Below are 115,343 nucleotides of genomic sequence, written 5' to 3'. Positions count from 1 at the left end.
GGACAAACGTTCCACCAACGCGTACTCCTGAAAAATCATCCCCATCCGGCGACGTTCGCGGCGCAAAGCGCCTGTGGAAAGACCGGTGAGTTCTACATCGCCCAGATAGACCTTACCCGACGTCGGTTCGACCAACCGGTTGATGCAGCGAATGAGGGTGGATTTACCGGCTCCCGATGGGCCGATCAGAGCCAGCACCTGACCCTCCGGGATGTCCAGATCCACGGCTTTCAAGGCCTGATCGCCTGTTTTGTACGTTTTCACGAGCTTCTCAAGCCGCAGCATGAAAGCCTCCCCACCTCAGGTCATTTTTGTTGGAAAAGGCGGACCCGAAGGCCCGCCCAGTCAAGAATTACTCGCAGGCGTAGCTGACGCCATTGGCCGTGTCGATCTTGCGGATCACGTCCCAGAAGTCCTTGTAGTTCATCTCAAGGAACTGTCCTTCGTTCGACTTCTCGAATTCGGCCTGCAGCGAAGTGCCTTCCCATTCGAAGTTGAAGAACGCGTTGCGGATCTTCTCTTTCAACTCGGGTGTCAGGTTGTGCGCGGTGCCGAAACCTGTGGTCGGGAAAGTTTGCGATTTGTAGATGACAACCACGTCCTCTTCCTTAATCACATCGCGGCTGATCATCCGTGACTTCACCGAGTTCGCGATAGAGGCCGCCATGTAGTCCTTATTGGCGACACCCAGGATCGAGTTATCGTGCTTGCCGGAATAGACCGGCTCGAAATCGCGCTCAGGCAAGAGATCGAAATCACCCTTCAAGATCGCGCTTGGCGCTTTGAAGCCGGAGTTCGATGTTGGCGAAGTGAAAGCGAGTTGTTTGCCTTTGATATCTTCAACTTTCTCGATGCCAGACCCCGGATATGTGATGATTTCCATTTCATAGCCGAAGTTGCCATCTTTGGACGCCATGATGGTGAACGGGTTGAAGCCCGCGCAGTTGACCGCCAGCGGGTTCGATCCGGTGTTGAAGCCTGCGATGTGCAGACGACCCGAGCGCATGGCTTCGATCTGAGCTGCATTGTTCTGAACCGGGAAGAAGACGACCGACTTCCCGGTTTCCGCTTCTAGGTGGGTCAGAAAATCAGACCATGCAGTCTTGTAGACAGCCGGGTCTTCAACGGGTGTATAGGCAAAGATAAGCGTGTCCGGGTCGACCAGATCGGCTGGGTCAGTTGGTGTGTCAGCGACAAGGTCACCGTCAACGTCACAAAAACGCTCGTCTAGAGTGCCGCGGGGGCAATCCTGTGCGGCAGCAGGGCCGGCCAGAGCGACGACAAAAGCAAAAGCGACGCCCGACATAAGTGTATTCATTATTTTCATTTATTGTTCCTCCCAGATCCCAACGCTAGCGGGGAGCAGTTGATTCAGGAAGCAATTTCTTGGCTTTCACACGAAAAGGCGACGCATGATACCTTGTTATCGGTGCAATAACGCTGCGGCGTAATGTTTAGCATTTGTGCCGCCTGACTGTTGCCAGCCGTACTCTTGAGAGCCAAAGCAATATACTAAGTCTTGGGCGAAGACCCTGTCTCCCATCCATTTCCCCACATTTGAGCTGCAGACTCTTCGTCGTGAATGAATTTTGGTTTTCAAAGACCCTCAATGCCGGCTTATTATGATTCAGCCACGCCCAACGCGTTCGTTTGAGTAGTCTTTCGTAGTCAGGTATTTGGCGATTTCAGCCAAATTCGACATTTCTTTTGCGCCGCTGACGGCTTCATCCAGAGATTGAGTAAAGGACACTTGCGCTCAGTGCAGCATTCGTCGCTTTGGGCTCAAAACAGTCATTCGCTGCGCTGTGCACCAATGACCGCTCTTGGGTTTACCGTTCATTTCTGCATCTACGCAGTTCAATCACTCAAGCTCATTGGACAAACGCGCCAACACGCTGGCCAGCCGCCTCGCCTGGACGGTCTCTTGCGATCTCCCACCATGCGCCCAACGAGGATGGCTTGGACCCTCTCTATGGCCGCCTCCTGCGCCGTGTACGCGACACACAGCCCACCCGCGAACTGCAGGGCACATGCAGCGCTTACCGGTCCGCTTAGCCATCGCGTGGCATCTGGGCGCGTTTCTGAGGCGCTGAACAGGGCTCATGGGGTTATCGTCACTTTTTGCCATCCCCTCCCCCCTCATGGTTCACGGAGCCAACAATCGCCTGCCCACCTTCGTTGACGGTTACTCGCTCAACGCGAACGGTCTGCTGGGCCTTCGCCCTGTATCGCTTCAGAGCATCCATCTGTGTTGTGTAGGTCCGCGCCAGCTTGTTGAAGGCACGCTCCGCCGCATCCTGCTGAGGAATGTTGGTGACATGGTTGAGGCGCCGGGCCATCATCATAGACGCCTGATGGGTGGCCGCCATCTGAGCCGCTAACATGGCCTCGACTTCATCGCGCGGCTCAATTGACGCAACAAAGCCAAGCGCAAAGTTGGTGGCGCGCTCCGAGGCGACCTGACCATTCTCACCAAGCGCGGCCATATGGCTGAGAAAGCCGTCAAACACCCGATCGTCTGTAATGCCCAACTCTAGCATCGAACGGGCAATCCCAGCGGCCTCGTCTTCGTGGTCCACATGGATGACCAAACTCCTGGCCTCTTCATCGTAATCCAACTTCAATTTTGGACCGGGCACACGCTTTGACTTCTTCGCAACCAAACGCTCAATCGCCTCACTGTCGACAACCTCGGTTTGGGGTGGCTTCGTCCTCGACGTCCTCTTTGCATCCGTCTTGTTACTGCTCTTGCTCATGTCTGCCTCGCTTAACAGGGAGTGGTTAGTATTAGTGTCCCGTATCAGGACCGAAGGATCGGCCCGAAATGGCTCTGACGGGTCCTCAAACGGGACCATGACGCCGCCTTGGGTCCTCAAACGGGACCACCAGAGAGGCTGACGGGTCCGTTTTGGGACCGTGTTTTGTTTTTGGAGGTCGCCAATCGCGCCAGTCATTCGTTGCAGCTTGCTTCCCCCTGACTGTCTGCATCGACTTGGTCGTCAGACGCCACTCATGCGCTTGACGGTGATACCAGCTGCCCTCCTTTTCCATGACGATGAAGCCCTTGACCTCCAATTCCCTGAAGGCCCGCTGGACCGAACTCTTGCCCATCCCAAGCGCGTCCTTCGCCTCATTGAGTGACAGGAACAGCCGGCCGTTGTTGCCACCATGATACCGCGTGTGAAGCTCCAGCCAGACTTTGACGGCGGCCCCAGAGAGGGACCGCCAGGCCGGTGATTTGAGGAACGGATAGCCCAGCGGGACGTACTGCTCTTTTGGTTTCTGTGTGCTCCTACTCATGCTCAATTCTCCCTTTGCGGATCGTGAGCCGTTCATAGGCATTCGTGTGTTTCGACCAGAAATAGCGCCGGTCATTTTTCCTTGTTGGGAAGAGGCATTCTGTGGCATGAGATGGACTTGTGAGGGTGTCATCTGATGTCACTCGAAAAGCCCCGGCCCCGCGAGCGGAGTTGGGGTTTTTCATTATGCGGCCTCGTTGCTGGGATCGGTGCGCTGAGCCGCCAACCAATTGTTCAGGTCAGTGCCCAGATAGGCGACTTTGCGGCCTATCTTGACCCAAGGTGGCCCGACCATGCGGTGCCGCCATTGCGCGAGTTTTTCTCGGGTGCCCAAAAGGTGAAGTTCAGGGTCACCAAGAATGTAGGTTCGGTTGTTGTCGAAGATGTTTGCCATCGGCGCGTCCTTTCGGATTGGTTGCGATGGCGCATAGATGTTCGGAATTACTTCCTACGGATACCCGCACAAGTTAAGAAAACTGGCCCATAACTTGAATGCAAAAGCGCGTTGGAAACGAGGAGATTTTAGCCTCTTGACGGAACGTCGATTGCATTAAGCAAATGTTGTCAAATAGTTATACACTATACCCAGGTAGAGCTTACCTAGGTATTAGAATGGTATCTCGCTGTCCTTTTCGGCTTCATGCTCGTCATGAAATGGTTCCGCATGCGGGTCTATCACCTGCTCGAAGTTCTGAATTCCTTTGCTTGCGGCTTCAACATTGTCGACGTCTTCCACGTATGTTGGTGTAGCGCCGCCTGACGTTTGCCAATTTGCAATCTTTGCTATTTCATCAGCGGCGGTGGGAGTTACGACACCATCGGCGTTTCCGAGGCCATATCCGACCCCGTTGCTGATAATCCAATCGACCAGCGACTGTTTGACGCTCTTATTTTTCGAGGGCCTTCTCACAGCCTCCCAAGCAGCAAGCGCCGTCGCGAGCTTTGGTGAGAATCGCGGGTGAGATCTGTCCCGAAAACTCTCTGCGACCCCTTCAGGAAAGAAGAAGTGAGGCGCTACTCCTCGCGCCAAAAACCAATACTTCAGCTCATCGACTTCAACTGTGGTGTTACCCCAGTCGGGCTCTTTCAAGATGAACAACTTCCGATCCCAGGGGTCTTTGGACAAGTCCGTTATGCTATCAGCATTGCTGAAGACAGTTGGTATTCCTCGCGAAAGAGCAAAACCGTAGTTCCTTGTGTCTTCATCTGTTTCCGCGGGAATTTCGCCAGTGTAATCACCATAGTACTCCCGCTCGGGGTGCCTCGCCCAGTTGGTGATCTTTGCTTGCAGTTTGTTTGCGAGTATTGCGTTTCTCAAAGCTTTGAAAACCGCCCTGAATTTCGAGCCATCCACTAGAATGCGCCCTTCATCGTCCTCCCCGGCACGGTCAAGTTGACTGTCCGACCAGCCAGCGATTTGAAAGATAATACTGTTCCCGGGATTTCTAGGATCTTGTAGGGCGAAATGACCTGGGTCAGCGAGCATTGTGAGAAACGAGGCATCTATCACTGATAGTTCGTCAGCCAGACGCCAATAGTCTAGGCCGGAAAAGGTGCTTTTCTTCATGAATTCGCTCCCAATAAACTTGGCTTGCTCGCTTCGAGATGACTAGCCCATTCGCTTGCGAGCGCCCGCCTCCGCTCAAGCAAATCTGACCTTGCATAAGCCCGTTCCACATCCGACCCAACTTGATGCGCCAATGCAGCCTCCGCAACCTCACGTGGGGCGTTCGCTACCTCCGCCGCCCAGTCCCGAAAACTGCTCCGAAATCCATGCACGGTGAAGCCATCGGCGCTCATCCGACGCAACAGCATCAACATGGACATATTTGATAGCGGCCGATGACGTTTCTGCCCTTCAAATACATACTCAGATTGCAGGGCTCTGAGAGGTTCAAGAATTGCCAGCATCTCGTCTGTCAGAGGAACCCTATGCGCCTTTCCGCCTTTCATACGTTCCGCGGGCACCGTCCAAAGCTCAGCGTCAAAGTCCACTTCCGGCCACTTCATCTCCAGAACTTCAGACGTACGGCTTGCGGTCAATATCGTGAACCTCAGCGCCTTCGCCGCCATCGCCGTTGTGGGACAAGACTGGCATAGAAGGCAGGCACCTCCCGCCAAGGCATCGCGTCGTGGTGCTGCACCTTCGCCCGAACGGTCGGCAAAACTTTAGCGTCTTTAATGGCCGTCACCGGATTCTCACCTGACCGAAATCCCTTAGACTTCGCCACATCCAGAACAGTCTTGATCCGCTGCGCCAGCCGCCGCGCCGTTTCGTGCTTCTCCGTCCAGATGGGCGACAAGCACATGAGCACTTCGGGCTGGCCAATACTATCAATCGGCATCCGGCCAATCTTGGGGAATGCATAGTCTCGGAGTGTGTTGATCCATTGCTGCCCATGTTTGGCGTTCTTCCAGGTCGGAAGCCGCTCGATAAACACCTGCTGCGAGACTTCCTCGAATGTCGGGATTTCCTGCCTGCCGTTGAAGCGAGGGTTAAGCCCCTGCTTCGCCATCCGGCGATACTCTAGTGCCCGCTCCCGCGCTTGGTTCAGAGTGACTACATCCGCCCCACCCAGACCGAAGTCCGTGCGTAATGGTGCTCCCTTCCGGTTTTTCTGACCTTTTACCGTGACGCGAACGATCCAGCGACGAGCCATACTTTTGGTGGAATCAACAACAAGGTAGAGCCCGCCCCCATCGCCATGACGACCAGGACCAAGAGTCTCGACCAGCTTTTTCGTCAGCTTCCCGGTGAGGGCCATTCAATAAATACCACTTTCCATACCACCCAAGGAAAGCATACAGATACAATTGAATGAAAGCCAGTGAAATGCCCAATCCGCGTTTATTTCAACGAAATAAGGCGTTAACGCGCCTAATCTCCACTCAATAGAAACAGATGAAATTGAGTACTGGCGGAGGAGGTGGGATTTTCTGACACAGAGTTCATTTCCTCAATAAACCATATAAATAAGGGGTATACAGCTTTAGACCGGGGTGGTAGACCGGGGTGGAAGCAGCATTTCAGAGGTGGGTTTCGAACCATGCCCCGATACATCAAGCGACACTACAGGACGTGGCACGCTGTCTTGGACATACCAAAGGCTCTACGCCCCAAGTTCAATGGCAGGGCTAGGTTTAAGCAATCCCTCAAAACAGAGAGCCAATCCGAAGCCGAACTACGCGCCCTGCCCCTTATCGCTCAGTGGAAACGGGAAATCGAACTTGCCCGAAGTGGTGTCGAAAGCGTTGAAGCTACCGTTGCTGATTTCCGTCGCGGTGTGGATGAGTATTCCGAAGCTGATGCCAGAGAGCTTGCAGACGACATCCTCGTTACTGAGGGTAGCTACGCGAGAAACGAACCCAATAAGCCCAACCGCTACCAAGACCTAGAGGATGCCTATGCAGTGGTCTTCAAGGGTCGCATCCTACTGGCTGAGCACTTCGATAGCTGGAAAGCCACGTTAGACGAATACACCGACAAGTACCGGGATATGATGCTGGCAGACGTCAGAGAGTTCCTGCAACGGTTTCAGTACGCCGATGAAGTCAAATGGGATGCTGTGTACGCGTGGGTAGAAGACGGTCTAAAGGCAAAGCAGGGTAACTCGGCCACTACATGCAAACGAAAGCTGGCTGGCATCCGCAACTACTGGCAATGGCTCCAAGACCGTAAAGGTGTGGATCGGTCCATAGACCCGTTCAGAGGCGTTGTGAGAGAGCGTAAGACCAAAGCAGCAGCAAAGCCCAAGGGACGCCTTGCCTACACTGTACAGGACTACCACAAGCTCCTGAATGCTGTTCCAGTTGATGATGAGTTGCTGTCCGACTTGATTAGGGTTGGTGCTCACACAGGCATGAGAATTGAGGAATTGTGTTCCTTACGCTGTGATGATGTAGATACCGACCGCTTCACCATTGCAGACGCCAAGACCAGTGCTGGCAACCGCGTTGTTCCGATCCACAGAGACATCGCTCAGTTGGTCACACGTCTCAAAGACACGTCCAAGGATGGTTTCCTGATCTCTGGACTATCACAGAACAAATACGGAGATCGGTCCAATGCTATCGGGAAACGGTTTGGCAGACTGAAGAACAAGCTTGGTTATGGCCCCCGTCACGTCTTCCATAGCTGGAGAAACACAATTGCCAGTCAGTTACAGACCGCTGGAGTACCCGAAAGCCATGCTGCACCTTTGATAGGCCACGAGATCCAAACCATGACCTATGGCGTCTATTCCAATGGGGTTGAGTTCAGTGCTGTGAAGGATGCTCTGGACAAGGTTAGCTACCGATAAGGATCACTGCCCTTTCGAGCAGAACGTCACCGTGGCAGGCATCAGGACAACACCAACACACGAGTAGCTTTCCCTTCAGTTCCCCATCTTTGAGCCGCCTCTTCAGCCCGTGCTTGGGACGAACATAAGCGAGTTGCCCCTGTCTTGGTGTCAATAATCCAGACTTCTGTTGAGAATTTGCCGACCACAGGAACAAGTTGATAACGGCCATCGGCAAAGGCAGTGGTAGCAGACAGAGTGAATATGACTGCAAGAATGAGTTTCATGTTGATCGGATGCGGTCTATCGCAACTGACCTCCGCACCCTAAACCAACCGTCAAAAAGCACCACCCAAGGGTCAAAGCGAGGTCTCTGTTATTAGCGGCTCTGACTCGCGCCCCAGTATTGACTTCGCCCTCAAACACAACCTCGCCGTTCTGATTGTAATGGGTTACATGCCTTGTCTCGGGTTCGTTCCCTTCGCACGCCATCGTGAAAAGTAAAAAGCTCAAGGCCAAGCTCTTCGTTCGTGGCATCGCTCAATCCTCCGTAATCTCAGTTGGCTCCTGCCCCGGTTGATATATCCATAGCCCACTGAAACCACTGACGTAGTTAGTTATGCAGGCAGTTCCATTATGTAACGGACAGTCGATAGGGTCAGTGCATCCGTCTTGCAGGTCCGTCCCCTTCGTCTTCGTCTAATGGAAATTGTGCCAAGTCTATTCCATCCAGCACCATGCTGAGAATATCTCTAGCTGAGATGCCTGCACGGGTGAGACTGGCCACCATTTCCACGATTACTCTGTCTGTTAGGCAGTCTAAGCAAATACCATGCTCATCAGCACGTAACGCCAAACCATCAAGCTCTCGTTTAACGAAGTCTTCAAAGCCGGGGTCTTCAGTGTGGATGTAGTCGTCTGACATTAGTTACTCGCTACTCCAGCTGATAAAGTTCTCCCGAAACTTCTTCTTCTGAGCCTCTGTCCACTGCTTACCTTCAGCGCGGGGAGGACGCTTGTAGAGATTGCCGCTGTCGTCGCGGTACCTGTGATCACTTTTTCTGGTGCCAGTCTTAGACTTTATAGGTCCATCCTCTGACTTAGAGAAGTCTTCAGCAAGCTTGCGTACCTTAGCCAAGAACTCTTCTGCTTCATCATGAAAGTTAGCAGCACGTACCTTTTCCACCAACTCTTTCATTTTAGTCTTAATCTCTTCAGCAGCCTCTTCCGCTTCCGACTTCGCCTTGCTGCGAACCTCACTGATAATATCAGCCCAGTCGCGTTCTTCTGATTTCTTAGCCATTATATCCTCCAAATAAGCCCACTGTCGCAGGTAGACATAAAAAAGACCCTACTGATTTAACAGAAGGGCCTCACATTATCTAGCGGTTTAATTATTAATAAATAACCTTAGTCGCTTAATCGATATTCTTATCTAAATAAGCTTCTCGAAATCCACTACTCTTCTTGGCAAGCTACGGATTGATTCACTGAAAATCCGCCGCATACACCCCGTCGCGCTCCCCATTGTGGCGGGGATTTTTGTGAATTGGGCTTGATCAGAATCAATACAGATAGAAACTTCTACTCTACATTAAATCACCGGAAGGGATTTAGTATGACTTCAAAGCTTACTTTGTTGGCGCTTCTGATTTTGGCTGCCTGCGGTGGAGGCGGAAATTTGCCTTCCCAGCCCCTTCCTTCGGACCAACCGCCTACCTCCCCAGAACCGCCAGCTGGTCCTGAGCTCTTGCTTTTCAGTGTAGTCGACGATGCTGAACCGGGGGGGCGTCGAATGGCTTTCTACGCGGCCAACGTGTTCGATGGTGATCCGCAGATTGCGCCCGTCCGTTACTCGCCTGATGGTACAATAGTGTACGAAGATACGGCAGATATCGAAAACCGATATAGGTTTTTGGCAGGAAATGCAGTAGCTGGTCGCCTAGAAGATGCTCCAGATATTTCCGATGAGGGCGGGCCAGCGGTGCCCTATTACACGTACGTGCCAAGTGGAGAGGGCGATGCTCTATGGCAACATGTTAGCCTTGCAGACGTGAGGCTGATCGACGTTGACATTACCAGTTGTACCCCTTGGGGATGTGGAGGGAGCAGCAGCCAAGTCGGACAAGAGTTCTACGTTTTTGGCGAACGATCTGACAGTCTGCCAACGCCATCATACGTTACCTACAAAGGGGTATGGAACGGACAACTAGTCTACCTGAACAAATCAAGCCAAGACCTATTCTTATATTGCTGCGATGGTACCACAGAGATTAGGCTTGCCCCAAGCAGCGGAAGCATGATTGGAACGCTAAAGCCAGACCTTAGTATCGACCTATATGACACAAACCTTTCAGATATTCAGCTAATTGGCCAACTCACAGGAACAAGTTTTTCTGGAACTGCCTCAGCGAGCTTAGCCTTGCTTTCCGCCGATGACCGACTAAGCGGCACATTTGAAGGAAATCTCTTCGGTCCCAACGGCGCTGAAATTGGAGGAGTGGTTGTTCTAAATGAGGATCATGCTCACACCGCCGGGGTGGATGCCTCTCCCGAAACCGATGTTGCGCTAGTCGGTTCTTTCATCGGCAAATAGGGAACATCTCTTGGTGCATCTGGAGCGACCGACACTAGCTCTGCAAACTTGATATCGACCATTGGTAATTACGAGCGGCTAACCAGACTTTTCCTACACTATTACTCTTCCGGTTTCCTGCTTTAGAGGTCGATATGTAATACTAAATATTACACACCTAAAATGATAAATTAGATTAGAAATCCTCAATCACAGAGTCATCTTCTTCATCTAAGATATTTATTAAATTATCATCTATATCATTATCAATTTTTACTAACTACTCCTTAGGGAGAACAATCTTTGATTTACCATTTTCATACTCAATATCCAAAACAGGTTCAGAACCCACCTTATTCATCATAGATTCTTTTAGGGCAGAAATTACTTGAGCTTCATCAGACTCTTTGCAGAGAAGACAGTCATGAACAGGGTAGGCAGGGACCGCAACTTTCCCTTCTGCTAGTGCCAGCAATGCATCCACAATGACCGTACTCTCGATGTACATGAGTTGCCCTGATGACCCTCTTACATCTTTAAGGAAGGGAAAGGCCCTTATGATCTGGTTAGTATAGTCTGTTACTTTGGATGACGCAGGAAGGTTGTACTGTTCTTTAACCGGAATAATTCTTCCAAATTCATTTTTCGTGTCACCTGTTGGAAACCTGGTCAGTTCATTGGGGTTAGACATCATGGAAGACACAAGTCTTTTGGCCAGGTTGCGCTTGCTTGGATCTCCTTCTCTTACGAACTGGATGCGCTGATAGGGATCTGATCCGAGGTTCACATTTGATCCGGTCAATGCATTCGCAATAAACAGAAACGACCCTTTGATATCGATCTCACAAACCGGTTCACTATCAATCTTGAAAGACAATCGATCCTTTGCTTTCTCACTTTGCCAACCACCATACAGACGCCCACCTCTATCCAGTCTTCCGTCGTTGAATATGCGCCGACAGGAAGCCCACTGACGCCCATCTGGAGCTGTTAAGGGGTGAAGCTGCATAACCTCGTTGATTGCCCTCACATCGCGCTCCAGGGGCTGCCAGAGCCCATCAAATTGCGTGAGTGAGAGTATACGTCCCTTGGGCTGATTTGGTGTCCAGTAGACCTTTTGCTTTTCAGCACGAACTTCGATCACTGGACCGATGCCATGCTCCTTGAAGCTGAGGCCATCCACGGCAATTGACCGATCAATCCGATATACAGCGCTGAGACCACGCCTACCTTTTTGAACGAGCTTTATGAGACCTTTGCCAAGCAGAGCCTGATACACGTCCTCTGCAATATCCCGTCCATAGGCTTTGTTACGAAGGGAGTGGTTGTCTCTAGGCCAGCAGATCAAGCCAGAAGTGCTCGACATGGTTGCCACCACTACATCCGAGACACAGCGCACATACTTCTGTTTTGTTGTTGGTCGGTCGTTTGGGGATATAAGCTCAAGCTCATCAACAAGACGATTTACGTAAGCTTCAGTCTCGCTTGTCCTTGGTTCAAATTTTACTGTTACGAATGCATCGCCTTTTAATGTAACGCGCATTCCTTTCTTGAAATCATTATTATCTTTCATGTCTTTCCTATCCTAAGAACCTATAGAAATTTCATAGGCAGACATACATAAAACAATTATAAAACAAGTACTTAGGCCGCCTTTGAGGTATCTGGGGCCATCTGGATCGGGTTTCAAGAGGCAGGACGCTCGTTCCAGTCAATTCACACGCCATTCGGAACAGCTCACGGTCTGGGAAAATCTATAATTATCTAAATGAGGTATATTAGATTTGACCGACCACAATATATTGATCTTCGATGTGGTTTGGCTTGGATGATCGGGGCAACTTGGCTTCCGGCGCGCACAGCGAGCCTACTGATTCACCTGGGGTTGTGTCGGCTCATTTCCCTCATACCATTCAGGGCGAAAACCATCTCAAACCTCCAACGAGAGCGCTCGTCTACATCGTGAATATCGCCCTACCTAGGTTCGTCTGATGTTGGCCCCCAACGGGATTGGCAGTTCAACGACCGCTTTCAAGAGAACCGGACATTCATTCAAATTGACCTAATGACTGTTATGCGGACAAAGCCGCCGTTTGATGTCGTTAGTTTAAACGAAGTACTTGGCGAACATTTCCGCAGTGAGCGGTCTGAGGAAACACTCGGAAGGGCCGACCCGAATTTGGCGTTGAATATATTTGGGAAAGGGAAGCTGGGACCGCGAGCGATCGCCGTGTTCCAATTGAATTTTTTGTTCGGTCTCGTACGCTTCCCGCAGTGTCATGGGGGCTTCGGCCAACGTATCGAATTTTAATCCCGGCAGTGTGTTCAACATCGCATGACGTTTTGCGACATCATTGATGGTTATCCCAACCTTGTAGAAGCCGACCTCGTGAAATCTGAGGCGCAGATAGTAGAGCAAGGCGGGTTGATACCCAGCATCAGGATGCTTTTCGAAGAACTCGTCTGTGTATCGCCCTTTGAGGTCAGTATCAGCACATTTTCTACAGCCGCCCGCAAGGTGATCAGCCGGGGACTGTAAGAACGGCCCATGAACCGAGCATATAATATTCACTTTTTCACGGGCGGTCCGATAGTCGACGTGTGAGTAATCAAATTTCTCACCGTGCGTCTCAATAGCTGCCGCAAGCCAAGCCTCGAAGCGGTCAACGCGGGACCTCTTTGCAAGCCGCCTGATTGCCTCTTGTCGCTTCTTGGACGCCGCTTGTTGTCCGCATGTTGGGCACCCACGCACCCTAGATATGTTGCCAATAATCCTTTTAAATGGCGGGTGCTCCGAGTTACCACAGCAGAGCCCTACCTCAGTGTTACGCCCAGCATACTCGAACGGTTCAACTGTGTATCCAGATCCCAAAGCCAAAAGGATGGCCCTTTTGAGACTTTCAGCATCTTGCGGAAAGTTATGCTGAGCCATTCGCGCACATTCCGGGCAGGGATTTGTCGTCAGAAGGGCATAAATAACTCGACGGCAGAACTCGCCATGTAGTTTGCACGTGAAATTGGCCTCTGCATTTTGACCTTCGTAGCTAGGGATATCGAGCTCAACCATGCCTTCAGAAAGTCCTTTAATGCTTTCTGCGACTGCTCGGGCATGTTGACTTCGGTACTTGTCGGCCCGCGCTTCACCAGCGCATTTTGGGCAGCCTGCCCCCCGTAGGTGACTGTCAGGAGACTGCTGAAATCGTCCGTGCTTCTCGCAAACAATGCCCATATTCACTCTAGCACCATTGTAGGTCTCGGCGAGGTAACGATACTTTCCGCCATGAATAACCTGTGCCTCGGACCAAAATAGATCAAACGGCTTGGTCGCTGCTTTAATCTGCCTCTCTCGTCCGCACTTTGGACACCCACGAGCATTGACTGGGCGCAAATGGTTTCTCGGTGAGCACCTGAACTCGCCGTGTCCTGGCTTCGGGCAAATAATTTTCACTGGAGTACCAGTATCGATGTAGTTCGCTAGTGAGTAATCATAACGAAGGCCGTGAATTCCCTGTGCACGAAATACGAAATCTTCATTTGTCAGCTTTTTGGCCATGAGAGTAAAATACAAGATTTGAGGATTATCCGCTATGGGCTCGTGGGAGACATCTGAGTCATTCAGTCGGTTGACCGCTATGGGTAGAGAAGCAAACATCCATTCCCGTTTGAACAGACCTCCAACGTTATACGGCAACGTTGTTATATTCCCCTGAAAGAGCCACGCGGCGACTGAGAGTTATTTCCCATGCGGGTCTATTTCCCATGCTGGTCTATTTCCTACGTAGGGTTCAGTTTCGCGTGTAGGTTATACTCAATATAGTAAGGAAAAAGTGCCAGACATCTGCAACCCGTTAGCGTTAACATATTGACTTTGATTAAGGGTGGAATCTGAGGGAACGAATCGTGAACACTGTATTACAAGTGTTGACACAACCTTTATAAAAGAGAGCTAGAAGGACTTAGTGATTCGACCTACTGTAACGACAGAGTACACTCACATAAGAGGCTATTAATCCGCCCCAAACTGTCGCTAATGACTCGCGAATCGCTTTATTTTACGTTACATTAGGTCCATCAAGTCATACGTTACAGGAGGCTAAAAGATGGCTTATAATGGATGGAAAAATAAGGAAACCTGGCTGGTTAATCTTTGGCTAGGTGATGTCCTTACTATGTATGAAGAAGAAGGCGTGCCAGTTAATGAGGACAATATAGAGGAACTGGTTGAGAATATCCTAGAAACTGAACTCAGCACTTTAGAAAGCGGTTTTGTCCGTGACATTCTGAATTGTTCACTTGGTGAAATAGATTACCGGGAACTTGCTCAACATTATGAACAGGAGGCAGCGTAATGTCAGTCAAAATAGGATACGCAAGAGTCTCAAGTCGTACTCAATCACTGGACGTTCAATTATCTGCTTTAGAGCAAGCTGGCTGTACCAAAGTATTCTCTGAGAAATTCACAGGCACAACTACGCAAGGACGGGACCAGCTTGAGGCATTGTTGGATTATGTACGGGAAGGTGACGTCGTTGTCATAACCAAGCTGGACCGTATGGCCCGTTCACTGACTGACTTGCTCAAGATCACAGGGAAGCTTGAATCCAAAGGTGTGCAACTCAAGGTCTTAGATCAGTCTATCGACACAACAACGCCAGAAGGCAAAATGACATATCACATTCTTGGTGCTGTTTCTGAATTTGAGACCAGCCTCAGGAAAGCCCGCCAAAGAGCCGGTATAGATGCGGCACTTGCCAAGGGTGAAGACTCGCCGTTCAAAGGAAGACCACCAAGCATTGACGTTGATAAAGTGAGAGAGACTGTCGCAAGGTTAGGCAACAAGACACATGCTGCTAGGGAATTGGGAATATCTAGACAGTCGGTCTACCGTCTGACAGCATAACCGAGCGCAAGTATCCAAACTGACCGGGGATTCTTTAGATGGAGTCTCCGGTTTCTTTATGTCTAGGAATCGACGTGGGACCCTCTCAAAAGCTGGAGGATGAATCCGGTCGCTGCGGTACCCAACCCTATCTGCAAAATAATCCAAACCCTTCCTTCAAATTGCCCAACTCATCGTACATTCTTATAGGCATGAGACAGACCTTTATATCAGCCCTAGCGGCAACAGCACTCTTCACAACCACACCAGCCCTCGCTCAGGAGAACGGTGACAGGAGTTTCTTCATCGGGGGCACAAAGCCCATCGAATGCAGCTGGGGTAAGAGTAGCACTCTGAGGTCTGATGGCAGTTTGGCAACATGGTCGAACCCTTTTTTTGGAGACGTGGCCGGTTCCTGCACAGAGAAAGAGGGTGCGTTTTTCTGCGCCTTTGACATCAACCCGCTGGGGCGTGACGTATCGCAGACGGTTCACCTAGTCATAAACGGCGGATCTGCTTTAATGACCACCATCAACAGAGACGACAACGGCGAGATTGTTATGATTGGCGTTGGTGACCACGAAGCGGACTGTCGCTAATGGATGGTATTGTTGGCTTTCTCTTTGCGCTGTTGGCTCTTGGTTTTGCGCTTTGGCTCTACATCTTGCTACCTATGCAAATGGCTGAAACGCGAGGCCGCTCCCAGCTAGGTTGGGTCCTGATATCGCTGGTCTTTAGCCCTTTCGCTGCGATTATCGGCCTGCTGGTTTTGGGAAAGACGTTCGAACTTTCCATGGCGGAAAGTGAAGACAATACAGCGGCAAGTGAAATTGAGAGCCCTGACAGCGTTGCGTCTAATGTCGATGCACCTGGGAAACCTATTCAAAAAAGAGCCGCGCCGGTTGATGGTGAGATCGAAGAATACAAGGGGTATACGATCACTCTGGCTGAGAACGGTGTGAACGCAATGGGACAGCTTTGGCACGATGTTAATGAAGCAAGGAAAGCCATTGATCGGCAAGGATAGAAGCCCCAATGTAACTATTTGGACCAGTCAATTTGCAGAGGAAATCAATGGCCGAACTAGTTTTGGTGGTTCTCGTTTTTGTAGCTTTGTGTGTCTGGCTGCCAAGAAAGCTCGGTGTGCTTCTGGACAAACGAATTAACGACAGAAAGCGAAAGGAATGACCCTGCTTGGTCCTACCTGATACGCAGGTTTTCTGAGCTTGTGCCAAATCAATGTCCGCATTCAAACATCCAAGCGTTAGTCTTTAGGCTCCCTACCTTTCCCCATTTTTCAGGAGATTTTGATGCCATTCACTAAGATTGGAACTGTGGTCGCACTTATCCTTGTGGCCCTTGGCGGTCTGACGCTTATTCTTGGTCTGTTGGGGATGATATACCCTCCCGAATTTGTGGACCCTACGCGGCCCGGACCAAGGATGCCTCCCGGTAAAGCGGTTGATCTTGGAGCTAGGATGGCCTTTGCAGGAATTGTTCTGGGTGTCCTCTGCGAAATCAGCGCTGGTGTCCGTCAGCGGCATAAAGAAAGCGGCCAAGCAACCGACGAGACATGATCCTAAAGGAATCGACCCCCCCCTAGCCTTCACTCAGAATATCCAAAAAATGTGGATGGTAGACCGAGGTGGTAGACCGGGGTGGTAGACCGGGGTGGTAAGCGTCTTAAATTATCGCCTAATCGTCATATAAATAAGGGGTATATGGATATTGGCGGAGGAGGTGGGATTCGAACCCACGGTAGACTTTCACCTACGTCGGTTTTCAAGACCGGTGCATTCAACCACTCTGCCACTCCTCCGACAGCGCCTCTAATATGTCGCGCCGCGCGATTCTGAAACCCCCGCTTTTCGGCCAATTACACATCATTGTGGCAAGCCGGCGCCTATTTGCGTGTGTCTTTGCTTTTCACCAGCGCGCGTTGGCTGTAGTATTTCTCCAAACCGGTCCGAAAGTGACCGGACCGAGGCACCAGAACAATGCGCGCGCCCCTGAAGGGGACGCGAACAGGAGCAGGCGGAATGACCATGAAGTTCAAGGCAGCGATCCCACTTTTCGCAGCAGCAACACTTGTATTGACCGCCTGCGAAGAAGGCCAGTTCCTGACCGCACCCGCATCACAGGACAGTGCCAGCGCCACAACCGCCACCGCACAGGCTCGCACCGAAATCCGCGAAGTCGAGCGCGCCGATATTTTCTCAGCCGAAGAACTCGCGCTGTGGGATGGCCGTCCTTCCCTGGGCGGGCTCTGGGTCGCGCACCCCGACGTCGGCGATCCCGAACGCGTGCGCATAACCAACAATACCAATGGTCAGTCGGTGCTCGGGGCGCTTTTTCGCCGTGAACGTGCCAACCCCGGACCACGCATCCAGCTCTCTTCCGATGCCGCCGGAGCACTCGGTATCCTTGCCGGTCAGCCAACCGAGCTGAACATTGTCGTCATTCGGCAAGAAGAAATCACAATTGAGCCTGCGCCTATACTCGTCGAGGAACCCGCCGAAGATGAGGCCACGGACGAAACGGTCGCCGCATCGCTTGGTGATGCAACCGTTGAAGCGCCCGCCGAGCCGCCGAAACGACAGGGCTTTTTCGCCCGCCTCTTCGGAGGCGGCGCCGCCGAAGAGGCAAGTGACGAGCCGGAGTCGGTCGAAGGCGCCGCCGCACCTGAGGTCCAGACCGAAACGCTCGATCCGATCACAACCAGCGCCGCCGCCGCAATCGACGCCGCTGACGCCTCATCCGCTGCACTCTCCGCGAACGCGCGCCCGCAACGTCGCGCAGTAGCCGCAGCCTCAACCGCTGCCGTTGCGACAGCTCCGGCGCCCGCCGCACCAGCCCCCGCAGCGCCCCCCGCCGTAACCCCAGAGCCGGTTAGCACCCCGGCTCCCAGCCAGCCAGCCGTAACTCCGCCAAGCCTCAACAACCCTTACGTTCAGGTCGGCCTCTTCACCGTCGAAGCCAATGCCAGCGCGGCCGCAACCGGACTGCGCCAAGGTGGCATCGTGCCGACGATCGTGCCCGGAACCAATGCCAGCGGCACCTTTTGGCGCGTCCTCGTCGGTCCCATGACCAACCCAGACGACCAAACCGAAATCCTGTCCCAAGTGAAGGCGCTCGGCTATTCCGACGCCTTCCTCGTCTCAAACTGATCCCCCATACCCGGAGGCCCCCATGCTCCGCCACATCGCCATCCTCGCCCTGATCGTCACCACGGCATGCGCCACGGCACTGCCACAGCCGGCCGCGGCCGCCTTCGAGACCCGCGCCACCTCGGCCTACCTCTACGACGTAACCACTGACACGGTATTGTTCGAGAAAAACGCCGACGTTCCGCTTCCCCCGGCCTCCATGTCCAAACTGATGACCCTCTACATGCTGTTCGACGCGCTGCGCGATGGCCGCGTCACGCTGGACACCACCTTCGGTGTATCGACTAAAGCCCGCCTGATGGGCGGCTCGACGATGTTTCTCGATGAAACCGACCGCCCCACGGTCGAAAGCCTGATCAAAGGTATCATCGTCCAGTCCGGCAACGACGCCTGCATCGTGGTAGCCGAAGGTCTTGCCGGCAGCGAAGACGCCTTTGCGCGCCAGATGAACGCGCGCGGCCCCGAGATCGGCCTCAAGAACTCGACCTTCGCCAATGCCTCGGGCTGGCCCGACCCAAACCACCGCATGTCGATGCATGACCTAGCCGTTCTCGCCAGCCGCCTCATCACCGACTTCCCCGAATACTATGGCTACTTCGCCCTTGAAGAATATGACTTCGACGGCCGCTCTCCTTCCAACCGCTTCAACCGCAACCCCGTTCTCGGGCTCGACATGGGCGCCGATGGCCTCAAGACCGGCCACACAATGGAAGCAGGCTACGGCCTCGTCGGCTCCGCCATGCAAGGCGACCGCCGCATCGTGTTCGTGTTTTCGGGTCTCGAAACCGACGCCGAACGCCGCCAAGAAGCCGAAAGCTTCATCAACTGGGGCTTCCGCCAGTTCCTCTCCAGAGACGTCGCCAAGAAAGGCGACACAATCACACAAGCCCCCGTCTGGCTCGGCAGCCAGCAACAGATCAACCTGATCACCGAAAGTGACATCCGCCTTCTGGTGCCCGCCATCGGCCAGGATACGTTGGAAACCCGCGTCGAATACGCCACACCGCTGGAAGCTCCCATCGCCGCCGGAACAAAAGTTGGCGAACTTGTTATCACAGCTCGCGACATGCCCGAAAAACGCATCGACCTCGTCTCCGACCGCGACGTTGCCTACGGCGGTTTTATCCCGCGCATCCGCGCCTCGGCCAATGTCCTGTTTGACAAGGCAATGGGTCAGGTGCAAACGCTGATGGAATGACGCGCGCACGCTTTATCACATTCGAAGGCATCGACGGATCGGGCAAATCCACCCAAAGCCGGCTGCTCCACGACCACCTCACGGGCACCGGCCTGCCTGCGATCCTTACCCGCGAGCCCGGCGGCGCGCCCGGCGCCGAAGACATCCGCCGCCTGCTCGTCGAAGGTGACCCCGATCGCTGGTCGCCGGAAACCGAGATTCTGCTCTTCACCGCCGCGCGCCGCGATCACCTCGAACGCACGATCCAACCCGCTCTCAAAGCCGGCAAGACCGTAATCTGCGACCGTTTTGCGGATTCAACCCGCGTCTACCAGGGCGCGGCACGCGGCGACCTGCGCACCCTCGTAGATCGCCTCCATGACGCGGTGATCAGGATCGAACCGGACCTCACCTTCATCATCGACATGGACCCCGACGCCGCCCTCGCTCGCGGCCTCGCACGCAACTCCGGCGAAGACCGCTTCGAAGATATGGGCGCGGCCTTCCAGCACAAACTTCGGGCAGGCTTCCTCGCGCTCGCAAGGGATTACCCCTCCCGCTGCCACCTGATCGACGGCAACCGCAGCGCAAACGACATCGCCACCGACATCCGCGCCATCACACAGGCCACAGCGTGACCCGCACACTTTCTTTTTGGCATAAATATCCAAGAACGGCCCACGCATGTGGGCCCGATAAAACATGACCGAAGACGACCTCCCGGAAGCAGACCGTGCCGATGGCGCACCACATCCCCGCGAAACGGCCCAGGTCTACGGCCATGACGACGCCAAAGCGCAACTCCTTGAAGCGGTCACAGGCACCCGGATGCACCACGCCTGGCTGATCACCGGCCCAAAAGGCGTTGGCAAAGCCACTCTTGCGTGGTCCCTTGCGCGCTTCCTCATCGCGACCCCACCCGAAACGGACGACGCCGGTCTGTTCGGCGACACCCCCAAACCCACGTCACTCGACATCGCGGCCGACCACCCGGTCGCCCGCCGCATGGCCGCTTTGTCTGAACCCGGCCTCCTACTCATTCGCCGCGTCTGGGACAAAGACAAGAAACGCCTCAAGGGCCAGATCACCGTGGACGAAGTCAGAAAACTCGGTGCCTTCTTCGGCCTCTCGTCCACCGACGGAGGCCGCCGCGTCGTCATCGTCGACAGTATTGACGACATGAACCCATCAGCCGCCAACGCACTGCTGAAAGTCCTCGAAGAACCACCGAAGAATGCCGTTCTTCTCCTTGTCAGCCACGCGCCCGCGCGCCTGCTTCCGACCATCCGCTCGCGCTGCCGCGAATTGCGCCTGCCCGCCCTGCAGACCGACGCGCTGGCCCAGGCCCTCGCCCAGGCAGGCCACCCAGACCCGGACCCGGCCCTCGCTCCCCTCGCGGGCGGCTCGGTCGGCGAAGCCATCCGCCTCGCCACCCAGAACGGCCCCGCACTCTACGGCGAAATCCTCGCCCTTCTCGCCACCTGCCCCAACCTTGACCGCCCCCGCACTCAGGCGTTCGCCGAGCACATCACCCAACGCGGCAAGGACGACCGCCTCGCCGTCGCCCTGAACCTCCTCGACCTCGCGCTTTCACGCACGGCCCGCGCGGGCACCGGCCTTGCCCCCGAGTCCGCCACACCCGACGAGCCCGACATCCTCAAACGCCTCGCCCCCGATCCGAAGTCCGCCCAGAAATGGGCGGCCCTCCAACAAGACCTCTCCCAACGCATCGGCCACGGCCGCGCCGTCAACGTCGATGCCCAAAGCCTCGTTCTGGATGCCTTCCTCAAGATCAACGAGACCGCGTCCCGTCCTTGACCCGCCCCCCCAAAGCGCCGATACGAAACCCATGTCCGAACCCGGCCCCGAAATTGCGCTGACCGACAGCCATTGCCACCTCGATTTCCCGCAATTCGACGGCGAAATCGACGAGCTCCTCACGCGCGCCCACGCGCGCGGAGTACACCGCTGCGTCACGATCTGCACCAAACTGAGCGCCCTCGCCCCTGTGCAATCCCTCGCCGAGACCCATGACGAGATCTTCTTCGCCGCCGGCACCCACCCCATGTCCGTGGCCTCCGAACCCATGGTAACGCTCGAAGACCTCCTGGAAGTCGCCGCACACCCCAAGTGCGTCGGTATCGGCGAAACCGGCCTCGACTATCACTACACCGCCGAAAGCGCAGACCTCCAACAACACTCACTGCGCATCCACATTGAGGCCGCCCGCCAAACCGGCCTCCCCCTCATCATCCACGCCCGCGACGCCGACGACGACATGGCCGCGATCCTCACCGACGAGCACGCCAAAGGCGCTTACACTTGCGTCATGCACTGCTTTTCGTCCTCCGCCGCCCTCGCGCGCGCCGCTCTCGCCCTCGACTTCACGCTCTCCATGTCCGGCATCGCCGCCTTCCCGAAAAGCCAGGAGCTGCGCGACATCTTCGCGACTGCCCCAACAAACCGCATACTCGTGGAAACCGACGCCCCTTACCTCGCGCCGCCCCCAAACCGGGGCAAACGCAACGAACCCAGCTATGTCGCCGACACTGCCGGCATCGGTGCGCAGGTTTTCGGCATGGATTACAAAGACTTCGCGGCCCAAAGCGAAGCCAACTTCGACCGCTTGTTCTGGAAAGCCGCACAATGGCAAAGCTAACCTTCACGATCCTCGGCTGCGGTTCCTCCGGCGGCGTCCCCCGCCTCGGCGGCCTCTGGGGTGACTGCGATCCAACCAACCCGAAAAATCGCCGCACCCGCTGCTCGCTCCTCGTCGAACGCACGACCGAAGACGGTACGACCCGCGTCCTGATCGACACCTCCCCCGACATGCGCCAGCAACTCCTGTCTGAAGGCGTCGGCACGCTTGATGCGGTCCTTTACACCCACGGGCACGCCGACCACGTCCACGGCATCGACGATCTGCGCATGATCGTCTTCAACCAGAAGAACCGCGTCCCCGTCTGGGCCGACGGCCCCACGCAAGAACGCCTCTACGGCAGCTTCGGATATGCCTTCACTCAACCGGCGAACTCGTCATACCCCCCGATCCTCGACATGTTCACAATCGACGGCGACGTTACGATACCGGGCGCGGGCGGAGACATCACCTTTACCCCCTTCGAGGTCGATCACGGCTCAATTGACGCTCTAGGTTTCCGAATTAAGAACGCCGTATATCTCCCTGATGTTGCTACGATTCCGGAAAATGCATGGACGCACCTCCAAAACCTCGACCTCTGGATCGTCGACGCCCTCAGACGCACACCGCACCCGACCCACGCTCACCTCGAACGTGCCCTTGAATGGATCGAACAGGTCAAACCAAAACAAGCCGTCCTGACCAATATGCACATCGACCTCGACTACGACACGCTCAAGGCCGAGACCCCCGATCACATCACCCCCGCCTTTGACGGCATGAAAATCGAACTGGACGACTGAACCGGTGCAAGCCCTCCTCGACGTCATCCTCCCGGTCTTCCTGGTCATCGGCTTCGGCTATTTCGCCGTCTGGAAAGGCTGGTTCCCGGACACGGGCGTCGAAGGCCTGATGAAGTTCACCCAGAACTACGCCATCCCCTGCCTGTTGTTCCGCGCCATCTCGACCCTCGACCTATCCGCGCAGTTCGACCCGGCCCTGCTGATCTCGTTTTATACCGGCGCAACCCTCGGATTTACCGCCGGCCTGCTCGGCGCGCGCCTGATCTTCAAGCGAAGCTGGTCCGATGCCGTCGCCATCGGCTTTGTCTGCCTCTTTTCCAACTCGGTCCTGCTTGGCCTGCCCATCACCGAACGCGCATACGGCGTCGACGCGCTGGCCGCCAACTATGCCATCGTGGCGGTCCACGCGCCGTTTTGTTACATGCTCGGCGTTACCGCGATGGAAATCGCGCGGGCAGACACCCGCAATCCCGCAACACTTGTCCGGAAAATCCTGCGCTCGATGTTCCGCAATGCGTTGGTGATCGGCATCGCCCTTGGCCTTGCGGTGAACGTGAGTGGACTACCCTTGCCCGGCGTTTTCACCGATGCCGTCGACATGATGGTCGTCGCCGCCCTTCCAGCAGCCCTCTTCGGCCTTGGCGGCGTTCTTGTGCGCTATAAACCCGAGGGTGATTCCAAAACAATCGCAATGGTTTGCGTGATCTCTCTGGTGCTTCACCCGACGATCACCTTCACCCTCGCAACCCTCTACCAACTCGACCGCGACGCGCTCAGATCCGCGGTCCTGACCGCTTCAATGGCGCCCGGCGTGAACACCTATATCTTCGCCAATCTCTACGGCAGCGCACGCCGCGTCGCGGCGACCTCGGTGCTTGTCGGCACAGCTGCCTCGATCATCACGGTCTGGCTCTGGCTTTTGCTGCTTCCGTAAAGAGTCTGTTCATACTTCTTAAACATTAACCCTGTAATTTCCTTATTTGTGCCCCAGCGCGGTCACAAAGTCGGGGTCTCTTTTTCGTCGAAGAAACAGGAATCGTTCTATGAACAATGTCATTGCTTTTCGTCGACCCGCCGCACACACCAGCGCACCCAGCATTCTGCGCGGCGCCACGCTGTTTCTTCACATCAAGAATACGTCTCTGATCGCGCATCTCGCCAAGCCACAAGGCCAGCGCGACGTGAAAGCGGACAAAGCAAACCGCTCCTGACGCAGCAATCCCTTTTCACGGGACACCGCTACCGCTAAACCGTTATCAACAGGTTTAGAGGACGCGTCATCATGAACACCTACGATCTTTCCGGCAAAACCGCCGTCGTCACCGGCGGCGCGCAAGGCATCGGCCTGGCCGTCACGGCCCGACTTCTGGCTTCTGGTGCGCGTGTCGCCAGTTGGGACATGAACGCCGAGCGCAACTCCGGAACCGTCGCAGGCTTCAACGTCGGCGACAATGCCGCCGCAATCACCGCCGATATTTCCGACTGGGGCTCGGTCCAGTCCGCGCTTGCCGAAACCGAATCCTCGCTTGGCCCGGTCGATATCGTTGTAAACAGCGCCGGTCTCGCAGGCCCCAACGCCACGGTCGAGGACTACGACGTCGCCACCTTCGCCCAGATTTGCGCGGTGAACCTGAACGGCACCTTTCATGTCAACAAAGCTGTCATTCCCGGAATGCGCGCCCGCAACTATGGCCGCATCGTGAACATCGCCTCGGTGGCCGGAAAAGAAGGCAACCCAAACGCCTCCGCTTATTCCGCGTCCAAAGCCGGCGTCATCGGTTTCACGAAATCCCTCGGCAAGGAACTTGCCGGTCAAAACATCGCGGTGAACTGCGTCACGCCTGCCGCCGCCCGCACACCCATTTTCGACCAGATGAGCGACGAGCACATCGCCTATATGCTGTCCAAGATCCCCCGCGCGCGCTTCCTCGAAGTCGAAGAAGCCGCATCGATGATCGTCTGGCTCGCCAGCGACGAGAACTCCTTCACGACCGCAGGCGTCTTCGACCTCTCGGGGGGGCGCGCCACCTACTAGCCGGAAAATTAACCCAGACTTAACGAAACTTAACCGAACACCACGTTAATCGGCCAATTTTGTTACCCCTCCGCACGGTCGCACCGACGTGATACCGACGTGATACCGACGCTGCACTGACACCGCTTTTTCTATGTATATTAGAATGTTAACAGAACGTCTTAAACGGTGATGCCGATGCGGTGTTCGACACCACACCCGCAAAGCGCCAACCGATCAGACTACTTCCAGATATCGGTCTGGTTGCCACCCAGTTTCGTATAGATCAACGGCCGCAGCGCCTCGGCCGTCGCCTCCAGCGTTTCGGTGCGTTTCAACAGCAAATACTGCTCAATCCACGCCAGTTGAAACGACGTCAGATGGTCGGTTCCATCGAAAAGGCTTTGCGCCTCGCCAGTCTTTGCAGCCGTCTTGGACCCATCCGCCAGATCCGACATCGCGAAATGCACAATCCGGTGCAACGCTGCGTTACATATTTCGGTCGCCCGCACTCCCTGTCGCTCCAGAAACACTGCGGAAGTGACCAAAGGAGCGATTGCATGTAACTGATAATGCAAGGCAAATCGCCCCCGTGACATCTCTTGCGGCAAACTTCCATCAGCTTCCGCCGTGCACATTACCTCGCGAATCGACGCTTCCGCCCAGTCCCGCAAGTCGCGCCGGTTGGTTTGCTCCGCCAAAGAGGCCGCCGCCAGCGCCGCCCAGGCCCGCAAATTCCCCTCGCGCGCGCCACTCGGCGCATCCGCCCAGAACAGCACCTGTTCGTCCAGCCGCTTTTCCAACCATTTCAGAATGTTAGCACGTTCGGGATGATCCGGCGCATAGGGCAACGTCTGCCACAAGACCATCGAGAACGCGGAATACCGCGACCCGATCGTCAGTTTTGCCGTCACCGTCGACAAGTCCGAAAGGGCATCTGCCGCAGCCCATGCCCCCAGTTGATCTACCAGACAGGCCGCCCGCGCTTCCCGCGCCTTCGCCGACCCCTCGTAAAGCCCGCTTGTTGCAAAAGCCAAAGCATCAACAAAGGCGTCCAAGGGCTTCAAAGCAGATAGAACTTCCGCCTCGCGTTCAGGGTCTATCTCAGCCCGCGCGTCATCGGAGTCCGCATAACGGCTCTGATAGTTGAGCGAAACCACCGCTGGCGGTGCCGCATCACAAATCTCCTCGCCACTCGCCCAGACAGCGTTACTTCCCGAGAAGATCATCGCCGCCGAAAATACGCTTAATTGCAGCTCCTTAAGTCTCGACCCTACCATCATTCCACATCCAGGGCCCGCAGCATTCGCGCCAATTCACGCGCCCGCTGGTTCCCTAGGCCTTGCGCCTTTTGCAGCCAGATCAACGCCAGCTTCACATCCCGTTGGATCCCAAGCCCGAACCCAAGCGCAAAGCCATATTCCGCCATCGCATCCGCACGCCCCGCCTCTGCGGCTTTCAATAGCCAATCCGCCGAAGTCGTCAAATCTTGCGGCGCTTCCGCTTCGTGGCGGAGATACATGCCCAGTTCGTACTGCGCTCTCACGTCGCCTTCTTCTGCGGCTTTTTCAAAGACTTCCACCAGATCGATCGACGCTGAAACGGCGCGTCGCACGCGAACATCCGCGACCGCCACTTGCGTCAGGGCCCAGCGCCGCACTTCGGGTTCGGCTCCCTGCAGGTGCTGAACTAATTGCCCGGCAGCGGCGGATGCATCGAATGCGGAATTCAATGGATCGGAAACCCCCAGATACTCCGCGCGCAACTGCGAAAACGCATCGTCGCCCGAGACAACAAACTGCGGCAGTCCGGTATCGAACAGCTCACCCTGACGGTCCGTTAGTCCAAGCTTTGAAAGGACGTTTCCGCCCTCCAGCGCCAGACCAACCTGCAGCCATCTCCCAGCCTCATCGGTCATCCCCCGTGCAGCATAGGCATCCGCCAATTCCGAAACATCCTTGGTGCCGCAGTTCATGACCGACACGGCGCGGTCCATGTAGTCGGCAAAAACGTCGTCCGACACATGAGGCGCGGCAAACATCAGCCCAAGGAAGTCCCCACGGCGCTCAATCACAGTCGCATAGGTTTCATAAATCACTTGCGGATCAGCGTCGGTCAGGCGTTGCAGCAGACGGATCGCAGCACCTTCCCCTCGGCGCGCAGACCGCTCCAGCAGACCACGCACTTCCTTTGCCGTTTCAGGATCTCGCCCGGCGTGCTCAACAAGTGTCACGGCCAGATCAAGCGAGATCGACTGACCGACATCCATATAGGCCCGACGGAACAATGACACCGCCCGCTCGCGCTCGCCCACGGTCGACGCAAGTTCGAATTCCTGATCGACGAATTCCTCCAATGCACTGTCACTGCTGGCAACCCGTCCGGCCCAATAGCGTAGAACCTCAACCGAGGCCAAAGGATCGGACTGCAGTATTTGCAGCAAGTTCGCTTTTGATGCCGCATGATCGCGGAGCGCAAAGCTTTGCAGTTTCGCGACCGCATCCGGCTCAAGTCGCGCGTGCATCTTGGCAACATCGCTGGGAGAAACCGAAACCGCGGCGGCCCCACTTGCACGGTACTGGCTTGACCAGAACTCCGCCTCTGACAGGTGCGGCGCGTCCGGCAACCTGCACCGGTAAAAATGATCCAAAGCGCGCATTGCCGGCGCATGCGCATCTCGCGTCACGGCATCCAGCAACAACTGCTCGGCCTCACCCAATGCGCGGGGATCGTCGCGATACCGGCTTTGCAGGTCCGCCAAATGCATCTTGGCCTCCACGTCGCCACGCTGCACGGCCTCCTCCAGCAAAGCGCGCGCCCTGGCCTCACCCGCCCACTGGCCCTGCCGCACGAGGACTTCCTGCGCCAGTCGCCTGTGAAATGACCCCGGCGCTCCCGGAATCGCGATTGCTTCTTCGAGATAACGGCTGAGATCGCTTTCTGCCGCAAAACCGTCAACGATCGGGTTGACCTGAAGTTCCAGGTACCGCGCAGCCGAGTGGCGGCTGCCGCCGCTTCCGACCTCAGTTGAGCGCGCAAGCACCTTGCGCAACTCGGCCTTGGTCGTCGCTCCGCTATCCAGCAGGGACGCTGCGTCAGAAGGGGACACCTCGACGCCCCCCGCCACCGCAAGAGTCAGATAATGCAACAGGGTCGCGTCATCGCTGCGCGGCGCCGTCCCGTTGAGGTGATGCTCGACGACACGCCACGCCGCCCGTGCGCCCCCCATGTCGGCTGCGAATACGCGCCAGGCATAGGCAAGCTCCTCGTTCGGCTCCAGGATATCGCCGTTCAGATACTCGCGCGCCATTCTTTCGGCCCGCCCGCAAAGGCCACGGTTCATCTGGCCGACAACGCCTCCAAACGCCAACGTCGCTGTCTCTTCCAGACCAAGGTCCCACCCCTCGACCGGATCGCCGACCATCGCACGCCGTAAAAGCGCCAGCAACGCTCCCGAGCTTCCCTCAAAACCGGCCTCTACCAGCAACGCATCCGCCAAGGCCGGTTTTTTCTCAATGCCCAAACCCGCGCGCAGGTAACGCGCAAGCGTAACCTTCTGCGTATTACTCAGCTCTCCCGATTGCTCCGCAAGTGCCGCGATTGTCCCGCGCGCTTTCAAAAGATCGCGACGCCCCGCCTTTATCAGCAATTCCGCACGTGCGAAGGACGCGTCAATGTCCGTGAACCCCGGATCGATCTCGGCGCGCCAGTCAATCAGAGCTTCGATATACCCGCTCCACTCGGCGGCGTTCTCCGCGCTCAGGGTCTCGATATCGCGAATGATGAAACGCACGCGTTCTTCGTCTTCCAGCACAACATCGCCGGGCGGAACAACCTCGATATCCGCATCCTGCAGCTCGTCGTCTTCGCGCACTTCCGGTTCCGCGTCGCAGACATTGCTGGGCGGCAAATCCGGCGGCAGAAACGACAGCGACAACCGCTCGGCATGGATCGGCTGTGCAAGCGCAATGAGGCACAAAGCACCGCTCAGTTTCGCAAGACCTTGGCGCATCATCCCGCAGCCCCCCGGCACAATGCCACGACAGGCAAAGCGCTCTCGGTTAGCGGCGTTTCGATATCGACATGCGACACACCGGCATCCCAAAGGCCGGTCAAAGGCATGTAGAACCGCCCCGAACGCGCGACGTCGGCCGGTCGCACCACCGTGCGCGAGCGCATCTGACCGTCCATCCCGACGAAATTGAACACCGCATGGCCACCCGCCGCGCCCGCATTTTCAATCATCAGGGTTTGTGCATCGTTAAAAGTGGCCTCTCCCAGCGCCACACGCAGCCTGTCAGGCCCCGCCACCTCCGCATCCAGGTCAGACACGCAAACGTCCTCTATGGCCGCCACAGCCTCTCTGAAGGGCTGATCTCCTCCCAGCGCAAGATTTTCCCACACCGGAACCGCCCAAATCAGCACCTCAGGAGGCGATTGCCGATACTTTTCCGAGGTCAAATAGGCGGTGAGAGCCGAAAAAGACGACTTCGCAAGCCACAGATCCACGCGTTCGCCTGAAACCTCGGACAGAAACCCGTCGAAATTCAGCGACGCATCGACAATTTCAGAGGGACCGGCAAAGACAACGCGCGGAGGGGCGTCGAGTGCATCGTCCGCGCTTTGTGCAACCGTCTTGTAATCAGCCGTTTCGACACTCGGCAGCTCGGAAAGGCACGACAACTGCAAGACATCATGCGCGATCGAGTCAAGCACCACAGGCTCCCCGCGTGTGGTCACATAGCCCTTTCCGCCCGCCAAAGGCCAATCCAGCCTTAGATCCGCAATAGCTTTCGCCAAAATGCGCAGGCCGTCATTGGTCAGCCGCGGATCCGTTTTGAAAAACGCGCGGTGCGCATCGTCAGACGCCAAAAACGCGCGCCGCGCGTCTACCACCGCCACACCGGCGGCAGACAATCGCACTCTTTGTGCATCATAGATCGTGGCCGCCAAATCAGCGTCATAGACGTATTTCTCGGCCTCAGGCCCCAGTTTTGCGGGCAAAACCTGCGCTTTGGTTGCAAGAGGTACAAAAATCAGCTCTGTCCCACGTGCCGACATGGCGGCCGATATTGCCGCAACTTCGGCAACCACTTCGTCCGTCATCGAGTTGTGGTTCGCCAAATCCGGGGAAATCCGAAAGAAGTAGCCGTCCAAACCATCGATGCTTGGAACATGCGCTGCATCAAGCGCGCTGCAACCGAACCGCGACTGCGCTCCAGCGTCGCTTGCCAACCCGAGAAAACCGCCCAGTGCGACAGCTAAAACCAGCGCAAGCGCACTCAGATTGCCCAGTTTTCTGGTTCTGGCCGATTTCATCGCCGTTCTGCCTGTGTCTTGTGGCGTTTTTGCCATCGTTATCCGTCTCGCCCCAATTAATGCGCAGCAGCTCGGGCCGCTCCTGTCGTCTCATTGTCCTTTACGGGTCGCACTCACTCGGTGACGTGCGCACCATGGCACTCACCCCGCCACCATCCAGTACAATCGGCACTTCACCTCGCAAATCAGTGACGATCGCGCGAAACTGCTGCGTGATGTCGCCATCCAGCAGCCGCGGCAACTGGTTGGACATATCGTTCCCTCGCAGGGCCAATCCTGCCCCCGACGCCGTGTAAAGCCCAGCGCCGTTCTCGCGCAAAAGGTTATCCGTCACATATGTCACGTTCGTCGGCATCTGAGCCGCCACCATCACACCCGCACCCTTGTTTCCGACAATCCGGTTGCCAGAAACCAAAGTATGCATGCTGCTGCGCACCTCGACGCCCTTTTGCCGGTCATCCAGAATGATGTTTTCGACCACACGCCCACATTCGACGTCCTGAAGCTTCACACCACCACCATTCCGTTTCCAGATCAGATTGCCACGCACGGACACGCGGTCGCTGCCGGACGAAATCAGCATCCCGGCGCGAGAACCTTCCAGAATGATGTTGTCAACGATGCGCACCCCGTCCGAGCCATTCGATACGCGGATCGCGTTGGTTGGCGACGGTCCAGCAAAGAGGTTGCCTGCGACCAGCGCATCAGGCGACCGTGAAATCAACAGCGGATTGCGCCGCATGTCGAAGAGCCGGTTGTCACGCAACTCAACGTGCATCTGACCGACAATCGCAAGCGTGACCAACCCTTCGAACCGGCTGTTTTCGATGACCGAGCGCGCATTTGGCCGCATCGTCGGATGAGAAATCATCGAAAACCCCGAAAACTTCGCGGTCTTACCAAATCCAAGGCCGCTGAAAACAGCCCCCGAAACCTGCACCGTTCCTGTTCCCACCGACGCGATGAAGGGCACAAATTCTTCGTTGAACGGGCTCACGTCCTCGGTCGCGGAAACGTTGGAACCAAAGATCTCCAAACGACCAAAATTCAGGATAAAGGCACCGTCCCGACGGCTCAGTTTCAACACGTCACCGGGGCCAAGACGCAAAGTAGCGCCGGGCTGTACAATGATCGGCGTGCGCAAGACCTCGTCTTGCGTCCCAAAATCAAGCCCAAGATGGCGGTGTGTCAGCCGTGCCCGCAACTGCGCAATCGTCGCGACGCCGGAATTTACCGTCAGCGAAAGGTTTTCGCCCCGTCTGTTGGCCTGCAGGATGTCAAAACTGTCCTTCGCACCATAGGCTTGGTTCAGAGCGGCAAGCGAATAGCGAATATCGCTCCACCCAAGTTCCGCGTCCTCGGCGGGCTCAAAAAACCGCGCCAAAGCGCGCTCCGGCTTTCTTGGCCCCGGCCAATCGAGACCACGCGTCAGGACTCGCACGCTTTCACCGCGTTCAAGACCACTTTCGTTCAACCTGTCCGTCAATGACTTCAGATCCGAACGCATCTCCATGATGCCCCAGTCGGGCGCGGCATTGGACGCGCCGGCAAGCACACCAAGCCCAACGCCCGCAATTGCGACTCGGAGAACAAATATCCGAAGAGATTTGAGGAAATCAGGCATGGCTCGTAGCTGGCAATGACTTCGGAGAGTCCACTTCGGTGTCAAACGTCATGAACAGCAATTCACCCTCGCCGTCACCGCAATTGGTAATGCGGATCGAGCCATCCGGATCGGCATAAATCCGTCCGCCCTCGCGGACGATTTTCTGCCAGGATGGTCCCTGTGCCTGGACCGTGCCCTTCACGACAATCACCTGGCGCCCGTGGCCAGGCTCCATGTCAATGAAGGCGCCAAGCGGCAGCTGCGACGTTCCGAGATTGAAGGTTTCGGTCTCATGAATACGCTCAAGACCGGCCGGCATTGTGAACGACACCATCTTGGGCGCAGCAGACGCATAGTACTCGGCCTCGGGACGCGCCTTTTGCTTCAAAGCCTCGACAACGTCCTTCACCTTTTGCGAGCTGTTGCGACGGGTCACAAGCAGCGCATCCGGCGTATCCACAACTATGATGTCTTCAAGCCCTACAATGCTTACCAAACGCCCTTCCGAGCGCACCATTGTATTGGTCGAACCAACGGCAACCACATCGCCCTGAAACACATTACCGTCGGCGTCCGGCTTTGAGATTTCAAACATCGCCGCCCAACTTCCGACATCGTTCCACACCACATCGAGAGATGTCGTCGCAATCCGGTCGGATCGTTCAAAAACAGCCATCTCGGTCGGATCAGCCTTGGCATCGCTGAATGCGTCGGCGTCCAAATAGAAGGCCTCCGGGAAGATTGCCGCCCCCATTACCGAGCGCTTGACCGTGGCTGCCGTCTCGGGGTCGTACTTCTCGTATTCCTCGATGATAGTTTTCGCCGAAAACAACGAAATCCCGGACGCCCAGGCGGCATCCAGTTTGTCGATTATCCGCTGCGCTTCCGCTTTCGGAGGTTTTTCAATGAACTGAGCGACCTTGTGCAGTCCCGCGTGTCCCGCAACTTCTTCGCCTTTGGTGATGTAGCCGAACCCGCTCTCGGGCCCGCGCGGAGCGATACCGAATGTGATGATCTGCCCATCAAGAGCCGCATCGGCATAGCGCGTGATCGTCGAATTGATATCACCTTCGATCACATGATCCGCCGGCACAACAAGGATAAGCGCATTGGGGTCACTGGCGATCAGCATATGCGCAGACGCCAACACGGCGGGGCCGGTATTGCGTGCCATCGGTTCGCAAATGATCCGGCTTCCAGACTGAATTTCACGCAACTGGCTGACCACCGTGCCGCGGTGGCGCAAGCTGGTCACGATGCAGGGGTCGTGAAATGCCTCACCACTATGACGCTGAATAGCCGCCTGAAGGAAAGACACGGAATCCTTTCCGCCGATCTTCTGGAACTGCTTGGGACTGCGCGTACGCGAGATCGGCCAAAGCCGCGTGCCGCTCCCTCCACACAAGATCAGAGGATGTATCTTCTTCATATCAGCCTTCCTCTCCGCCGAACGACCAAAACGGCTGTTTCGTCAACCTGAGTTGTGCGAACTTCCCGATGTCGTCCGGTCCAAGCGCCCCCTCGGCCGCCGTCAACTGCACCGGCACAAACAACTCACCACTCAGCGCGGCATTATTCGACGTCTGACCCGCGACCACATTGACCGGAATTGACCGTCCATCCGCCATATCCAGAAACACAGCATCGCCCTTCATTGCCCGCGCCAACCCTTCAACACTCATCAAAGCCTGAATGTTCACCTCGAGGCTATTAACCAAGATTGTCAGAATTACGTCCGTTGGCAGAACGGTTGTGCCTTCACCAAGACCTTGATTCACAACAACTTTGCAGTCGCATGGCATCTGGAAATTCAAAACATCGCCACTATTGGAATTAACCGAGAAAAGGATATCGCCCTTTGCGGCGTCCGGGTTCAGATAAGCCACCTGCCCCGCTGTCGACGCGCGCATCGTCTGCCCCGCCTGATCAATCAGCACCGGGTGCATTTCGATCGCCGTCGTAAACCGCGAATAAAGCCCCGCAGCCGCCAAGACGATCAACCCCGCCGACATCACCACCACCGCGATACTGCGAGCGCGGTCCTTCCAGTTCTGTTCAACCGGGGCTTTATCTTCCTTCGGCTTCGTCGGCCCCGAATAGGCCATTACAGACCCCAGGGTCACGAAATCCCCTGCAATGAAACTGTTCAGCACAAAGCGAAGCTGTGCCAGATGCTCGCCGGTGGGATTGGCAAACTGCAGGATCAACTCGTCCTTATACTCGCCGACCACTATCACATCAGGGTAGATCGCCAGTGAGAAGTTCTGAAACTCGAACTGCAATTTCACCGAATGGCATTTGCCCTTCAGCAAAAACACATCGTCACGTGATTTCACGCGGATCGTCGTGATCGAGATCTTTGCGCCGGTGAAATTCTGCCCACAGACATAAAGATTGTACGGCAAAGTCAGTGCCGGGTGCTCGCTTTCGAAGCCGAACTCGTATGGCACGACAGCATTGTCTTCCCCAAGGTTCAGCGTTTTGGTTTCCACGCGTCGTGTGACTTCAGTGCTCATTTACAGGGTACTCAAATATAAAACAGCCAGCGTCAGCCAGCATATTGTGAGCGCATGATGCGCCGTGGATTCATAGGCTTTCACGCGATCGAACAGCGCCACCGCAACTGCACCGCCGCTCGCGTGTTGCCGGGTCCATTTCTGCTTATCGAGGCGGAACAGTACAAAAGTCTTGATCGCGGCCCCAACGATCTGGCTGAAATAGAGAATTGGCGGCTGCGTGACCGGGAAGGACACACCGTTAAACAGCGCTATGAAGGCGCAAAACACATAACGCGTCGCCAGAACCCAGCCGATATAAAGCGGAATAACCGCGGGCGAGACCAAAAGTGCCGTCACCAGAACCGAGATTGGCCCCACAAGCGTCGTGAACATGCTCACCCGCTGGTCGAGGATTGACCACCAGGTGAAAAAACCCATGGGTTTCGGCCCTAGCCGAATGGCGCGCCCGTTGGTGCGCATCATATTGCCGAACCAACGCACCATCAGTGTCTTGGCGCTGTCGAAAAAGCCATCACGCGGCTGCGTTTCCACGGACCGCGATACCATGTCCGGCAGATAAACCATCTGGTACCGGTTCTTCAGCAGCCAGAACCACGTGGATTTGTCGTCTCCGGTCAGGAAATTCACCCGTCCCAGGCGCCAGTGATCCAGATAATCGCGCCCAACCCCGTTCACCAACCCAGGATCCGTCGCAAGGTTCGCACGGAAAATCGACATGCGCCCGGTCAGCGTCAGAACATGCTTCGACAGCCCCATTGAGCACATCATTACCTGGCGCTGATGAAACCGAAGATCGAACCAGTCCTTGAACAGGTTCTCGTCCTCGATAATCGCCTCTTCATGCGTCGTCAGTGCCCCCACGCGCTGATCGTGAAACCACGGTGCAGCCTGCTCGACAACGTCCAGTGGCACGACCGTATCGCCATCAACGAAGATCATAATGTCGTGTGGCGTCGGTGCATAACTCGCCAGAATCGTCAGAGCGCGCTCCATCGCATCTCGCTTGCCGTTCGACTTGATCCGATCCAGCTTCAGCGTCACCGACGACATATCGATCTGCATGGAGTTGAAAATCTCGCGGATCAACCTCTCGTCTGCGCCATCCACGACCGAGGACACGATCGTCGCGCCTGCGGGCGCACGTGCCGCCGCGCGAAACAAGTGGCGATAGACCATCAAAGTCGTATCCTGATCCACCATGTAGGACGTCACCATGAAATACGCATGGCTGCGCGCGCCGCTCGCGGCATAGTCCCTGAAGGCCTTTGCCTTCCAGCGTGGATAGAAGATCTTCCTGAAGAGGATCGCGCGAGTGAAGTTGATCAACGCCCAGGAATACCGCCATGCCCCAAGTGTGCCGACGACTATGATCGCATGATGCGCAGCGCTCGGATCACCCAGAAAGGCAGCCGGCACAGTGAGCCCCAAAAGGGCAATCACTGAGAAATAGGCAAGGTGGGTAAGCGTTCTCTGCACGGCCTGAATTACCAGCAGATACCGGAATACGACCCGTCACTCACCATATCACGATGTACCCGCGTCAGATCGACTACTTTCCGCTTTGGCGTGGCGTTTTTCAGCTTTTCCACTGTTTCCGCATAGTAGTTGCCAACCAGGACCGTGCCGGCGCTTTCGATCAGATCATCAATGTCGCCGATCAGGCGTGTTTCAAGGTCGGGAATACCCTCGTTGCCGCGACCGGCACCGGGTGTGCCCGCGTCAAAGGCCTCTTTCACGAAGGGGTCATAGATCTCGACCTTGACGCCCTTGCCGATCAAGCGCGCGGCCAAAGCCACCAGCGGGCTTTCACGCAGATCGTCCGTGCCGGGTTTGAAGCTGATACCGACAAAGCCAACCGATTTGGCACCGGACTCGTCGATCATCGCCTCAGCGCGCGCAATCTGGGCCTCGTTGGCCTCAAGAACTGCATTCAACAAATGCGCCTGAGTGCCCGTACTGCGCGCAAGAAATCCAAGCGCGCGCACGTCTTTCGGCAGGCAAGAGCCGCCAAACGCAAACCCGGGACGCATGAAATACGGCGACATCGCTGCCTTCTTGTCCGAACACAGGATTTCCATGACGGTTTGACCATCAATACCGGAAGCCTTCGCGATATTGCCGATCTCGTTGGCAAAGGTCACTTTGACGGCCCGCCAGCAGTTGGAGGTGTATTTCAACAACTCGGCGGTGCGAATATCCACTTTGTGGATGTCGCAAGGCATGTCCTTGTTCAATTCCGACAAGAACGCGCGCGTGCCGTCATCCATTGACCCAAAGACCACAAGGCCCGGATCATAATAGTCCGCGATTGCCGTGCTTTCGCGCAGGAATTCAGGATAATACCCCAGACCAAATCCGGTTCCGACTTTCTTGCCCGAGGTTTCCTCCAAGACCGGAATACATGCGCTTTCCGTGCTGCCTGGCACGATCGTCGAGCGAACGATAACCGAATGATAGCCTTCTTTCGACGCCATTGCCGTGCCGATATTGCGGCAAACATCAACGACATAGGACAGGCCAACCGATCCATCCGGTGCCGACGGCGTTCCCACGCAAATGAACGAGGCATCTGTATTGTCGATCGCGAACTGGGTGTCGCTCGTCGCCGTCAGCTTGCCAGCCGCGACGACGTCACGGACCAAGTCATCGATCCCTTCTTCGACAATTGGAGAATGTCCAGCGTTGATCGCGTCGATCTTGCCCGGGTCGACATCGACCGCAATGACCTCATGACCGTCCTTCGCCAAACAGGCGGCCGATACAACACCTACATAGCCGATCCCGAAAACGCTTATTTTCATGCCAAAATTCCCAGTTAACGAAACGTTACCGGGCCGGTATCGCGGTCAAACGTGAAAATTGTTTGTTCAAATCGTGATAGATCGCGTCCGAAACGGGAACAATCACGGCAACGGACGCGGAATGTCTGCCCTTCCCGCGCCTATTTTGCCGCTATGATCTTCGTTTGGCTGTCAGAACCTGCCCGACACGCTCGATCCGGCTTGCCATCGGGTCATCAAGGCCAAGAAAGGCGACATCCAACTGGACATCATTGCGTCTGGAAGCTTTCAGAGCGTCCTCCACAGCGGCAGCAATCGCGCCGCGATCAGGATCGGCAGCGCCAGAAACGGCGACGATGAACCCGCTTTTGCCTTCCTCGTATTCAGCCTTCAGCAAAACGGCTTTGTTAAAGGTTTGCTGAAGCCGAAAAAGCATGTCGCTCAATGCATTCTGCAATGTATCCGGGAAATTCTGAGGCGCAAGCAACGCACGAAACTGGCTCGTGTCCGCATCTGCAACCAACGGCTCGCCAGCCTCCCCGTCGTAGTACGCGCAAATCATCTCGATCGTTTCACCCGAGATCAGCGTGGCCGAGCTTGTGCCGCCCATATTAATCCCAAGGCCAATATCGCGGCCCCGCAGCAACTTGAACAAATCCATTCCAAGCGTGGGAGACGTAGACGCCGTCGACCCCGTCAATTCGTCGGCCTGCTCCGGCACGTCAAAAGCCAGCAGATATTGCGCATCCTTCAAGGTAAATACTTTCGGCTCATAAGTCTCGCCCTTGGCCGTATCATCCAGCAAAACAAAAATGCGAGCCTCGGCTAGCGTTTCATAAAACTGCCAAAGCTCTGCCTCGCCACCATCGAAGGTCGCCGCATAGGTACTTCCAAGAATAGTCGCATATTTCTCGGACACTTCGGCCGGCGTGCGCGGCGCGTCCGTCGCAGTCAAACCGGGTTCTTCTTCGGCCGTCACTATAACGCGGCTCGAACGGTGCGACCGAAACACGCCAACGTCGCTCTTGCTGGCGCCGTTTCCCTGATCCGACTCTGTCACCTTACCCGCACTTTCCTATCTGATCGCCTTTTGTGACACTGGGCGCCACTTCAGCCACACCTGATCCTCTCGCCTTTTCGCGCTTCAGATATGAGAAAACGAAACCCGCTTTCAAGATTTCCGTCACGGTTGGCCGAACGTTTACATCGCTTTAGTGCAATTTGACCATACCGCTAGGAAACAGACGATTTGATGGCGGAATAAAAAAAGGGCCAGACCAACAGGTCCGGCCCTACAGTGTCAGTTTTCACGCCTTGTCATTGACCGAAGACGCGGCCCAATGCTCCGTCAATCGCAGCGGTGATCGCATCGATGTCGTCGGCGGTCGCAATCAAAGCCGGACTGAGGCACAGCGTATTGTTAAATCCAGTGAGCGACCGGTTCGTCGCGCCGATAATGACGCCTTGCTGCATGCAATCAGCGACAACGCGTTGAACCAGTTTCTCATCCGCCGGTTCTTTTGTGGCCCGGTCAGCCACCAGCTCAGCACCGGCGAAAAGTCCCTTGCCTCGCACTTGTCCGATCACCGCGTGTTTCTCGGCAAGCGCATTCAGGTTTTCCAGCACGCGCTCGCCCATGACGGTGGTATTTTCCAAGAGCCCTTCTTCCTCGATGATCGCCATATTCTCGATCGCCGCCGCAGGGCCCGCCGTACAGCCCCCGAAGGTCGAGATGTCGCGAAAATAGTCCATTGGATCATCCGGAGCCGCCTTGAACATGTCAAAGACACGCTCGGTCGTAACCATACAGGCAATCGCCGCGTATCCGGACGCGACGCCCTTCGCCATCGTTACGAAATCAGGCTTCACGCCGTATTGCTGATACCCAAACCATTTGCCCGTGCGACCGACACCGCAGACGACCTCATCGATATGAAGCAGAATGTCGTATTTCGCGCAAATCTCCTGAACCCGCTCCCAGTATCCTTCCGGAGGTGTAATGACACCCCCGCCAGCGGTCACAGGCTCAAGACAAAGCGCTCCGACCGTGTCCGGGCCTTCCCGAAGGATCACCTCTTCGATCGCGTTTGCTGCACGCACACCGTAGTCGGTCACGTCGCCAAACTGCCCACGATACTCCAGACAATGCGGCACTTTCACGAAGCCGGGTGCGAAGGGCCCGTACTGCGCATTGCGCTCGTTCTGGCCGCCTGCCGACATCGTCGCCAAGGTCGAGCCATGGTAGTCGCGATCACGATAGAGGATCTTGTACTTCTTGCCGTCGTGAAGTTTGTGCGAAATCTGGCGAACAAGCTTGAACACCTTCTCATTGGCTTCAGACCCCGAGTTCACATAGTAAACCCGGCTCATACCGGGCATCTTGGAGATCAGTTTTTCTGCGAATATCGATCCCGGAATAGACCCCGCCGATTGCGCGAAGTAGTTCATTTTCACAAGTTGATCGCGCACCGCGTTGGCAATCCGTTCGCGACCATAGCCGACGTTGACGGTCCACACGCCACCCGAAACACCGTCAAGGTGCTCTTTTCCATGCTGATCCCAGACCCGCATTCCCTTACCCTCGACAATGATCCGAGGGTCCGTGCTTTCCAGCGATTTATGCTGCAAAAGGTGATGCCAAAGATGAGCACGATCAGCTTCAACAATGTGTGTGAGGTCGTTTTTTGTTATTTGCGTATTCACAGCAGTCTCCTCGCTAAAAATCGCTGCCTTAGGCGGCTTGACGACTAGTTTTGCTTCATTCCCATTTCGCAAGTTAGGGCCAGTATTACATCAGCCATAGAGCCAGTGGATAGCAAATTTTGTGCCCCGTTTGGTTCTCTTCAATTTCAATTGGCCTTAAAGATGGCTGCGGCACTGGACCTATGGGCTTCTTTTCCATTCCGTCTATAGTCTCAGCCGTGAATTAAAGCGGGTCCACAACAAAAACCCGGAAACCACAGGGAAAAAACGATGAAATCGAAAATCACACTCGGCTGCACGGCAGCCGTAATGGCACTGATGGCCTCCTTGAACGCAGCGAAAGCTGCCGACGAGATCACAGTTGCCTACTTTCTCGAATGGCCCATGCCATTCCAGTACGCCAAAGTGACAGGCGCATACGAAGAAGCGATGGGCGTCAAGATCAACTGGGTCAGCTTTGACACCGGGACCGCAATGTCGGCAGCCATGGCGTCCGGCGACGTGCAAATCTCGGTCAGCCAAGGCGTACCGCCTTTCGTGGTTGCCACATCGGCAGGTCAGGACATCCAGATTGTCGACGTAGCCGTTTCTTATTCCGAGAACGACAACTGCGTTGTGCGCACCGATCTTGAGATCGACAAGAACAGCGCGGGCGAACTTGCCGGCAAGAAAGTCGCCGTTCCTCTCGGAACCGCGGCGCACTACGGCTTCCTGAGCCAAATGGCACACTTCGGCGTAGATCTTGCGTCGCTCGAGATCGTCGATATGGCCCCAGCTGAAGGTGCGGCGGCACTTGCACAGGGTTCCATCGATATGGCTTGCGGTTGGGGCGGTGCCCTTCGTCGTATGAAGGAAAGCGGAAACATCCTGCTGACCGGCGCTGAGAAAGAAGCGCTTGGTATTCTCGTGTTCGACGCGACAACCGCACCTGCAAACTTCATCGCCGAAGAAGGCGAACTTCTTGCGAAATTCCTTAAAGTGACGGCGGATGCCAACACTGTTTGGAATGCAGGCGGCGCAGCGGCTGAAGCGATGATCCCGGTGATCGCGAAAGATGCTGGTATGGATGAAGAAGCGACAGCCCAGACACTGGCGACCTTCGCGTTCCCATCAATCGATGAGCAGTTGGGCAGTGCATGGCTCGGTGGCACGGCGCAGACCTTCATGAAAGGCGTTGCAGACGTCTTCGTAAACGCTGGTTCCATCGACGGTGCGCTTGAAACCTATGCGCCGACGGTAAATACCTCGGCACTTGAAGCTGCAAGCGCGATGTAATCGCTGAAAATACGGGCTCGGCGCAGGTTTAACTCGCGCCGGGCCCTTTTCTTGTGCACAGTTGAGCTGTGCTGCCGGAGGCGACTTCGAAAAGCCCGGCGAACTGAAAACAAAGACAATCCGGGAGCCGACCATGTCCAATCTTGTGCTCGACAAAATCTCGATGCGTTTCGATCTGCCGAATGGCAGTCACGTCCAAGCACTGCAGGATGTCTCCCTGAACATCAAAAGCGGTGAATTGATGAGTGTTCTCGGCCCTTCAGGCTGCGGCAAGACCACGCTTTTGAACATCGTTGCCGGATTTCTGGCGCCGACGTCGGGAACCGTGCAACTTAACGATCATGTCGTAACCGGCCCCGCGCAGGAACGTGGAATGGTATTCCAGAAAGGCGCATTGTTCGAATGGATGGACGTTCGCGAGAACGTCTCTTTCGGCCCAAAGATGAACAACGTCGCCAAGTCCGAATACGCGCCTAAAGTGGATCACCTTCTTGAAGTGGTCGGACTGGCCGACTTCAAGGACAAGGCCATCTATGAGTTGTCTGGCGGGATGCAGCAACGCGTCGCCCTCGCGCGCTGCCTGGCCAATGAGCCAGACGTCATCTTGATGGATGAACCCCTTGGTGCACTTGATGCACTGACCCGCGAAAAGATGCAGTCGCTGGTCCTCGACCTTTGGAAAGAAACCGGCAAGACGATCATCTTGATCACGCACTCGGTCGAGGAAGCCTTGTTGCTGGGTGAGCGCCTTTTGGTCATGGCCCCGCGCCCTGGCCGGATCCACAAGGAATATAGGCTTCCCTTCGCGGAAATGGGTGTCGGCGCTGACTTGCGCGAAGTGAAGCATCACGCTGAGTACAACGAAACGCGCGAAGAGATTCTGAACATGATCTGGGACATGGAAGAAGAAATCATGGGCCGTTCGGAGGACGCAGCATGATTATCCTTCTGATCTATATCGCAATTTTTATCGGCGCTTTTTTCGCAGTGAAGTTCATCACCTCCCGCATGGAAGCACGGCATGACTTCACGTCCCTGAAGACCGTGACGTTCGGCGATGAAAGCGCAGTTACACCCAATCGGGCTGCTTCGATCATCTCGATTGTCGCCATTTTCCTGATCTGGGGCGCATTTACCGGATCGAAGCTCACACCGATCCATGCGCCCGGACCTTTCGTCGGCGATACTTCCTTTACCTACACGATCGAAACCGCGGACGGGCGACGCGACGACGCAACGGTGTCCTTCCGAGTCTTCACTGTCGGCGAGGACGTCGATGCCATCGCAATAGAACCGGGCGATGGTTTTGCCAAGAATGACAGTGACACGGTTGGGGCATGGCGCTCAAAGCTGATCCGCGTTGATAGCAACGATGAAATCGGCCGCGATGAAGGTGCCACAATCGTTGCGGTAGACGGTCAACCTATCGCGCCCGGCGGAGCGGTTTCGGTATCCAGCGGCGAAGTCGCGATGACTCCGAAAGGGACATTGAACTACAAACCGGCGCAAGGCTGGCAAATGGAACCAATCTGGCTTCCTGCTCCGGAAGCCGTTTGGGGACGGATCGTCGAGATCAGTCAGGAAGGCTACCAGAACTCAACGCTTCTGCAGCACCTTGGTTGGTCGCTCTTCCGGGTTATTGCAGGCTTTTTCTTTGGCGCGCTGGTCGGCATCCCGCTTGGTTATGCCATGGGGCTGTCAAACTGGTTCCGTGGCTGGTTCGACCCGATCGTCGAGTTCATGCGCCCGGTTCCACCGTTGGCTCTGATTCCGCTTGTAATTATCTGGGCTGGTATCGGTGAGGTCGGCAAGATCATCCTGTTGTTTCTTGCCGCTCTCTGGATCATGACAATCGCAGCGCGCGCAGGCGTGTCGGGTGTGAACATCACCAAAGTTCACGCCGCCTATTCACTCGGCGCGTCAAAATGGCAGATCATGAGATATGTCATCATGCCGAACTCGCTACCCGAGATCTTTACGGGCGCCCGTGTCGCGATGGGTGTCTGTTGGGGCACCGTCGTGGCGGCAGAACTCGTCGCAGCCGAAAAGGGTGCGGGTATGATGATCATGGTGGCTTCGAAATTCCAGCTTACCGACATCGTGATCATGGGTATCATCCTGATCGGGATCATCGGCTACGGCATCGACATTCTCATGCGCAAAGCCGAGGATTACCTGGTGCCCTGGAAAGGTAAATCCTAAATCTGGACCTAGTATCTGGATCGATTCTCATACAGTATCGGTCCAGATATGGCCGTTCATCTCGATACTTTTTACCTGGATCCCGATCAGGACAGCACGCTCCAGCACAGGATAAAGCGCGCTGTGGTCGAAGGCATTTTGTCCGGGCGTTATCGTCCTGGCGAGCGCATGCCATCCAGCCGGATGCTGGCGAAACACCTGAACATCAGTCGCATAACGGTAACGATCGCGTATACGGACCTTGTCGCTGACGACTACCTGGTGGCGCGCGGTCGCTCAGGGTACTTTGTTTCGGATACCGCGCCCTCCTCGCCCAACTTCGAACTGCCGAGCGAGGATTCCGACAGCACGTTCGACTGGTCGCGCATTTTGAACCATCGCCCACCGCCGGCCAGTTCGATCACCCGCCCGGATAATTGGCAGAGTTACCCCTACCCCTTTATCTATGGCCAGTCCGACCAGTCGCTTTTTGATCACCAAAACTGGCGCCTTTGCGCGCTTCAAGCTCTTGGCCAAAGAGATTTCGCCGCCCTTACACTTGATCAATATGAACGCGATGACCCCAAGCTCATCGAGTACATTCAGCGCAACATCACCACGCGTCGGGGCATCCGGGCGCGTCCCGAGAACATTCTGGTCACAATGGGCGCACAAAACGCGCTTTGGCTGACGGCCCAGTTGTTGCTGACGCAACGCCGTATAGCTGTGATCGAAAACCCCGGTTATCGCGGCTTTCGAGAAATCCTTGGTGAAACCCGCTGTCGCACCGTGGAAGTCGACGTCGATGAGGACGGCTTGCCGCCCGACAAGCTTCCAGAGCAAATAGATGTCGTGTTCACGACCCCCAGTCATCACAGCCCGACAAACGCCAGCATGCCTCTGGAGCGGAGAAAGGAACTGCTCCGGTTGGCGGGCGAAAAAGGGTTTGTCATCGTCGAGGATGACTACGAGTTTGAACTTGCCTTCAAGCGTTCGCCGTCGCCGACGCTGAAATCCCTCGATGAGGCGGGTTGTGTGGTGTACATCGGCTCGTTTTCGAAATCGCTTTTTCCTGGCCTTCGCCTAGGATTCATGGTCGCGCCGACGGCGCTAATCGAACAGGCGCGCGCATTGCGCTCCACAATCATGCGCCACCCGCCTTGGCACATCCAACGGAACGCTGCGAATTTCTTGTCACTTGGGCACTACAACGCGCAGATCAATCGTATGCGTAAAGCCTATCAAAGGCGGCGTCAGGCAATGGAAGCGGCGATCGAAGACTGCGGCCTGACCTATGCGGTCCCTGCCGTTTCGGGTGGGTCTTGCTTTTGGATGAAAGCGCCGGAAGGGGTCGATACCGAGGACCTCGCTCTTGCTTTACGTACCAAAGGCGTTGTTCTTGAGCCTGGCCGCAGTTTTTATCCTCCGGGACAGGGCCCAAGCAACATGTACCGGCTGGCCTATTCGTCCATCGCCACCGCAAAGATTCCCCGAGGTATTGAATTAATCGCCGAAGAGATTGCCAATCTGGACTGAAAGAGGCCTATGGTCTGGCCCTACTGAAACCACGTCCCTGAACCTAAATATCACGGCGAGGCTTTCCGAACCCGGAAAGATATTCCACCTAGGGAGACAGTTTATGAAAATGACCACTGAGGAGGCCTTTGTTAAGGTCCTGCAACGTCACGGTATTGGCCACGCATTCGGTATCATTGGTTCGGCCATGATGCCTATTTCGGACCTGTTTCCCAAAGCCGGCATCAAGTTCTGGGATTGCGCCCACGAAGGCTCGGCCGGCATGATGTCGGACGGCTACACGCGTGCGACCGGCAAAATTTCCATGATGATCGCTCAAAACGGCCCCGGCATCACAAATTTTGTCACCGCCGTGAAGACCGCCTACTGGAACCACACACCGCTCTTGCTGGTAACGCCCCAAGCCGCGAACAAGACAATTGGCCAGGGCGGCTTTCAGGAAGTCGAGCAGATGAAACTGTTCGAAGACATGGTCGCCTATCAGGAAGAAGTTCGCGATCCGTCGCGTGTCGTCGAAGTACTGACACGCGTAATCGCACAAGCGAAACGGCTCTCGGGACCCGCTCAAATCAACATCCCGCGTGATTTCTGGACACAAGTTATTGACACGGAAATCGCCGACCCCATCGAATTCGAAGTCTCTTCCGGCGGTGAAAACTCGGTTGCGGAAGCCGCGGCACTTCTGTCGACCGCCAAAAACCCGGTCATTCTTAACGGAGCCGGTGTTGTTCTGTCCAACGGAGGCATTGAGGCGTCTCGTCTTCTGGCAGAGGTGCTCGACGCTCCGGTTTGCGTTGGTTACCAGCACAATGATGCGTTCCCCGGTTCACATCCTCTCTTTGCAGGTCCACTCGGCTATAATGGCTCGAAAGCCGGAATGGAGTTGATCAAGGAAGCTGACGTCATCCTTGCACTTGGTACTCGCCTGAACCCGTTCTCAACGCTGCCTGGATACGGCATCGAATACTGGCCGGCAGATGCCAAAATCATTCAGGTCGACATCAATCCAAATCGGATCGGCCTCACCAAGAAAGTCACTGTGGGCATCGTCGGAGATGCCGCGCGCGTAGCGAAGGGAATCCTGAACGGACTTGCAGACGGCGCAGGCGACTTTGGTCGCGCCGAACGCAAAGCGAAGATTGCCGAAACGAAATCCCGCTGGGCTCAGCAACTGTCGTCGATGGACCACGAGCAAGACGATCCGGGAACGAACTGGAACGTACGCGCACGCGAAGCCAAGCCTGACTGGATGAGCCCACGCATGGCATGGCGGGCGATCCAGTCCGCCCTGCCCCGCAATGCAATCATCTCTTCGGACATCGGCAACAACTGTGCCATCGGCAATGCGTATCCTGACTTCGATGCAGGCCGAAAATATCTGGCTCCTGGCCTGTTCGGTCCTTGCGGATATGGACTTCCGGCAATTGTTGGCGCGAAAATCGGTCAACCCGATGTGCCCGTCGTCGGCTTTGCAGGCGATGGCGCTTTCGGTATCGCTGTGAACGAGTTGACGGCCATTGGTCGCGGCGATTGGCCAGCGATCACTCAGATTGTCTTCCGCAACTATCAGTGGGGCGCTGAAAAGCGGAACTCGACCCTTTGGTTTGAAGACAACTTCGTTGGCACCGAGCTGGACGAAGAGGTTAGCTATGCGGGTATCGCCAAGGCCTGCGGGCTCGAGGGTGTAGTCGTGCGGACAATGGACGAATTGACCGCCGCACTGAACCAGGCGATCAAGGACCAAATGGAAAATGGCAAGACCACATTGATCGAAGCCATGATCAATCAGGAGCTTGGTGATCCTTTCCGTCGCGATGCCATGAAAAAACCGGTTGCCGTTGCAGGGATCAGCGCATCGGATATGGTCGATCAGAGTGGATCTTGAGCTCTCCTGACTTCGAAAAAAAGGATGTGCGCCGCATGAAGGTGCTGGACACCCTGCAGACCCGAGCCGCGGCCCACCCCGCGCGCATTGTCCTAAGCGAAGGCCACGATCCACGGATCGTGGCCGCCGCACTTCGCGCAACAAAAGCCGGAATAGCGTCCATCGTACTGGTTGGACCGACTGAGACTGTAAGGGCCGAAATTAGTGCTCAGGGCGGGCAGCTTGGTGAAACCCTCACCATCGAAGACCCTCAGTCTTCCGCACTAACGACAAAACTCGCTGAGGCATATTTCGACCTTCGAAAGCATAAGGGCATAACGCTCAAAGAGGCCGCGGCGAGAGCCTGTGATCCGCTGATCTTCTCCGCGATGATGGTGCGCCTCGCCTTGGCGGACGGAACAATTGGGGGCGCCATTGCGACAACATCCGACACGGTGCGCGCTGCCCTTCAAGTCATCGGCAAAGCACCGGACGCGAAACTTGTGTCCAGTTTCTTCCTCATGGTGCTTCCGGAAGATCACCCCTCAGGCCGCGATGCGATGATCTTTTCAGACTGCGGCCTTGTGATAGAACCAGACGCGGACGAACTTGCCGCGATTGCAGGTCAGTCTGCAGAGTCCTTCATAGCCCTGCTGAACAAGACGCCAAAGGTCGCCTTTCTTTCGTTTTCGACAAAGGGCAGCGCTTTGCACCAAAGCGTGACCAAGGTCGCACGAGCGGCGCGTATCTTTCGTGAAGACCGTCCCGACATCGACAGCGACGGAGAATTGCAGTTCGACGCAGCATTTGTCCCCTCGATCGGGGCGTCGAAATCGCCGGGGTCTGACGTCGCAGGCCATGCCAATGTCATGATTTTTCCTGACCTCGACGCCGGAAACATCGGCTACAAAATCGCGCAGCGCATCGGCGGCTGCACCGCGATCGGACCGGTTCTGCAAGGACTTGCGAAACCCGCGAATGATCTGTCGCGTGGATGCTCAGCGGACGATGTTGTCAATATGATCGCCGTGAGCGCACTTCAGGCCGCGCAGCAGCCCGTTATCGATTGATACTTCAGGCAGGATCGAACGCGATCTCAGTTTCCATAACGTATCGCAGGATACGTCCAATATGAGCGCAGTTCTCAAGTGAGAACGTCAGTGGTACCCGCATGTCAAACAAGGTGCGCAAGATCTCGTCTGTTATTGGGAGATACTGCGACTGAAGATACCGCCAGCTCTTATGGTTCGAGGTGAAGCCCACTGGTTCGGCTGCTCCAAACCACTTCAATTCAACCCCCAGCGCCGCCGCTTGGGCCACCAGACTTCTGCATTTCTCATCGCTCGCCTTAGGCAGTCTGAACTGAAACGAAGACCCAACCCGCACCATCTTTGGATGACCTTTGGGCATTTCAACACCTTCGACGCCGAACAATGCTTCAACCAAGACCGAGTGACGCTTATTCCAGCGTCGGACATTCTCATCCAGATCCGCAAGTTGAGGTATAAGGATCGACGCGCGCAGATTGTCCATCCGCGCAGACATATTGGGGGTTTCGTAACGTACTTTCTCATAGGCGGCTTCTTCTGGCCCGGCTCCATGGCGCATGAAATTCATGTAGCTGCCCGAAAGCATTGTTGCACGCGCGGCAATCTCAACGTTGTCGGTGGTCAGAAAACCACCTTCACCCGAATTGATATGCTTATAAGTCTGGGTCGAAAAACACGAAACCACGCCATGGCTGCCGGATCGCTTATCGGCAAATCGCGCGCCCATCGTATGAGCGCAGTCCTCAACCAAGGCCACCTTGAAGCGATCACAGATATCCACGACCCTATCCATGTCTGCAATATGTCCGCGCATATGCGACAAAAGCAGGACGCGCGCGCCTGAACTGCGGGCCTTCGCCTCCAGATCATCTAGATCAATTGTCAGGTCATCAGACGATTCGACAAGAACGGCCTTTGCACCTACGGCTGCGATTGCGCCGGGCACGGGGGCCAATGTGAAGGCATTGGTTAATACAAGATCCCCCGGACAAACTGTCACAGCCCGAAGCGCAATCTGAAGCGCCTGACCACCGGATGTTAGCGCAAGACAAAATTGCGCACCTTGCCAATTTGCAAAAGCCTCCTCTAACGCGGCGGCCTGCGAAATCTCTCCTTGGGCATTCCCGTATCTATGCAGCCTGCCGCCCGACAATACCGCGCTAGCCGCTTGAATTGCCGCAGCTGGAAGTGGTTCCTGCTGGGTAAAACTTCCCTGAAAAGCTTTGACTGTCATATGGGCCCCGGATGGTCTTCTCAGCGTTATCTGGTTCTTGATAAGTGCTGCGTCTAGCAACTGCAGCTCTTTGAAAAATAGAGCATTTCACCCTTCAATTCCAGAAAATTCACCTTGATGAGGCTTTGAAGTGATCACGGGAGCCCGTCGTTTTCGTTGGCTTGCTGGCGACGTCTAAATAGGAAGTGGACAAAGTTGATTTTTCTCCTACTTTGGGGAAACTGGGAAAAGCACAAGAATTCAAAGATCGCTTCCAGGAGAGCTTATACGAAGACGCACTCGGCTTGGGTGCAGGGGGGATTTAGCCAACGGACACTTACTGACATGTGCATGAGTTCTGCTTGTGCATTTGCGACGTCCGAAATGGGCGGAAAAGTAAGCGGACGCACTAACTGACCAAAAAAAACAGGCTATCTGAATCCAAAGCTTTGGGCTATTGGTTCGGAAAGTTTACCAAAACTGCCCAAGAATGGGTGTTAAACCGGAGGAAAACTATGAGAAACAAAACAATCGCGGCGGGGCTTGCTGCCGTTATGGCAACCGGCGGTACTGCACAGGCGCAGGAAGTCATCGAAATGACGTCCGCGTTTTCGCGCAACCTTCCAATCCTCGGCACAGCCGGCGTCGACTTCGTTGAGAAAATCAACAGCATCGCCAGCGACGTGGAGTTCGAACACTTTGATCCGGGCGAGCTCGTGCCGACGCTGGAAGCTCTCGACGCTGTTTCCGGCGGTTCAGTCGATGCGGCCTATACGACCTCTGGTTATTGGCAGGGAAAGATCACTTCTGCATCGCTTTTCGCTGCCGTTCCATTCGGTCCGGAAGCCGGCGAGTTCCTCGCATGGATGCTTTATGATGATGGACACGAGCTGTTCCAGCGGATGTATGACCAGAACGGTTATAACGTTAAGGTGCTTCCTTGCGGCATCATCGCACCGGAAACATCCGGTTGGTTCAAAGAACCAATCAACTCGGTCGCTGATCTCGAAGGCTTGAACATGCGTTTCTTTGGCCTCGGCGCGGAAGTCATGCAGCGCCTTGGTGTGTCGACATCGCTTCTGGCGGCGGGAGACATCTTCCCGGCACTCGAGCGCGGTGCGATCGATGCGACGGAATTCTCGATGCCGCTCATCGACCAGCGTCTCGGCTTCTACAACATCGCGTCAAATAACTACTTCCCCGGCTGGCACCAGCCTGCAACCATGTTCGAATTGTTGATCAACAAGGATGTTTGGGAAGATCTTGACGAGAAGTCTCAAAAGCAGATCGAAGTCGCTTGTCTTGCGAACATCACCACGAACTACGCCGAAGGCGAAGCCGTCAACTTCGGAGCAATGGTCGAGAACGTAGAAAAAAATGGCGTGACGATCCGCCAGTGGCCTGACGAGATGCTTGATGCATTCGAAGGTGCATGGACTGAAGTTGCGGCCGAATTGGCCGCCGAAGATGAATTTTTTGCAGAAGTATGGGCTGACCTTCAGGAATTCCGCGAAGGGTACAAAGTCTGGAGCGACAACATTTATCTTAAGCGTCCACGCAACTGATATTGCTGGCTAAATATTGAACGAGAGGGGCAGCCAGTTGCTGCCCCTTTTGCGCGACGCACCAAGAACCCCGAGGGATCTCATCATGGATAACGTCGAAGAAATCGTTGCAATATCCGATCCCGGTGAGGTCGGGCGCGACGAACACAACAGGGGCGACCGCTTTGTCGTCCAACTCTCGAATATCGCCGCATGGCTCTTCCCGATCTTGATGGTGGCTATCACCGCACAGGTCATCCTGCGCAACAACGGAATGAACCAAGCCTGGCTCGATGATTTGCAGTGGTGGCTTTATGGTGCAGCCGTCCTGATGGGCGTCGGATACGCGGTGACAACTGATAGCCACGTGCGCGTCGATATCCTTTACGACAACTTCCCCGAAGACAAAAAGACGCGCACCAACCTCTTTGCAATCGGGTGGCTTTTCCTGCCCTTCATTATTCTGTCCTGGGATGTGACTTACGACTATGCGGTAAGTTCCGTCCGCGCCGACGAGGGTTCTGACAGCCCGAACGGGCTGCATAACCTATGGATTTTGAAATGTTTCATGAACGCAGCGTTTGTTTTCATCGGCATCGCCTGCTGGTCTGCCATTGTGAGAAACCTCAAACGCCTGCATGAGCCGAAGCTTTGGAGGCAACTCTGGGCGGCTTTTCCGGCAACCTTCCTGTTGCTCAATCTGACAATTTATTATGGCTTGTACCTCACGATGTCTCTTCTTGCAGAAGAGGGAACCTCAAACCGCGATATCAGCAGAGGCCCGGCATTCGGCGAAATCGAATTTGGCCCTTACGAGCTCACATATACAGTTGTGGCGGCACTGATCTTGGCGCCTATCCTCGTCCTCGCACTTCGCGCTTTGGACACATCGCGCAAGGCAGGGTCGTAAACCATGTTTGAACTACTGACACTTAACGAAATCGCGGTCATTGCGATGTTCTTGACGTTCATCTGGATGCTGTTCCGCGGCATTCCGGTTGCGATGGCTCTTGTCGGGGTCAGCCTTGTATTCGTGGTGATTGCCGAGGTGTTCCTCGATCCTAACCGCAGTTTTTTCCGCGGTCTTATCGAATTTGACCGCACAGGGATTGATTATCAAAAACTTGGGGCACTTTCGGGACGGATTTTCGGCAGCACAGTTAAGAATCCAGTTCTTGTCGCTCTGCCAATGTTCATCTTCATGGGTTTGATGCTGGATCAATCCGGGGTCGCTCAGCGCATGATGCATGCGATGCAGAAGCTATTTGGCGGACTACGAGGCGGCTTGTCGCTAACGGTATTGTTGATCGGGATCATTCTTGCAGCATCAACCGGTGTTATCGGTGCGTCCGTTACCCTTCTTGGTGTCATGGCGCTGCCTGCCATGATGGCGCAGAACTACTCAAAACCGATCGCGACGGGCACCATCGCGTCGGCCGGCACACTTGGTATTCTCATTCCGCCATCCATCATGTTGGTAATCATGTCGGACCAATTGGCTATCAGCCTTGGTGACCTGTTCATGGGCGCCCTCTTTCCGGGACTAATACTAGGTGCACTCTATATCACGTTCATCGTCATTTATGGCCTGATCAAGCCCGACTCGATGCCACCTCCGGAGAAAACCGAGGAGGTTGGCTGGCCGGTTGTGTTTGAAGTGTTGAAGGCGGTCGTCCCGCCGATGTTTCTTATCCTTCTCGTGCTTGGCTCGATTTTTGGAGGTATCGCAACGCCGACCGAAGCCTCTGGCTTGGGCGCCTTGGGGGCGACACTTCTGGCGCTTGCCAACAGAAGACTTAACTTCAAGGTCCTGAAAGAAGTAAGTCGTTCGACTTTGAACACATCCGGCTACATTGTCGGTATCTTCTTGGCCGCCAATTTCTTTGCTTTCATCCTGCGTCGGTATGGTGGAGATGAGATCATCGAAGGTTTGGTCTTATCGGTTTTCAGCGACCCCTACTCGGTTATCTTGTTCATCCTGTTCATAATCTTCCTACTAGGGTTCCTGCTCGATTGGATCGAGATAACGATTATCATCATGCCACTGATGCTTCCAATTATTCAGGGTCTCGGTATCGAAGGCGACATCCCGGACTTCAATCAGGTTGCGGAACCAGTCGTGACCTGGTTCGCGATATTGGTGGCCGTGACATTACAAACGTCGTTTTTGACGCCACCTGTGGGATTTGCTCTGTTCTATTTGAAGGGCGTCTGCCCGCCAGGTGTGACAATCGCTCATATCTACAAAGGTGTGATCCCGTTTGTTCTTCTGCAAATCCTCGGCCTGTTTATCGTTTTCGAGTTCCCGGCCCTTGTGACCTGGCTGCCATCGGTGGCTTACGGAAACTAGCCAAACGCGTCCTGCTGAACAGCAAGAAAAAGTATGAAGCGGCTCCCTATCGGGGGCCGTTTTTCGTTTGGTCCGAACAGATCCACAACCTACTTAATTCTAGTCACATTCTCTCCTTGAACGGGAATTAACGAGGAAGTGTCGGGGGCCTGTTGCCGTGACTTGAGTACAACCCGACGGGAGACGGAATCTTGCAGCGCAACGAAGTGATCAATTTAGATAGCTCCTGCGAAAGCCGCGGAACTCTTCACCTAGACGTTCGTAATGAACTTCCGGCCGGTACCGTCCTTTTGTAAGGACAGCATACGATAGATGAATACCTCAATAGCGGCGGGTTATTACACGCTGCGGCTATCACAATGTTGGGCGATGTCAGATCAGAGGCGCAGATAAGCGGTTCGGAAGACGAAGCACTGTTCGCAAACAAACTACTCAGAGCAATTGGAAAGCTGCTGGACTCAGTTCTTGCCGTAGAATGAAAGCAATCGCGTTTGAGACATGGCCCCGGCAGCGCGACGCGAGCGATATTGAGGGACAATCATCGACGCCGCCTGCGAGCGGTTCACTTTGATTATTGAGATTGAAATATTGTCCTGATCGGGATCCTTCAGCGCATTCACTGTCTTGAGAAGCGCAAACGCAATCTCTGTCGCCGAACGCTCCTCGTTCTCTCGCAGAACGGTGGAAATCTCGGAATCGCGCAAGGATTGAAGTCCGTCACTGGCAACCAAGATTATGTCGCCTTCCTCCACTTGCAAAGGGTCTTGGGGGCAGTCGATCTTGGCCACGCTATCACCCAGCAGCACTGAACGGAGGCAATTTCGGTCAGGATGATCAAGAGCCTCCTCGGGCGATAGCAATCCCGAAGATACCATGCCATCAATTTCCGGTGCCATCGAGTGATCTTCATTCAACTGCCGAATTTTTCCGCCGCGCTGTAGGTAAAGCGGCGAGTCCCCAACAGAAATCCAATACAGGCGGTCTTCAATCAGCAATGGCGCCACCAGAGTAGCGCCCATTCCGTAATTGCCGGGGTTTTCTGAAACGTAGTCGCGGATGCATGCATTGGAAGTCATCGCTGCGTTTTTCAGAATTGCCGGGATATGCTCTTCATGTTTTTTCAAATCAGCCAGCTTGAATTTAAGCTCGGCGAACACTTCAGTCACAAGGATCAAACTGGCGATCTCGCCGGCCGCGTGCCCGCCCATGCCATCCGCAAGAACCACGAAGCCGACGTCCATACCTGCCGGGAAATCCGTCACAACAGCGTCTTCCTGTATTTCCCGCATGCCCTGCCCAAGGGCCGTGGCCACATCATAACGAGCGTATGTTTGTGAGGTCATTTCGATCCTCCTTTGTCGATTATGGGAGGCCAGCTGAATTGATCGTCGCAGAATACCGCAATCCGCAGAGTCGTCTTGCCAATTGAGATGCTGTCGCCGTGGGTCAACGCAACTTTACCGTCAACCACAACGCCGTTCAGCCGTGTGCGGTTTCTGCTCTCGCCATGGCTGAGTTGTAGACGGTGGTGCGCAATATCATAAGTGATAAACGCATGGCTTTGACGCGAAATGGTCTGATCCCCGAAGTCGATACAGACATTCTGGTCCGCGCCGCGCCCCAAATGGGTCAGTCCGCTTTCCAGAGCGAACCAGTCTCCAGTTCCGGGACCGTCAATTATCACTAGCCATCCGACCGGACGACGCACTTGCCCACCCCCGTTGTGGTCCGAACCTTCACCGGGTGAATACGGCTTGTCCTCTTCACCCTCTGGTAAAAGCCTCGTGCGCACACGACCGCTGCGACCACTTGGTCGCCCAGACGGATCGCCGTTCGTATTTGTTGTCCCGACGGGGCCGCCGATTTTGGCGGCGTCTATGCCCACAACATTGTCAATTGTCTGCGTAGTCTCGTTCGCGTCTGGCATCGTTTCAGGTTCAGGCAACGGGCCTGTAGTATCGCGCGCGAACAGCCTCTGCAGATTGATCAAGATCGCCATGCATACCACATAAGCTCAGGTGAATTCCCCTTCATCGCTTTCTGTTGTCCGAAAGGGGATGCCTCCACAGTTAAAGAGTTCGCGCAAAATGCAGCGTTCTGGAAGTTGGTCAATTGCTCGACGCACGCCATTCGCGATCCTTTTGTGACAGGTAGAACCTACCCGTTAACCTTCAGTGGTATGCAGGAAAGTTGGCAAAACGGAGATTGCTTTAAGTGAACTTTGAGGCACTTACGGCCGTCTCATTGGACCAAATCCGTGAGCAAACTTACAAAGCTAGCGTTGGATTTGACCGCTCATTGCACCAAACGCTACGCGCTGTTTGAGGCCCGCCGCACGAGTGAAACAGGGAGGCGCAAAACATCATAGGGTTTTATCCCGGCGGCAAACCATCCAAGTAACGTTTTGGCGGTTGTTTCGGCGAGCTAATCTTCACCCCCATACCAAATGCGTCACATGATAGAACACGGGTGCTGCAAAAATTACGCTGTCCAATTGGTCGAGGAAACCACCCTGCCCCGGAATGAGGTGCGACCAATCCTTGACGCTCTTGTCACTTTTGATCGCGGCGAAAACGATACTGCCAAACATACCAGTGATTGATGCCAGCGCAGCCATCGCGGCCGCACCCGCAACGCCAAACGGAGTAATCCAGCTTAAAACCGCCCCTACTACGGCAGCGCCAAGGACACCTGCCAAGAGACCAGTCAGCGTCTTCGGAGACAGCCCCGGAGCAATTTTGCGGCGTCCAAAAGTGCGGCCGGCGTAATACTCGAAGAGATCCCCCAATTGCACCACCATCGCAAAGAAAACGATAAGCAAGATCGAGCGATCCGATCCATCTGGCATGTCATACGTCAAAAGCGCCGGAACATGACTGATGCAATAAACGCAGATCATCAGGGCCCATTGTGTTTCCGCCACACGGATTAGGAACCGGTTGGTATCTCCTCTCAGAGCGCTGATGATGGGCAAAAGGAGAAATGCGTAGACAGGCACAAGAACCGTGAACAGGCCAATCCAGTCAAACGCGACGAAAACATATTGAAGTGGCAAGATCACAAAAAATGCAAGGACCAGCGAAAGGTGATCGGCCTGTCGCTTGCTGGTAAACGTCAGGAATTCACGTAATGCCGCAAAGCTCACGAAGCCAAAAAGGAGAATGACGCCGGCCTTTCCGCTCAACACCGCCAACGACAGAACAATGGTCAGACCCCACCAAGAGTGAACCCGCACCATAAAGGCCTCAACAACTGGATTGGTCTGACCGACGGGAAGGCGAGCACGCAAAAACTCGCCCAGTAGTGTAAGCGCGATGAGAAGCCCGAAGACGCCAAAGCTAAGAAGCAGAATATCAAGCGTAGTCTGGCTGGCCATCAGTCAAATCCCCTCTGCGGGGTCGAAAGCGCGACCAATGCGCTAGCTGCCCGCTTCAGGAATGCGTCCTTGGATTCTCCGTCTTCGACGTGGATTGGGGCTCCGAACGTCACTGTACATATCAGCGGCAACGGAATGATTTCGCCTTTGGGCATGATCTCGTTCAGATTCGCAATCCATGTCGGAACAAGATCCACGTCAGGTCGCGCCTTGCCCATATTGTAGAGACCTGCTCGGAAGGGCAGAAGTGGTTCATCCGTCATGTTCCGGTTACCTTCCGGAAAGATGATCAGAGAAGATCCCTCATCCAGTGCTTCGATGATCTTTTCCATTGGATCCTCGGTGCGCGCCTCCGGGCGGCGGTCAACAAGAACGCAGTTGAAAACCTCTGGCCCGACAAACGCCCGAAGCCTGTTTTGAAGCCAGTAGTCAGCCGCTGCCACTGGTCTGGTTTGCCTGCGAATATGTCCTGGGAGGACGGTCCAGATCATGGGCATGTCAGCGTTGCTAACATGATTGGCATAATAGACACGCTGCTTTGCAACAGGCTCAATACCTCGCCAGTCAGCGCGCACGGCCGTGATGAACCGTGCGACAAGCGCCAAGGTGTGCCCGACCATGCGGGCTGCGACGCGCCGCAGAAGAGATGCGAGATTTGCCATAAACAAGTTGTGGCGCAGAAAACCACGAAAAGGAAGGCCGCGTCTTTTCGTCAGGGAACCCGGGCGCCAAAGAACCAAGTTCTTCGTTTTGACACGTTTTTGAGTATCAGTAGGTTTCGCGATCGCTTGACAAATCAAAGACCGCGCCGGCGATGAACGGATTTTCCTTGCAGGCCCAAAAGCAGATCATTGAAACGGTTTCCCGCGGTTCAACCATGCGAACTCGCGGGATTTTGGACACGATCTGTTTCAGGAATTCAGGGTTCTGCTGAGCGCAATTTTCGTCTCTGCAACCTCTGGCGTCACGGCGATGCGACCCTGGAAGTCACAGGTGTTCATCGTATCCTCTATGCAGAAGTTGGCGGGCGCCGTTGCGGCACCCGCCCGTTTCTTTTAGAAGTCGAAGTCGTCAATGTTGTCGGCGTTAAACGTGGTAAGTGCCGCTTGAGTATTGATCGAATTTCCCTCGTTAATAGTGATTGTCCCAAGATTTGGAACCTCAAACGTGCCACCCACTTCGTTGGTCATCGTCCCGTTTTTCAAACCAACCGCAAAGTAGGAAGCCAACCAACCTTCGTTGTAAGGTGACCAAAGCTGGAAACCTTCGACAGTCCCATCCTTGACGAACTCGCGCATCTCGGAAGGCAGCCCAAGGCCAGTGACTTTCACCTGATCCGCAATACCACGGCTTTGCACGACCTGAGCAGCCGCCGCGATGCCGACGGTTGTCGGTGCAATCACGCCTTTCAGATTAGGAAAGTTCGCCAGAAGAGCTTCCATTTCCGTGGTCGACTTCTCAGGCTGGTCATCCCCGTAGACCGTCGCAACCAGTGTCATGTTGGCGTACTTCGGATCATTGGCGAGCGTCTCGTTCATGCCTTCAATCCAGAAGTTCTGATCAGGAGCTTCGGTCGTTGCAGAAAGAATGGCAATTTCACCCTCGTACCCGATAAGAGAGCCGACCATTTCGATCTGATCCGCGCCCACTTTGGTGAAGTCTGTTGGAAGGATCGTTGCGTCCCGGAACTGCTCGTTGCCAGTGATGTCACCGTTCACGGTCAGAACAATGATCCCCTGATCGCGGGCGGATTGGAACACCTGGTTCAAAGCGTCAGGCGAGTTTGGCGAGATGGCTATCACATCTACTCCGCGCTGAATTTGAGCCTCCAGGAAAGGAATTTGGGAGGTGGCTTCAGCAGTGGCCGGAGCCACGAACTCGAAATTACATGCGATAACTTCGCACGCATCCACAAAGCCTTGAGTGAGCGAGTCGAAATATGGATTGCCGGTGTTCTTTCCGACGAAGACGATATCGATGTCTTCGGCAGTCGAGGTGCCCGCAGTCAGTGTAAGTACGGCTGTCGCCGCGAGTAGTGATTTCTTTAACATCTTTTTTTCCTCCAGTTGCAGTTTTCAGGTTCAGGCAGTTGAGCCTTTGGTTTGCCCTTTAGCGTTGGGTTCGGGCGTAAATGAAATTGGTCGCGATAATTGCAACGATTAATAAAATGCCAAGTACAGTCAGCTGGATGGCTGGCAGCAAGTTGGCGACCGTCATGCCAGTCGAAACGATTACAAGCAGCCACGCAGCCAGAAATGTTCCCAAAATCGTTCCGCGCCCGCCAAAAATGTAGGTGCCGCCAAGCATTGCCATTAGGACCATTTGCAATTCACCACCAAGCACCAGGTCGTACCTTACCGACCCGAGGCGCGATGCGGCCATGATCCCAGCGGCCGCGCTGACTAATCCAAGCACCAGAAACAAACCCACTTTGATCTTCTTGGCATTGATGCCTGCGTGCAGAGCAGCCTGCTGATTTGTTCCGATCTGATAGATCTGACGGCCAACTGCAGTCGTCCCAAGGACCAGTCCAAGCAAGATTGCAACAAGTACGAAGATCACGACCGGAAGCGGGATACCCGCAATCATGACGTTGTTGATCCCGATAAAACTATCGGGAACACGAATGGACCGGTCGCCGGCGATCACCTGTGCCAGACCTCGGAAAAAAATCAGGGTACCGATCGTCACAATAATCGAGGGCAACTGCATCCGGATCGACATGAAGGCATTAAGCGCGCCCATCGCCAATCCCGCCAAAAGCCCGACAATCACGGCAATTGGAAGCGGAACACCTGCGTCCTGAACCCAGGCGAAAATACAGGCCGATAGCGCCATGTTGGCAGCGGGGGACAGGTCGATCTCGCCCGAGATCACGACCATCGTGAGGACAAGCGCAACAATCGACATTTCGGCGGTCAGTGTGAAGCTTCGAAGGATGTAACCTGCGTCCAAAAAGAACGGTGACAAAAAACTTGCGCCAACCAGCCCGAAGAGGAGAAGGAGAAAAGTCATTGTTTCAGGGCGCACCAAAACGATGTGCCATGTTGGCCGCGCTGGGGCGAGTTCGCGTGTCGGTGCCGGGGTAGAGTTCATCATGACGCAGCCCTCGACAAACTTGTCACACCGCGTTGCCTGACCGATCTGTCAATCAACAAGGCGATAAGAATGACCGCGCCATAGATCGCATTCTGCGTGGACCCGGGAATGCCAAGCAATGGTAGTGCGGCTGAAACGCATCCTAAAAGCAGAACACCCAGAACTGTCCCGCTGACTGTTCCGACACCGCCGTTGATCGACACTCCGCCAATCACCACCGCAGCGATCACCTGAAATTCAAAGCCGGCACCCGTATTGGAAGGGTTCACAAATCCCCATCGACTTGCATAAAGAATTCCGGCAAGCCCGCTCAAAGCGCCTGCAAGTGTGAACACGACCAAGGTGACCTTGGCGACATCGATGCCACGCAATGGCGCAGCCTCGGGGTTTGAACCAAGGGCATATATTTGGCGCCCAAGCTGAGTGTGACGGGCAACAACGTAGGTCATCAATGCGACGCCGAAGGCGATCAAGATGATCCATGGAATATCAAAAATCGGCGAAGTCCGAGACATCGCCTTGAGTTCGGTCGGGATGACGGATCGGTTGATCTGGCGTGCGTCCGAGATAATGAAGGTCAATCCGCGATACAGGCTCAAGGTGCCCAATGTCACGATAATGGACGGCAGCCTGAAGATCGTCACCAAAAGCCCGTTGCCGAGCCCCAGAAACGCTCCGGTCAAAATGGCGACCGGAAAACCGACAAGCCAGTAGATATCAGGGAACTCGCGATACATCAGGCCAACAACCATCGCCGAGAACCCAAGTATCGAGCCGATCGACAAATCAACGTGTCGCGCCACCAGCACCAACATCTGCGCCATCGCACCGATCATGATCAATGGCACCAGAAGAAGGATAATCCGCAGGCTTTGCACGGTCAGGAAGTGTGGTTTGTAAAGGCCAACGGCGAGGCAAAACGCGAAGATCATGACAACGATACCAGCTTCACGCCGCAAAAGGATCGAGCGTACCAGTGTCAAGCTGCCACTCCTTTTCGGGGCACGGCTGCCTGCATGATGTTTTCTTGCGTCGCTTCCTCTCTCGGTATTTCGGCAGTAATACGACCTTCTGACATTACGAGTATTCTGTCACAAAGCGACAAAAGTTCGGGCAATTCGGACGAGATCAGCAGAATGGCACGCCCCTGCTCCGCCAAGTCACCGATCATGTCGTAGAACTCCGCCTTCACGCCAATATCGATGCCGCGGGTTGGCTCGTCTAGGATCAGGATATCAGGCTCGGTCAAGAGCCAACGCGCCAGAATTGCCTTTTGTTGATTGCCACCAGAGAGTTCGGCAATCGGCTGACGCAATGAAGCCAAACGTATAGATAAATCATCCACCGCTTTGCGCGAAATTTCACGCTCGAGACTGCGGCTGATGAAACCGCTCGGAGCGATTTTGCCCGGCACCGCTGCAGTCAGGTTGTGTTCGACGGAAAGGGTCGCAAATATCCCGTGACCTGCCCGGTCTTCTGGTACAAACGCCAGGCCCAGATCAATCGCGTCTGTTGGCGTATGTATCATCGCATCAACGCCGTTAATCCTGATATGCCCGGATATGGCCGGCTCTACGCCAAAAAGCGCCCGAGCCACGTCGGTGCGCCCTGCACCGACAAGACCACCAAGACCAATGATCTCGCCGCGACGCAGGGTGAAACTCACGTCTTCAAAGGCACCGGGACGGCTGAGTTCCGAAACCTCCATCGCGATATCGCCAATCTCGGCGACATGTTTGCGCATGAACTTTTTCAATGTGCGCCCAATCATCAGCTTGATGATGTCTTCGTCGGAAATATCGTCGATCTTCTGGGTCGAGATGTGCGCGCCGTCACGGAAAATCGTCACGCGGTCACAAAGCATCCGAACCTCTTCCAAACGATGAGAGATGAAGATGATCGTCCGCCCTTCTTCACGCAAACGCCGCGCAATATTGAAAAGAGTATCGACTTCCCGCGGCGTAAGCGGTGCCGTCGGCTCATCCATGATAATCAGCTTGCTATCCGACGCCAGCGATCGCGCAATCTCGACCATTTGCTGGTTTGCAATCGAGAGCCCTCGCATCGGAAGCGTGACATCGAGAGAAACGCCGAGCATATCAAGATACTGTCGCGCATCCGCAATGATCTTGGCCCATGGCACCCGCGATAGCAGCCCGCCACCCTGCCGCCCCATAACGATATTTTCCGCGATTGACAGATCCGGGAACGAAATGGGTTCTTGATGAATAAGAGCAATTCCAAGCTTTTGCGCAGCAATAGGGTTGGTGACGTCAACCTTACTGCCATTCAGCTTCAATGTGCCTCGTGTGGGACGATGAACGCCAGCCAGGATTTTAGCGAATGTAGACTTCCCTGCTCCGTTCTCGCCCAGGAGGGCGTGAATTTCACCTGCATGAAGATCAAGATCGACATCGCTCAGTACTTCGACACCGCCGAACTGCTTTGAGATACCCCGCGCTTCGACCAACATGGAGGGCTCTCTCTTCATGCATTTGACCCTTCGGGCACTGGTGCATCCGCGACGATCAATCCATGTGATTTAAGCTCTGCCCAGAACTCGCTCGGGATCACCTCATCAATTGCGCGGATATTTGCGGTAACTTCTTCAGGCTTCGCCGCTCCGGGAATAACGGAAACAGCGGCCGGATGCGCCAGCGGAAACTGCAGTGCCGCTGCGGGCAAAGAAACTCCATGGGTCGCGCAAACAGCTTCCATACTGCGAACTTTCTCAACAATCGCTTCATCGGCTGCGCCATAGTTGTAATGCAGGGCCCCTTTTGTTCCGGTAGCCAGAATTCCTGACGCAAAAGGCGCTCCCACAATCACGCTGACGCCGCGATCAAGGCAGGCTTTCATTCCGGTATGCAAACTCTCTTGATCAATAAGCGTGTAGGGCATGGCAACCAGCGCGAAGTCCAGATCAACCCTCTGAGCCAAATCCGCAAGCTGCTCTTTCATGTTAATTCCCATTCCGAAAGCCTTGATATCTCCTGAGGATTTCAGCTCATCCAAAGCTTTCATGCCGGCCTCTGAAAGCGCACTTGTGTGGCGATCCAACGTTTCAGCGTCGTGATATCCAATGTCCAGATCGTGAATTACCAGCGCGTCCACAGTGTCGAGCGCAAGCCGCTGAAGGGCTTGTTCATAAGATCTCATTATGCCGTCGTAGGAATAGTCAAATTTGACTTCAAAATTCAGACCACCCTTCCACGGATCACGACTAAAGGTCGCGGGGTTCGCCGGACGATGCAGCGTGCGCCCAACCTTTGTGGTGACAAAGAAGTCCGTGCGCGGCTTGGTGCGCAGGAAGCCTCCAAGCCTGTGCTCGGACAGACCACGCCCATACCAGGGAGCTGTGTCGAAATAACGAACTCCTCCATCCCAACCAGCCTGAAAAGTGGCATGCGCTGCACCCTCTTCAACAATGCCATATAACTCGCCCACATGCGCGGTCCCCATACCGAGCATCGGGAGCTCTAAGGAAGTACAAGCAACCTTGCGGCGCGTGCTAACACGACTTTCCATGGCTCCTACCCTCCCTGACGATGGGCGATTTCCTGCCCTCAATGTATATTTGTCAGACAAAAATTTGTTTGACAAGTTTTTATTCAGACGCCAAACCAAAGCAATACCTGCGGAATGACCGAAAGCCGGTACGCCACTTTTTCGCAAAGCATCCAGTGACGTTGGCCACACGCAAGCATGAGGAGTCTAAGCTCAAAATGGCGCGCATCACCGACATAAGGACGACCATTTGGGAGTGGGTTGGACCAGTGGCGCCGATGCCGCCTCATTTCTGCACAACAGCGGGAGACTTGGTCTCTGACGTGTCAGGCTCAATCGCAGGCTTTCGTTTTCTGGGATGGCTGATCGTCGAGATCGAGTGCGACGACGGAACCGTTGGGATAGGCAACGCGGCACTTGCACCGCACGCCTGCAAAGCCACGATAGATAACTATTTGAAGCCTCTTTTGATTGGGGCCGATCCAATGGATACTGAGTATCTGTGGGAATCCATGTATCGTCGAACGCTCCCTTTCGGGCGCAAAGGCATTGGCATGACAGCCATTTCCGCGGTCGATCTCGCGCTTTGGGATGCAAAAGGCAAAATCCTGAACCAACCCGTCTTCAAGCTTCTTGGTGGGCGTACGAAATCCAAGATTCCGGTCTATGCCAGCCGCCTTTACAGTCAGCCACTCGAAACACTCTATGCGGAAGCCAAAACCTATTCGGATCAGGGTTTTAAGGCTGTGAAGTTAAGGTTTGGCTGGGGTCCGAAAGACGGTCTTGCCGGCATCAACAAGAACATCGATTTGGTCAAGACCGTCCGCGAAGCAGTTGGACCGGACGTGGATATCATGGGCGACGCCTACATGGGCTGGAACGTCGAATACACGAAACGAATGCTGCGCCTGCTCGAACCCTTGAACATGCGGTGGGTCGAAGAACCGGTGATCTCGGACGATCTTGCGGGATACGCCAATCTTCGAGCCATGAACAAAGTCGCGATCTCGGGCGGCGAGCACGAATACACGCTTCACGGCTTTCGACAAGCATTGGAGTTGGGTGCCTTTGACATCGCTCAGTTCGACGTCAATCGCGTCGGCGGAATTACGGCTGCAAAGAAAATCACCTCCCTGTGCGAAGCCAACGATGTCGCAGTCATTCCTCATGCTGGCCAGATGCATAACTATCACATCACGATGTCATCTTACGCCGGCCCCATGTCAGAGTACTTCCCGAAGGTTCCAGTCGAGGTCGGAAACGAGCTTTTCTGGTACATCTTCGATGGCGAGGCCGAAGCTCAAAACGGGTTCATTGACCTCGATGACCACGCAGCCGGGTTCGGGCTCACTCTCAAGTCCCCGGATCCCACAGAATTCAAACTGACGAGCTGAAGCATGCCAGACTTTCCGATCATTGATACGCACCTGCACATCTGGGACATGGACCGTCTCAAGTACTCCGCGTTCGAGGGTCACCCGCTTTTTGGCAAGTCTTATCAAATAGAAGACTACCAGCGTGATTGTGGCGACGTCGAAGTCGAAGCAATGGTGTTCGTTGAGTGCTTTGCCGACTTCACTGAAACGGGCGGGCAGTACATCGACGAGATCAAATTCGTGGAAGACAGCGCCCGGCGCGACCCTCGGATCAAAGGTATTGTCCCGATGGCTCCCTTGGAATGGGGCTCCCGCGTCTTGCCGATGCTTTCCGAGATGAATGCAAACCACTCCTCGGTAAAAGGTATCCGCCGAATAATGGAGTTTGACGATGACCCGCGCGGTCTGACCCTCTCGCCAGATTTCATCGAGGGCGTGAACTTGCTTCACGAATTTGGATGGCACTTCGAGATAAACGTGAATTTCACGCAAATGGATATCATCCGCGAGTTCGTCCAGCATATTCCGAATGTTCCGATGATCCTCGATCACTGTGGAAAGCCCGGAATAAGAGAAGGCGCCTTGGCTCAGTTCCGAGATGATATCCGTGACCTTGCCACGCACCCCAACATGTGGATCAAGCTTTCGGATCTGCCACCCTACGCAGACCCCGCAAACTGGACGGACAAGGATCTCAGACCTTATATCGACGCGACAATCGAGACATTCGGTTTTGGGCGGACAATCTATGCCGGTGACTGGCCGATATGCTTGCAGGCGACGAGTTTGCCGCGATGGGTAGAAACTCTGGACAACGCCCTGGTAGGGGCGAGCGAAAAAGAATTGAGGGCGTTTTATCGCGACAACGCAAATACGTTTTATCGACTAGGGCTTTAGCAGACGGGAAATTTTGTGGCTGAGACGACAAAAACAAAGGACACGAAGTCCGTGGGTGAAGCCTTTGCCGCGATGGTGATCGCTCAAAACGCGAAGGAGCCGGACGTGAGTGCAATCGGAGGCACGCTTGCGCGCGCGTCGATTTCCGAACAAGTGTCGAATCGCATCCTTGCGATGATCAAGTCCGGCAACCTGAAGGCGGGCGACAAGATGCCGACGGAACAGCAGATGTGTGTTGCTCTTGGAATCAGCCGCCCACCGCTGCGAGAAGCGTTGAAAGCTCTGACGCTTATGGGAATTCTCGAAAGCCGTCAGGGTGGAAGATATACTGTTACCGACCTGTCACCCACCCGACTGGTGACGCCATTCAACGTCCTCTTGTCGGTTTCCGACGATGATATTCATACGCAGTTCGAAGCCCGAGCGGTCGTCGAGCTTGAATTGGTCAGGTTCTGCGCCGAGCGCGCCAGTGATGAACAATGCGAGCGCATCAAGTCGCTTGGAGTCGACGGACGCGGATTTACAGAAGATCCAATCGGCTTCAGACTTCTGGATGCCGAGTACCATCAAGCGATAAACGCAGGCGCAAATAATCAGATTCTTTCCACCATTTCCGAAGGCCTTTACAACGTCGCGATCGACGCCCGTCGGATTGCCAGCGCAACACCTGGCGTTATCGAAATCTCGGTCGATCAGCACTGTCGCGTAGCTGAGGCGATTGCAATGCGCGACGCAAAAACTGCAGTCGCACAGTACCGCGAGCACCTGGACCATGTGCTTGCCACAACGCTGCGCGCGATCCATGAACTACCGGAGCAAAAAGATGGCTGAACAGATCGCCTTTCGCATGAACCTCTTCGAAGGCTTCGCCGAAGATTACGAGAAACGCCATGACGAGATTTTTCCCGAACTTGCTCAGGCGCTTAAAGAGGCAGGGGTATCGGACTATTCCATTTGGCTCGACCCCGAAAGCAATCACCTCTTCGGACTTCTCACACGCACGGACGATCATACGATGGACGCGCTTCCCGACATGGAGATCGTAAAGCGCTGGTGGGCCCATATGGCAGACATCATGGAAACAAACGCAGAAAATGTGCCAACGCAAATCCCCCTCAAACGTGTCTTCTATCTTCCATGAGCCGGGCATTTCGCATCAAGAATGTTCGGGTTTGGATTGTGTCCAAGTCCAGCAAGGGCGGTGACTATTTTAACCAAGGCGACGGTGAGCATTGGCTAGTCGACTCTCTCATTTCCAACCCGATGTCTGGCTACGCGGACTATCGTGAGAAACGAACGTCTTGGGGGATTGGGGTTCTTGGCTCGATCGTGGTCGAGATTGAAGCGGATGACGGCACTGTGGGGGTTGCGACCGGCACAGGCGGGTTCCCCGCAGGCTGGCTGATCGAAAACCATTTCAGTCGCTTTCTCGTCGGACAAGATGCGCGAAATACTAATCTGATCTGGGACCAGATGTACCGAGCATCCCTACCCTATGGCCGCAAGGGTATTACGGTCATGGCAATCAGCGCGGTCGATCTCGCGCTCTGGGATTTGCTTGGCAAGATCAGAAGCGAACCGGTCTACAATCTCATCGGCGGTTTGACACGTGACGAAATCTCCTTTTATTGCACCGGCCCGGATGCCAGCGCGATCAAGGGAATGGGATTTTGGGGTGCAAAAGTGCCCTTGCCTCATAGCCCGACCGATGGAGACGAAGGGCTTGCCAGCAATGTCGCCTATCTGCGCGCGCATCGCGAAGCAATCGGCCCGGATTTTCCGCTGATGGTCGATTGCTACATGTCGTTGAACGTGCCCTACGCCATTGAACTTGCCGAAGCTTGCAAAGACATCAATATCTATTGGTGGGAAGAGGTGCTTTCGCCGGAAGATGTGGAGGGCTACCGCCGTATTCGTCAGGCCCATCCCAAGCTGAAATGGACAACGGGAGAACACGAATACACACGCTACGGCTTTCGGTCGCTCATCGAAGAACGACTGATCGACGTCTTGCAGCCTGACGTCATGTGGGTCGGTGGACTGACCGAACTCCTGAAGATTGCAGGGCATGCCTCAACTCTTGATATCCCGATCATTCCGCATGGCAGCGGCCCTTACTCCTACCATTTCATTGCCAGCCAAACCTCCGCTCCACTATGCGAGTATGTGGCCACCAGTCGCGACGGGCGCACGATACTACCCGTGTTTGGTGACCTCTTCGAAGGCGAAGATGTGCCCGAAAATGGCAAGCTTACGCTCTCGCACGCTCCGGGTTTTGGAATGAATATTCGTGATCGGGAAGTCTTGAAGCCACTACGACACTGACTCGATCTGCTGTTCGTACAGAACACGACAAGTCGGGTCGCCCGAGCCAAAGTCCGGACCAAAGAGAACAAATGCGTCGTTTGAATCCGCGTGAAAAGGGACCTGCCTATCTGTTGCGATCAAAGAATTGCGCATATAGCTCATGGCTCACGCAGGACACCTGCCTCAAGATTTTCTTGCTCCAAAGGAGGTGAACGAAAATTGCGTATTTTCTTGTGCCCCACATGTGAAAATCAAGTTCATTTCAACAATACCCAATGCGTCAATTGCTTCTCTGGCTTGGCCTATGCACCGCTCGAAGATGAATGGGCTGCGCTGGGACCTGATAATCTTGGTGCCTGGAACAGAGAGTGCTGTACGAACCGCGAAGTAATCGGCTGCAACTGGTTGCGAGAGATCGGCGACCAAAGCGGACTATGCGTTTCTTGCCTCCACACTACGAAAATTCCCGATATGTCCGACCCAACAAACACTCGGCAATGGGCCCGGTTGGAACGCGCAAAGAGGCGCTTGTTCTATGGGCTGTTCAAGTTCGGCCTGCCACTGGCGCGTGAACCGGACGGTATCGAAGGGTCATTGAAATTCGAGTTTTTGGGCGACGAGATGCGTCCCGATGGCAAGAATGAGCGCGTAGTTACCGGACATGCCAGTGGCTGTATAACGATCAACATCGAAGAGGCTGACGATGCGATCCGCGAAAAGAACCGGACGGCCCTGGGAGAACCATATCGGACCCTGATCGGACATTTTCGACATGAAGTCGCGCATTACTACTGGGATAAGCTCGTCGTCTCCGAAGATCTCAAGAACGCCTGTCGCGCCACATTCGGCGATGAGCGCCAGGACTACGGCGATGCATTGAAAGCACATTACGCCAATGGCCCCCGGCAAGACTGGCAGCAATCCTACGTCAGTGCCTACGCCTGTGCGCACCCTTGGGAGGATTTCGCGGAAACCTGGGCTCATTACCTCCACATGGTCGGAGGACTAGAGACAGCCTATGCCTACGGTATCAATCCAAAACCAACGCGGGTTGGCGCACAACACCTTGTTCAACTCGACAACCCCTACCATGTGTCCGATCTCGAAAAGCTCATCGAACACTGGATCCCCCTGACAGTTGCCATGAACGCCATGAACCGCGCGATGGGATTGCGCGACTACTACCCCTTCGTGTGGACACCGGTGATTTCAAACAAACTGAAATTCATTCATGACCTGATCGAGGCGCAGTAGCTTCGATCAGATCTCGGGAGCACGCCTTAGATCGAGCGTGAAAGGGAACTCCGGATGTGGCACCTCTGACTGTGGAATATAGTCGCCTGGCGAATGTCCATGCGCCTCGAACCTCGCCAGACGGCGGGCCTCAGCTTCATTGCCATTGACCGGGAACGTGTCGTAATTACGCCCTCCCGGATGCGCGACATGGTATTTGCATCCACCGACCGCGCGCCCGGTCCATGTATCATAGATGTCAAAAACCAAAGGCGCGTCTACCGGCAAAACCGGATGCAATGCGCTGGACGGCTGCCACGCCTTGTAACGAACGCCACCCACACTCACTCCACGCTGGGCGGTCTCTCTCAATGGGACTTTGCGCTTGTTGCAATGGACGCGGTACCGTTCGTGGTCCGGTGCTTCCAGTTTCACCTGAAGCCTTTCAGTCGAACTATCCGTATAGCGTACTGTTCCACCGATCGCGCCGGTTTCACCCAACACGTGCCAAGGTTCCAGCGCCTGTCGTATCTCTAGCTTCACGCCGTCATGATCGACCTCTCCGCAAAACGGAAACCGGAATTCAGCCTGTGCTTCAAACCACTCCGGGCGCATATCGAAACCGTGAGCCGCAAGATCGCGCAACATGTCCTTGAAATCCTCCCACACGAAATGCGGCAGCATGAAACGGTCATGAAGACTGGTCCCCCACCTCGTGAGATTGCCGTCCAAAGGCGAGTGCCACAGACGTGCGATAATCGCGCGAATGAGCAGTTGCTGGGCAAGGCTCATCCGTGGGTTCGGAGGCATTTCAAATCCGCGGAACTCTACCAAACCCAAACGGCCGGTCGGTCCATCGGGCGAGAACATCTTGTCGATGCAAATCTCCGCCCGATGCGTATTTCCGGTAACGTCTGTCAGGATGTTGCGAAGCAAGCGATCCGGTAACCACGGTGTCGCCGGGTTGGCGGAGCCTGGCTTGGGGATCTGTCCAAGCGCGATCTCAAGTTCGTACAAACTGTCATGGCGCGCCTCGTCAATGCGTGGCGCCTGACTGGTCGGCCCGATAAAGAGCCCTGAGAACAAGTAGGACATGCTGGGGTGACGTTGCCAGAACAGGATCACACTCTTGAGCAGATCAGGTCTTCGGATAAACGGGCTGTCATTTGGCGTCGCGCCCCCGACGACAACATGGTTGCCCCCGCCCGTCCCAGTGTGCTTGCCGTCAATCATGAATGCATCCGCACCCAGTCGTGTCTGGCGCGCGGCCTCGTAGACCGTCTCGGTGATGTTCACGCACTCCGCCCAGGTCGAGGCCGGATGGACGTTCACTTCGATTACGCCCGGGTCAGGCGCAACGCGGATCACGTTCATGCGGGGATCGTGTGGCGGCGCATACCCCTCGATATGTATTGGCAGGTTCAAGGCCTTGGCGGCCCTTTCGGCAGCGGCCACTAGATCAAGATAATCCTCAAGCTTTTCGACAGGCGGCATGAAGATACACAAACGCCCATCACGGAATTCGACTGACAACGCCGTGCGCACGCTGCCGCCAAGTTCACCCAGTTCTTGTTCGACGCGTTCCTGAACCGCCTCGCTCGCCGTGAAGGATGCCCGTTTTTGTTCACGTTCCGCCTCTGCGACATCAGGTTCCAGCAGAGGATCGCGGGGAACTGTCGGGTCTTGCGGGTTAATGTAGGGATAATTCGAAGCCGGAACATGCGGCAGCGTTCCAAGCGGCAGACGATAACCTACGGGACTGTCTCCCGGTACAAGGAAAATGTTGTCGCGTCGTGTCTTCCATTTCTCCGAACGCCACGCAGGACCAGTGGCCTTGGCCTGCCAACGCTGGACAGGCAAGATGTAACCCGACGGTTTCGTGAGCCCCCTCGCAAAGACGCGCGCAATGCGGCTTCTCTCTTCAGCGTCCTCCAGCTTAGAGTCCTGCGGAGTCACGTTGTAGGGAAGCTCGGCTTCTTTTGTAATCCAGACCGCCGGATCCTCGTACGCCGGCACGACATAGTCATTGGCCAAGCCCAGTTCCTGCGCGATGTGGTGCAACAGCATCTCGGCCTGCTCCGGCTTGGCACCGCTTTCGACGTCCTCGCGCGCGATCAGGCTATCGTCTGACCAGATCGGATGTCCGTCCCTCCTCCAATAAAGCGAAAAGGTCCAGCGAGGCAGCGTTTCACCAGGGTACCATTTGCCCTGACCAAAGTGCAAAAAGCCGCTGGGGGCAAACTGATCGCGAAGCTTCCGGATCAGGCTGTCCGCAAGCCCGCGCTTAGTAGGCCCGACCGCGGAAGTATTCCATTCCTCTGCCTCGAAATCATCGATCGACACAAATGTCGGCTCGCCTCCCATCGTCAGACGCACGTCTCCGGCAGCAAGCGAAGCATCAACCTTGGCACCCATTTCGTCCAACGCTTCCCAGGAGTCGTCCGAAAAAGGTCTGGTAATGCGAGGATGTTCGGCCACGCGGTCAACTTGCATATCGAAACTGAAATCGACTTCCGCAAAACTGGCGGCACCGGAAATCGGCGCGGCATTTCTATAATGAGGCGTTGCAGCAAGAGGAATGTGACTTTCACCGGTCAAGAGCCCGGATGTTGGATCAAGACCGATCCAACCCGCCCCGGGCAGATAAACCTCGCACCAAGCGTGGAGGTCCGTGAAATCCTTGTCAGTTCCGGCAGGTCCATCAAGTGCGACAAGGTCGGGTTTCAACTGAATCAGGTAACCCGAAACGAACCGCGCAGCGAAACCGAGGTTGCGCAGGATCTGGACGAGAAGCCAGCTTGTATCGCGGCACGAACCTTTTGCTGTTTGGAGTGTTTCTTCCGGCGTCTGCACACCGGGCTCCATGCGGATCACATAGCCGATATCTTGCGCAAGTTGAGCATTTAACCCGACGACGAAATCAACGGTGCGCTTCGGACTTGGGTCGATCGTCTTCAGAAAAGCGTTCAGAAGCGGGCCAGACGGTTCAGGTGTTTTGTAGATCACGAGGTCGGGAGAGATATCTTCAGAATACGAGAACGGCCACTCTTCGGCGCTCTCTTCGACAAAAAAGTCAAAAGGGTTATAGACAGTCATGTCGGCGGTCAAATCAACCTCGATCTTCAACTCATTGACCGGATTAGGAAAAACGAAACGAGCCAGCCAGTTGCCATAGGGGTCCTGCTGGTAATTCACGAAATGATCTGACGGCGAAACTCGAAGCGCATGCGAAATCACCCGCGTCCTGCTGTGCGGCGCAGGCCGCAGGCGGATCACTTGCGGCGCCAATGAAACGGGACGGTCGTACTTGTAATGCGTAAGGTGATAAATGGCAGCTTTGATTGACATTTTGTTCTTTCCGGCACCCTCGGTGCATCTTGTTTCGATAGTCCAAATCAGATCGAGGCTCTCACGCTTCGAATGCGTTCCGCCAAACTCTTATACTAGTGTCTTTCGCATCATTATCCCAAATCCGGAATGGCCATCGATGTCCAGCCCACGTGACAAAACTGATATTGAGCCACTCATCGATATCTGGGCATTTTGCAGCGTAACTTCAGTGACTTCTTGCTACCACTGATCAGTTTCGCTCGTGTCTTCCGGAACCGATAGACCACGGCTGGAAGTTTCCCGCCAGATACGGAGAATGTCTTGCGCCCTTCCCGTCCTTACGCGTGTAAAGGAACCTTTCACAGTGCAAAGATAGCCCCACCAGAGACGCTCATCTGGCCAGAAAGCGGGATTAGAGCAAGACAGAGAGAACAAACAGTCCTCAGTGTCTCTGCATGTTAATCCGGAAACAGTCTGAAAACTGCATCCAATATTGCGGCAAGCTGAAACCCCTCGCACTTAAGCGTAGGAGATCAAAGACCCGCAGAGGCTTCGTCCAATACAAACCGGACCATGTCCCAAGCGTCACTCTTGCATTTTTCGCATTGGCTACGCCAAGAGCCGATATCGCCGAACTTCCTTGACAGAAACCGAACGTAAAGAGAGCCTTTGATAGAATTGGAGTGGAGGTTTCCGTGAAGGTGGAAGTGCAATTTCGAAATCTTCCTGGTACCGAAGCTGCGGTGGGCTGGGCCGGAGGGCACACGATTGTAGCTGATCGACCAATTGGCAAAGCTGGTGGTCTTGGAATTGGTTTGAATGGCGCGCAGATGCTAGCTCTGGCGATTGGCGGATGTTTTTGCAACGACCTGCGGTATACGGCCGAAGAATTGGGCGTAGCCTTGGGTGAAATCTCTATCGACGTGACACTCTCGCTTGAGGGCACCCCCTTGGTGGCAACCTTGGCGCAAATGAATGTAACGTGTTCAACTTTGGACGGCACAGACGCTTCGGGTGTCATCGAACGCGCCCGGTCGACTTGTATGGTCAGCAATTCACTTGCGCGTGGCCTGCCGGTCGAAATCTCGATGTCGGCCTAACATCGCGATCAAGCAATCTCTCAGTCCCGCCAACCGTCTTTTCTCGGCAAATCGACTGTGTTGCGGGGTTCTGATCAGATTGCCACCAAATGGGCCGATAAACAACGTCGAGCGGATTTGATAACAGTCAATCGAACCTATCCGGACCTCGCATACATTCCCTCGCTGGGAGGATATGGTAAGTTTAAGACGTGATGCAGATATTCTCGTTTTTAGAGTCGCAAGCACGCGGATCGCATCCAAGATACTAAGATGCTGGCTCTTGCCACGCGCATAGTCTTATGTCCGGCCTTGATCTCTCAGGTCGTCCAGACCAGACGCTCTGCTGGCTACAAGCCGGTTTCTTCGACAGTGCCCGTCAAAGGGACCAATCACAGCGAGAACACCGCAAATAGGCCATAGTGGTCGGAGCCCAAGAGCGGCCGGAGGTCGACAACGGCATCCGAGCCAAGGGGAAGCAAGACGTGATCAATCTCGATGGGCAACACCGGATTGAATCTCGGGAATGTCGTCTTTCTTTCACCAGCCACGTTTGCGCCAGAAGCGCGGCCAATGCGTCTGACACTGGAACCTTCGCGGACCATGTTGAAATCGCCTGCCACAATGACCTCGCCTTCAAGTTCAGAGAGAATCTTCGAAATCCTGCGGGATTGCTCGTGCTGGTCGAAAGGAAAAGGCCAACGCAGATGCATAGAGGCAATCCAAACCGGGCCGGAATCGATTTCGACTTTGGTCACCACTAGATCGAGGTCGGGATAGCACCGCGATGTCCCTTCGACGATCCTGTGTTTTGCGAGCAGAGCCACTCCTCGCGAGGGTGATGCGCGACAGACGACCATTGAGCCAAAATGCGCATTGAGCCTTTCAATGGTCTTGAGATTGGCATCTGAAATTTCCTGCAGCGTCACAAAGTCCGGTGCTGAAGTCAAAATATCGGCGCAAGCACAACCAAAACCGCGCCATTCACTTCGGCAATCGCGCACGGCGGCGGGCGCCTCGGTGGGGCGTCCATCACCAATTCCTTCGAGGCGATAGGCACCAACCTGTCGCGCTTCGAAGTCTTCGAGATTGATTTCAACTGGACGGCGGACGGCAAACTCGTCTGCCTGCACGATTGGGGCGAAAGCTTTACGGCCCGCTTTGGGATCGCTACCGGCGAACCGTTGGCCCAAGAAGACTTTAGCCGCCTCCTGGCGGCCAGTCCTGAGCGTCCGCGCAATTGCGATCTCGACGGCCTCGCGGGCTGGATGCGGGCGAACCCGGGCGTGCGGATTGTGACCGACGTCAAGTATCGTCCGGTGGAGGCGCACGCGATGATCGCCGAGCACCATCCTGACCTCCTCGCCCAGTTCGTTCCGCAAGCTTATCAGCCCGAAGAGATCGACCAATACCGAAACTTCGGATACGAAGACGTCATCTGGACGCTCTACCGCTACGGCGACGACGCAACGTCGGTCGTGCGCGAAGCCCGCAATCGAACCCCGTCGGCGATCACCATGCCAGTGTCGATGGCTGACGCAGGCCTTCTCGTTGCCGTCCGCGAGGCGACCGCGGTCCCGGTCTACATTCACACCGTAAACGATCCCGGAACCGTTGCGTGCCTGCTCGCTGCCGGGGCTGCGGGCATCTATTCCGACGACGTCGGGAATACCGACGCCGCGGCGCTCCGCGACGCGCCGCAGAACTGCCCGCGAAAGGACGGATCGTGAGTCGCACTCCCGCAGATCTCCGCTGTCCGGAAATCGAGCGCCTGCGAAACACGGCGCTCTGGTCCGTCTCGGGCCTCCGTATAGCTTGGATTGAGGAGAAGAGCCTGCGGCAGTGGACCGTGGCGAATGCTGCAAGCTGGATTATCATCGCTGTCGCGGGTCTTCCAGCCGTCGAAGCGGCTCTGCTGATCTCGCTCGGCGCCATGACCATCATTGTCGAACTACTCAACAGCGCTGTCGAGGCAACGGTCGACTACGTTTCGACAACCCGCCACCCCTTGGCGAAGAAGGCCAAAGACATAGCCAGTGGCGCGGTCCTTACCACGGCGCTGACTTGGGCACTGTGTTGGATACTTATCGGGGCGTCACGCCTCCTCGGCTGATGCCGGTAACAGTGCCTTCGCAAGTCACGGGCTGAAGCGGAACTTGCGCCTTCGGTGTTTACGACGATCGCGACGTTTTGAACCTGTGCTTTGAGATTTACGCATACCGCTATCTAGCTTGCACCGGCATATATTGATTAGGCCCGATCTCTCCTTTCGCAACATACACCCGAAAGCGAGGTCCCTGGATCAAGTCAGCAAAGCAACGCCGGCTAGAAGCATGTTTTACTATCTTTTCAGGATGATCGCACTTGGCAGTGCGAACGCCGTTTCATGCCTAGGAACGGCCGCAGCAAAATGAAACGAATTGTCCGTCATCATCATAGCAAAGCCGATGATGTCAGGTGACGCCTTGAAGTGGCGAACGGATTGGATTTTGTCGCAAAGCGAGGCCAAATGGGCCGACGTTCTCGCACAAACCGATTTCTCCTGACACTAGCCTATAGCAGGTTTCCAATGACCAGACCTCTGAGTCAGTCTTTCTTTTTCTCCTTTCCGCTGTCAAAACTATCGTCAAAGGTCACTCCCATCTGATCGCCGATCTTCTTTAACAGTGGCATCTGAACCGCCATATCCATTATCGCATCCATGGCCGTAGAAACCGGCGAATTTGGCATTGAGTCTGCGGAACGTCCGCCCAGTCCGGTCACATGATTGACGTTGATGGATTTTATCTTTTCGGCGGGCTTCACCATTTCGCCCACGATTTTCGGCATCGCCTGAAGCCGCGCCTTTTCCAACTCCATCGCAATCACCGCTTCAGAACGCGCATTCTCTGCATCGATATGGGCGCGTTTGGCTTCAGCTTCAGCAATTCTGACGGCTTTCTCAGTCTCTGCCGCTTCGCGCCGGGCCGCTGCCAAGTCCTTTGCCGTCGCTTTCTCGCTTTCAGCTGCGATGGCCGCGCGCGAGGCTGCAATATTGGCGTCAGACTCTGCGGAAACGCGCGCTAACTCCGCACGCCGCCGGACTTCGGCTAGGGCCCGTGCGGTTTCAACCGCCTCGGAAGAAACAACCGCCTCCGCGCGCGCGGTGTCTTCTGCGACCTTGGCACGGCTTTGTTCCTGACTTTTAGTTGAGATAGCAATCTTGCGATCCTGTTCTGCGATTTCCAGGGCCTGCTCGCGCGCAACCTCTGCGGCTTGGATGCTTCGCTCCATCTGGATACGAGCCTCCGTCGCCGTGCGCTCGCTATCGGCTTTGCGCTGAGCGACTTCGGCGATCTGCGCCGCCGCCAGAGTCTCGATTTCCTGCTGCTGTGCGATCTCTGCGCGCCGCTCTTCGAGATCGATCTCCAGTCGTTTTCTGGACGCTTCCATCGACGCACGACGCACCGACACTTCACTGTCGGCATCAATCTCGGCCCGCTCCTTCTTGGATTTCGCGATCACCTCCGCGAGCTTGCGCATACCCACTGCGTTAAAGGCGTTGTTTTCATCCAAAGCCGAAAACGGCGTCTGATCGAGCGCGGTCAGCGACACGCTATCAAGCTGCAAACCATAGCGCGTCAACGTCTCACGCAGCATATCACGCACTTCAGCCACGAACTGGGCGCGGTTCTCGTGCAACTCATCCATCGTCATCCGCGCAGCCACGGAACGAAGCGCATCGACCATCATACCGTCTATCAAGTTGCGCAATTCCTCGCGCTGAAAAGTCCGTTTCCCAAGAGTCTGCGCTGCCCGCGTAATCGCGTTTTCGTCGGGGATAACAGACACATAGAACTCTGCGCCCACATCAACGCGCAGGCGATCTTGCGTGATCAGCGACGCCTCCCCCCGGCGATCCACGTCTAGTCGCAACGTCGCCATGTTGACCCGTGCGATCTCATGAAAATAGGGAATGGCGAGAACGCCTCCGTCGATGACCACGCGACGCCCCCCAATGCCGGTGCGCAAAAGCGACACTTCGTTGGTCGCGCGTTCATACCACCACGCAGCCAGCGCAATGATCACCGCCAAGACGACTAATATGAGTATGATCCAGCCCATCGTGCCCATCTCCTCTCCTCCCCTAAAGCCCGTGCATACTGCACAGAATGTTCGAATGCATGCCGCCGTCCGTCGGGATGTTCGTCCCTCGGATCCATGTGGTCATGTCGGATAACAAAAACGCAATCACCGGCGCGATGTCCTGCGGCGTGCCAGGCCGGTCCATGATCTTGCGGTCTTCTTCAGCTCGCGCACCGAGCGTTTGCAGGAAGTCACCCAGAATCGGCGTATCAACCGGCCCCGGGCTAACCGAATTCATCCGGATACCGCGATTCCGCCATGTCCATCGGTTGCGCAGAGTCCAAGCGATCAACGCTTCTTTCGCAAAAAAGTAACTGCGCCCCCCCTCAGAAGAGACTTTCCAGCGCGCGATGAAGGCATCCAGATTTCCAAAATCGAGATCATCCGCCGCCTTTATGGCATCCACGGAGTTCGGCCAGTCGTGCCCGGCAAGCGAAGCCACATTCACGATGCTCGCGCCATCTGCCAGCTTCGGGATCAGGCCATAGGTCAGCCGCTTCAGACCGATCAGATTGACGCGCAGCAAAATGTTGGCGTCCTTCGTTGGCGGCACTCCGGCGTTATTTACCAACCCATCGATGTCGTTCGGTAACACATCCAAGAGCACATCGATCGTGCGCGGGTCAGAGAGGTCCGCGCGGTAGAACTCCTCAACGTAATCGAAGTTCTTTGTCATATCGACGCCTAGGACCTCCGCCCCCTGCTCGGACAGAAAACGCGCCGTTTCTAAACCGATGCCCGAAGACGAACCGGTAACCACGATGCGTTTGCCTTTGACCAAATCCTTCATCTCTTAAAACACCGGCGGGTAATGTTTCTGGCCGCGATCCAATGTGATCCATCGCGTTTCAGAAAACGCTTCAAGAGACCACCTGCCTCCATACCGCCCTAAGCCGCTTGCCTTTGTTCCGCCAAATGGAGCGTGAGCTTCATCATTGATCGACGCGCAGTTGATGTGACACATGCCGGTCTCTAGCCGCTTGGCGATGTCCATGGCACGGTGCTCATCTCGGCTTATGATGCCCGCTGATAGACCGTACTCAGTGTCATTGTTCATCGCGATGGCCTCGTCGTCGGTGCGAAAAGGCACCACAACAGCGACAGGCCCAAATGTCTCGTCACGCCAGATATCCATATCCGGGGTCACGTGTGTCACAATAGTCGGCTCGACAAACCGACCGCTCACGCCGCCACCGATCGCTATCTTCGCACCCTTCGCTATAGCGTCATCCAGTTGATGCTTCACGTTCGCCACCTGGCGATCATTAATCAATGGACCAATCACGTTCGACTTATCAGCGACGTTACCCGTCTTCAGTTTGGCCGCACGTGCCAAAAAGCCCCGCAAAAACTCATCATAGACTTTTTCGTGCACAAGCACCTTTTCAACGCTCATACAAATCTGACCCTGATGCATGAAGGCCCCAAAACTCGCCGCAGAAGTTGCGCGCTCCATATTAGCGTCTTCCAAAACAATAAGGCTGTCCTTGCCACCAAGCTCAATGCAGGCTTTCTTCAGATGCGCACCACATTTCGCGGCAATCCGACGCCCCACGGCTGCAGATCCGGTGAACGCGACGCCCTTCACCGTCGGATTATCGACGAGCTCATCGCCAACCTCAGCCACGTTCCGGCGCGAACACGTGACTACATTGAACACCCCTGGCGGCACTCCCGCCTCCTCCATGACTTCCGCGAAAAAGAGCCCGCCAAGCCAAGGGGTTTCTTCTGAAGGTTTCAAAACAATTGTGTTGCCCATGGCCATTGGCACAGAAAATGGACGTGTCGCCAAAATCCCTGGCATGTTCCAAGGACTGATCACAGCGACGACCCCCATGGGCGAACGAACAGCAGTAGAAACCTTGCCATTCAGCGACGGTAAGACCTCGCCAATAGGTGCATAGCACACAGCAGCCGCAGCCTTTAGCATCTCTGGCATGACCTTAGTTTCGTAAACTCCTTTGCCGTACCAACCGCCTCCCTCGAATTGAGCTGCTGCGATGAAGTCCGGAGCACGCTTCTCAATGATCGCAGCAGCCTTCAGCATAAATTCCGCTCGCTCTTGAAACTTCAGGCCCGCCCATGCAGGAAATGCGGCCTGAGCTGCCTCAATCGCGCGCCGCGTATCAGCCGCTGTCCCTTCCGGAATGCGCGCCCATAGAGAACCGTCTGACGGATTCAAATCATCGAACTGGCCCGGTGTCTGCTGCCACTGGCCGTTGATATAGAGGCCCTTAATAGACGGTGCATTTGTTGCCGAATCAAGCATTCTAGTCCCTTTCGAATTGACCGGAAGGACGGCGACGATAGACCTCCACCACAGGTCGTCTGTAGACCTCAATGACAGGTGCTGGTCCTTCGTCTTCGGCCCCTTGCGGTGCAGATGAATAAGATGGTGTACTAGGTGTTGGTGGTTTGTTTGCTTTGCGGTTTCGCGCTGATTTTGCCGCCGCTTCAATGTCTTTGATCACGACCGAGAGCCGGTCTTTCGCCAATCTATCGGCGGCCAATGCAACGTCCGGAGCAATGCCGCGCGGCGCGCTTGCTGATTGGCGTGCCGCGTTTCGCACCATATCGTCGATGGACATGCCGATCTGCTGCTCGGCCGTGCGTCGCGGTGTTGCCGAAATGCTCGAAAACCGAACAGCAGGCGCGGGCTCGGCAGAGTGCCGGGGCGCGGATTTCGCGTTTGTCTTTGTTGCTGCTTTGCTCGTCGCCCCGAGATAAGCCTTTTGAACCGCAGGGTCTTTGGCAAGACGGTCTGCTTTATCTTCGTGGACGATCTGTGTGTTTTCTAGGAGGTACCCGCGATCCGCAATCGCAAGGCTCTGCTTGGCATTCTGCTCGACCAGCAAAACACCGATCCCAAGGTCTTTAACATGCGCGAGGTTCTGAAAAAGCTCCTTGCACAAAAGCGGGGACAGCCCTAGCGACGGTTCGTCCAGCATCAAGATGTCCGGTGCCGACATCATCGCACGCCCGATCGCAACCATTTGCTGCTCGCCTCCTGACATCGTACGCGCCACCTGGCCCTGCCGCTCACGCAGTTTTGGAAACAACCCCAAAACGCGATCCAGATTGGCCGCCTCATCAGACCGCGCCCGAGCCGGATAAGCGCCGAGTAACAGGTTTTCTTTGACCGTAAGATCGCCAAAAATCCCGCGCCCTTCCGGCACCAAGGCGACACCGCGTTCGACAATCTCATCCGAGCTATGCCCCGACAACAACTGACCACCCAGCATCACTTCGCCGCCAACCTTACCTTCGCAAATCCCCGAAATGGCGCGTAGAAGCGTCGACTTGCCCGCCCCATTGGCCCCAAGGATCACGACGATTTCGCCCGCTCCAACGGTCAAGCTGACGTCCTTCAAGGCGGGGTGCTGCCCGTAGGCTGCGGTCAGATTTCGCACCTCAAGCATCGTCATCCCCCAGATAAGCGCGGATCACTTCGCGGTTAGACAAAACTTCGTCCGGCGAGCCTTCGGCAATTTTGGCACCTGAAGACATCACCACACAGCGATCACAAAGCGAACGGATCGCATCCATCACATGCTCCACCATAACCACAGTGCGGCCCTCGTCACGCAACGCATGGATCAACTCGACGCCGGTTTCCAATTCAGTGGGATTAAGGCCGGCAAGCCATTCGTCCAAAAGCAAAATCTCCGGTTCACCGGCCAAAGTGCGCGCCAGTTCCACGCGTTTCTGATCAATATACGTTAGCGAAGAGACTGGCGCGTGCGACATGGCATCAAGCCCTACCCGATCGAGCATATCGTGGGCAAAGTCGTCCGCTTCCCTTCCCCAACGCTTGCGATGTCCAAACACCGCCCCCGCTTTGACATTTTCCAAGACCGATAGCCCCGGTAACAAGCGAACAAGCTGGAATGTGCGCCCCACACCTTCGCGCGCAATCCTTTGAGCCGGAAGATCCGATATTACCCGGCCCTTCATGGAAATCCGACCCTCCGAGGGTTTGAACGCGCCCGAGATCATATTCATCATCGTGGTCTTGCCCGACCCGTTCGGTCCAATCACCCCCACCATTTCGTGCTCGGCCACATCAAACGACATGTTGGATACAGCCACCAGACCGCCGAAGCGCTTGGTCACGCCCTTGACCGAAAGGATCGCACCCGACTGTCTCATGCGCCTCTCCTCATCCGCGCTCGCAGTTCTTCGATGCGCCCGACCATGCCATGCGGCAGCGCATAGACGATAAGCAAGAAACACAATCCAAGGAACAGCGTCGACTGGTTCGGAAACTGGATCGCGACCCATTCCCAAAGGATCGTGAACGGGATCACTCCGACCAGCGGCCCCCAGAGTCGACCCGCTCCACCCAAGAGCGCCATGATGACAACAAGGAAACTCAATTGCGGAGAGAAAACTTGATTTGGTTCGATATAACTCCAACGCGGCGCAATGATTGCCCCCACCAAGGCTGCGAAAAAACCCGTTGTCGTGAATAAGATTACCTTTGCCGTCGCAGTGTTTATCCCAACATGCCTGGCTACCGTTTCGTCACCGCCGATGATTCTGAGCGCGAACCCAATTCGCGAACGGCTGATAAACCAGCCCAATAGGTAAACCACCGCAGCCACGGCCAGCAGCATCCAATAAATGTGCTGATCGCGAAAATCCGTCAAAACATACAGACCGCGCGAGCCCAGAAAATTATTCTGCACCCAGCTCACGACGTTGCGGATCATCTCCGCAAGACCTAGCGTGAAAATCACGAAATAGACGCCCGAAAGCCGCAGCGTGGCAAATCCGATCAGAGCAGCCAAAATCGCCCCGACAATGGGCGCAATTACCGCCATCAACCAGAAGGATTGCTGATAGTCGCTCATGCCCGCACCAACCAGATAACCACCAACACCAAAGAACGCTCCAGTTGCCAGCGAAATATAATGCGTTGGCCCGGAGAACATCACCCATGAAGTCGACAGCGCAATATACATCATGGCTGTCACGCCAATCGACAGCCAATATCCATTTACCATCCAGGGCAGGAAGGCTGCCACAAACACCAAGACAGCCGCCCAAACAAGTTCGCTCATTCCGGCTGGCTTCATGTTGCACGCCTTCCGAACAAACCCTCTGGTCGAAACAGCAAAACCAGAATGAACATCAGATAGGCTGCGGCCAGTGTCAGCCCGGGATCGATAAGCGTGGCAACCGCCGTCTCGACCAACCCCAGGATCAGCGCCGCTACGATGGCGCCGCGCACATCCCCCACACCCCCCATGATGACGATGATGAGCGCTTTGAGTGTGAATACCACGCCAATCGAACCATCAAGTGTGATGAACGTTGAAATCAAGACCCCGCCTGCTGCAGTGATCGCACCGCCCAAAGCAAAGGCAAAAGCGGACACTCGCGGCACATTTATGCCAACGAGCCCCGCAGCCTCCGTCGATACCGAGACGGCTCTCACTGCGACACCTGAACGGCTGAGATTCAGCCACAAATAAAGCGCCAGCCCGATCGCGCAGGCGATAACGAACGCCACAAGGCGGTTAAGCGACGTCGTTGAGCCAATGATTGATATCGGGTCTAGCAAGAAATTGTAGGCAAAGAAGCCGCCCTCAATTGACACTACAATGCCGATGATGATGAACGACATTCCAAACGTCGCGAGGATTGAATCGACCTCAAGTGCTCCTTGCGTCTTTGCGCGCCTGACCAGAGGCGTAAGCAAAAAGCGATAAATCAGCCAGTTTACGACAAAGCTTGCGGGCGTAATGAACACCAACGTCAGCAACGGGCTCACTTGAGAGGTCGTATAAAACCAAAAGGACGCCAATGCACCAAGGATCAGAATTTCGCCGTTGGCGAGATTCATGATCCGGGCCACTCCGTATTGCAAATTTAGCCCCATCGCGACGAGCGCATAGGTGCCTGATAGCAATAGGCCGGAGACGACTATATCTAGCATGGGTGGTTGCGGTGTCCAAAAGCAGGCACCCGGCACCAAATCAGTGCCGGGCGTTTGCGTTTCATTTTGGGATTATTCGGCCCAACCTTCCTTCAGACGAACTGGCACGGCACCATCAACGTTCGAGCCTTTCACGCCCCGGAAAACACCATCTTGCCATTGGCCAACGGACCAAAATTTATGGCTTACGTTGTTTTCAAAGGACAGATCACCCATCACCGTATCAAAGGAATTGTCCTTGATGTACTGAGTGACGACATCTCTATCCAGAGTTCCTGCTCCCTCGATGGCCTGCTCAAGAATTTGCAGCGCGGCATAGGTGTTGGCCGATGCCCAGTAATCGGGAACTTTGCCAGTTACTTCCAGGTGTGCAGCGCGGTATTCCGCGACCTTTGGGTCATCGACATTGGTGCCGCCGGCACCCAAGACGTTGTTGATCTTACCACCATAGGCGCCACTGAAGGCTGGGAAACTTGTCGCCACGGCTGAATAGTAGACCGAAACATCAAGGTCCTCGATGATTGCCTGCTCTGCCAGACCAAAGCTGTCTGGCGGATAAGACCATGCCACAAATGCTTTTGCGCCAGAATCCTTGGCACCTTTCATCACCGGCGACAGATCAGGTGTGCCTAGCGGATAAGACTTGTCGTAAACCAGTTCGAACCCCGCTTCCGTGAACAGCTCGCGCGCACGATCCGCAAGTTCGATCCCGAACGCATCCGCCACATTCACCATGGCGATCTCGTTGCCGATTGCGCCCGCTTCTCGCTGCTCAACCAGAATTTCTTTGACGCCATCGACAAACGCCGTCGTGGTTCCAAGCGTAAAGAAAAGGTTGGGATAACGTTCGGTCAACTCCTCCATCTTGTCGGTGATCGCTGAAACCGCAATCATGGGATAACCGTAGCGGCCATAAATCGGAGCGCTTGCGATGTTGAACCCCGTCCCATAGGGAGCGACGATGAAATCGACCTGATCTTGTTCGGCCAATCGCTGGGCCAACTTGATGTGTTCGCCGGGGTTGGTTTTGTCATCGTATTCGATCAATTCGATGGTCATTTTCTTGCCACCAACATCCAACCCGCCGCGGGCATTGACCTGTTCGACCCAAAGCTGAACATTTGGCCATTGCGTCACCACAGCACCACCAGCCAACGGCCCGGTTTTTGGAGCGATCGCCCCCACCTTGATAACATCCTGTGCGGCGGCGGCACTTGCAACAAGTGCGCTTGATGCGACAAGCCCGGCCGCTGCAATTTTCATAAGACTTCTACGGATCATAGTGTCCTCCCTGACAATTATCACGTCTTTGGTTCGCCTTCTTTTGCGAAGATGATTCGTAAAGGGCGAATTCTGCTATTGGAGTAAGTTTGCATCCATTAACTCGAACTTAACAACGATTATTACTTCTGACGGCGCACTTTCTTTGTATTATGGATACGAATCCGAGCTCCCAAGGTGATATTTATGAACCAACCGGACCGCACCGAGGCATTCAGCCCCGACGGCACACTTGTGACCGCAGACAAACGGGTAGTGGTTTCGCTAAGACAGATGATATTGGACGGATCGCTCGAACCTGATTCAAAAATAAGCGAAGTGCTTATCTCGAAAATGTTCGACGTCTCCCGCACTCCGGCAAGGCTTGCCTTGCGCGCATTGGAAGTCGAAGGCCTGATACGCAAACGCGACGGCCGGGGCTATACAGTACTTGCGTTCAACTCCGAGGATTTGGCCAAGGCCTATGAAGTCAGAGGAGTGCTAGAAGGTTTGGCTGCAGGAACACTCGCCCGAACGGGTATCGACGAAGAAAGCGCACGAACTCTGAACGAAGGAATTGCAGAAATTGACGCCATTCTGCAGAGCGCTCGCACGGCCGCCGAAATCATTCAACGCTATCAGGATATCAATGTCGTTTTTCACGGGCGAATAATGCAGGGCTGTGGAAATGATTTTGTTGGCCTCGCCGTCACTCGCCTTGAATACCTGCCGCTGCTCAGGCTCGGAACAGTAGTGTTCAACGAGGCAAAAACATTCGAGGAACTGAATCGACTGCGTTTTGGTAATATGCAGCACAGGCTCATCCTCGACGCGATCGAACGCCAAGACCCCTACCGGGCAGAGACGCTAATGCGTGAACACGCCAATCAAATCCCGGTGTACACTTCACTCTTTGTCTAGGAACAAGAAATCGTTGAACCATTGCATCGTTTAACTTTTTTCTCGAACAGGGCTTCCCCGGCAAGCAAGACCACCAATTTCAAATCCATTGAATTGTGGTTAGGATGACCCCGTCAGATGGCAACAAGGAGCAGTTCATTTTGGAAGACCGCTTTGAACAAGAGATAAGAGCCCGTCGCCATGTCCTGAAGAACGCGCTCGTAGGCCGCGCCAAGAATCAGAAACCCGTATCGAAGAACCGTACCAATCGCAGATAAACGATGGACCATGTCGTTCCTTTTAGCTGATGATAGACCAAGCAGACGGCAAAGCTTACTAGACAGATCGAAAACGAAGCACAGGACACTATTTTGCAATGACACCCCCCTGCATCATCTGCGTAGCGATCACCGGGTCGCTGCCGACGAGGGCCAACAATCCCGCCGTGCCGATCACAGTGTCCGAGCAAATAGAAAGCACGCATGAAGCGTTCGAAGCTGGAGCCTCGATTGTCCATGCGCATGTGCGAAACGAAGACGAAACACCATCCTCCGACCCTGCGAAATTTGCGGCGTTGAAGGAAGGCGTCGAGAAACACTGCCCCGGCATGATCATCCAGTTCTCGACTGGCGGTCGCTCCGGAGCCGGCAAAGCTCGCGGCGGAATGCTGCCTCTTCACCCCGACATGGCGTCTTTATCGGTTGGATCAAACAACTTCCCGACCAGAGTCTATGAAAATCCACCCGATCTGGTGGACTGGCTAGCCGCGGAAATGCAGACCTACGAAGTGAAGCCCGAGATCGAAGCCTTCGACCTTAGTCACATTTTTCAAGCAGCAAAAATGCATGCCGATGGCCGGATCAACGAAACACCATATGTGCAATTTGTCATGGGGGTGAAAAACTCGATGCCCGTCGATCGCGAGGTTTTCGACTTCTACATCAAGACCGTCAAACGCCTGTTCGGACAGAACGTGCCTTGGTGCGCAGCCGGAATCGGAGCGGAGCAGATTACACTTAACGATTGGGCGGTCTCGTCAGGCGGCCATGCCCGCACGGGCCTCGAAGACAACGTCCGGATTGACCGGGAAACACTTGCGCCGTCCAATGCGGCTCTCGTAGAGCGCGTGGTTGACCTTTGCGACCGATACGAGCGCGCGGTAGCCACTTGGTCTGAGGCACGGCAAATCCTGGGACTGAAACAGGTTGCGGTTTGACTAATCGGGTGCAAGTGAACTGGCCATTGTTTGCCGAAGCCGCCGGCATTAGCGCTATATGCGCTTTGCTCCCGCGCATGGATGAGGCCCTTCAATGAGCAATGCATTTGACCACCCTTGGCTAAGCGGCATTTTTTCTGACGATGAGGCCCTTCAGATTTGGTCGCCCGACAATCAGCTGAAACATATGCGTGCGTTCGAAGCCGCCCTCGCCCGCGCGTTGGGGCGTGTTGGAATCTATCCGATTGAGATTGCCGACGATATTGCAGACCGGATTGCAGCTTTCCCGGTTGATCTTGAGAACCTTCGACGGGGAAGTGCTACGGATGGTGTTCCAATTCCGGCATTGGTCTCGCAACTCCGGGCTATGATCGGCGAGAACAGTGACGCCGTGCATAAGGGTGCAACGTCGCAAGACGTTCTCGACAGCGCATTGGCCCTGACACTTCGCGCTTTCAACGTTTTGTTGCACGCACGCCTGACAGAATTGAGCGAAACCATCGAGGACCTTTCCAGACGGTTCGGCAATCATTCTCTCATGGGGCGAACGCGTATGCAGGCCGCCTTGCCGATTACTGTCTCGGACCGCCTGCGGACTTGGTCCCACCCCCTTCAGACGCATCTGAAGCGACTGGATCAAATGCGCGGCCGCGTCGAACTCCTGCAATTGGGTGGCCCCGTTGGCAATGGAACTCCGCTCGCTCCGCATACAGCCGAAATCGCGATTGAGATGGCCACAGAGCTCAATCTTGGATCAGCCTCCGGATCTTGGCACGCGACACGCGACGCCTTGGCCGAATATGCCAATCTCTTGTCTCTTATCAGCGGGTCCGTCGGAAAGATGGGTCAGGACATTTGTCTGATGGCCCAACAGGGCGTGGATGAAATCGGCTTGTCCGGCGGGGGTGGGTCATCAGCCATGCCGCACAAACAAAACCCTGTACTTGCTGAACTTCTTGTTACCTTGGCCCGTTTCAACGCGACACAGATCAGCGGTATGCACCATGCCTTGATACACGAACAGGAGCGTTCTGGAGCTGCTTGGATGCTTGAATGGATGATCTTGCCGGAAATGGCAAAGGCAACAGCAAGGAGCCTCAGTGCCGCATCTGTTCTTTGCGCTCAGATCAACCGCCTAGGCGCCGCGCCCCCTCAGTAAGAACTGTAAACGGTCTGAGACGAAACCAATCCGTTACCACTTGCAGTCCGAGCTCCGAATTACGTTTTTTGGCAGAGCTTCGGCATTGGCCTCATAAATTGGATTTCAGGAAAACCTGTCCGTCCATCAGTTTTCTGGCAGTTCGAAGGACTTCCGATCGGTTGATACCCGTCTCAGAAACCCTGCAGATCACGGTCATCTCGCCAGTCGGATGCTCAATTGAAAGAATTTTGCTATCGCCTTCGGGCAAAACGGCCAAAGTATTCCCGATTGCACCCGGTGTCGCGATCGATGTCGCCACGCTAATTGCTCCTAAAACACCAATCGCCTTGTGACACCTATGAGGTATGAATGTTCGCGTCGATATTGCCCCACCATTTCGTGGGAGGCTGAGAAGACTCAGCTTTGGTACCGATGCCTGGGACACGTCGCCAAGGTTCATCAATGGGCCAGCTTCCAGGCGAATGGCCTCCAGACGATCCCGCAACTCGTGGTCTGCTTCCAGTTCGGCCGGAGACTCTTGACCACGTATACCTAGCTGTGCTGCCTCCATGACTACGACGGGCATGCCATTGTCGATGAGAGTCACGTCAATCCCTTGAATGGTATCGCGAACATGCCCCGTGGGAAATAATGCACCGCAGCTCGATCCAGCGGTTTCCTGAAACTCAATCGAGACCGGTGCTGCAACTCCGGGAACACCATCAATCCGCGCATTGCCTGCGTAAGAAACGACACCGTGCGGAGTGGCTACACTGACCTTCGCACGCTGACCACTATTTAGCATGTTTACTGTGACCGGTGTCTTTTCTCCAGACACGGCAACGAGCCCCCTCTCAATCGCAAATGGGCCCACCCCCGCGAGAATATTACCACAGTTTTGCGTATCGCTTACCAATGCCTGATCCACAAAAACCTGCAGAAAGAGGTAATCCACTTCTGCCGGGTCCCCAGCCGACCGCGAAACGACAGCGACTTTCGAGGTAAGAGGATCCCCACCCCCAATCCCATCGATCTGACGCGGGTCGGGCGAACCCATCAAATTGAGCAAGACCGCATCGCGCGCTTCGGGATCAGCGGGCAAATCCCCTGCCAGAAAATACGCACCTTTAGAGGTTCCCCCGCGCATCCACATGCAGGGGATGCCGCTACTCATACTTCAAACCTTTCGCTTTCAAACGCGGGCGCATGTCGTACATATCAAGACCAAGCTCACCAGCCTCGAAACGTTCGCGCTTTGCGGCTTCCGCGTCCATACGTGCCTGTGCCTGTGCCATCACCGTTTTCGCGTCCTGTCGCGGGACCACGCAAACACCGTCGTCATCTGCAACAATGATGTCACCCGCATTCACAAGCGCGCCAGCACAGACAATCGGCACATTGACCGAACCGATGGTCTCCTTCACTGCCCCTTGCGCTGAGATCGACGTGGACCAAACCGCAAAACCCATAGCTCGAAGATCGCGCGTATCTCGAACGCCAGAATCAAGCACTGCCGCACGGCAACCGCGCGCCATAGCCGAAGTTGCAAGCAGATCCCCAAAATACCCCATGTCACAAGGCGACGTCGGAGCCAGCACCAGAATATCGCCGTCGCGAAGCTGCTCGATGGCAACATGTATCATCCAGTTATCACCCGGTGGCGCCGATATCGTAACAGCCGACCCAGCGATGGAGAAATTCTGTTGAATAGGACGCATCCCAGCAGACATCAGCCCCTTGCGGCCCTGCGCTTCATGTACAGTTGCAACGCCTGCCTCGCCCAAGCAGCGGATCAGCTCAGGATTGGCCCGTTGGATATTTTGAACGACTACGCCCATGTCAAAGCTCGTCCACGGTGCGCGGAAAGACCGATTGGAAACCCTCTGCGTATTCTGCCGCGCGCCCCCCTGCCTGACCGCCCGAGTTCCGTCGAAAATGGTTCGCGCGGTTTTGCGCAACCCGGGTGTAGTAATCCCAAAGATGCTGCTGCCCTTCCATGCATTCAATTGCAGCGCGCTTTTTGTCCCAAACCGACGTAATGTCGAGAAAGGTATCAGGCTTCCAACCCATCTGTTCAGTCTGGTGTGGCTCGAAAAGGTAGAGCTGCGGCGCCCCAAGCACCTTTTGACCCGGTTTGTGGCCCCACGCTTGCGCGATCATTCGCACTTCAAGGCTAAGCTTCATCGTGTACATGTGATCGGTGTTGTATGGGTCGTATTGCGAGTGCGAGAGCATGAAATTCGGTTGCACATCCCGGATCACGTCAACGACACGAAACTTCTGCTCCTCCGACAGCTCCAGCGGATAGTCACCGCAATCCAGAAATTGAATATCGTGCACCTCAAGCGCCCTTGCCGCAGCTTCCGCTTCGGCCTTTCGCTCAGATTTCACCTTCTCCAGAGACATGCCTGACTGCTTCCAGAGCTTAGCGCTCTCGCCCCGCTCGCCGTAAGACAAACAAAGTACAGTAACGTAGTAGCCAAGCTCCTGATGCAAGGCGATAGCACCACCGCACCGCCAAACGAAATCCGCTGAATGTGCCGAGATCACAAGAGCAGTTTTGGTATTGCTCATGACGACGTCCTACTCTGCCGCGCTGGCGCTTGGTGGGGTTGTCCTAGCCACCGCCTTAAATGCAGTAACAACTTTGTCGAGAGCCGCGCTGTCCGGATCTTTTACGGCGGCAAGACGTGCTTGAAGAACCGCGTCCGCCAACTGCTCACACGACAGGCTACCAAACAAACAAGGCTCAAGTATCTCAGTTTCGATCAGCGACCAGTTTCGGATTCCGCGCTTGTAGGTCGAGCCGTAGCCACGGACGAGACGCGCCGTCTCAACGATCTCAATGGTCGCCTCGGGCATTTTGTCCAGTGCCGCCTCAACATACCGAAGCCAGAGCGCAAGCCACTCCATCTCTTCATGATGTCTGAGGCTCTTGGGACGCCAGCGCTTGGCATATGCGAGGGCTTTCAGCCTGATGAACCCGGAAAACCGAGTGGTCTTGACCTTCATCGGGAGAGAGCTGCTGCTCCAACCGCGCCGCTCGGCCAGGGAAACCAACGGTTTACCCAGTGACTTCGGCAGCAGTCCAAAGATCTCCTCGGGTCCGGGCTTCATAAATTCCTTAACGTCGACAATTTCACCCAGCCGTGCCTTCGCTTCGCCCCGAACCCGAGACAATCGGGCCTGCCGAAGTTTCAATTCAGCGACCCGGTGCGTGTCTTCATAGCTCATGCGCAACGCCAAAAGACGCGCCAAGGCAGCAAGCATTTTAGGAGTGGCGTTGTTGTGCGCAGAAATACGCCTCAGGTGCTCAAGATACTCAGACGCGTAGACTGCATTCTGATAATCTGTCAGTCGTCTGACGCCTTCCGCCGCAAGACCTGCGGCCTCTTGGGGCAAGAATCCAGTCTCATCCGTAGGCTCAAGGGCCTGTACCTCGTCTGTCGCCACCGCAGGTTGGTTTGCCGGTTTGGCACCCCCCCTCAGATCGGGCACGGCCACCGCCTCCGCGGCCAGCGCAAGCCCGGCCTCAAAGCCACGGAGATTGGCGTCGGACACGCGTTTTCCGGACTGAATCGCCTTGCGAAAACTCTCTAACGGTATTGGTAAAGCCCCCGAACCAGCAACAAGCCCCATCACCACCGAATTCAGATGAGCCGACACACCGAGTGCCGTCTTTGAAAGATCGAAGATGCTCGCTTCTGCGGCAAAAGCCCGGCATGTCGCAATCATCGGCTCAACGTCAAGTCGACCGTCCTCCATGGAGCTCTTTTCATCGACAGTATACGTCCTGTGGCTCGAGGCGAGGAGACGCGTCCGCTCTGGAGTAACAAACCCTAGCTTGACCATCCGCACGGCTTCCAAAAGCTCCGTCGCGACTAAGAGGTCCACGCGCCCCGGTGCTGGATGGAGTGCCATCACCGGCTTGGCCGTGCCCATCTTTGGTAGAAACTCCAGGTAGTAGGTTGTTGCACCGGTGCGTTGAGCAACGCCAGGAACCGAGGTCCGCTGGACCCACAGACCGGCATCCAGTGCGGCGCTCGTTAGCCAACCGGCCAACACACCGCCCCCCTCGCCGCCCATCGCCGCAATCAATAAGCGTTTGGGCTGGGTGTTCGCCGCCCCGCTCATTCCGCCGGCACTCCAACAGCGCCAGATGACTTCGCATCGCGATCTCCAGCGGGCTCGACATCCCCACCGAAGAGCCGGATCAGGCGATCGGAAATCCGCTTTGAGAACCTGTCCCATTTCGTCGGGTTCTGAATGATATCAATCTGGGCAAATGAAGGACACAGTTGGGCCGCATGGCTCACCTCTCCACATAAGCCACAACCAACACAGTCGTTATTGACATGAGCCACTGGGTCCGTGCGGAGAGGGTCGGGATTTGGCTTGATCGTGAGAGATGGACAACCTGAAAGTCGGATACACGAATGATCGCCCGTACAGGTCTCTTCATCGACCCAGAAGCGGGTGCGAACCACACGCTCGCCTCTGCCCACAGCTTTGGCCAAAGCGGGCTTAAGGCGGCGCTGGCGCGCAAGTTGGCATTCGCCTTCCGCCAAAATGACCTTCAGACCCTTTTGCGATGTCGTCCGCGCTTCCCGCAATGTCTTGACCATCGTCGAGACTTTGTAATTGTCCACACGCTTGATCCACGTGACACCCAAGGCCTTGAGAGCCTTCTCCATATCTAGGCCCTTGCCACGACCCTGATCTTTCGGACGACTGGACGGCAAATCCTGTGCGCCTGTCGCACTCGAATAACCATTGTCCATGACAACAAGAACGGAATCGTCCTGATTGAAGACAGACCCCGCGACGCCGGTGAGCAGACCGTTGTGCCAAAAACCCCCGTCGCCCATGACGGTGAAGGGGCGTTTGTCCTGCGTCGCCGAGACCGCGGAATTCGCGGCAAGCGACATGCCGTAACCAAGGATCGAATGCCCCTGGCTGAAGGGCGGAAAGGTCGCCAACGCGTGACAGCCGATATCGACCGAGACATGAACCGGTCCAAGTTCCTCGCGAACTAGCTTCATTGCAGTAAAGACTGGGCGCTCTGGGCAACCTGTGCAGAACGTGGGCGGACGGGGTGGCAGCGTCCCAGGGGCGTCAGCCTCGAGCGCAGCAAAGTTGGCGTCAACACCGTCCAGCCAAGTTACGAGATCACCGGGATCGCGTCCGTATTTCTGCAAGAACGCCGCCACCCCTTTGCCGACCACAGCTGCAGTATATTCACCGGCCTCCGGAAGCACGTCCTTGCCGTGTACCGCTGTCTGCAAATCCGCCTGACGAAGTATCTTTCCCACCGCGAGTTCGATGTATTCCGGCGTCCCCTCTTCCACGATTAGAACAGCTTTCTTGCCCCTCGCGAATTCAATAATCTGATCGGGTACCAAAGGATGTGTAACGTTCAGTACCATGGTCGAAACAGAGAGATTTCCGTAAATATCTGAAAGCCCTGCTTCGGCGAGGCACCCATTGAGCCCGTTGAACAATCCGCCTTGCGTGATGATGCCAATGTCATCACTTGCAGGCCCCATGAACTCGTTCAGTTCATTCTCGACTATGTACTCGCGTGCTGCGGGCAATCGCCGCGCAACCTTGTCTTTCTCCTGAACGAATGTCACCGGCGGGTGCGCCAGACGCGCATAGTCAAATGGTGCGGGTTCGGCGAATTTTTCTCTTGTCGACTTTGGTGGTGCAACGTTGTCTTTGGTCTCGAAACTGCCAAAGACGTGGCAGGCGCGGATGCGTAACTCCATGATAACAGGCGTGTTTGACGCTTCGGACAGACCAAAGCTCTTTTCGACCAGATCCACGATCTTTGGCAACTCCGGTCGTGGGTCAAGCAACCATAGCGAAGATTTGAGCGCATAGGCATGTGTACGCTCCTGAATGACACTTGCTCCTTCGCCGTAATCTTCGCCGACGACAATTAACGCTCCGCCAATCACGCCAGGCGACGCGAGGTTCGACAGTGCGTCTGCGGCAACATTGGTACCGACTATTGATTTCCACGTCACACACCCCCTCAGCGGATATTGGACCGAGGCAGCAAGCATGGCAGCGGCAGAGGACTCGTTGGTACACGTCTCAAGATGAACACCCAATTCGTCTAGGATATCCTCGGATTGAACCAATACGTCGAGAAGATGACTAACCGGCGCGCCCTGATACCCACCGACGTAGGCGACGCCCGATTGCAACAAAGCCTTGGTCACGGCGAGAATCCCTTCGCCATAAAACGTGTCACCATCCCCGAGCTTCAGGTCTTCGATTTCCTTCTTGAACGACACTTCCATGACATCAAACTCCCTATGCGGTCCGCCACAGATTAAGCGAAGCGCGCCTTAACATCTTCCGGAATGGGAAAGCTCTTTATTCTTTCCGGGTCGTCCGGATGCCGTCCAACCCACACGCGCGTCTCCCAAGCCTCTATCGCCAGATCGTCGCCCTTTAGAACGCGGTGCTTGATGTCGAAGCTCGAACGTTTCCACTCTGAAACATGTGACTCGATGGTGATCGTTTCCCCCCATTTCGAAGGAAGGATAAAACGCGCACCGGTATCAACCATCGGATAGCCTACCATATCGTAGGTCTTGACCATCTCGTGTTTTTTTAACCCCGCAGCCGCGAAAAGGGCGACGGTGGCATTGTCGAACATCACGAAATAGCGGGGATAATATACGATCCCTGCAGGGTCACAATCGCCCCACTCGATGAATACATCCTTGCGATTGATGAGCGGCATATCGCTAGCGCCCAAGCATGGTGTTTGGAAGGAACAGAGCGATGTCCGGAAAGGCGACCAATAGGATCACGCATACTCCCATTGCCAGCCAAAACGGCAGAATGCCCCAGTAGACTTCACTTAGAGGCACATGGGGTGCTACCCCTTTGACCACGAAGACGTTTAATCCCACAGGTGGCGAAATGAGGCCCATCTCCAGAACGACCACCATGATAATCCCAAACCAAATTGGATCGTAGCCAAGCGTCGTGATGATCGGCAAGACAATAGGAACCGTCAGTACCATCATCGCGAAGCCTTCCATGAAGGTACCAAGGATGATGTAGACAAAGATGATTACCATCAGGATCGCGAATGCGGGGATCGCAAGCTCACCGATCCAATCAGCAAGATTTACAGGGATCCGTGTCAGAGCGAGAAAAGGCGCAAAGAAATGCGCGCCAATAAGTATGAAAAAGACCATGGCCGTCGTCTTGATCGTGTCGAGAAGGGCTTCGAAAAACCTCGCTATCGTAAGGCGACGCGACCAAAGCGCGTGCAAAAAGGTCAGCCCCGCGCCAACTGCTGCGGCCTCTGTGACTGTGAAGATACCGGCGTAAATTCCCCCGATAACAATCAGAACCACAAAGATCAGGGCGCCCGACCCAAAAAGGGTTTTGAATCGTTCTTTCATTGCGACGCGCTCGCCGGGCGGACCCGCATCCGGGTTCATGATCGCCACAATGAAAACCGTTGCGATGAAAAGAAGCGTTAGCAAGAGCCCTGGCAGGAAACCCGCCAGGAAAAGTCTCCCGACCGACTGTTCGGTCAACAGCGCATAGACAATCAAGACCGTCGATGGCGGGATCAAGATGCCGAGGGTACCCCCCGCCGCGATGGAACCGGTAGCAAGACGGGAGCTGTATTTATAGCGCTCCATCTCCGGAAGCGAGACTTTGCCCATAGTTGCGGCCGCTGCGATTGAAGAGCCTGAGAGAGCTGCGAAACCGGCACAGGCGATTATTGTCGCCGCAGCCAAACCGCCGCGCCTATGTCCCACGAAACTATATGCAGCGCGGTACATGTCCGCGCCCATGCCGGAGACGCTGGCAAATGCGCCCATCAGAACAAACAGCGGAATAACGCTTAGCGTGAAGACAGCCGAATAGGAAAAGGCAAATGAGCCCATATTGTTCAACGCAGCCGTGGGTGAGTTGAGAACGGCAATGCCGCTTGCGCCAACAACCATCATGGCCAATCCGATGGGCATTCGAATTGCCAGAAGCACAAAGAGTGCGCCAAAGCCCAGAAGGCCGGCGAGCATCGGGGTCATGAGGTTTCCTTTTGGGGCTTTTCTTGTGGACGCAGGGCTTTCAGTGCGTCGAGCACCAGAACAACCGTGAAGAGACCTGCCGACGTCGCGATAGCAAACTGGAAAGGATATTTGGGGATACGCATCATGTTTGAGATATCGCCGTAACCATATCCTTTCAGCGCATAGCCAAAGCTCTGCCACGCAAGAATACCGAGGACAATCGCCCCAAGTGCGTGAACCGAAAAGTTGAGCCAGCGCATGGACGGCCTATCGAGCCAGTTTGAAAAGAGATCAACGGACACATGACCCCGCATAATCGCCGTATATGGCAATCCGCAGGCGACGATGAGCGACATCGCAAGCTCGGTCATCTCAAAGCCGCCCCGAAAAGGGCGGCCGAAGAAATAGCGTGCGCAGATTTCGTAAATGATCAGAGTGGCCAAACCAGCTAGAATGAGGCCGCCCGCGTAAGCGAGCAGCCTCAGACCTCGTTCGAACCAGCGCTCGAAAGTGTCAAGCATCAGGGCTCAGTTCATTACTTCGACGCCGGCGGCGTCGAGCATGGCTTGACCATCGATACCCTGCTCTTCCATCGATGCCAGCCACTCTACATAGAGCGGCGCGAGAATGTCGGAGATCTCACTCTGCTGCGCTTCAGTCAGCTCGATCACTTCCTTGTCGCTTGCGTCCCGCACGAACTGAATGCTTTCAGCTGCCCGGTCAAGATAAGCGTCTGTCGCCTTCTGGCTCAGTTCTTCGCCAAAGAGACCGTCAAGAACAGACTGATGCTCTGCCGATAGACCGTTGTAGCTATCTTCATTCATCACGATCAGGAACTGCGAGCGACCGAACAGCGGTCCAGTGATGGTGAAATAGTTTGCCACCTCATGCATCCGAAAATCGAGAATAGTGGTGAACGGCACCATCGCGCCATCGATTACGCCGCGCTCAAGTTGTGGGTAGAGCTGAGGGATCGGCATGGCGACTGGCGTCGCACCCATCTTCTCGATTTGTGCAGCTTGCGCAGCCGAAGGCGAACGCAGAAGCATACCTTTGACGTCGGCAAGCGAGCGAATTGGCTTGTCTCGTGTATAGAGGCCGGCATCGTCGGCAGCCCAGAGAGCCGCGACCTTCAATCCTTCATACTCGGGGTCGAAATAGCCGCCCTCAAGCAGATCCCACATTAATTCGGTGGTCGATGTACCATCTGGTCGAAGACCCGGCAGTTCGATCATTTGCGTGCGTGGGAATATTGGCGAAGTGTAGCCCGGCAGCGTAAACACCAGATCAACTGTGCCATCCTGCGCCTGCCGGATCAGGTCCGGCGCTTTGCCGCCAAGCTGCATCGACGGATAGACCGTCATCGTCAGCTCACCGCCCGTCAGTTCGGCAATGTCCGCCGCCAGCGGTTCGATGATCTCGCGCACAATGATGTGACCCGGCGGCACAAAAGTATGAAGCCGAAGCTCGGTCTGTGCATCCGCTGCTGTCGGCGCGAACACGCCCAACGTCGACGCGACGCCAATCGCCGCTGCGGCAACAGCCGATTTAAGTGATACGATGGTTGTCATGTAATCCTCCCATTAGGTTGCTCCTGCCGATATTTCTTCGGTCGTTAGAGCTGTTGAAAACTATACTGCGAAAATCGCGAGTGGCAATTTAGGCTCCCCGATAATTCCATTCTCCTCTCTCGCACCTCAAAGACGGGTCACCTTGAGACGGGTCTTAAGATCGGTCCGGCAAAACGCATGCAGGAAGCAAGTGCGTTCCGAGACATCAAGCATGTCGCGGGCCATGTCATCGCTTTCGGACGTTTGCAGGTGGACATGTGTTTCGACAGGGTCGGCCTCACCTGCTCGCCCGGTTCCGCCTGATGCGCCACCAAGCGAGAAATGGGTGTCCTGCACAATCGAATAGTGCGGCAGATCAAGTTTCTCCATCGACGCCATTCGACCGAATTGGGTCATGAAACAAAAGGCAATGCCGGCCGAGATATAGCTGACTGCGTCCGGTGCGCGGCCCTTCGCTCCTGCAGTGTGGGCCTCTTCACTCAGAAAGCGGAAAACGGAGCCGCGTGGACTGTAAAGGTGCTGTTCGATCTCCTTGAGTCCGTCTTCTCGAACCGTGCAGATGGCCGCGGGATTCAGCGTGCGGTCCTGCTCGTCCGTCAAACTCGACGCCGCAGCAGCCGTACCTTTTGCAACGGCTTTCTCAGGCGAAATACCACGCCGCTCGATCAACGCCACTTCCGTGTCAAAAGGTACAGGCGCCTCGCCTTCAGGGTCATATACAACGCCGCCAGAAAGAGCAGTCGCCCCTCCTACTTCGATTTGCTTGCCATTCTTTGTAAGTGTGAACAGGCTTGGAAGCACGCCCCGCATCAAGCCGTTGAGGGGCGAGGCATGAACTGCATTCATCAAAAGCTCGTTCAATGCGGCTTCATCCAGATCGCAATCAACTTCGACCTCGAGTTCTACCGGCAAAGCCCCTCCAATCATCGTGCGTTTCCGCATAGAACCGTGCATCGTATAGTAATTATTCTGAATGAGACGCAGCCGGTTCAGGGTCACGTTCTGTTTGTCCGCGAGCGCTGTTATTTCATTCATATAGCTGGCAATCATGCCAGTCGTCAGAAATGCAAGAGGACAAGGCGCTGCGTCATGGCCACTGAGATAAGCCCCCTCGTCCGAAACAAGCCGCCACATGAGGCCTGACCTTGCCGAAACAACCAGCGCCTCTTTCTGAAAACCCGAAAGCGACCGGACCCAGGTTCGCACGGCATCGCCACGGCGCACTTCTGGTGGCTGGAGTCCTACGGCTTCTGCGTTGCTTACCTTAAAGAAGGGGCTCAACCCACTCTGGGAAATGATATTTTCACCAAGCTTCATCTAGGTCGCTCCTGTTGCCACAGCGGGATTCTCCGCAGTAATACCATAGCGTGCGACATAGTTGGCCGAGGTCGTTATTCCCCCAAGCGGAAAAAGATGCATTCGCTCAAAGAGCGGCGCGCCCCTCTCGTCGTTAGCATCAGCGACTTCGGTAAGTAGCGCGTCCGGCTCGAATGGCATGACGAGCTTGGAGATGTCTCTGGCGCGCTTTTGCAAAACGGTGAGCGAAGGGCCGACACCGCATGCGATTGCAAATTTGATCAGAGTCTGCAGCTTTGCAGGTCCCGCAACACCGAGGTGAATTGGCAGCTCTATTCCGGCCCGCCGAAGTCGCTTTGCCCAAGCGATAACCCCACCTCCGTCAAAGGCAAACTGGGTCACGATCGCCATCTCGATGCCGTTTGTATGCGCCCATTCCGCCTTCCAGCGTAGCGCCTCGTCAACGACTGATGAACTGCCATCCGGATCGATGTCGCGATTTCCTTCAGGGTGGCCGGCTACGTGCAGCCGGGTGAAACCTGCTTCTTGAAAAGCGCCGGTTTCCAAAAGCTGTCTCGAGCTGTCAAAAGCGCCTGCAGGTTTTGCAGGACTGCCGCCCAAGACAAGAGCTTCGGACACTCCGGCTTCATCCCGATAGCGCGAGACCCAAGTCCTGAACTCGGACTCGTCTTTGATAATTCTTGCTGGGAAATGCGGCATTACAGCAAATCCGTCTCTATTCAGCCGCTTTGCTGTTGCGACCATATCATCGATCGGGGTGCCCTCAATGTGGGCGATGTAGACCCGCGTGCCTTGTGGAAGCAGTGCGCGAAAATCCTCGATCTTGGCCGCCGTTCTCGGCATCACCTCGATTGAATAGCCCTCAAGCACCCGACCGATGGCGGCGTTCGGCGCGCTTGTGGATGCTGATCGAAAAGGAAGAATGGGCATTATTCGCTCTCCATGACCGGGGGCGTTCCATGAGTGTGGAAAGTCTCGATCGTCTTTAGTCCCCAGGCCTGACCCTTCTTGCGTTCTGTCTCGGTCCAGGTGACAGTTTCCCAATCAGGAGCAAGGATCAGCCGCGCACCTGCATTTGCCAGTTCGACCCGATTGCCAGCAGGCTCCCATACATAAAGAAAGAACGTTCCCTGAATCGCGTGTTTGTGTGGACCGGTCTCGATATGCACACCGTTCTCAAGAAAAATATCTGCCGCCCGCAGGATATCCTCGCGTTGATCCATTGCGTAAGTCACATGGTGCAGCCGGGCGTTGCCCCGACCATGCTCTTCAGTACAGGCCAGATCGTAGGTCTTGTTGTTGATTGTAAACCAGCAGCCCCCAAGCCGCCCATTATCAAGCTGAATTTGCTCGGTCACTCGGCTGCCAAGGCAGGTCTGCATGAAGTCGCGAAAGACGCTTACATCATCGGCCAGAAGATTCAGATGGTCGATCCGTCGCGGGCAGGCTCCCTGCGCATGAAAGCGGCTCGACATATTTTTCAGAGCCGCCTTATCTGCGTCGTCGGCTTTGTAGCGGTTCGTCTCCCAGTAAAGCTCAAAGACGTGGCCGAAAGGGTCTTGAAACCGAAAGGCGCGGCCGTGGCTAGGGTCTCCGTCGATCCATCCGATGACCTTGTAATCGCTCGCCTCAATTGACGCCACGCGGCGTTCAAGAGCTTCCGGAGAGACAACACGATAACCAATGTGGCCGACGCCGGTAGTATGGTGACGTGTGAGTTTGAGGGTACAAAACTCGTAGTCATCCCATGCCCTGAGGTATGCACTGTCGCCATCGATGCCGCTAAGTTTCAGCCCATAGACACGCGTGAAGAAATCGAGGGAATCGTCAAACTTGTCCGTATACATTTCGACATGGCCTAGGTGGGCAACATCTTGGATCGGATCGGTCATCTGGCGAAACACTCCTTGGTGGACGTGTGGCTCGGCCCCTTGTCAAAGAGGCCGAGCTGAGTTGATCAAGCTGCCTTGGTGCGCCAGCTGTCAGCGGCGTATCCGGTCCGCACCTCGCTTGCGTAAGGCGTGGGAGAAACGCGCACGCGAATCTCAGCCTGACGGTGCTTTTCCGCCGAAGTCTTGGCAGTATCGTCAGGTTCGCCCCACTTCAGGGTCAGAACGTCGCCGATCTCGACCGATTGATCGACAACGCCCAGAGAAAGGACGCAACGCTCATTGTAGGAATACCCATTAAACATCGACATCCCGACCATTTTGTCGCCATGCATGACCATATCGGCCGAAGATGATGCATAGTTGGGTTGCGGGAAGTCGATCCACTTGTACGGGATGCCGTCGTCAAAGGCCGAGGCGATGACTTTGAGGACATCTTCCTTGTTCCATTCAAAAGTGACTTTCTTCCGGTTGGTCCCGCTTTCCTTCATCTTCTGAAGTGCGGCCTTCCCGATAAAGTCGTCCTTTTTCCATCCGATATAGAAGTCATACCCAAGCTCAAACGGGTTGACGTAGTAATCCTCAATATTATCCGACACAAAGCTGCCGCCGATAGCTCCCGCAGACTCGTACATCTCGGAACCGACCCAATCGCGGTAGTCTGCTAGCATACCGTCCCCCGTGTAAATGCCAGGGAGTGGCGACGGAATCCAACCCGACTCCAGTGTGTTCGTCGAATACGCCCGGCTACCACACTGAACCAGATCGACGCCTGCATCGCGCGCGGCCTGCAGGATGGTCGAGTGGATGTAATGCTTGTCTTCGTAAGGTCCCCAGATCTCGAGACCAGGAGCACCCGACATTCCGTGACGCAACGCCTGCACACGCTTCGAACCAACATTTATCCAGTCGACATGGAAGAACTTGATGTCCTGCACCGGTCCACCATTCATCTTTTCAAACACTTTTGGTGCGTCTGGACCCTGAATCTGATAGCGATAATGCGTGCGCAGGACACGCTCACCCTCAGGACGCGAGGTCGAGCGTGGATCATGTTTTATCCGTACATTCCAATTGCCGTAGGCTGCACAGAACATCAGCCAATTCGAGGTTGGCGCGCGCCCCACAAGAATGAACTTGTCCTCACGCTCGCGGAAGATGATGTGGTCCCCGATCACGTGGCCGTTGGGCGTAACTGGCACGTAGTGCTTGGCCCGATTCAGACTGAAATTCCCGAAAGCATTGATGCCATGATACGCAAGAAATTCTTCTGCCTGAGGACCTTCAACGATCAACTCGTCCATATGATGGCTCTGATCGAAAAGCACTGCCGAATGGCGCCATGCTTCTTGCTCTGTGCGCCAGTTGCGGAACTCCGGCGTAACGACGGGATAGACATACATTCCAATGGTCGAGTTACGCAGCATCTCAACAGGATTGTTGTGCTGCGCCATGACGTCTGAAAGGCTGGGCATGATGGACTCCTTAGATTTTCGATTAATTGGCGGTAACCAGGGATAGCCCCGGAATACGCGTTGTAAGGCCGGGATCGGCATCTCTTAGAAAACTGAAATTCTTGCGCGCAAGTCTTGCATGTTCGCGCATCAACGCCTCGGCGCGCGTCCCCTCGCGCGCCTCGATTGCGCCAAGGATTGCATGGTGTTGATCCTGAGCGCGGACAAGGGAAGCCATGAAGTCCGGGATTGCTTCCTGACCACGCAGAAAAGCATTTGGGGAAGCCAGCGGCATTCGGCAGACCCGTTCAATCTCGCGCTGTATCACGTCACTGCCCGGCATGGCTGCCAACTGCTCGTGAAAACGCGCATTCATCCGAACGTAGGAGTCAAAATCGATAGAGTTGCCATCATCCACAACCTTGTCGATAACCGCCAGCGTTCCACGGGCCTCTTGCATGACCTCATCAGACACTCCCCGTTCGGCGGCCAGACGCGCGGCAACACCCTCAATGACACCCCTCAGCTCAATAGCGTCGTTGATGTCTTCAAGCCGGAAGCGAGCGACACGACATCCTCCGCTGGCGATCCGCTCAAGAAGTCCCTCACCTTCCAGACGGTCCATCGCCTGCCGCAACGGCGTACGCGAAATTCCAAGACGCTCGGAAATCGCGACCTCAGGCAAGCGCGAGCCGGCATCGAATTCGCCAGAGAGGATGAGCCCCCTCAAACCAACGATTGCCTTTTCCACTTGCGTGACGCGGTCTGAGACGCCCATAAATCCTCCCTTTTGCGGCATCAGGGCAGTCGTGCCGCAATTTCCGAATCTATAAAGTGTATACAACTCTACGTCAATAACGCGATTGGGGCGGTTATTTTCGGATTTTACTACGATATTGTATACATAATTGCCCAAACGGCGCGCCAAGCATCAGCTCATCATCAGCATGGCTTAGCCCGATTTCTTCAGGCCTAGTCTATTTTGCGGCGAGACACCGAGCGCTTGCCTATCTGTTGAAAAACCGAACGAGCGCCCCTTGCATGGACGACCAAATCCCTTACCACACCCATTGACATCGAATGCCGCGAGGCCGTGAGGACTACGGAACAAGACACCGGCGGACGAAACCAAATCTGGCAAGCGCCAAGCCAACAAAGGGCGTCGTGATCTCCTAGTCGATCTTTGAAGCGTCCTTGTACATCACTTTGTGGCGCCGCGTCTTGATCCAGTCGGTCAGCTCTTCATCCGTCATGAAGTGGTCGGGATTATATGTATCCCAATGAAGGATTTCTTCCTGTGGTCGACGCCACCGCTTATAGGGCGCTGCAGCCGCCGGACCAAAAAGCATGATATCGAGAACCGATATTTCGTCAGGAATACCCAGCAAGGGCCGGATCGCGTCCTGCGCCTCTTGCTGTCCTATCGCCGTGACCCACCAAACATTGTATCCAAGCGCCGCAGCAGCAAGATGTGCCGACATCGTCGACGCGGCAATTGATTGCAGAAGGATTCGCTCCGCGTTCTCATGATACATCCGATCAAGATCAGAGCCGTCGTTCAGCACCGGAAAAGCATTAGTCCAGCGCATGTCAGAACAAACCACGACAAATCCAGGCGCAGTTGCAAGCCCCCGATAATCGGGTGTTGGGAACTTCATCTTGGCTTTTGCACGAAATCGCTGCTCGGCCACGAAGTAGTCCGTGATCTGCTGCTTCATAGCTTGGTCACGAACGACGATGTATTGCCAGGGCTGCGCATTGGCACCCGAGGGGCCGTGACGCGCAGCCTCAATTATCATCTCGAAATGCGCCTCAGGCACGACGTATTCAGAATCGAATTTTCTGACTGTGACCCGATTACGGATCACCTGCATCAACGCGTCGTATCTGGAAGTATCGCCAATTTCAGGCAGATCGACTTCGGCCTCTGCGGCGTCGAGATCTACGGCGGGGGTTGTATCGGTCATTGGGTCTCCTCCCTGGGTTTATCTTGTCCAGCAAACAACCCGACTCAAGTCAGCGCTTGATAAGCGAGGCGTAGCGCGACGACGGACAAAAGAACCAAAATCAGCTTATCGAACGCCGCTTTTGAGATGTGTTTCGCGGCTCTCTCGCCCAGTGGCATCGCACCAAAAAGCGGAATTGCGGCCAATACCGCCATTCCCGCCCGCTCCCAGTCAAGGACACCTAACGCGATCTGGGTTGGGATTTGCAACATCGACATCATGAAAAAGAAAATTGAAATCGTAGCAATGAATTCCTGCCGCTCAAGGCGCATCGCATTCAGGAAAGTGACCGAGATCGGGGCCGAGATTCCACCAGCGCCCTGCATAAGTCCGCCAAGAAATCCTATGGGCCCGGCGACACGTTCGGCTCTACCACGTTGGATTTTCCAATCTGGTCTGAGTAGCCTGAGGGCAACATAGAAAAAAACGACACAGGCAAGCCCACCCATCAGAGTGTCGGTGGGTAAAGACGCAAGAAGAACTGTGCCCATAGCAGCCCCAAGAGCGCCGCTTATGGCGAAACTCGCCACGAACCTGAAAGACCCCCATCCGTCACGATACGCCCATGCCTGCCAGGCATTGGACATCAAATTCAGAACCGCGAAAATCGCGACCGCATGCTGGACGCCCAGCGCAAGCGCCAGGATTGGCACACCAACAACCGGCGCTCCTGCCCCTGTCGCGCCTTTGAGGAAGCCGCCAAGCGCAATCGCAGAAATCGCGAGGAGAATGTCAAAGACTGTCATCTAGAAGGTGTCCGTTGCGGCCACGCGAACGTCAAGCAAGACCTGCCGCCGTTCCTTGCGAATGAATTCGACCGCGCGGGCAAGAGCCGCGGGCAAATCAACGGCGTTTTCAATACGCTCGGCATGAGCTCGCGAGGCCCGCGCGATTGCAGCAAAATCCGGAAGCGGCTCAAGCGACGTCAGAGGCACTTCGTTTCGCGCCATCGCAGCACCATTCGGATAGGCCCCTCGTACTGCTCGACGAACGGCATTCCAGCCCGCGTTGTTCTTGACGATTGTCAGCACCGGAAGTTCGTGCGCTTCAGCGACCTGGTGACAGGCCACGGGGTTTGCGAACATGTACGAACCGTCACCTACTGCCGCGATCACCAGCCGATCCCGATCCGCCATTTGTGCGCCGAGCGCGGCAGGAAGCCCCCATCCAAGCCCACCAGAATGCGGGTTGCTGAATAGCCGGTTCGGACCCTTCAGGCGCATGAAGCCAGGGACAAGGCCCAGTTCGCTAAAGGCGACCGCCGTTTCATCCATGATATCCGATATAGCCCTGCTAAACCAAGCCGGTGACGCGTATTCACCTACGCCAGGTTTTGATAGTCTGGCCTCGACCTCCTTCACCCGCGCTTGACTCATCGCTTCGACGCGGGCGCGCCGCGACGGGTTCGATGCGGCTCGTTGCGCAAGTGCCTCGAGAACTCGGGCCGGATCACCAACGAGATTGAGGTCGCTTCGAAAGCCTCTGACCGGTCGATCCGCGAACAAAGGATCGGGTCCAACGTGTACAACACGTGAATTTTCTGGTGGTTGCGTCGTGCGTTCTATCCATGGCACGCCACTGTCGAGGACGATGATTAGATCAGCCTCGCCTATGGCGTCTGGAGTATAACCGATCAGCGTCGGGTCGCTTCCGGCAAGCACGTTCCGAACGGAAAAAGGCTCAACCACGGCAAGCCCAAGGTCGCGCGCGCTCGACGACAATACCTCACCAAGGCGTCCCTTGGGATCGCCGCGCTGACAGATGACAAGCGGCATTTGTGCAGCGTCAATCCAGCCTGCCAGTCGGGCTATCTCACCTTCAGACGGCATAACCGCCGCATTCGCTGGCGAAACCGGCGCCGGCGAGAAGTTAGCTGGCAATGCTTCGCAAAGCGGTTCGCGGGGCAAACTCAGATAGACCGGACCCTTAGGATCAGAGTTCGCAATGGTTGCGGCGCGGACGAGAACGCTGTCAGCCTGTTCCGGATAACGGATCTCGTAATCGTATTTGACCGATCCGCGCACCAGCGCAGTCTGATCGAACATCTCCTGTGCGTACTGGATGGGCGTGACTCGTCCTCCTTCTCGCCCAGCTTCCGTCAGGGGTGTCCGGCCAGACAACAGATAAATCGGGATATGATCAGACGCAGAGTTGATCGCGCCCATAACTGCGTTCGCAAGCCCGACGTTCACATGGACCATCACCGCCTGAGGCTCGCCGGTGACCAACCAATATCCGTGGGCCATGCCCACCGCTACTGTCTCATGCGGGATCGTCACGGCTTTCGGGATACAGTGTGTAGGGAGCTTGGCGAGCCCTTCGATAAGCGGCGGAAAATCGGTCCCGGCATTTGCGAATAGATACGTCACCCCAAGGCGTGACAACGCCATCAAAAGAGCATCCGCGCCCGTTTGCGGTGTCATCGTCTCCGCGTTCATTCAGCCTCCCATCGTTCCGCTTGATATTCGCGATACACCGCTTATTGTCAAACTAATCTCGATAGTTGGGATTCTAGCATCAACTACGAGATCAACGGGAGGATAAACATGAACAGAATAATTGCTGCCGGTTTGGCGGCTTTCAGCATTTCCGCGGCTGCAGCCGCACCTGCTTCGGCTCAGAGCGTTGGCATCGCCACCTCAAATCCGGGGTCGCTCTTTCACAACATAGGAACAGCCGTCGCGAACGCGGCAAACGCAGGTGGACTGAACACAACAATACAGCCGGCGACCAGCCCAAACCAATTCATCCCCTTTATCGATCAGGGCGGCATCGAGTTTGGTGTGGCAAACCTTCAAGAGGTAAACTACGCCATCACGGGTGAGGCTTGGTGGGGCGGTCGAACTAACCCCAACCTTCGCGTTGTCGCGCATCTTCAGCCACTTATCGAGGCCATCTTTGTGCGCGCCGACAGTGATATCATGAAGGTGTCCGATCTCCGCGGCCAAGCAATGACCGACGGCTATACAGCTCAGAACACGATCCTGCCGCAGCTATCGGCATTTTATGCGACAGCCGGAATGACCCGTGACGACGTGGAACAAGTCTCGGTTGCGTCGGTTGTGGCGGGCGCCGATGCGTTTATGGCAGGCGATACCGTCGGCTTCATTTTCGCACACGGGGCCGGCAAGGTTCGGGAAGCCGACGCCGCGGTCGGCGGCCTGCGCGCGCTCGGTGTTGAAGATGACAGCGACGCAGCACTTGCAGCCGCACGCGAGCACTGGCCGACTGCCTTTTTCATGACGCTGCCCGAAGGCGCCATGCCTGGCGTCTTGGAGGAAGCCACCTACATCGCTTTTCCACAAGTGATTTTTACGCATGCCAACGCTTCGGATGACGACGTCTACGCAATGGCGAAAGCAATGTATGAAAACGCTGCGGTTATGGGCGAGACATTTCCACCGATGCGCGCATTCCGGCCCGAAAACATGCGTGGTGACCCAGGTATTGCCGAATTTCACCCCGGCGCACTCAGGTTCTTTGAAGAAGTCGGCTTGAAATAATCGCATGACTGACGCGTCTGGCGCAGGAATGGTCAGCCGCCGTGGCATTGCCGTGGCGGCTGTCCGACCGGTGGGCGATGCTCTCGCGGCGAGCATCGTACTTATTGCTGTTGGCTGGGCACTTTCTTTTCAACGCCAGATCGGACTTGATCTCTATCCCCAACAATTTTTCGCGGCGGTTCTGTTTTTCACGCTTCCGCTTGCTTTTCTGACACTTCCTGCTCGACGTGGGCGATTGCGCGACACAGTTCCATGGCACGACATTGCGCTTGCGGCAATTGCAATGGCAGCCCTTGGCTTCGTGGGCTATGGCTATCCGGACCTTGTCCTGATGATCTTCTCGAGGCCTCCCGAGATCTGGATTCCCGGACTCATCATACTCGTCCTTTTGCTTGAGGCACTTCGCAGGGCAACAGGATGGGCCTTGGTCATCATCATCGTCGCATTTCTCCTTTACGCACTCTTCGGGGATGTCTTTCCGGGGCGCCTTCAAGGCCGTCCGCAAAGCTGGCAATTGCTCGTCGGTTATATGGCCGTGGATTCAAATGGCATTCTTGGCCTGCCTATGTCGGTCGCCTCGACGGTCGTCATCGCATTCATATTGTTCGGTGTGCTTCTTGGAATAACAGGCGGATCACAGTTCTTCACGGATGCCGCAATGATCGGGATGGGACGCTATCGGGGTGGCTCGATGAAAATTGCCGTTCTCGCATCGGGCCTCTTTGGATCGATCTCCGGCAGCGCGGTCGCAAATGTGGTCGGCACCGGTGTGGTCACCATCCCAATGATCAAGCGTGACGGCTATCCCGCGCACAAGGCTGGCGCGATCGAAGCTGTGTCTTCCACCGGCGGGCAGTTAATGCCTCCCGTTATGGGCGCTTCAGCTTTCCTGATGGCCGAGTTTCTTGCAATACCCTACAGTCAGATTGTGCTTGCAGCGCTGGTCCCGGCGCTTCTTTATTATGTTGCTCTCTTCATTCAGGCAGATCTTGAAGCGGCGAAACTCGGGATCCGACCAGTACCTAAATCCGAGATTCCAAAGGGCCGCGATGTCGCCGTCGGCATTCACTTCGCACTTGCCTTTGCCGTGCTGATTTATCTCCTGTTCTGGCAGCGCTTCCAGCCGGAACGCGCGGCAATTTGGTCGGTGCTCGCGCTATGTGCCACGGCGCTCCTGATCGGTTACAATGGAAAGCGTCCAAGCCTTGGCAGCCTTTTCCTTTCGGTGTCAAAAACGGGTCACGCTGTTCTCGAAATCCTTTTGATTTCAGCTGCTTCCGGTATCGTGATTGGTGTACTCAACATCACAGGCCTCAGCTTCAACCTGACTTATCTGCTGGTCGAGATAGGAGGCGGAAGCGCGATTCTGCTTCTGGCGCTGTCCGCGCTTGTTTGCATTGTCCTCGGGATGGGCCTGCCGACACTCGGGGTCTATGTCCTGCTCGCCGCCCTTGTCGCCCCTGCCCTTGTCGAAGTGGGGATTGAACCCCTCGCAGCACATCTGTACGTCCTTTACTTCGGCATGATGTCGATGATCACACCCCCCATCGCGCTGGCCGCCTTTGCTGCTGCTTCAATTGCCGACGCGCCAACAATGGCGACAGGATGGGCCGCTATGCGGTTTGGCTGGTCGGCCTACGTGATCCCGGTACTCTTTGCTTTCTCGCCAACGCTGATCATGATCGGGCAGCCGGCCGAAATAGCATTTGCAGTGATAACCGCAGGCATCGGCGTTTGGCTCGTCTCATCGGCACTGGCGGGCTACTTCTCGCAACTGCTCAGCCCAGTTAAGCGCGTGCTCTTCGCGATTGCCGGTCTCATGGCTCTCGTTCCGGCCTCGGCCTTCGAAGGGGCGATTATTACGGATTTGGTCGGAGTTTTGATGGGCGCTGTTCTGATGGTTTCCGAAGTGATTAGCGTTCGCCGTCTCGCGGAGACAGGAGCTGCAAAATGAGCAGCAGGTCCGGTTCAGGCGAACGCATTCTCGCAATCCTCGATTTGTTTTCGGAAAACCAGACGCAATGGACACCGGAAGAAATGATGGCGTATCTCGGTTATTCGCGACCAACCCTTTACCGCTATCTAAAAACACTCAAGGACGCTGGATTCCTGATATCACACCCTCAGGCCGGCTACATGCTTGGCCCGCGTGTGACCGAGCTCGATTTTCTGATGACGCGTGCTGACCCGATGATCGAACAGGCAAAACCCGAACTTGAATACATCGCCGCGCAGTTTCCCGGAACCGCATTCCTCGTGCGATGGTATGGAAGCAAATTACTTTGCGTCGATTCAGTCGTCTCTGTCGACACCCCAAAATCAAGCTATCCCCGTGGTCGCCCTATGCCAATCGGACGGGGTGCCATCAGTCGGGCCATCGCGGCTCACCTGCCAGCGCGTGATCGACGCAAGCTGGTCGAGGACTATCTTGACGAGTTCGCTGTGGCAGGGGTCGGAACAACCGTTGAAGAGGTGCTCGCGGCCCTTCGATCCGTCCGGACCGATGGCTCATCAACCGCTTGGGGTGAGGTGACACCAGACGTTGTCGCCGTGGCTGCCCCCATCTTTGGAGTGGAAAAGTCCCCACAAGGGGCAATCTGCCTGACAAGCAACGTGACCGATGTCTCCAGCAGCACTTTAATTGAAATCCAAAACCTCATCAGAGATGTATCACAACGACTGAGCGCGCGCCTCGGTGTACAGGACCGACAAAACGGTGCAGTGGCATGACTCTCACAGAAACAACGAAAGGCCCGACATGACCGAACACCCGGCACGACATTTCATTTCCGGCGAATGGGTGGCCGATGGTGGCCCGACCGAAGACAGCATAAACCCGGCCACCTTTGAGGCCCTGGGCCAATACTATCCGGGCAGCGCTGCCCTGGCCGATGCCGCAGCAGCCGCCGCAAAGGAAGCGTTTTTTGCGACGCCCTGGGCGCAATCCCCCCGCCTGCGCGCGCAAACGCTATTTGAAATCGCAGACAGACTTGAAGACGCTCGGGATGAGATCGCAGACCTTGTCGTCGCAGAAAACGGCAAGGTCCGGTCCGAGGCCCTTGGCGAAACGATGGGCGCCATCTCGGAGACCCGATACTACGCAGGACTGACGCGCAATATTCGCGGCTCCATGCAGGAAACAGCGCCGGGCAACATGTCCTTCTTTAACCGTGAGCCTGCGGGTGTTGCGGGTGTTATCGTACCTTGGAACGCGCCCGTGACGCTGTTGATGCGCTCGCTTGCGCCAGCGCTCGCCGCCGGCTGCACAACGGTGATCAAGCCCGCCCAGCAGACGCCGCTCGTTCATGCGCGGATCATGCAGGCGATTACCTCTGCACCTTCTTTGCCCGCCGGTGTTGTAAACTCGGTCAATGAGCATGGCATCGAGGTCGGTCAGGCAATGACGACCTCTCCCAATATTGATGTCATCAGCTTCACCGGCTCAAGTCGGACAGGCGCCGCTATAATGGCTGCCGCCGCGCCAACGCTGAAACGCGTCAGCCTCGAGTTGGGCGGCAAGGCCCCTGCCATCATCTTTGACGATGCCGACCTCGACCTTGCGGTCAAGGAACTCACTCATGGGTCTCTCGCCATGGCCGGACAGATTTGCGTCGCCGCTGCCCGTTTTCTCGTCCACGAAAGCATCGCTGAAGACTTCGAGGCACGCATGGTCGCCGCGTTCCGCAAAGTACGCACTGGTCCCGGAAGCGACCCCAAAAGCGACATGGGCAGCCTGATCGACGAAGCCAATCGCGGTCGGATCGAGAGGCTGGTTGAACAGGCGGGCGATGAAGGCGAATTGCTCTTGCGGGGAGAACGCCTGGGACGGGGCGCTTTCTTGACGCCGTCGCTCTTCCGGATCGATAATCTAAGGTCCGCACTCGTTCAGGAAGAACTCTTCGGTCCGCTCGTTTCGGTCGAGCATTTTGCCTGCGAAGCCGAAGCGGTCCATAAAGCCAATGCCACGCCTTATGGTCTTGCCGCATCGGTGTTTACGCGCGATGGAGCAAGGGCGATGCGGGCATCTCGCGCTATCCGCGCTGGTACAGTTTGGATCAATTCGCACCTCCGTCTCTTTGCAGAAGGCGAAACCGGCGGATACGGAAAATCAGGTCTTGGTCGACTTCACGGACCCGAGGGTCTCCATGACTTCCTCGAGACCAAGCACATCTATTTGGAGGCGGGCGTCGTTCCGCAAACTGCCTAATGAGCAGCACTTTCGATGTGATTATCAATGGCGGCGGTCCGGTGGGCATGGGACTTGCCATTGATCTTGGTCAGCGCGGCCATTCGGTTTGTGTGATCGAGAGATACCCCGAGCCTCAGCCTATCCCCAAGGGTCAGAACCTGACCCAGCGGACTGCCGAACACTTCAAGGCCTGGGGTTGCGAGGCCGAACTTCGCTCTGCGCATCCGATCCCAAAAGGTGGCGGCATTGGCGGGATGACGACCTACGGAACGCTCTTGTCCGACTATCATTACGACTGGCTGAACCGGGCACATGTGAAGGACTACTACTTCGCCGCCAATGCCCGCCTGCCCCAGTACACGACCGAACGTGTGCTTCGAGCCCGCGCCGCAGAGGTTCCCAAGATCACAGTTTTCTATGGATGGAGCGGTCAATCACTTGAGCAGAACGCGGAAGGCGTCACATTAAACATTGCGGAAAGAGAGAGCGATGGGCGCAGGACGATCCGCGCCACCTACCTCGTCGGCTGCGACGGCAGCCGCTCGTTCATCCGCGATGCTGCCGGGATCAACGAAACTCGCTCCGAGCACAACCGCCTCATGGCCCTTCTCGTATTCCGGTCCGAGGAGCTCCATGAACTCCTGAAACGCTACCCCGGCAAAGCTTTCTATAACGTTCTTCATCCTGATTTCGAAGGCTATTGGCAATTCTTTGGGCGCGTCGATCACGGTTTGTCCTGGTTCTTCCACGCACCCGTTCCCCTGGCAACAACGACCGAAAACTTTGATTTTCGCGCTATGCTGATCCGGGCCGTCGGGCAAGACTTTGCGTTGCAATTCGATCATATTGGGCTGTGGGACTTGCGCGTCGCTATCGCAAACAACTATCGTGAGGGCCGCGTCTTTATCGCAGGCGATGCGGCACACAGCCATCCGCCCTATGGGGGCTACGGCATTAACACGGGCTTTGAGGACGTAAGAAACCTCGGCTGGAAGCTCTCTGCCGCTCTTCTGGGCTGGGGCGGAAAGGCGCTTCTTGATAGTTACGACGCCGAACGTCGCCCAGTCTTCGCATCAACCGCGCGCGACTTCATCGAGCGTTTCATCCGCGAAGACAAGGAATTCCTGGAGACTTACAATCCCGCGAGCGATGCCAAGCGGTTCGAAAAAGCCTGGACTTCGCGTAATCTCGATGCCGACGAAGTAAATGCATTCGAGCCAAATTATCAGGGTTCGCCCATTGTGGCCGGGTCGTGCGACGCGACGCCGAGCGCCAAGGGCACGCACGCTTTTGCGGCCCGCACCGGACATCTTCTGCCCCCGCCCGGAAAGGACGGCGGCACAAGTATTCTCAATCGAATTCATTCCGGGTTCACTCTTCTGGCGGAAGACACTGTCGATTGCGAGGCCTTCAAAATCGCTGCCTCAACTCTTGGGGTCCCACTGGCCGTGGAGCCGCTTTCGCAAAACGAAATCGATGCTTACCAAAGTGCCGCGATCCTTGTGAGGCCCGATCGCTTTGTTGCCTGGACCGACGGAGATGGCGGTAGCGCATCCGAGATCCTCAGGCGCGCGGTGGGAATTTCATGAGCCAACGTCATGCCGTGATCACCGGAGCAGCCTCCGGCATCGGTGCGGCAACCGCAAAAGCGCTTCGACGCAAGGGTTATTGGATCACGGCGCTCGACCTCAACGATCCGGGACCGCTGGCAGATCTGTGGCACCCGATTGACCTTGATGCGCGCCCCTATCGCCTGCCCGAATTTGACCTCCCGGTGGATGTACTCGTAAACGCCGCAGGTCTGCCGCCCCGACCGACAACTGAGGCAAAGGTGCTCCGTGTCAACTTTCTGGCGCTCAGAAGAGTCACCGAGCATCTGCTGCCACATATGAAAAAGGGCGGCGCCATTGTGAATGTAGCTTCAAAGGCAGGCGCGAAATGGCGTGAGAATATTGCGCAAGTCAAACGCCTGATAGGCCAGGCCAATGACGCGTGCCTTGATGACTTCGTTTCTGCCGAAAAAATCGACACCGTACGGTCCTATGATTTGTCGAAAGAAGCGGTTGTGGTCTGGACCAAGAAGATGACGGCTGGACTCGTAGAACGTGGCCTACGCATGAATTCAGTCAGCCCGGCCGCAGTGGAAACCCCCATTCTGGGCGATTTCACGCGCGCCCTCGGCGAGCGCTCAACGCGCGGTATCGAGTTGACGAAACGGTCCGGCACCCCAGACGAAATCGCCGGCGTCATAGCCTTTCTCGCAAGCCCCTCATCTGAATGGGTGCGCGGCTGTAATATCGAAGCCGACGGCGGATTGACGGCTATTCTCGACACTGAAAACACGATCCGTCCGGACTGACCCCTCCCGCTACATATCGAAGAATATCGTCTCTTTTGGCCCCTGAAGATGAATATCAAAGCGATACTGGGCCTCGCCAGTCTTTTTGGCCAAGAGCGTCGGCACACGGCTTTGATGCTCGATCCGCGTCAGGATCGGATCTTCCGAGTTCGCTTCTGTCTCGTCCTCGAAATAAAGCCGTGTATGCAACCCGATGTTGATCCCGCGGGCTACGATCCAAAGCGTTGCATGTGGGGCTTGAAGGCGACCGTCACGGAAGGGTACGCGCCCCGGCTTCACCGTCTCGAAAACGAACTCACCCGTGACAGGATCGCCCGGCGATCGCCCAAAACCTGTGAAGTTCGGGTCGGGATTGCCTCGCGCCTCGTTCGCCGAGGGATAAAGTCCAGCAGCATCTGCCTGCCAAAGCTCGATCATGGCGTCCCGAACCGGTGCACCCACACCGTCATGGACCACACCAGTGATTTTAATCTCTTGACCGGTGACCGGTCCGGTCTTCATCGTGGTTCCGAGATCGCCACCATAGATCGAGATACCCGAGAAATTGGGCATGCAACCGATGTGCACATAAGGGCCTGCCGTCTGACTGGCGCTTTCCTTCAGGTAGTCTAGCCGTTGCGCCATGATCAAAGCCCCTCCTTGCGGTTCTCGAAATACGTTTGGCGGCGCCCGCGCAGTACAATGTCGAACTTGTATGCTCGCGCATCCATCGGCACCGTTCGGTTCATGTCGAGCGGCGCCGTAAGATCATCGATTGCGCGCTGATCATTCAAAACACGCGCGATGGGACAGAGCGGGATCAACGGATCCCCCTCGAAATACATCTGCGTAATCAGGCGTTGCGCAAAGCCGTGCCCAAAGATCGAGAAATGGATATGCGCCGGCCGCCAGTCGTTCATGCCGTTTGGCCATGGATAAGGTCCGGGCTGAATAGTACGGAACTCATAGGAGCCGTTTTCGTCTGTTATCATCCGTCCGCAGCCACCAAAATTCGGATCGAGCGGTGCGATATAACCTTCCTTTGCGTGACGGTACCGTCCGCCCGCATTCGCCTGCCAGAATTCTAACAATGCTCCGGGGACAGGCCGTCCGGTCTCATCGAGAACCCGGCCATACACAATTATCCTCGGACCAATCGCACTTTCGCCGGGCTTGGCAAAATTGTGAATGAGATCATTATCAAGCTCCCCAATGATCCCATGGCCGAATACCGGCGACGTCTCTTCGCTCAGCGTTGTCGGAAAAGACAGGAGCGCCGCCTGTGGGCTGCGTTTTACCGTGGTCTTGTATCCGGGCGTATAAGCGGCAGGCTGACGCGTCCAGTCTCTTGCTATGTATCCACCATTGGTTGAGTTCTCGCTCATGTCTCCACCCCCAGTTCCTTGAATGTCTCTTTTGCCAGCTTGATTGCGTGATTTGCCTTTGGCACCCCGGCATAAACAG

106 protein-coding genes, 1 tRNA gene and 1 pseudogene (2 of these 108 running past the window's edge) are annotated in these 115,343 nt (G+C 55.6%); 43 read left to right on the top strand and 65 right to left on the bottom strand.

Features of this window, described 5'->3' with window-relative positions; translation table 11 throughout:
* From phnC to BOA8489_RS20770, 8 genes are all read right to left on the bottom strand, one after another.
* Nucleotides 1-285, bottom strand: the 5' portion of a protein-coding gene (phnC, locus tag BOA8489_RS10665; RefSeq protein WP_093973997.1) for a phosphonate ABC transporter ATP-binding protein. The gene continues 519 nt to the left of window position 1, outside the view; only the first 285 of its 804 coding nucleotides appear in the window; it begins with the start codon at nucleotides 283-285; its stop codon lies beyond the left edge, outside the window.
* 67 nt (nucleotides 286-352) lie between these two features.
* Nucleotides 353-1,318 (bottom strand): phosphate/phosphite/phosphonate ABC transporter substrate-binding protein, encoded by a 966-nt coding sequence (phnD, locus tag BOA8489_RS10660; protein WP_370807165.1) that lies wholly within the window; start codon nucleotides 1,316-1,318, stop codon nucleotides 353-355.
* A 796-nt stretch (nucleotides 1,319-2,114) separates the two neighbouring features.
* The gene (locus BOA8489_RS10655; protein ID WP_141138273.1) at nucleotides 2,115-2,756 is read right to left on the bottom strand and encodes a hypothetical protein; all 642 of its coding nucleotides are present in this window, start codon (nucleotides 2,754-2,756) and stop codon (nucleotides 2,115-2,117) included.
* Nucleotides 2,757-2,841: 85 nt separating this feature from the next.
* Nucleotides 2,842-3,300: a helix-turn-helix domain-containing protein gene (locus BOA8489_RS10650; protein ID WP_093974029.1), complete on the bottom strand. Its 459-nt coding sequence runs from the start codon at nucleotides 3,298-3,300 to the stop codon at nucleotides 2,842-2,844.
* A gap of 183 nt (nucleotides 3,301-3,483) precedes the next feature.
* Nucleotides 3,484-3,693, bottom strand: coding sequence for a MerR family transcriptional regulator (locus BOA8489_RS10645; protein WP_093973994.1), 210 nt, complete (start codon nucleotides 3,691-3,693; stop codon nucleotides 3,484-3,486).
* A 213-nt stretch (nucleotides 3,694-3,906) separates the two neighbouring features.
* Nucleotides 3,907-4,866 carry a hypothetical protein gene (locus BOA8489_RS10640; protein ID WP_093973993.1) on the bottom strand — a complete coding sequence of 320 codons (960 nt, stop codon included), beginning with the start codon at nucleotides 4,864-4,866 and terminating at the stop codon, nucleotides 3,907-3,909.
* The gene (locus tag BOA8489_RS20775; RefSeq protein WP_245813776.1) at nucleotides 4,863-5,372 is read right to left on the bottom strand and encodes a tyrosine-type recombinase/integrase; all 510 of its coding nucleotides are present in this window, start codon (nucleotides 5,370-5,372) and stop codon (nucleotides 4,863-4,865) included. The genes BOA8489_RS10640 and BOA8489_RS20775 overlap by 4 nt, the downstream gene beginning before the upstream one ends.
* On the bottom strand, nucleotides 5,354-6,064 hold the full coding sequence (locus tag BOA8489_RS20770) for a tyrosine-type recombinase/integrase (protein WP_245813774.1): 711 nt from the start codon (nucleotides 6,062-6,064) through the stop codon (nucleotides 5,354-5,356). The genes BOA8489_RS20775 and BOA8489_RS20770 overlap by 19 nt, the downstream gene beginning before the upstream one ends.
* Nucleotides 6,065-6,346: 282 nt before the next feature.
* Here BOA8489_RS20770 and BOA8489_RS10630 point away from each other — a divergent pair, with 282 nt between their 5' ends.
* Entirely contained in the window at nucleotides 6,347-7,600 is a 1,254-nt protein-coding gene (locus BOA8489_RS10630) for a tyrosine-type recombinase/integrase (RefSeq protein ID WP_093973992.1), read from the top strand.
* On the opposite strand, the gene BOA8489_RS21080 is transcribed toward BOA8489_RS10630, so the two are convergent.
* The 3 genes from BOA8489_RS21080 to BOA8489_RS10615 all read right to left on the bottom strand — a co-directional run bounded on the left by BOA8489_RS21080 (nucleotide 7,587) and on the right by BOA8489_RS10615 (nucleotide 8,882).
* Nucleotides 7,587-7,811: a DUF4326 domain-containing protein gene (locus tag BOA8489_RS21080; RefSeq protein WP_093974028.1), complete on the bottom strand. Its 225-nt coding sequence runs from the start codon at nucleotides 7,809-7,811 to the stop codon at nucleotides 7,587-7,589. The two genes, BOA8489_RS10630 and BOA8489_RS21080, sit on opposite strands and share 14 nt — an antisense overlap.
* A gap of 426 nt (nucleotides 7,812-8,237) precedes the next feature.
* Nucleotides 8,238-8,504, bottom strand: coding sequence for a hypothetical protein (locus tag BOA8489_RS10620; protein ID WP_093973991.1), 267 nt, complete (start codon nucleotides 8,502-8,504; stop codon nucleotides 8,238-8,240).
* Between the two features lie 3 nt (nucleotides 8,505-8,507).
* Nucleotides 8,508-8,882, bottom strand: coding sequence for a hypothetical protein (locus BOA8489_RS10615; protein WP_093973990.1), 375 nt, complete (start codon nucleotides 8,880-8,882; stop codon nucleotides 8,508-8,510).
* Nucleotides 8,883-9,374: 492 nt separating this feature from the next.
* On the opposite strand from BOA8489_RS10615, the gene BOA8489_RS10610 reads away from it, so the two are divergent.
* Nucleotides 9,375-10,175: a transferrin-binding protein-like solute binding protein gene (locus BOA8489_RS10610; RefSeq protein ID WP_093973989.1), complete on the top strand. Its 801-nt coding sequence runs from the start codon at nucleotides 9,375-9,377 to the stop codon at nucleotides 10,173-10,175.
* Nucleotides 10,176-10,434: 259 nt separating this feature from the next.
* Here BOA8489_RS10610 and BOA8489_RS10605 read toward each other — a convergent pair whose 3' ends face one another.
* Both BOA8489_RS10605 and BOA8489_RS20185 read right to left on the bottom strand, forming a co-directional pair.
* Nucleotides 10,435-11,727: a hypothetical protein gene (locus BOA8489_RS10605; RefSeq protein WP_093973988.1), complete on the bottom strand. Its 1,293-nt coding sequence runs from the start codon at nucleotides 11,725-11,727 to the stop codon at nucleotides 10,435-10,437.
* Between the two features lie 534 nt (nucleotides 11,728-12,261).
* The gene (locus tag BOA8489_RS20185) at nucleotides 12,262-13,806 is read right to left on the bottom strand and encodes a DUF723 domain-containing protein (RefSeq protein ID WP_141138272.1); all 1,545 of its coding nucleotides are present in this window, start codon (nucleotides 13,804-13,806) and stop codon (nucleotides 12,262-12,264) included.
* Between the two features lie 448 nt (nucleotides 13,807-14,254).
* Between BOA8489_RS20185 and BOA8489_RS10590 the strand changes: the two genes are divergently transcribed.
* The 4 genes from BOA8489_RS10590 to BOA8489_RS10570 all read left to right on the top strand — a co-directional run bounded on the left by BOA8489_RS10590 (nucleotide 14,255) and on the right by BOA8489_RS10570 (nucleotide 16,610).
* The gene (locus BOA8489_RS10590; RefSeq protein ID WP_093973985.1) at nucleotides 14,255-14,503 is read left to right on the top strand and encodes a DUF7249 family protein; all 249 of its coding nucleotides are present in this window, start codon (nucleotides 14,255-14,257) and stop codon (nucleotides 14,501-14,503) included.
* On the top strand, nucleotides 14,503-15,054 hold the full coding sequence (locus BOA8489_RS10585) for a recombinase family protein (RefSeq protein WP_093973984.1): 552 nt from the start codon (nucleotides 14,503-14,505) through the stop codon (nucleotides 15,052-15,054). Before BOA8489_RS10590 ends, BOA8489_RS10585 begins: the two co-directional genes overlap by 1 nt.
* Before the next feature lie 577 nt (nucleotides 15,055-15,631).
* Nucleotides 15,632-16,060, top strand: a complete 429-nt coding sequence (locus BOA8489_RS10575) for a hypothetical protein (RefSeq protein ID WP_093973982.1) — start codon at nucleotides 15,632-15,634, stop codon at nucleotides 16,058-16,060.
* A gap of 283 nt (nucleotides 16,061-16,343) precedes the next feature.
* Nucleotides 16,344-16,610 carry a hypothetical protein gene (locus BOA8489_RS10570; RefSeq protein ID WP_093973981.1) on the top strand — a complete coding sequence of 89 codons (267 nt, stop codon included), beginning with the start codon at nucleotides 16,344-16,346 and terminating at the stop codon, nucleotides 16,608-16,610.
* Between the two features lie 152 nt (nucleotides 16,611-16,762).
* Here the strand turns inward: BOA8489_RS10570 and BOA8489_RS10565 are convergent.
* Nucleotides 16,763-16,852 (bottom strand) — tRNA-Ser (locus tag BOA8489_RS10565).
* Nucleotides 16,853-17,072: 220 nt separating this feature from the next.
* Between BOA8489_RS10565 and BOA8489_RS10560 the strand changes: the two genes are divergently transcribed.
* The 9 genes from BOA8489_RS10560 to BOA8489_RS10525 all read left to right on the top strand — a co-directional run bounded on the left by BOA8489_RS10560 (nucleotide 17,073) and on the right by BOA8489_RS10525 (nucleotide 24,856).
* A complete protein-coding gene (locus tag BOA8489_RS10560) occupies nucleotides 17,073-18,200 on the top strand; it encodes an SPOR domain-containing protein (protein ID WP_093973980.1) in 1,128 nt (375 codons plus the stop codon).
* 22 nt (nucleotides 18,201-18,222) lie between these two features.
* Nucleotides 18,223-19,398, top strand: a complete 1,176-nt coding sequence (locus BOA8489_RS10555; protein ID WP_093973979.1) for a D-alanyl-D-alanine carboxypeptidase family protein — start codon at nucleotides 18,223-18,225, stop codon at nucleotides 19,396-19,398.
* On the top strand, nucleotides 19,395-20,015 hold the full coding sequence (gene tmk / locus BOA8489_RS10550) for a dTMP kinase (RefSeq protein WP_093973978.1): 621 nt from the start codon (nucleotides 19,395-19,397) through the stop codon (nucleotides 20,013-20,015). The genes BOA8489_RS10555 and tmk overlap by 4 nt, the downstream gene beginning before the upstream one ends.
* A 64-nt stretch (nucleotides 20,016-20,079) precedes the next feature.
* Nucleotides 20,080-21,195 carry a DNA polymerase III subunit delta' gene (locus BOA8489_RS10545; RefSeq protein WP_093973977.1) on the top strand — a complete coding sequence of 372 codons (1,116 nt, stop codon included), beginning with the start codon at nucleotides 20,080-20,082 and terminating at the stop codon, nucleotides 21,193-21,195.
* A 31-nt stretch (nucleotides 21,196-21,226) separates the two neighbouring features.
* Nucleotides 21,227-22,036, top strand: a complete 810-nt coding sequence (locus tag BOA8489_RS10540) for a TatD family hydrolase (protein ID WP_093973976.1) — start codon at nucleotides 21,227-21,229, stop codon at nucleotides 22,034-22,036.
* Entirely contained in the window at nucleotides 22,024-22,821 is a 798-nt protein-coding gene (locus BOA8489_RS10535) for an MBL fold metallo-hydrolase (protein ID WP_093973975.1), read from the top strand. Before BOA8489_RS10540 ends, BOA8489_RS10535 begins: the two co-directional genes overlap by 13 nt.
* A gap of 4 nt (nucleotides 22,822-22,825) precedes the next feature.
* On the top strand, nucleotides 22,826-23,755 hold the full coding sequence (locus tag BOA8489_RS10530; protein ID WP_093973974.1) for an AEC family transporter: 930 nt from the start codon (nucleotides 22,826-22,828) through the stop codon (nucleotides 23,753-23,755).
* Nucleotides 23,756-23,864: 109 nt separating this feature from the next.
* Nucleotides 23,865-24,032: a hypothetical protein gene (locus tag BOA8489_RS20440; RefSeq protein WP_176440269.1), complete on the top strand. Its 168-nt coding sequence runs from the start codon at nucleotides 23,865-23,867 to the stop codon at nucleotides 24,030-24,032.
* Between the two features lie 71 nt (nucleotides 24,033-24,103).
* On the top strand, nucleotides 24,104-24,856 hold the full coding sequence (locus BOA8489_RS10525; protein ID WP_093973973.1) for an SDR family NAD(P)-dependent oxidoreductase: 753 nt from the start codon (nucleotides 24,104-24,106) through the stop codon (nucleotides 24,854-24,856).
* A gap of 221 nt (nucleotides 24,857-25,077) precedes the next feature.
* On the opposite strand, the gene BOA8489_RS10520 is transcribed toward BOA8489_RS10525, so the two are convergent.
* The 10 genes from BOA8489_RS10520 to BOA8489_RS10475 form a co-directional block, all read right to left on the bottom strand.
* Nucleotides 25,078-26,118, bottom strand: coding sequence for an alginate lyase family protein (locus BOA8489_RS10520; protein ID WP_093973972.1), 1,041 nt, complete (start codon nucleotides 26,116-26,118; stop codon nucleotides 25,078-25,080).
* A complete protein-coding gene (locus BOA8489_RS10515; protein ID WP_141138271.1) occupies nucleotides 26,115-28,850 on the bottom strand; it encodes a tetratricopeptide repeat protein in 2,736 nt (911 codons plus the stop codon). Before BOA8489_RS10515 ends, BOA8489_RS10520 begins: the two co-directional genes overlap by 4 nt.
* Nucleotides 28,847-30,154 (bottom strand): alginate O-acetyltransferase AlgX-related protein, encoded by a 1,308-nt coding sequence (locus BOA8489_RS10510; protein WP_176440268.1) that lies wholly within the window; start codon nucleotides 30,152-30,154, stop codon nucleotides 28,847-28,849. Before BOA8489_RS10510 ends, BOA8489_RS10515 begins: the two co-directional genes overlap by 4 nt.
* Nucleotides 30,155-30,254: 100 nt before the next feature.
* The gene (locus BOA8489_RS10505) at nucleotides 30,255-31,778 is read right to left on the bottom strand and encodes a right-handed parallel beta-helix repeat-containing protein (RefSeq protein ID WP_093973969.1); all 1,524 of its coding nucleotides are present in this window, start codon (nucleotides 31,776-31,778) and stop codon (nucleotides 30,255-30,257) included.
* Nucleotides 31,771-33,189 carry a mannose-1-phosphate guanylyltransferase gene (locus tag BOA8489_RS10500; protein WP_093973968.1) on the bottom strand — a complete coding sequence of 473 codons (1,419 nt, stop codon included), beginning with the start codon at nucleotides 33,187-33,189 and terminating at the stop codon, nucleotides 31,771-31,773. Before BOA8489_RS10500 ends, BOA8489_RS10505 begins: the two co-directional genes overlap by 8 nt.
* Before the next feature lies 1 nt (nucleotide 33,190).
* Nucleotides 33,191-34,276, bottom strand: coding sequence for a hypothetical protein (locus BOA8489_RS10495; protein ID WP_093973967.1), 1,086 nt, complete (start codon nucleotides 34,274-34,276; stop codon nucleotides 33,191-33,193).
* On the bottom strand, nucleotides 34,277-35,755 hold the full coding sequence (locus tag BOA8489_RS10490; RefSeq protein WP_093973966.1) for a glycosyltransferase: 1,479 nt from the start codon (nucleotides 35,753-35,755) through the stop codon (nucleotides 34,277-34,279).
* 8 nt (nucleotides 35,756-35,763) lie between these two features.
* On the bottom strand, nucleotides 35,764-37,080 hold the full coding sequence (locus BOA8489_RS10485; protein WP_093973965.1) for a nucleotide sugar dehydrogenase: 1,317 nt from the start codon (nucleotides 37,078-37,080) through the stop codon (nucleotides 35,764-35,766).
* 151 nt (nucleotides 37,081-37,231) lie between these two features.
* Nucleotides 37,232-38,119, bottom strand: coding sequence for an SseB family protein (locus BOA8489_RS10480; RefSeq protein WP_093973964.1), 888 nt, complete (start codon nucleotides 38,117-38,119; stop codon nucleotides 37,232-37,234).
* A gap of 257 nt (nucleotides 38,120-38,376) precedes the next feature.
* Nucleotides 38,377-39,762: an aminotransferase family protein gene (locus BOA8489_RS10475; protein ID WP_093973963.1), complete on the bottom strand. Its 1,386-nt coding sequence runs from the start codon at nucleotides 39,760-39,762 to the stop codon at nucleotides 38,377-38,379.
* A 270-nt stretch (nucleotides 39,763-40,032) separates the two neighbouring features.
* Here BOA8489_RS10475 and BOA8489_RS10470 point away from each other — a divergent pair, with 270 nt between their 5' ends.
* The 6 genes from BOA8489_RS10470 (at nucleotide 40,033) to pta (ending at nucleotide 47,688) form a co-directional block, all read left to right on the top strand.
* Nucleotides 40,033-41,037, top strand: a complete 1,005-nt coding sequence (locus BOA8489_RS10470) for a taurine ABC transporter substrate-binding protein (protein WP_093973962.1) — start codon at nucleotides 40,033-40,035, stop codon at nucleotides 41,035-41,037.
* Nucleotides 41,038-41,170: 133 nt separating this feature from the next.
* Nucleotides 41,171-41,977: a taurine ABC transporter ATP-binding protein gene (locus tag BOA8489_RS10465; protein ID WP_093973961.1), complete on the top strand. Its 807-nt coding sequence runs from the start codon at nucleotides 41,171-41,173 to the stop codon at nucleotides 41,975-41,977.
* Entirely contained in the window at nucleotides 41,974-43,239 is a 1,266-nt protein-coding gene (locus tag BOA8489_RS10460; RefSeq protein WP_093973960.1) for an ABC transporter permease, read from the top strand. Before BOA8489_RS10465 ends, BOA8489_RS10460 begins: the two co-directional genes overlap by 4 nt.
* Nucleotides 43,240-43,287: 48 nt before the next feature.
* Nucleotides 43,288-44,754, top strand: a complete 1,467-nt coding sequence (gene pdxR, locus BOA8489_RS10455) for a MocR-like pyridoxine biosynthesis transcription factor PdxR (protein ID WP_093973959.1) — start codon at nucleotides 43,288-43,290, stop codon at nucleotides 44,752-44,754.
* Nucleotides 44,755-44,857: 103 nt separating this feature from the next.
* Nucleotides 44,858-46,639 (top strand): sulfoacetaldehyde acetyltransferase, encoded by a 1,782-nt coding sequence (gene xsc / locus BOA8489_RS10450; protein ID WP_093973958.1) that lies wholly within the window; start codon nucleotides 44,858-44,860, stop codon nucleotides 46,637-46,639.
* Between the two features lie 35 nt (nucleotides 46,640-46,674).
* On the top strand, nucleotides 46,675-47,688 hold the full coding sequence (pta, locus tag BOA8489_RS10445; protein WP_093974027.1) for a phosphate acetyltransferase: 1,014 nt from the start codon (nucleotides 46,675-46,677) through the stop codon (nucleotides 47,686-47,688).
* Nucleotides 47,689-47,692: 4 nt separating this feature from the next.
* Here pta and BOA8489_RS10440 read toward each other — a convergent pair whose 3' ends face one another.
* The gene (locus BOA8489_RS10440) at nucleotides 47,693-48,901 is read right to left on the bottom strand and encodes a DegT/DnrJ/EryC1/StrS family aminotransferase (RefSeq protein ID WP_093973957.1); all 1,209 of its coding nucleotides are present in this window, start codon (nucleotides 48,899-48,901) and stop codon (nucleotides 47,693-47,695) included.
* 494 nt (nucleotides 48,902-49,395) lie between these two features.
* On the opposite strand from BOA8489_RS10440, the gene BOA8489_RS10435 reads away from it, so the two are divergent.
* The 3 genes from BOA8489_RS10435 to BOA8489_RS10425 all read left to right on the top strand — a co-directional run bounded on the left by BOA8489_RS10435 (nucleotide 49,396) and on the right by BOA8489_RS10425 (nucleotide 52,774).
* Nucleotides 49,396-50,445 carry a TRAP transporter substrate-binding protein gene (locus BOA8489_RS10435; protein ID WP_093973956.1) on the top strand — a complete coding sequence of 350 codons (1,050 nt, stop codon included), beginning with the start codon at nucleotides 49,396-49,398 and terminating at the stop codon, nucleotides 50,443-50,445.
* A gap of 85 nt (nucleotides 50,446-50,530) precedes the next feature.
* Nucleotides 50,531-51,334 (top strand): TRAP transporter small permease subunit, encoded by an 804-nt coding sequence (locus BOA8489_RS10430; protein WP_093973955.1) that lies wholly within the window; start codon nucleotides 50,531-50,533, stop codon nucleotides 51,332-51,334.
* Nucleotides 51,335-51,337: 3 nt separating this feature from the next.
* Nucleotides 51,338-52,774: a TRAP transporter large permease gene (locus BOA8489_RS10425; RefSeq protein ID WP_093973954.1), complete on the top strand. Its 1,437-nt coding sequence runs from the start codon at nucleotides 51,338-51,340 to the stop codon at nucleotides 52,772-52,774.
* Between the two features lie 458 nt (nucleotides 52,775-53,232).
* Here BOA8489_RS10425 and BOA8489_RS10420 read toward each other — a convergent pair whose 3' ends face one another.
* The 9 genes from BOA8489_RS10420 to BOA8489_RS10380 all read right to left on the bottom strand — a co-directional run bounded on the left by BOA8489_RS10420 (nucleotide 53,233) and on the right by BOA8489_RS10380 (nucleotide 62,852).
* Entirely contained in the window at nucleotides 53,233-54,117 is an 885-nt protein-coding gene (locus BOA8489_RS10420) for a PP2C family protein-serine/threonine phosphatase (protein ID WP_093973953.1), read from the bottom strand.
* The gene (locus tag BOA8489_RS10415) at nucleotides 54,114-54,773 is read right to left on the bottom strand and encodes an FHA domain-containing protein (protein ID WP_093973952.1); all 660 of its coding nucleotides are present in this window, start codon (nucleotides 54,771-54,773) and stop codon (nucleotides 54,114-54,116) included. The genes BOA8489_RS10420 and BOA8489_RS10415 overlap by 4 nt, the downstream gene beginning before the upstream one ends.
* Before the next feature lie 432 nt (nucleotides 54,774-55,205).
* Nucleotides 55,206-56,150, bottom strand: a complete 945-nt coding sequence (locus BOA8489_RS10410) for a phosphatidate cytidylyltransferase (RefSeq protein ID WP_093973951.1) — start codon at nucleotides 56,148-56,150, stop codon at nucleotides 55,206-55,208.
* A complete protein-coding gene (locus BOA8489_RS10405; protein ID WP_093974026.1) occupies nucleotides 56,150-56,812 on the bottom strand; it encodes a lysophospholipid acyltransferase family protein in 663 nt (220 codons plus the stop codon). The genes BOA8489_RS10410 and BOA8489_RS10405 overlap by 1 nt, the downstream gene beginning before the upstream one ends.
* Nucleotides 56,813-57,205: 393 nt before the next feature.
* Nucleotides 57,206-58,201 carry a substrate-binding domain-containing protein gene (locus BOA8489_RS10400; RefSeq protein ID WP_093973950.1) on the bottom strand — a complete coding sequence of 332 codons (996 nt, stop codon included), beginning with the start codon at nucleotides 58,199-58,201 and terminating at the stop codon, nucleotides 57,206-57,208.
* Between the two features lie 58 nt (nucleotides 58,202-58,259).
* Complete coding sequence (locus tag BOA8489_RS10395) at nucleotides 58,260-59,249, bottom strand: ABC transporter permease (RefSeq protein WP_093973949.1); 990 nt, start codon at nucleotides 59,247-59,249, stop codon at nucleotides 58,260-58,262.
* Nucleotides 59,246-60,232, bottom strand: a complete 987-nt coding sequence (locus BOA8489_RS10390) for an ABC transporter permease (RefSeq protein ID WP_217897945.1) — start codon at nucleotides 60,230-60,232, stop codon at nucleotides 59,246-59,248. Before BOA8489_RS10390 ends, BOA8489_RS10395 begins: the two co-directional genes overlap by 4 nt.
* Entirely contained in the window at nucleotides 60,229-61,740 is a 1,512-nt protein-coding gene (locus BOA8489_RS10385) for a sugar ABC transporter ATP-binding protein (protein ID WP_176440267.1), read from the bottom strand. Before BOA8489_RS10385 ends, BOA8489_RS10390 begins: the two co-directional genes overlap by 4 nt.
* Nucleotides 61,737-62,852, bottom strand: a complete 1,116-nt coding sequence (locus tag BOA8489_RS10380) for an aldo/keto reductase (RefSeq protein ID WP_217897944.1) — start codon at nucleotides 62,850-62,852, stop codon at nucleotides 61,737-61,739. The genes BOA8489_RS10385 and BOA8489_RS10380 overlap by 4 nt, the downstream gene beginning before the upstream one ends.
* Before the next feature lie 122 nt (nucleotides 62,853-62,974).
* On the opposite strand from BOA8489_RS10380, the gene BOA8489_RS10375 reads away from it, so the two are divergent.
* From BOA8489_RS10375 to BOA8489_RS10350, 7 genes and pseudogenes are all read left to right on the top strand, one after another.
* Complete coding sequence (locus BOA8489_RS10375; protein ID WP_093974024.1) at nucleotides 62,975-64,150, top strand: L-rhamnonate dehydratase; 1,176 nt, start codon at nucleotides 62,975-62,977, stop codon at nucleotides 64,148-64,150.
* Nucleotides 64,151-64,153: 3 nt separating this feature from the next.
* Nucleotides 64,154-65,029, top strand: a complete 876-nt coding sequence (locus BOA8489_RS10370) for an amidohydrolase family protein (RefSeq protein WP_093973946.1) — start codon at nucleotides 64,154-64,156, stop codon at nucleotides 65,027-65,029.
* Between the two features lie 15 nt (nucleotides 65,030-65,044).
* Nucleotides 65,045-65,860 carry a FadR/GntR family transcriptional regulator gene (locus BOA8489_RS10365; protein ID WP_093973945.1) on the top strand — a complete coding sequence of 272 codons (816 nt, stop codon included), beginning with the start codon at nucleotides 65,045-65,047 and terminating at the stop codon, nucleotides 65,858-65,860.
* The gene (rhaM, locus tag BOA8489_RS10360; protein ID WP_093973944.1) at nucleotides 65,853-66,170 is read left to right on the top strand and encodes an L-rhamnose mutarotase; all 318 of its coding nucleotides are present in this window, start codon (nucleotides 65,853-65,855) and stop codon (nucleotides 66,168-66,170) included. Before BOA8489_RS10365 ends, rhaM begins: the two co-directional genes overlap by 8 nt.
* Entirely contained in the window at nucleotides 66,167-67,354 is a 1,188-nt protein-coding gene (gene rhmD, locus BOA8489_RS10355) for an L-rhamnonate dehydratase (protein ID WP_093973943.1), read from the top strand. The genes rhaM and rhmD overlap by 4 nt, the downstream gene beginning before the upstream one ends.
* A 90-nt stretch (nucleotides 67,355-67,444) precedes the next feature.
* A pseudogene (locus BOA8489_RS20765) lies at nucleotides 67,445-67,801 on the top strand (zinc-ribbon domain-containing protein); the annotation flags it as partial.
* Nucleotides 67,802-67,807: 6 nt separating this feature from the next.
* Complete coding sequence (locus BOA8489_RS10350) at nucleotides 67,808-68,590, top strand: zinc-binding metallopeptidase family protein (RefSeq protein ID WP_245813780.1); 783 nt, start codon at nucleotides 67,808-67,810, stop codon at nucleotides 68,588-68,590.
* A 6-nt stretch (nucleotides 68,591-68,596) separates the two neighbouring features.
* Here BOA8489_RS10350 and BOA8489_RS10345 read toward each other — a convergent pair whose 3' ends face one another.
* Nucleotides 68,597-71,917: a transglutaminase family protein gene (locus BOA8489_RS10345; protein WP_093973941.1), complete on the bottom strand. Its 3,321-nt coding sequence runs from the start codon at nucleotides 71,915-71,917 to the stop codon at nucleotides 68,597-68,599.
* Nucleotides 71,918-72,594: 677 nt separating this feature from the next.
* Here BOA8489_RS10345 and BOA8489_RS10340 point away from each other — a divergent pair.
* Nucleotides 72,595-72,999: an OsmC family protein gene (locus BOA8489_RS10340; RefSeq protein WP_217897942.1), complete on the top strand. Its 405-nt coding sequence runs from the start codon at nucleotides 72,595-72,597 to the stop codon at nucleotides 72,997-72,999.
* 371 nt (nucleotides 73,000-73,370) lie between these two features.
* On the opposite strand, the gene BOA8489_RS10335 is transcribed toward BOA8489_RS10340, so the two are convergent.
* Complete coding sequence (locus tag BOA8489_RS10335; RefSeq protein ID WP_141138270.1) at nucleotides 73,371-74,171, bottom strand: endonuclease/exonuclease/phosphatase family protein; 801 nt, start codon at nucleotides 74,169-74,171, stop codon at nucleotides 73,371-73,373.
* On the opposite strand from BOA8489_RS10335, the gene BOA8489_RS10330 reads away from it, so the two are divergent.
* Together BOA8489_RS10330 and BOA8489_RS10325 are read left to right on the top strand one after the other, a co-directional pair.
* Complete coding sequence (locus tag BOA8489_RS10330; protein WP_141138269.1) at nucleotides 74,163-74,708, top strand: PI-PLC domain-containing protein; 546 nt, start codon at nucleotides 74,163-74,165, stop codon at nucleotides 74,706-74,708. The two genes, BOA8489_RS10335 and BOA8489_RS10330, sit on opposite strands and share 9 nt — an antisense overlap.
* Complete coding sequence (locus BOA8489_RS10325; protein WP_217897941.1) at nucleotides 74,705-75,091, top strand: diacylglycerol kinase; 387 nt, start codon at nucleotides 74,705-74,707, stop codon at nucleotides 75,089-75,091. The genes BOA8489_RS10330 and BOA8489_RS10325 overlap by 4 nt, the downstream gene beginning before the upstream one ends.
* Nucleotides 75,092-75,564: 473 nt before the next feature.
* On the opposite strand, the gene BOA8489_RS10320 is transcribed toward BOA8489_RS10325, so the two are convergent.
* The 8 genes from BOA8489_RS10320 to BOA8489_RS10285 form a co-directional block, all read right to left on the bottom strand.
* Nucleotides 75,565-77,082: a flotillin family protein gene (locus BOA8489_RS10320; protein ID WP_245813773.1), complete on the bottom strand. Its 1,518-nt coding sequence runs from the start codon at nucleotides 77,080-77,082 to the stop codon at nucleotides 75,565-75,567.
* A gap of 22 nt (nucleotides 77,083-77,104) precedes the next feature.
* Nucleotides 77,105-77,893: a coniferyl-alcohol dehydrogenase gene (locus tag BOA8489_RS10315; protein ID WP_093973937.1), complete on the bottom strand. Its 789-nt coding sequence runs from the start codon at nucleotides 77,891-77,893 to the stop codon at nucleotides 77,105-77,107.
* Between the two features lie 3 nt (nucleotides 77,894-77,896).
* Nucleotides 77,897-79,372, bottom strand: coding sequence for an aldehyde dehydrogenase family protein (locus BOA8489_RS10310; RefSeq protein WP_093973936.1), 1,476 nt, complete (start codon nucleotides 79,370-79,372; stop codon nucleotides 77,897-77,899).
* Nucleotide 79,373: 1 nt separating this feature from the next.
* Complete coding sequence (locus BOA8489_RS10305; protein WP_093974021.1) at nucleotides 79,374-80,522, bottom strand: ABC transporter ATP-binding protein; 1,149 nt, start codon at nucleotides 80,520-80,522, stop codon at nucleotides 79,374-79,376.
* Nucleotides 80,515-81,252 (bottom strand): ABC transporter ATP-binding protein, encoded by a 738-nt coding sequence (locus tag BOA8489_RS10300; RefSeq protein ID WP_093973935.1) that lies wholly within the window; start codon nucleotides 81,250-81,252, stop codon nucleotides 80,515-80,517. The genes BOA8489_RS10305 and BOA8489_RS10300 overlap by 8 nt, the downstream gene beginning before the upstream one ends.
* Nucleotides 81,249-82,166, bottom strand: a complete 918-nt coding sequence (locus tag BOA8489_RS10295) for a branched-chain amino acid ABC transporter permease (RefSeq protein WP_245813771.1) — start codon at nucleotides 82,164-82,166, stop codon at nucleotides 81,249-81,251. Before BOA8489_RS10295 ends, BOA8489_RS10300 begins: the two co-directional genes overlap by 4 nt.
* 11 nt (nucleotides 82,167-82,177) lie before the next feature.
* The gene (locus BOA8489_RS10290; protein WP_093973933.1) at nucleotides 82,178-83,044 is read right to left on the bottom strand and encodes a branched-chain amino acid ABC transporter permease; all 867 of its coding nucleotides are present in this window, start codon (nucleotides 83,042-83,044) and stop codon (nucleotides 82,178-82,180) included.
* 72 nt (nucleotides 83,045-83,116) lie between these two features.
* On the bottom strand, nucleotides 83,117-84,325 hold the full coding sequence (locus BOA8489_RS10285; protein ID WP_093973932.1) for an amino acid ABC transporter substrate-binding protein: 1,209 nt from the start codon (nucleotides 84,323-84,325) through the stop codon (nucleotides 83,117-83,119).
* A 186-nt stretch (nucleotides 84,326-84,511) separates the two neighbouring features.
* On the opposite strand from BOA8489_RS10285, the gene BOA8489_RS10280 reads away from it, so the two are divergent.
* Entirely contained in the window at nucleotides 84,512-85,225 is a 714-nt protein-coding gene (locus BOA8489_RS10280) for a GntR family transcriptional regulator (RefSeq protein WP_093973931.1), read from the top strand.
* 113 nt (nucleotides 85,226-85,338) lie between these two features.
* Here BOA8489_RS10280 and BOA8489_RS20435 read toward each other — a convergent pair whose 3' ends face one another.
* Nucleotides 85,339-85,494, bottom strand: coding sequence for a hypothetical protein (locus BOA8489_RS20435; protein WP_176440266.1), 156 nt, complete (start codon nucleotides 85,492-85,494; stop codon nucleotides 85,339-85,341).
* An 86-nt stretch (nucleotides 85,495-85,580) separates the two neighbouring features.
* Here BOA8489_RS20435 and BOA8489_RS10275 point away from each other — a divergent pair, with 86 nt between their 5' ends.
* On the top strand, nucleotides 85,581-86,420 hold the full coding sequence (locus BOA8489_RS10275) for a 3-oxoadipate:acetyl-CoA acetyltransferase (protein WP_093973930.1): 840 nt from the start codon (nucleotides 85,581-85,583) through the stop codon (nucleotides 86,418-86,420).
* A gap of 94 nt (nucleotides 86,421-86,514) precedes the next feature.
* On the top strand, nucleotides 86,515-87,579 hold the full coding sequence (locus BOA8489_RS10270) for a 3-carboxy-cis,cis-muconate cycloisomerase (protein WP_093973929.1): 1,065 nt from the start codon (nucleotides 86,515-86,517) through the stop codon (nucleotides 87,577-87,579).
* A gap of 91 nt (nucleotides 87,580-87,670) precedes the next feature.
* On the opposite strand, the gene BOA8489_RS10265 is transcribed toward BOA8489_RS10270, so the two are convergent.
* From BOA8489_RS10265 to BOA8489_RS10185, 17 genes are all read right to left on the bottom strand, one after another.
* Complete coding sequence (locus BOA8489_RS10265) at nucleotides 87,671-88,714, bottom strand: 4-oxalomesaconate tautomerase (protein ID WP_281256183.1); 1,044 nt, start codon at nucleotides 88,712-88,714, stop codon at nucleotides 87,671-87,673.
* 13 nt (nucleotides 88,715-88,727) lie between these two features.
* Nucleotides 88,728-89,399, bottom strand: a complete 672-nt coding sequence (locus BOA8489_RS10260) for a 4-carboxy-4-hydroxy-2-oxoadipate aldolase/oxaloacetate decarboxylase (RefSeq protein WP_093973927.1) — start codon at nucleotides 89,397-89,399, stop codon at nucleotides 88,728-88,730.
* Nucleotide 89,400: 1 nt separating this feature from the next.
* Complete coding sequence (locus tag BOA8489_RS10255; RefSeq protein WP_093973926.1) at nucleotides 89,401-90,135, bottom strand: PIG-L deacetylase family protein; 735 nt, start codon at nucleotides 90,133-90,135, stop codon at nucleotides 89,401-89,403.
* 9 nt (nucleotides 90,136-90,144) lie between these two features.
* Nucleotides 90,145-91,695 (bottom strand): indolepyruvate oxidoreductase subunit beta family protein, encoded by a 1,551-nt coding sequence (locus BOA8489_RS10250; RefSeq protein WP_176440265.1) that lies wholly within the window; start codon nucleotides 91,693-91,695, stop codon nucleotides 90,145-90,147.
* Complete coding sequence (locus tag BOA8489_RS10245) at nucleotides 91,692-93,869, bottom strand: thiamine pyrophosphate-dependent enzyme (RefSeq protein ID WP_093973925.1); 2,178 nt, start codon at nucleotides 93,867-93,869, stop codon at nucleotides 91,692-91,694. The genes BOA8489_RS10250 and BOA8489_RS10245 overlap by 4 nt, the downstream gene beginning before the upstream one ends.
* Nucleotides 93,870-93,901: 32 nt before the next feature.
* Entirely contained in the window at nucleotides 93,902-94,318 is a 417-nt protein-coding gene (locus BOA8489_RS10240) for an acyl-CoA thioesterase (RefSeq protein ID WP_093973924.1), read from the bottom strand.
* A 4-nt stretch (nucleotides 94,319-94,322) separates the two neighbouring features.
* A complete protein-coding gene (locus BOA8489_RS10235) occupies nucleotides 94,323-95,630 on the bottom strand; it encodes a TRAP transporter large permease (RefSeq protein WP_093973923.1) in 1,308 nt (435 codons plus the stop codon).
* Nucleotides 95,627-96,133 carry a TRAP transporter small permease gene (locus tag BOA8489_RS10230; protein ID WP_093973922.1) on the bottom strand — a complete coding sequence of 169 codons (507 nt, stop codon included), beginning with the start codon at nucleotides 96,131-96,133 and terminating at the stop codon, nucleotides 95,627-95,629. Before BOA8489_RS10230 ends, BOA8489_RS10235 begins: the two co-directional genes overlap by 4 nt.
* A gap of 6 nt (nucleotides 96,134-96,139) precedes the next feature.
* Complete coding sequence (locus tag BOA8489_RS10225) at nucleotides 96,140-97,183, bottom strand: TRAP transporter substrate-binding protein (protein ID WP_093973921.1); 1,044 nt, start codon at nucleotides 97,181-97,183, stop codon at nucleotides 96,140-96,142.
* A gap of 126 nt (nucleotides 97,184-97,309) precedes the next feature.
* On the bottom strand, nucleotides 97,310-98,500 hold the full coding sequence (locus tag BOA8489_RS10220; RefSeq protein ID WP_093973920.1) for an OsmC family protein: 1,191 nt from the start codon (nucleotides 98,498-98,500) through the stop codon (nucleotides 97,310-97,312).
* A complete protein-coding gene (locus tag BOA8489_RS10215; protein WP_093973919.1) occupies nucleotides 98,501-99,430 on the bottom strand; it encodes a methylenetetrahydrofolate reductase in 930 nt (309 codons plus the stop codon).
* A complete protein-coding gene (locus tag BOA8489_RS10210) occupies nucleotides 99,430-100,392 on the bottom strand; it encodes a VOC family protein (RefSeq protein ID WP_093974019.1) in 963 nt (320 codons plus the stop codon). The genes BOA8489_RS10215 and BOA8489_RS10210 overlap by 1 nt, the downstream gene beginning before the upstream one ends.
* A 65-nt stretch (nucleotides 100,393-100,457) precedes the next feature.
* On the bottom strand, nucleotides 100,458-101,864 hold the full coding sequence (gene ligM / locus BOA8489_RS10205) for a vanillate/3-O-methylgallate O-demethylase (RefSeq protein WP_093973918.1): 1,407 nt from the start codon (nucleotides 101,862-101,864) through the stop codon (nucleotides 100,458-100,460).
* A 22-nt stretch (nucleotides 101,865-101,886) separates the two neighbouring features.
* Nucleotides 101,887-102,621, bottom strand: a complete 735-nt coding sequence (locus tag BOA8489_RS10200; protein ID WP_093973917.1) for a GntR family transcriptional regulator — start codon at nucleotides 102,619-102,621, stop codon at nucleotides 101,887-101,889.
* A 394-nt stretch (nucleotides 102,622-103,015) separates the two neighbouring features.
* On the bottom strand, nucleotides 103,016-103,810 hold the full coding sequence (locus BOA8489_RS10195) for a nitroreductase family protein (protein WP_093973916.1): 795 nt from the start codon (nucleotides 103,808-103,810) through the stop codon (nucleotides 103,016-103,018).
* Nucleotides 103,811-103,854: 44 nt separating this feature from the next.
* Nucleotides 103,855-104,595 (bottom strand): sulfite exporter TauE/SafE family protein, encoded by a 741-nt coding sequence (locus BOA8489_RS10190; protein ID WP_093973915.1) that lies wholly within the window; start codon nucleotides 104,593-104,595, stop codon nucleotides 103,855-103,857.
* The gene (locus tag BOA8489_RS10185) at nucleotides 104,596-106,287 is read right to left on the bottom strand and encodes a thiamine pyrophosphate-requiring protein (protein ID WP_093973914.1); all 1,692 of its coding nucleotides are present in this window, start codon (nucleotides 106,285-106,287) and stop codon (nucleotides 104,596-104,598) included. It lies immediately after the preceding gene.
* 108 nt (nucleotides 106,288-106,395) lie between these two features.
* Between BOA8489_RS10185 and BOA8489_RS10180 the strand changes: the two genes are divergently transcribed.
* From BOA8489_RS10180 to BOA8489_RS10155, 6 genes are read left to right on the top strand one after another with little or no spacing between them, the layout of a single operon-like run.
* Nucleotides 106,396-107,352, top strand: coding sequence for a TAXI family TRAP transporter solute-binding subunit (locus tag BOA8489_RS10180; protein WP_093973913.1), 957 nt, complete (start codon nucleotides 106,396-106,398; stop codon nucleotides 107,350-107,352).
* 4 nt (nucleotides 107,353-107,356) lie between these two features.
* Complete coding sequence (locus tag BOA8489_RS10175; RefSeq protein ID WP_245813769.1) at nucleotides 107,357-109,306, top strand: TRAP transporter permease; 1,950 nt, start codon at nucleotides 107,357-107,359, stop codon at nucleotides 109,304-109,306.
* On the top strand, nucleotides 109,303-110,082 hold the full coding sequence (locus BOA8489_RS10170) for an IclR family transcriptional regulator (RefSeq protein WP_093973912.1): 780 nt from the start codon (nucleotides 109,303-109,305) through the stop codon (nucleotides 110,080-110,082). The genes BOA8489_RS10175 and BOA8489_RS10170 overlap by 4 nt, the downstream gene beginning before the upstream one ends.
* A 28-nt stretch (nucleotides 110,083-110,110) precedes the next feature.
* Nucleotides 110,111-111,559 carry an aldehyde dehydrogenase family protein gene (locus BOA8489_RS10165; protein ID WP_093973911.1) on the top strand — a complete coding sequence of 483 codons (1,449 nt, stop codon included), beginning with the start codon at nucleotides 110,111-110,113 and terminating at the stop codon, nucleotides 111,557-111,559.
* On the top strand, nucleotides 111,559-113,130 hold the full coding sequence (locus BOA8489_RS10160) for an FAD-dependent monooxygenase (protein WP_093973910.1): 1,572 nt from the start codon (nucleotides 111,559-111,561) through the stop codon (nucleotides 113,128-113,130). The genes BOA8489_RS10165 and BOA8489_RS10160 overlap by 1 nt, the downstream gene beginning before the upstream one ends.
* Entirely contained in the window at nucleotides 113,127-113,900 is a 774-nt protein-coding gene (locus BOA8489_RS10155) for an SDR family oxidoreductase (RefSeq protein WP_093973909.1), read from the top strand. Before BOA8489_RS10160 ends, BOA8489_RS10155 begins: the two co-directional genes overlap by 4 nt.
* Before the next feature lie 9 nt (nucleotides 113,901-113,909).
* Here the strand turns inward: BOA8489_RS10155 and pcaG are convergent, their stop codons facing one another.
* The 3 genes in view from pcaG to pcaC are tightly spaced (at most 2 nt apart) and all read right to left on the bottom strand, a layout consistent with a single transcriptional unit that may run on beyond the window.
* Nucleotides 113,910-114,524, bottom strand: coding sequence for a protocatechuate 3,4-dioxygenase subunit alpha (gene pcaG, locus BOA8489_RS10150; RefSeq protein WP_093973908.1), 615 nt, complete (start codon nucleotides 114,522-114,524; stop codon nucleotides 113,910-113,912).
* A gap of 2 nt (nucleotides 114,525-114,526) precedes the next feature.
* Entirely contained in the window at nucleotides 114,527-115,264 is a 738-nt protein-coding gene (pcaH, locus tag BOA8489_RS10145) for a protocatechuate 3,4-dioxygenase subunit beta (protein WP_093973907.1), read from the bottom strand.
* Nucleotides 115,261-115,343, bottom strand: partial view of a 4-carboxymuconolactone decarboxylase gene (gene pcaC / locus BOA8489_RS10140; RefSeq protein WP_093973906.1) — the end only. The gene runs 298 nt beyond the window's last position; only the last 83 of its 381 coding nucleotides appear in the window; the start codon falls outside the window, past its right edge; its stop codon occupies nucleotides 115,261-115,263. The genes pcaH and pcaC overlap by 4 nt, the downstream gene beginning before the upstream one ends.

It is taken from the genome of Boseongicola aestuarii (assembly GCF_900184815.1).
Lineage (GTDB): Bacteria > Pseudomonadota > Alphaproteobacteria > Rhodobacterales > Rhodobacteraceae > Boseongicola > Boseongicola aestuarii.
Note: the sequence above shows the minus strand (reverse complement) of the source record. Positions and strands in the feature narration are given on the sequence as shown.

Coding starts and splice junctions, on each gene's coding strand:
- BOA8489_RS10300 (WP_093973935.1), bottom strand. CDS start 81,252: ATGAGACAGTCGGGTGCGATCCTTTCGGTCAAGGGCGTGACCAAGCGC.
- BOA8489_RS10435 (WP_093973956.1), top strand. CDS start 49,396: ATGAGAAACAAAACAATCGCGGCGGGGCTTGCTGCCGTTATGGCAACC.
- BOA8489_RS10235 (WP_093973923.1), bottom strand. CDS start 95,630: ATGACCCCGATGCTCGCCGGCCTTCTGGGCTTTGGCGCACTCTTTGTG.
- BOA8489_RS10245 (WP_093973925.1), bottom strand. CDS start 93,869: ATGGAAGTGTCGTTCAAGAAGGAAATCGAAGACCTGAAGCTCGGGGAT.
- BOA8489_RS10250 (WP_176440265.1), bottom strand. CDS start 91,695: ATGAGCGGGGCGGCGAACACCCAGCCCAAACGCTTATTGATTGCGGCG.
- rhaM (WP_093973944.1), top strand. CDS start 65,853: ATGGCTGAACAGATCGCCTTTCGCATGAACCTCTTCGAAGGCTTCGCC.
- BOA8489_RS10165 (WP_093973911.1), top strand. CDS start 110,111: ATGACCGAACACCCGGCACGACATTTCATTTCCGGCGAATGGGTGGCC.
- BOA8489_RS10280 (WP_093973931.1), top strand. CDS start 84,512: ATGAACCAACCGGACCGCACCGAGGCATTCAGCCCCGACGGCACACTT.
- BOA8489_RS10290 (WP_093973933.1), bottom strand. CDS start 83,044: ATGCTAGATATAGTCGTCTCCGGCCTATTGCTATCAGGCACCTATGCG.
- BOA8489_RS10440 (WP_093973957.1), bottom strand. CDS start 48,901: ATGACAGTCAAAGCTTTTCAGGGAAGTTTTACCCAGCAGGAACCACTT.
- BOA8489_RS10345 (WP_093973941.1), bottom strand. CDS start 71,917: ATGTCAATCAAAGCTGCCATTTATCACCTTACGCATTACAAGTACGAC.
- BOA8489_RS10260 (WP_093973927.1), bottom strand. CDS start 89,399: ATGGGCGTAGTCGTTCAAAATATCCAACGGGCCAATCCTGAGCTGATC.
- BOA8489_RS10225 (WP_093973921.1), bottom strand. CDS start 97,183: ATGACAACCATCGTATCACTTAAATCGGCTGTTGCCGCAGCGGCGATT.
- BOA8489_RS10195 (WP_093973916.1), bottom strand. CDS start 103,810: ATGACCGATACAACCCCCGCCGTAGATCTCGACGCCGCAGAGGCCGAA.
- BOA8489_RS10510 (WP_176440268.1), bottom strand. CDS start 30,154: ATGAAATCGGCCAGAACCAGAAAACTGGGCAATCTGAGTGCGCTTGCG.
- BOA8489_RS10495 (WP_093973967.1), bottom strand. CDS start 34,276: ATGAGCACTGAAGTCACACGACGCGTGGAAACCAAAACGCTGAACCTT.
- BOA8489_RS10525 (WP_093973973.1), top strand. CDS start 24,104: ATGAACACCTACGATCTTTCCGGCAAAACCGCCGTCGTCACCGGCGGC.
- BOA8489_RS20440 (WP_176440269.1), top strand. CDS start 23,865: ATGAACAATGTCATTGCTTTTCGTCGACCCGCCGCACACACCAGCGCA.
- pcaH (WP_093973907.1), bottom strand. CDS start 115,264: ATGAGCGAGAACTCAACCAATGGTGGATACATAGCAAGAGACTGGACG.
- BOA8489_RS10175 (WP_245813769.1), top strand. CDS start 107,357: ATGACTGACGCGTCTGGCGCAGGAATGGTCAGCCGCCGTGGCATTGCC.
- BOA8489_RS10620 (WP_093973991.1), bottom strand. CDS start 8,504: ATGTCAGACGACTACATCCACACTGAAGACCCCGGCTTTGAAGACTTC.
- BOA8489_RS10410 (WP_093973951.1), bottom strand. CDS start 56,150: ATGGCCAGCCAGACTACGCTTGATATTCTGCTTCTTAGCTTTGGCGTC.
- BOA8489_RS10310 (WP_093973936.1), bottom strand. CDS start 79,372: ATGCTTGATTCGGCAACAAATGCACCGTCTATTAAGGGCCTCTATATC.
- BOA8489_RS10650 (WP_093974029.1), bottom strand. CDS start 3,300: ATGAGTAGGAGCACACAGAAACCAAAAGAGCAGTACGTCCCGCTGGGC.
- BOA8489_RS10630 (WP_093973992.1), top strand. CDS start 6,347: ATGCCCCGATACATCAAGCGACACTACAGGACGTGGCACGCTGTCTTG.
- BOA8489_RS10615 (WP_093973990.1), bottom strand. CDS start 8,882: ATGGCTAAGAAATCAGAAGAACGCGACTGGGCTGATATTATCAGTGAG.
- BOA8489_RS10180 (WP_093973913.1), top strand. CDS start 106,396: ATGAACAGAATAATTGCTGCCGGTTTGGCGGCTTTCAGCATTTCCGCG.
- pdxR (WP_093973959.1), top strand. CDS start 43,288: ATGGCCGTTCATCTCGATACTTTTTACCTGGATCCCGATCAGGACAGC.
- BOA8489_RS10375 (WP_093974024.1), top strand. CDS start 62,975: ATGGCGCGCATCACCGACATAAGGACGACCATTTGGGAGTGGGTTGGA.
- BOA8489_RS10465 (WP_093973961.1), top strand. CDS start 41,171: ATGTCCAATCTTGTGCTCGACAAAATCTCGATGCGTTTCGATCTGCCG.
- BOA8489_RS10655 (WP_141138273.1), bottom strand. CDS start 2,756: ATGAGCAAGAGCAGTAACAAGACGGATGCAAAGAGGACGTCGAGGACG.
- BOA8489_RS10420 (WP_093973953.1), bottom strand. CDS start 54,117: ATGACCTCACAAACATACGCTCGTTATGATGTGGCCACGGCCCTTGGG.
- BOA8489_RS10210 (WP_093974019.1), bottom strand. CDS start 100,392: ATGACCGATCCGATCCAAGATGTTGCCCACCTAGGCCATGTCGAAATG.
- BOA8489_RS10395 (WP_093973949.1), bottom strand. CDS start 59,249: ATGATGAACTCTACCCCGGCACCGACACGCGAACTCGCCCCAGCGCGG.
- BOA8489_RS10535 (WP_093973975.1), top strand. CDS start 22,024: ATGGCAAAGCTAACCTTCACGATCCTCGGCTGCGGTTCCTCCGGCGGC.
- BOA8489_RS10575 (WP_093973982.1), top strand. CDS start 15,632: ATGGATGGTATTGTTGGCTTTCTCTTTGCGCTGTTGGCTCTTGGTTTT.
- BOA8489_RS10275 (WP_093973930.1), top strand. CDS start 85,581: ATGACACCCCCCTGCATCATCTGCGTAGCGATCACCGGGTCGCTGCCG.
- BOA8489_RS10585 (WP_093973984.1), top strand. CDS start 14,503: ATGTCAGTCAAAATAGGATACGCAAGAGTCTCAAGTCGTACTCAATCA.
- BOA8489_RS10590 (WP_093973985.1), top strand. CDS start 14,255: ATGGCTTATAATGGATGGAAAAATAAGGAAACCTGGCTGGTTAATCTT.
- xsc (WP_093973958.1), top strand. CDS start 44,858: ATGAAAATGACCACTGAGGAGGCCTTTGTTAAGGTCCTGCAACGTCAC.
- BOA8489_RS10160 (WP_093973910.1), top strand. CDS start 111,559: ATGAGCAGCACTTTCGATGTGATTATCAATGGCGGCGGTCCGGTGGGC.
- BOA8489_RS10460 (WP_093973960.1), top strand. CDS start 41,974: ATGATTATCCTTCTGATCTATATCGCAATTTTTATCGGCGCTTTTTTC.
- BOA8489_RS10315 (WP_093973937.1), bottom strand. CDS start 77,893: ATGAAGGATTTGGTCAAAGGCAAACGCATCGTGGTTACCGGTTCGTCT.
- BOA8489_RS10610 (WP_093973989.1), top strand. CDS start 9,375: ATGGCTTTCTACGCGGCCAACGTGTTCGATGGTGATCCGCAGATTGCG.
- BOA8489_RS10430 (WP_093973955.1), top strand. CDS start 50,531: ATGGATAACGTCGAAGAAATCGTTGCAATATCCGATCCCGGTGAGGTC.
- BOA8489_RS10500 (WP_093973968.1), bottom strand. CDS start 33,189: ATGAAGAAGATACATCCTCTGATCTTGTGTGGAGGGAGCGGCACGCGG.
- BOA8489_RS10555 (WP_093973979.1), top strand. CDS start 18,223: ATGCTCCGCCACATCGCCATCCTCGCCCTGATCGTCACCACGGCATGC.
- BOA8489_RS10425 (WP_093973954.1), top strand. CDS start 51,338: ATGTTTGAACTACTGACACTTAACGAAATCGCGGTCATTGCGATGTTC.
- BOA8489_RS10570 (WP_093973981.1), top strand. CDS start 16,344: ATGCCATTCACTAAGATTGGAACTGTGGTCGCACTTATCCTTGTGGCC.
- pta (WP_093974027.1), top strand. CDS start 46,675: ATGAAGGTGCTGGACACCCTGCAGACCCGAGCCGCGGCCCACCCCGCG.
- BOA8489_RS10320 (WP_245813773.1), bottom strand. CDS start 77,082: ATGGGCTGGATCATACTCATATTAGTCGTCTTGGCGGTGATCATTGCG.
- BOA8489_RS10370 (WP_093973946.1), top strand. CDS start 64,154: ATGCCAGACTTTCCGATCATTGATACGCACCTGCACATCTGGGACATG.
- tmk (WP_093973978.1), top strand. CDS start 19,395: ATGACGCGCGCACGCTTTATCACATTCGAAGGCATCGACGGATCGGGC.
- BOA8489_RS10285 (WP_093973932.1), bottom strand. CDS start 84,325: ATGATCCGTAGAAGTCTTATGAAAATTGCAGCGGCCGGGCTTGTCGCA.
- BOA8489_RS20435 (WP_176440266.1), bottom strand. CDS start 85,494: ATGGTCCATCGTTTATCTGCGATTGGTACGGTTCTTCGATACGGGTTT.
- BOA8489_RS20775 (WP_245813776.1), bottom strand. CDS start 5,372: ATGGCGGCGAAGGCGCTGAGGTTCACGATATTGACCGCAAGCCGTACG.
- BOA8489_RS10155 (WP_093973909.1), top strand. CDS start 113,127: ATGAGCCAACGTCATGCCGTGATCACCGGAGCAGCCTCCGGCATCGGT.
- BOA8489_RS10560 (WP_093973980.1), top strand. CDS start 17,073: ATGACCATGAAGTTCAAGGCAGCGATCCCACTTTTCGCAGCAGCAACA.
- BOA8489_RS10265 (WP_281256183.1), bottom strand. CDS start 88,714: ATGTGGATGCGCGGGGGAACCTCTAAAGGTGCGTATTTTCTGGCAGGG.
- BOA8489_RS10200 (WP_093973917.1), bottom strand. CDS start 102,621: ATGGGCGTCTCAGACCGCGTCACGCAAGTGGAAAAGGCAATCGTTGGT.
- BOA8489_RS10295 (WP_245813771.1), bottom strand. CDS start 82,166: ATGAGCGAACTTGTTTGGGCGGCTGTCTTGGTGTTTGTGGCAGCCTTC.
- phnD (WP_370807165.1), bottom strand. CDS start 1,318: ATGAATACACTTATGTCGGGCGTCGCTTTTGCTTTTGTCGTCGCTCTG.
- BOA8489_RS10230 (WP_093973922.1), bottom strand. CDS start 96,133: ATGCTTGACACTTTCGAGCGCTGGTTCGAACGAGGTCTGAGGCTGCTC.
- BOA8489_RS10255 (WP_093973926.1), bottom strand. CDS start 90,135: ATGAGCAATACCAAAACTGCTCTTGTGATCTCGGCACATTCAGCGGAT.
- BOA8489_RS10385 (WP_176440267.1), bottom strand. CDS start 61,740: ATGAAGAGAGAGCCCTCCATGTTGGTCGAAGCGCGGGGTATCTCAAAG.
- BOA8489_RS10485 (WP_093973965.1), bottom strand. CDS start 37,080: ATGAAAATAAGCGTTTTCGGGATCGGCTATGTAGGTGTTGTATCGGCC.
- BOA8489_RS10170 (WP_093973912.1), top strand. CDS start 109,303: ATGAGCAGCAGGTCCGGTTCAGGCGAACGCATTCTCGCAATCCTCGAT.
- BOA8489_RS10350 (WP_245813780.1), top strand. CDS start 67,808: ATGTCCGACCCAACAAACACTCGGCAATGGGCCCGGTTGGAACGCGCA.
- pcaG (WP_093973908.1), bottom strand. CDS start 114,524: ATGGCGCAACGGCTAGACTACCTGAAGGAAAGCGCCAGTCAGACGGCA.
- BOA8489_RS10645 (WP_093973994.1), bottom strand. CDS start 3,693: ATGGCAAACATCTTCGACAACAACCGAACCTACATTCTTGGTGACCCT.
- BOA8489_RS10185 (WP_093973914.1), bottom strand. CDS start 106,287: ATGAACGCGGAGACGATGACACCGCAAACGGGCGCGGATGCTCTTTTG.
- BOA8489_RS10415 (WP_093973952.1), bottom strand. CDS start 54,773: ATGGCGATCTTGATCAATCTGCAGAGGCTGTTCGCGCGCGATACTACA.
- BOA8489_RS10515 (WP_141138271.1), bottom strand. CDS start 28,850: ATGATGCGCCAAGGTCTTGCGAAACTGAGCGGTGCTTTGTGCCTCATT.
- BOA8489_RS10520 (WP_093973972.1), bottom strand. CDS start 26,118: ATGATGGTAGGGTCGAGACTTAAGGAGCTGCAATTAAGCGTATTTTCG.
- BOA8489_RS10405 (WP_093974026.1), bottom strand. CDS start 56,812: ATGGCAAATCTCGCATCTCTTCTGCGGCGCGTCGCAGCCCGCATGGTC.
- BOA8489_RS10400 (WP_093973950.1), bottom strand. CDS start 58,201: ATGTTAAAGAAATCACTACTCGCGGCGACAGCCGTACTTACACTGACT.
- BOA8489_RS10240 (WP_093973924.1), bottom strand. CDS start 94,318: ATGCCGCTCATCAATCGCAAGGATGTATTCATCGAGTGGGGCGATTGT.
- BOA8489_RS10540 (WP_093973976.1), top strand. CDS start 21,227: ATGTCCGAACCCGGCCCCGAAATTGCGCTGACCGACAGCCATTGCCAC.
- BOA8489_RS10305 (WP_093974021.1), bottom strand. CDS start 80,522: ATGCTTGAGGTGCGAAATCTGACCGCAGCCTACGGGCAGCACCCCGCC.
- BOA8489_RS10220 (WP_093973920.1), bottom strand. CDS start 98,500: ATGAAGCTTGGTGAAAATATCATTTCCCAGAGTGGGTTGAGCCCCTTC.
- BOA8489_RS10640 (WP_093973993.1), bottom strand. CDS start 4,866: ATGAAGAAAAGCACCTTTTCCGGCCTAGACTATTGGCGTCTGGCTGAC.
- ligM (WP_093973918.1), bottom strand. CDS start 101,864: ATGCCCAGCCTTTCAGACGTCATGGCGCAGCACAACAATCCTGTTGAG.
- BOA8489_RS21080 (WP_093974028.1), bottom strand. CDS start 7,811: ATGGCCGTTATCAACTTGTTCCTGTGGTCGGCAAATTCTCAACAGAAG.
- BOA8489_RS10470 (WP_093973962.1), top strand. CDS start 40,033: ATGAAATCGAAAATCACACTCGGCTGCACGGCAGCCGTAATGGCACTG.
- BOA8489_RS20185 (WP_141138272.1), bottom strand. CDS start 13,806: ATGTTTGCTTCTCTACCCATAGCGGTCAACCGACTGAATGACTCAGAT.
- BOA8489_RS20770 (WP_245813774.1), bottom strand. CDS start 6,064: ATGGCCCTCACCGGGAAGCTGACGAAAAAGCTGGTCGAGACTCTTGGT.
- BOA8489_RS10505 (WP_093973969.1), bottom strand. CDS start 31,778: ATGCCTGATTTCCTCAAATCTCTTCGGATATTTGTTCTCCGAGTCGCA.
- rhmD (WP_093973943.1), top strand. CDS start 66,167: ATGAGCCGGGCATTTCGCATCAAGAATGTTCGGGTTTGGATTGTGTCC.
- BOA8489_RS10270 (WP_093973929.1), top strand. CDS start 86,515: ATGAGCAATGCATTTGACCACCCTTGGCTAAGCGGCATTTTTTCTGAC.
- BOA8489_RS10215 (WP_093973919.1), bottom strand. CDS start 99,430: ATGCCCATTCTTCCTTTTCGATCAGCATCCACAAGCGCGCCGAACGCC.
- BOA8489_RS10605 (WP_093973988.1), bottom strand. CDS start 11,727: ATGAAAGATAATAATGATTTCAAGAAAGGAATGCGCGTTACATTAAAA.
- BOA8489_RS10190 (WP_093973915.1), bottom strand. CDS start 104,595: ATGACAGTCTTTGACATTCTCCTCGCGATTTCTGCGATTGCGCTTGGC.
- BOA8489_RS10545 (WP_093973977.1), top strand. CDS start 20,080: ATGACCGAAGACGACCTCCCGGAAGCAGACCGTGCCGATGGCGCACCA.